Annotated in this window: 108 protein-coding genes, 1 tRNA gene and 1 pseudogene (2 of these 110 cut by a window edge); 55 read left to right on the forward strand and 55 right to left on the reverse strand. The window is 70.0% G+C overall.

What is annotated here, in order from left to right:
• On the forward strand, positions 1 to 490 hold the 3' portion of the coding sequence (locus tag EGT67_RS14940; protein WP_127916869.1) for a thioesterase family protein. It extends 320 nt beyond the left edge of the window; only the last 490 of its 810 coding nucleotides appear in the window; its start codon lies beyond the left edge, outside the window; its stop codon occupies positions 488 to 490.
• 73 nt (positions 491 to 563) lie between these two features.
• Here the strand turns inward: EGT67_RS14940 and hisG are convergent, their stop codons facing one another.
• The 6 genes from hisG to metH all read right to left on the reverse strand — a co-directional run bounded on the left by hisG (position 564) and on the right by metH (position 7828).
• Complete coding sequence (hisG, locus tag EGT67_RS14945) at positions 564 to 1415, reverse strand: ATP phosphoribosyltransferase (RefSeq protein ID WP_127916870.1); 852 nt, start codon at positions 1413 to 1415, stop codon at positions 564 to 566.
• Between the two features lie 88 nt (positions 1416 to 1503).
• Positions 1504 to 1785, reverse strand: a complete 282-nt coding sequence (locus tag EGT67_RS14950) for a phosphoribosyl-ATP diphosphatase (RefSeq protein ID WP_174910124.1) — start codon at positions 1783 to 1785, stop codon at positions 1504 to 1506.
• Between the two features lie 21 nt (positions 1786 to 1806).
• A complete protein-coding gene (locus EGT67_RS14955; RefSeq protein ID WP_127916871.1) occupies positions 1807 to 2694 on the reverse strand; it encodes a pseudouridine synthase in 888 nt (295 codons plus the stop codon).
• Between the two features lie 19 nt (positions 2695 to 2713).
• Positions 2714 to 3565: an oxygen-dependent tRNA uridine(34) hydroxylase TrhO gene (gene trhO / locus EGT67_RS14960; protein WP_127916872.1), complete on the reverse strand. Its 852-nt coding sequence runs from the start codon at positions 3563 to 3565 to the stop codon at positions 2714 to 2716.
• A 2-nt stretch (positions 3566 to 3567) separates the two neighbouring features.
• Positions 3568 to 4266, reverse strand: coding sequence for an HAD family hydrolase (locus tag EGT67_RS14965; protein ID WP_127916873.1), 699 nt, complete (start codon positions 4264 to 4266; stop codon positions 3568 to 3570).
• Positions 4259 to 7828 (reverse strand): methionine synthase, encoded by a 3570-nt coding sequence (gene metH, locus EGT67_RS14970; RefSeq protein WP_127916874.1) that lies wholly within the window; start codon positions 7826 to 7828, stop codon positions 4259 to 4261. Before metH ends, EGT67_RS14965 begins: the two co-directional genes overlap by 8 nt.
• Before the next feature lie 51 nt (positions 7829 to 7879).
• Between metH and EGT67_RS14975 the strand changes: the two genes are divergently transcribed.
• Both EGT67_RS14975 and EGT67_RS14980 read left to right on the forward strand, forming a co-directional pair.
• Positions 7880 to 8788, forward strand: a complete 909-nt coding sequence (locus EGT67_RS14975; protein ID WP_127916875.1) for a PAC2 family protein — start codon at positions 7880 to 7882, stop codon at positions 8786 to 8788.
• Entirely contained in the window at positions 8785 to 9948 is a 1164-nt protein-coding gene (locus EGT67_RS14980) for an MFS transporter (RefSeq protein ID WP_127916876.1), read from the forward strand. Before EGT67_RS14975 ends, EGT67_RS14980 begins: the two co-directional genes overlap by 4 nt.
• 9 nt (positions 9949 to 9957) lie before the next feature.
• Here EGT67_RS14980 and EGT67_RS14985 read toward each other — a convergent pair whose 3' ends face one another.
• On the reverse strand, positions 9958 to 10926 hold the full coding sequence (locus tag EGT67_RS14985; RefSeq protein ID WP_241566042.1) for a quinone oxidoreductase family protein: 969 nt from the start codon (positions 10924 to 10926) through the stop codon (positions 9958 to 9960).
• Between the two features lie 94 nt (positions 10927 to 11020).
• On the opposite strand from EGT67_RS14985, the gene EGT67_RS14990 reads away from it, so the two are divergent.
• From EGT67_RS14990 to EGT67_RS15025, 8 genes are all read left to right on the forward strand, one after another.
• Complete coding sequence (locus EGT67_RS14990) at positions 11021 to 11596, forward strand: TetR/AcrR family transcriptional regulator (RefSeq protein WP_241566043.1); 576 nt, start codon at positions 11021 to 11023, stop codon at positions 11594 to 11596.
• Positions 11597 to 11753: 157 nt separating this feature from the next.
• The gene (locus EGT67_RS14995) at positions 11754 to 11987 is read left to right on the forward strand and encodes a hypothetical protein (RefSeq protein ID WP_127916878.1); all 234 of its coding nucleotides are present in this window, start codon (positions 11754 to 11756) and stop codon (positions 11985 to 11987) included.
• A gap of 299 nt (positions 11988 to 12286) precedes the next feature.
• Positions 12287 to 13357, forward strand: coding sequence for a helix-turn-helix domain-containing protein (locus EGT67_RS15000; protein WP_127916879.1), 1071 nt, complete (start codon positions 12287 to 12289; stop codon positions 13355 to 13357).
• A 112-nt stretch (positions 13358 to 13469) separates the two neighbouring features.
• On the forward strand, positions 13470 to 14918 hold the full coding sequence (locus tag EGT67_RS15005; RefSeq protein WP_206612405.1) for a TIGR02677 family protein: 1449 nt from the start codon (positions 13470 to 13472) through the stop codon (positions 14916 to 14918).
• Complete coding sequence (locus EGT67_RS15010) at positions 14915 to 16339, forward strand: TIGR02678 family protein (RefSeq protein ID WP_127916881.1); 1425 nt, start codon at positions 14915 to 14917, stop codon at positions 16337 to 16339. The genes EGT67_RS15005 and EGT67_RS15010 overlap by 4 nt, the downstream gene beginning before the upstream one ends.
• A gap of 13 nt (positions 16340 to 16352) precedes the next feature.
• Positions 16353 to 20525, forward strand: coding sequence for a TIGR02680 family protein (locus tag EGT67_RS15015; protein WP_127916882.1), 4173 nt, complete (start codon positions 16353 to 16355; stop codon positions 20523 to 20525).
• A 332-nt stretch (positions 20526 to 20857) separates the two neighbouring features.
• Positions 20858 to 21730, forward strand: a complete 873-nt coding sequence (locus tag EGT67_RS15020; RefSeq protein ID WP_127916883.1) for a glycoside hydrolase family 19 protein — start codon at positions 20858 to 20860, stop codon at positions 21728 to 21730.
• 111 nt (positions 21731 to 21841) lie between these two features.
• Entirely contained in the window at positions 21842 to 23095 is a 1254-nt protein-coding gene (locus tag EGT67_RS15025; protein ID WP_127916884.1) for an Nramp family divalent metal transporter, read from the forward strand.
• Positions 23096 to 23106: 11 nt separating this feature from the next.
• Here EGT67_RS15025 and mgtE read toward each other — a convergent pair whose 3' ends face one another.
• From mgtE to EGT67_RS15040, 3 genes are read right to left on the reverse strand one after another with little or no spacing between them, the layout of a single operon-like run.
• A complete protein-coding gene (gene mgtE, locus EGT67_RS15030) occupies positions 23107 to 24465 on the reverse strand; it encodes a magnesium transporter (RefSeq protein WP_127916885.1) in 1359 nt (452 codons plus the stop codon).
• 40 nt (positions 24466 to 24505) lie between these two features.
• Complete coding sequence (locus EGT67_RS15035) at positions 24506 to 25474, reverse strand: antibiotic biosynthesis monooxygenase (protein ID WP_127916886.1); 969 nt, start codon at positions 25472 to 25474, stop codon at positions 24506 to 24508.
• A 1-nt stretch (position 25475) separates the two neighbouring features.
• The gene (locus EGT67_RS15040) at positions 25476 to 26042 is read right to left on the reverse strand and encodes a nucleoside deaminase (RefSeq protein WP_127916887.1); all 567 of its coding nucleotides are present in this window, start codon (positions 26040 to 26042) and stop codon (positions 25476 to 25478) included.
• Positions 26043 to 26247: 205 nt separating this feature from the next.
• On the opposite strand from EGT67_RS15040, the gene EGT67_RS15045 reads away from it, so the two are divergent.
• Positions 26248 to 27525: an ATP-binding protein gene (locus EGT67_RS15045; protein ID WP_127916888.1), complete on the forward strand. Its 1278-nt coding sequence runs from the start codon at positions 26248 to 26250 to the stop codon at positions 27523 to 27525.
• A gap of 10 nt (positions 27526 to 27535) precedes the next feature.
• On the opposite strand, the gene mshC is transcribed toward EGT67_RS15045, so the two are convergent.
• Entirely contained in the window at positions 27536 to 28777 is a 1242-nt protein-coding gene (gene mshC / locus EGT67_RS15050) for a cysteine--1-D-myo-inosityl 2-amino-2-deoxy-alpha-D-glucopyranoside ligase (protein WP_127916889.1), read from the reverse strand.
• A gap of 146 nt (positions 28778 to 28923) precedes the next feature.
• On the opposite strand from mshC, the gene EGT67_RS15055 reads away from it, so the two are divergent.
• The 3 genes from EGT67_RS15055 to EGT67_RS15065 all read left to right on the forward strand — a co-directional run bounded on the left by EGT67_RS15055 (position 28924) and on the right by EGT67_RS15065 (position 33008).
• A complete protein-coding gene (locus EGT67_RS15055) occupies positions 28924 to 31050 on the forward strand; it encodes an oxidoreductase (RefSeq protein WP_127916890.1) in 2127 nt (708 codons plus the stop codon).
• Positions 31051 to 31191: 141 nt separating this feature from the next.
• Positions 31192 to 31824 (forward strand): TetR/AcrR family transcriptional regulator, encoded by a 633-nt coding sequence (locus EGT67_RS15060; protein WP_127916891.1) that lies wholly within the window; start codon positions 31192 to 31194, stop codon positions 31822 to 31824.
• A gap of 5 nt (positions 31825 to 31829) precedes the next feature.
• Positions 31830 to 33008: a hemerythrin domain-containing protein gene (locus EGT67_RS15065; RefSeq protein WP_127916892.1), complete on the forward strand. Its 1179-nt coding sequence runs from the start codon at positions 31830 to 31832 to the stop codon at positions 33006 to 33008.
• Here EGT67_RS15065 and EGT67_RS15070 read toward each other — a convergent pair.
• The 4 genes from EGT67_RS15070 to EGT67_RS15085 are packed head-to-tail and all read right to left on the reverse strand — an operon-like array spanning position 33005 to position 36037.
• Positions 33005 to 33826 carry an SCO1664 family protein gene (locus EGT67_RS15070; RefSeq protein ID WP_127916893.1) on the reverse strand — a complete coding sequence of 274 codons (822 nt, stop codon included), beginning with the start codon at positions 33824 to 33826 and terminating at the stop codon, positions 33005 to 33007. The genes EGT67_RS15065 and EGT67_RS15070 overlap by 4 nt on opposite strands.
• Positions 33827 to 33831: 5 nt before the next feature.
• Complete coding sequence (locus tag EGT67_RS15075; protein WP_127916894.1) at positions 33832 to 34425, reverse strand: DUF3090 domain-containing protein; 594 nt, start codon at positions 34423 to 34425, stop codon at positions 33832 to 33834.
• Between the two features lie 39 nt (positions 34426 to 34464).
• Positions 34465 to 35154, reverse strand: coding sequence for a histidine phosphatase family protein (locus EGT67_RS15080; protein ID WP_127916895.1), 690 nt, complete (start codon positions 35152 to 35154; stop codon positions 34465 to 34467).
• 37 nt (positions 35155 to 35191) lie between these two features.
• Positions 35192 to 36037: an undecaprenyl-diphosphate phosphatase gene (locus tag EGT67_RS15085; protein WP_206612406.1), complete on the reverse strand. Its 846-nt coding sequence runs from the start codon at positions 36035 to 36037 to the stop codon at positions 35192 to 35194.
• A gap of 206 nt (positions 36038 to 36243) precedes the next feature.
• Here EGT67_RS15085 and EGT67_RS15090 point away from each other — a divergent pair, with 206 nt between their 5' ends.
• From EGT67_RS15090 to EGT67_RS15130, 9 genes are all read left to right on the forward strand, one after another.
• Entirely contained in the window at positions 36244 to 37179 is a 936-nt protein-coding gene (locus EGT67_RS15090; RefSeq protein ID WP_127916897.1) for an aldo/keto reductase, read from the forward strand.
• A 117-nt stretch (positions 37180 to 37296) separates the two neighbouring features.
• Entirely contained in the window at positions 37297 to 37968 is a 672-nt protein-coding gene (locus EGT67_RS15095; protein WP_127916898.1) for a biliverdin-producing heme oxygenase, read from the forward strand.
• Positions 37965 to 38981, forward strand: a complete 1017-nt coding sequence (locus EGT67_RS15100; protein ID WP_127916899.1) for a heme/hemin ABC transporter substrate-binding protein — start codon at positions 37965 to 37967, stop codon at positions 38979 to 38981. Before EGT67_RS15095 ends, EGT67_RS15100 begins: the two co-directional genes overlap by 4 nt.
• Positions 38978 to 40036, forward strand: coding sequence for a FecCD family ABC transporter permease (locus EGT67_RS15105; protein WP_127916900.1), 1059 nt, complete (start codon positions 38978 to 38980; stop codon positions 40034 to 40036). Before EGT67_RS15100 ends, EGT67_RS15105 begins: the two co-directional genes overlap by 4 nt.
• Positions 40036 to 40902, forward strand: a complete 867-nt coding sequence (locus tag EGT67_RS15110) for a heme ABC transporter ATP-binding protein (RefSeq protein ID WP_127916996.1) — start codon at positions 40036 to 40038, stop codon at positions 40900 to 40902. Before EGT67_RS15105 ends, EGT67_RS15110 begins: the two co-directional genes overlap by 1 nt.
• A 105-nt stretch (positions 40903 to 41007) precedes the next feature.
• The gene (locus EGT67_RS15115) at positions 41008 to 42009 is read left to right on the forward strand and encodes a YncE family protein (protein WP_127916901.1); all 1002 of its coding nucleotides are present in this window, start codon (positions 41008 to 41010) and stop codon (positions 42007 to 42009) included.
• Positions 42010 to 42015: 6 nt separating this feature from the next.
• The gene (locus EGT67_RS15120; protein ID WP_127916902.1) at positions 42016 to 42255 is read left to right on the forward strand and encodes a DUF5703 family protein; all 240 of its coding nucleotides are present in this window, start codon (positions 42016 to 42018) and stop codon (positions 42253 to 42255) included.
• A gap of 8 nt (positions 42256 to 42263) precedes the next feature.
• Positions 42264 to 43337, forward strand: a complete 1074-nt coding sequence (locus EGT67_RS15125) for a quinone-dependent dihydroorotate dehydrogenase (RefSeq protein WP_127916903.1) — start codon at positions 42264 to 42266, stop codon at positions 43335 to 43337.
• 130 nt (positions 43338 to 43467) lie between these two features.
• Positions 43468 to 44034: a hypothetical protein gene (locus EGT67_RS15130; RefSeq protein ID WP_127916904.1), complete on the forward strand. Its 567-nt coding sequence runs from the start codon at positions 43468 to 43470 to the stop codon at positions 44032 to 44034.
• A gap of 97 nt (positions 44035 to 44131) precedes the next feature.
• Here EGT67_RS15130 and EGT67_RS15135 read toward each other — a convergent pair whose 3' ends face one another.
• Together EGT67_RS15135 and EGT67_RS15140 are read right to left on the reverse strand one after the other, a co-directional pair.
• Complete coding sequence (locus EGT67_RS15135; protein ID WP_127916905.1) at positions 44132 to 44662, reverse strand: YbhB/YbcL family Raf kinase inhibitor-like protein; 531 nt, start codon at positions 44660 to 44662, stop codon at positions 44132 to 44134.
• A gap of 20 nt (positions 44663 to 44682) precedes the next feature.
• The gene (locus EGT67_RS15140) at positions 44683 to 46038 is read right to left on the reverse strand and encodes a M20/M25/M40 family metallo-hydrolase (protein WP_127916997.1); all 1356 of its coding nucleotides are present in this window, start codon (positions 46036 to 46038) and stop codon (positions 44683 to 44685) included.
• A gap of 208 nt (positions 46039 to 46246) precedes the next feature.
• Between EGT67_RS15140 and EGT67_RS15145 the strand changes: the two genes are divergently transcribed.
• Positions 46247 to 46332: transfer RNA gene (locus EGT67_RS15145), tRNA-Leu, on the forward strand.
• 72 nt (positions 46333 to 46404) lie between these two features.
• On the opposite strand, the gene EGT67_RS15150 is transcribed toward EGT67_RS15145, so the two are convergent.
• On the reverse strand, positions 46405 to 47628 hold the full coding sequence (locus EGT67_RS15150) for a S8 family serine peptidase (RefSeq protein ID WP_127916906.1): 1224 nt from the start codon (positions 47626 to 47628) through the stop codon (positions 46405 to 46407).
• 220 nt (positions 47629 to 47848) lie between these two features.
• On the opposite strand from EGT67_RS15150, the gene EGT67_RS15155 reads away from it, so the two are divergent.
• From EGT67_RS15155 to EGT67_RS15170, 4 genes are all read left to right on the forward strand, one after another.
• A complete protein-coding gene (locus EGT67_RS15155) occupies positions 47849 to 49291 on the forward strand; it encodes an SDR family NAD(P)-dependent oxidoreductase (protein ID WP_421958136.1) in 1443 nt (480 codons plus the stop codon).
• 102 nt (positions 49292 to 49393) lie between these two features.
• Entirely contained in the window at positions 49394 to 49789 is a 396-nt protein-coding gene (locus EGT67_RS15160; RefSeq protein WP_127916908.1) for a universal stress protein, read from the forward strand.
• A 57-nt stretch (positions 49790 to 49846) separates the two neighbouring features.
• Positions 49847 to 50209 (forward strand): DUF2784 domain-containing protein, encoded by a 363-nt coding sequence (locus EGT67_RS15165; RefSeq protein ID WP_127916998.1) that lies wholly within the window; start codon positions 49847 to 49849, stop codon positions 50207 to 50209.
• A gap of 42 nt (positions 50210 to 50251) precedes the next feature.
• Positions 50252 to 51496, forward strand: coding sequence for a saccharopine dehydrogenase family protein (locus EGT67_RS15170; RefSeq protein ID WP_127916909.1), 1245 nt, complete (start codon positions 50252 to 50254; stop codon positions 51494 to 51496).
• Between the two features lie 3 nt (positions 51497 to 51499).
• On the opposite strand, the gene EGT67_RS15175 is transcribed toward EGT67_RS15170, so the two are convergent.
• Positions 51500 to 52375, reverse strand: a complete 876-nt coding sequence (locus EGT67_RS15175) for a class II glutamine amidotransferase (protein ID WP_127916910.1) — start codon at positions 52373 to 52375, stop codon at positions 51500 to 51502.
• Positions 52376 to 52453: 78 nt separating this feature from the next.
• Positions 52454 to 52990 carry a DinB family protein gene (locus EGT67_RS15180; RefSeq protein ID WP_127916911.1) on the reverse strand — a complete coding sequence of 179 codons (537 nt, stop codon included), beginning with the start codon at positions 52988 to 52990 and terminating at the stop codon, positions 52454 to 52456.
• A 145-nt stretch (positions 52991 to 53135) separates the two neighbouring features.
• On the opposite strand from EGT67_RS15180, the gene EGT67_RS15185 reads away from it, so the two are divergent.
• On the forward strand, positions 53136 to 54401 hold the full coding sequence (locus EGT67_RS15185; RefSeq protein ID WP_241566044.1) for a CoA transferase: 1266 nt from the start codon (positions 53136 to 53138) through the stop codon (positions 54399 to 54401).
• A 12-nt stretch (positions 54402 to 54413) separates the two neighbouring features.
• Here the strand turns inward: EGT67_RS15185 and EGT67_RS15190 are convergent, their stop codons facing one another.
• Entirely contained in the window at positions 54414 to 55580 is a 1167-nt protein-coding gene (locus tag EGT67_RS15190) for a thiolase family protein (protein WP_127916912.1), read from the reverse strand.
• Positions 55581 to 55595: 15 nt separating this feature from the next.
• Positions 55596 to 56288 (reverse strand): annotated as a pseudogene (locus EGT67_RS15195) (SDR family oxidoreductase).
• A gap of 94 nt (positions 56289 to 56382) precedes the next feature.
• Here EGT67_RS15195 and EGT67_RS15200 point away from each other — a divergent pair.
• The 4 genes from EGT67_RS15200 (at position 56383) to EGT67_RS15215 (ending at position 60379) form a co-directional block, all read left to right on the forward strand.
• Positions 56383 to 56859: a winged helix-turn-helix transcriptional regulator gene (locus EGT67_RS15200; protein ID WP_127916913.1), complete on the forward strand. Its 477-nt coding sequence runs from the start codon at positions 56383 to 56385 to the stop codon at positions 56857 to 56859.
• Between the two features lie 88 nt (positions 56860 to 56947).
• Positions 56948 to 58606, forward strand: a complete 1659-nt coding sequence (locus EGT67_RS15205) for an NAD(P)/FAD-dependent oxidoreductase (RefSeq protein WP_127916914.1) — start codon at positions 56948 to 56950, stop codon at positions 58604 to 58606.
• Complete coding sequence (locus EGT67_RS15210; RefSeq protein WP_127916915.1) at positions 58603 to 60036, forward strand: ATP-binding protein; 1434 nt, start codon at positions 58603 to 58605, stop codon at positions 60034 to 60036. Before EGT67_RS15205 ends, EGT67_RS15210 begins: the two co-directional genes overlap by 4 nt.
• Positions 60029 to 60379 carry a UBP-type zinc finger domain-containing protein gene (locus EGT67_RS15215; protein ID WP_127916916.1) on the forward strand — a complete coding sequence of 117 codons (351 nt, stop codon included), beginning with the start codon at positions 60029 to 60031 and terminating at the stop codon, positions 60377 to 60379. The genes EGT67_RS15210 and EGT67_RS15215 overlap by 8 nt, the downstream gene beginning before the upstream one ends.
• Before the next feature lie 33 nt (positions 60380 to 60412).
• Here the strand turns inward: EGT67_RS15215 and EGT67_RS15220 are convergent, their stop codons facing one another.
• Entirely contained in the window at positions 60413 to 61120 is a 708-nt protein-coding gene (locus EGT67_RS15220; protein ID WP_241566045.1) for a lysoplasmalogenase, read from the reverse strand.
• 67 nt (positions 61121 to 61187) lie between these two features.
• Between EGT67_RS15220 and EGT67_RS15225 the strand changes: the two genes are divergently transcribed.
• From EGT67_RS15225 to EGT67_RS15240, 4 genes are all read left to right on the forward strand, one after another.
• On the forward strand, positions 61188 to 61670 hold the full coding sequence (locus tag EGT67_RS15225) for an OsmC family protein (protein WP_127916918.1): 483 nt from the start codon (positions 61188 to 61190) through the stop codon (positions 61668 to 61670).
• The gene (locus EGT67_RS15230) at positions 61667 to 62725 is read left to right on the forward strand and encodes a nucleoside hydrolase (protein ID WP_127916919.1); all 1059 of its coding nucleotides are present in this window, start codon (positions 61667 to 61669) and stop codon (positions 62723 to 62725) included. Before EGT67_RS15225 ends, EGT67_RS15230 begins: the two co-directional genes overlap by 4 nt.
• A gap of 102 nt (positions 62726 to 62827) precedes the next feature.
• Positions 62828 to 63505 carry a ScbR family autoregulator-binding transcription factor gene (locus EGT67_RS15235; protein WP_206612399.1) on the forward strand — a complete coding sequence of 226 codons (678 nt, stop codon included), beginning with the start codon at positions 62828 to 62830 and terminating at the stop codon, positions 63503 to 63505.
• Between the two features lie 75 nt (positions 63506 to 63580).
• Positions 63581 to 64018 carry a VOC family protein gene (locus EGT67_RS15240; protein ID WP_127916921.1) on the forward strand — a complete coding sequence of 146 codons (438 nt, stop codon included), beginning with the start codon at positions 63581 to 63583 and terminating at the stop codon, positions 64016 to 64018.
• A gap of 78 nt (positions 64019 to 64096) precedes the next feature.
• Here the strand turns inward: EGT67_RS15240 and meaB are convergent, their stop codons facing one another.
• Genes meaB through mutA form a run of 3 tightly spaced genes read right to left on the reverse strand, consistent with a single transcriptional unit; the run spans position 64097 to position 69256 of the window.
• On the reverse strand, positions 64097 to 65098 hold the full coding sequence (gene meaB / locus EGT67_RS15245) for a methylmalonyl Co-A mutase-associated GTPase MeaB (protein WP_164877575.1): 1002 nt from the start codon (positions 65096 to 65098) through the stop codon (positions 64097 to 64099).
• Entirely contained in the window at positions 65085 to 67346 is a 2262-nt protein-coding gene (scpA, locus tag EGT67_RS15250) for a methylmalonyl-CoA mutase (RefSeq protein WP_127916922.1), read from the reverse strand. The genes meaB and scpA overlap by 14 nt, the downstream gene beginning before the upstream one ends.
• Positions 67347 to 67360: 14 nt before the next feature.
• Positions 67361 to 69256, reverse strand: a complete 1896-nt coding sequence (mutA, locus tag EGT67_RS15255) for a methylmalonyl-CoA mutase small subunit (RefSeq protein WP_127916923.1) — start codon at positions 69254 to 69256, stop codon at positions 67361 to 67363.
• Between the two features lie 171 nt (positions 69257 to 69427).
• Here mutA and EGT67_RS15260 point away from each other — a divergent pair, with 171 nt between their 5' ends.
• The 4 genes from EGT67_RS15260 (at position 69428) to EGT67_RS15275 (ending at position 72169) form a co-directional block, all read left to right on the forward strand.
• The gene (locus EGT67_RS15260) at positions 69428 to 70264 is read left to right on the forward strand and encodes a PaaI family thioesterase (protein ID WP_127916924.1); all 837 of its coding nucleotides are present in this window, start codon (positions 69428 to 69430) and stop codon (positions 70262 to 70264) included.
• A gap of 70 nt (positions 70265 to 70334) precedes the next feature.
• Positions 70335 to 71000 carry a TVP38/TMEM64 family protein gene (locus EGT67_RS15265; RefSeq protein ID WP_127916925.1) on the forward strand — a complete coding sequence of 222 codons (666 nt, stop codon included), beginning with the start codon at positions 70335 to 70337 and terminating at the stop codon, positions 70998 to 71000.
• A 60-nt stretch (positions 71001 to 71060) separates the two neighbouring features.
• Positions 71061 to 71642 carry a helix-turn-helix domain-containing protein gene (locus EGT67_RS15270; RefSeq protein ID WP_127916926.1) on the forward strand — a complete coding sequence of 194 codons (582 nt, stop codon included), beginning with the start codon at positions 71061 to 71063 and terminating at the stop codon, positions 71640 to 71642.
• Positions 71639 to 72169, forward strand: a complete 531-nt coding sequence (locus EGT67_RS15275; RefSeq protein ID WP_127916927.1) for a hypothetical protein — start codon at positions 71639 to 71641, stop codon at positions 72167 to 72169. The genes EGT67_RS15270 and EGT67_RS15275 overlap by 4 nt, the downstream gene beginning before the upstream one ends.
• 15 nt (positions 72170 to 72184) lie before the next feature.
• Here EGT67_RS15275 and EGT67_RS15280 read toward each other — a convergent pair whose 3' ends face one another.
• From EGT67_RS15280 to EGT67_RS15295, 4 genes are read right to left on the reverse strand one after another with little or no spacing between them, the layout of a single operon-like run.
• The gene (locus tag EGT67_RS15280) at positions 72185 to 72562 is read right to left on the reverse strand and encodes a ribosomal protein L7/L12 (protein ID WP_241566046.1); all 378 of its coding nucleotides are present in this window, start codon (positions 72560 to 72562) and stop codon (positions 72185 to 72187) included.
• Positions 72563 to 72565: 3 nt separating this feature from the next.
• The gene (locus EGT67_RS15285) at positions 72566 to 73735 is read right to left on the reverse strand and encodes an SPFH domain-containing protein (protein ID WP_127916928.1); all 1170 of its coding nucleotides are present in this window, start codon (positions 73733 to 73735) and stop codon (positions 72566 to 72568) included.
• A 5-nt stretch (positions 73736 to 73740) separates the two neighbouring features.
• Positions 73741 to 74172: an NfeD family protein gene (locus tag EGT67_RS15290; protein WP_127916929.1), complete on the reverse strand. Its 432-nt coding sequence runs from the start codon at positions 74170 to 74172 to the stop codon at positions 73741 to 73743.
• A gap of 52 nt (positions 74173 to 74224) precedes the next feature.
• Complete coding sequence (locus EGT67_RS15295; protein WP_127916930.1) at positions 74225 to 75046, reverse strand: DUF3097 domain-containing protein; 822 nt, start codon at positions 75044 to 75046, stop codon at positions 74225 to 74227.
• Positions 75047 to 75113: 67 nt separating this feature from the next.
• Between EGT67_RS15295 and EGT67_RS15300 the strand changes: the two genes are divergently transcribed.
• On the forward strand, positions 75114 to 75926 hold the full coding sequence (locus EGT67_RS15300) for a hypothetical protein (RefSeq protein WP_127916931.1): 813 nt from the start codon (positions 75114 to 75116) through the stop codon (positions 75924 to 75926).
• A gap of 6 nt (positions 75927 to 75932) precedes the next feature.
• Here EGT67_RS15300 and EGT67_RS15305 read toward each other — a convergent pair whose 3' ends face one another.
• From EGT67_RS15305 to EGT67_RS15355, 11 genes are all read right to left on the reverse strand, one after another.
• A complete protein-coding gene (locus EGT67_RS15305) occupies positions 75933 to 76418 on the reverse strand; it encodes a helix-turn-helix domain-containing protein (protein WP_241566047.1) in 486 nt (161 codons plus the stop codon).
• A 16-nt stretch (positions 76419 to 76434) separates the two neighbouring features.
• Positions 76435 to 78222 (reverse strand): zinc ribbon domain-containing protein, encoded by a 1788-nt coding sequence (locus tag EGT67_RS15310; RefSeq protein ID WP_127916933.1) that lies wholly within the window; start codon positions 78220 to 78222, stop codon positions 76435 to 76437.
• A 161-nt stretch (positions 78223 to 78383) separates the two neighbouring features.
• Positions 78384 to 78617 carry a recombinase family protein gene (locus EGT67_RS25330; protein WP_127916934.1) on the reverse strand — a complete coding sequence of 78 codons (234 nt, stop codon included), beginning with the start codon at positions 78615 to 78617 and terminating at the stop codon, positions 78384 to 78386.
• A gap of 352 nt (positions 78618 to 78969) precedes the next feature.
• Complete coding sequence (locus EGT67_RS15320) at positions 78970 to 80037, reverse strand: ferrochelatase (protein WP_127916935.1); 1068 nt, start codon at positions 80035 to 80037, stop codon at positions 78970 to 78972.
• 42 nt (positions 80038 to 80079) lie between these two features.
• Complete coding sequence (gene inhA / locus EGT67_RS15325; protein WP_127916936.1) at positions 80080 to 80877, reverse strand: NADH-dependent enoyl-ACP reductase InhA; 798 nt, start codon at positions 80875 to 80877, stop codon at positions 80080 to 80082.
• Positions 80878 to 80943: 66 nt separating this feature from the next.
• Complete coding sequence (fabG1, locus tag EGT67_RS15330; protein WP_127916937.1) at positions 80944 to 81666, reverse strand: 3-oxoacyl-ACP reductase FabG1; 723 nt, start codon at positions 81664 to 81666, stop codon at positions 80944 to 80946.
• 80 nt (positions 81667 to 81746) lie between these two features.
• A complete protein-coding gene (locus EGT67_RS15335) occupies positions 81747 to 82727 on the reverse strand; it encodes a VWA domain-containing protein (protein ID WP_127916938.1) in 981 nt (326 codons plus the stop codon).
• Positions 82724 to 83710 (reverse strand): DUF58 domain-containing protein, encoded by a 987-nt coding sequence (locus EGT67_RS15340; protein WP_127916939.1) that lies wholly within the window; start codon positions 83708 to 83710, stop codon positions 82724 to 82726. The genes EGT67_RS15335 and EGT67_RS15340 overlap by 4 nt, the downstream gene beginning before the upstream one ends.
• The gene (locus EGT67_RS15345; RefSeq protein WP_241566058.1) at positions 83707 to 84765 is read right to left on the reverse strand and encodes an AAA family ATPase; all 1059 of its coding nucleotides are present in this window, start codon (positions 84763 to 84765) and stop codon (positions 83707 to 83709) included. The genes EGT67_RS15340 and EGT67_RS15345 overlap by 4 nt, the downstream gene beginning before the upstream one ends.
• A 156-nt stretch (positions 84766 to 84921) precedes the next feature.
• Positions 84922 to 86370 (reverse strand): NlpC/P60 family protein, encoded by a 1449-nt coding sequence (locus EGT67_RS15350; protein WP_241566048.1) that lies wholly within the window; start codon positions 86368 to 86370, stop codon positions 84922 to 84924.
• Positions 86371 to 86714: 344 nt separating this feature from the next.
• Complete coding sequence (locus tag EGT67_RS15355) at positions 86715 to 87296, reverse strand: Rv1476 family membrane protein (RefSeq protein ID WP_127916942.1); 582 nt, start codon at positions 87294 to 87296, stop codon at positions 86715 to 86717.
• Positions 87297 to 87635: 339 nt separating this feature from the next.
• Here EGT67_RS15355 and acnA point away from each other — a divergent pair, with 339 nt between their 5' ends.
• The 3 genes from acnA (at position 87636) to EGT67_RS15375 (ending at position 92560) form a co-directional block, all read left to right on the forward strand.
• Positions 87636 to 90437: an aconitate hydratase AcnA gene (acnA, locus tag EGT67_RS15360; protein ID WP_127916943.1), complete on the forward strand. Its 2802-nt coding sequence runs from the start codon at positions 87636 to 87638 to the stop codon at positions 90435 to 90437.
• Positions 90438 to 90539: 102 nt separating this feature from the next.
• Entirely contained in the window at positions 90540 to 91109 is a 570-nt protein-coding gene (locus EGT67_RS15365) for a TetR/AcrR family transcriptional regulator (RefSeq protein WP_127916944.1), read from the forward strand.
• Between the two features lie 635 nt (positions 91110 to 91744).
• Positions 91745 to 92560, forward strand: coding sequence for an alpha/beta fold hydrolase (locus EGT67_RS15375; RefSeq protein WP_127916946.1), 816 nt, complete (start codon positions 91745 to 91747; stop codon positions 92558 to 92560).
• Between the two features lie 65 nt (positions 92561 to 92625).
• On the opposite strand, the gene EGT67_RS15380 is transcribed toward EGT67_RS15375, so the two are convergent.
• From EGT67_RS15380 to EGT67_RS15390, 3 genes are all read right to left on the reverse strand, one after another.
• Positions 92626 to 92847 (reverse strand): helix-turn-helix domain-containing protein, encoded by a 222-nt coding sequence (locus EGT67_RS15380; RefSeq protein WP_127916947.1) that lies wholly within the window; start codon positions 92845 to 92847, stop codon positions 92626 to 92628.
• Positions 92848 to 92953: 106 nt separating this feature from the next.
• A complete protein-coding gene (locus EGT67_RS15385; RefSeq protein WP_127916948.1) occupies positions 92954 to 94585 on the reverse strand; it encodes an ABC-F family ATP-binding cassette domain-containing protein in 1632 nt (543 codons plus the stop codon).
• Positions 94586 to 94807: 222 nt separating this feature from the next.
• A complete protein-coding gene (locus EGT67_RS15390; protein ID WP_127916949.1) occupies positions 94808 to 95170 on the reverse strand; it encodes a VOC family protein in 363 nt (120 codons plus the stop codon).
• Between the two features lie 131 nt (positions 95171 to 95301).
• On the opposite strand from EGT67_RS15390, the gene EGT67_RS15395 reads away from it, so the two are divergent.
• Complete coding sequence (locus tag EGT67_RS15395; RefSeq protein WP_127916950.1) at positions 95302 to 96072, forward strand: SDR family oxidoreductase; 771 nt, start codon at positions 95302 to 95304, stop codon at positions 96070 to 96072.
• Positions 96069 to 97184, forward strand: coding sequence for a lycopene cyclase family protein (locus tag EGT67_RS15400; protein WP_127917002.1), 1116 nt, complete (start codon positions 96069 to 96071; stop codon positions 97182 to 97184). Before EGT67_RS15395 ends, EGT67_RS15400 begins: the two co-directional genes overlap by 4 nt.
• Positions 97185 to 97188: 4 nt before the next feature.
• Here the strand turns inward: EGT67_RS15400 and EGT67_RS15405 are convergent, their stop codons facing one another.
• Positions 97189 to 98184 carry an alkaline phosphatase family protein gene (locus EGT67_RS15405; protein ID WP_241566049.1) on the reverse strand — a complete coding sequence of 332 codons (996 nt, stop codon included), beginning with the start codon at positions 98182 to 98184 and terminating at the stop codon, positions 97189 to 97191.
• Between the two features lie 195 nt (positions 98185 to 98379).
• Here EGT67_RS15405 and ku point away from each other — a divergent pair, with 195 nt between their 5' ends.
• Positions 98380 to 99210 (forward strand): non-homologous end joining protein Ku, encoded by an 831-nt coding sequence (ku, locus tag EGT67_RS15410; RefSeq protein WP_127916951.1) that lies wholly within the window; start codon positions 98380 to 98382, stop codon positions 99208 to 99210.
• A gap of 4 nt (positions 99211 to 99214) precedes the next feature.
• Here ku and EGT67_RS15415 read toward each other — a convergent pair whose 3' ends face one another.
• From EGT67_RS15415 to EGT67_RS15450, 8 genes are read right to left on the reverse strand one after another with little or no spacing between them, the layout of a single operon-like run.
• Complete coding sequence (locus tag EGT67_RS15415; RefSeq protein ID WP_164877578.1) at positions 99215 to 99700, reverse strand: DUF1990 domain-containing protein; 486 nt, start codon at positions 99698 to 99700, stop codon at positions 99215 to 99217.
• A gap of 1 nt (position 99701) precedes the next feature.
• On the reverse strand, positions 99702 to 100106 hold the full coding sequence (locus EGT67_RS15420) for a metal-sulfur cluster assembly factor (RefSeq protein WP_127916953.1): 405 nt from the start codon (positions 100104 to 100106) through the stop codon (positions 99702 to 99704).
• Positions 100103 to 100591, reverse strand: a complete 489-nt coding sequence (gene sufU, locus EGT67_RS15425; protein WP_127916954.1) for a Fe-S cluster assembly sulfur transfer protein SufU — start codon at positions 100589 to 100591, stop codon at positions 100103 to 100105. Before sufU ends, EGT67_RS15420 begins: the two co-directional genes overlap by 4 nt.
• Before the next feature lie 2 nt (positions 100592 to 100593).
• Positions 100594 to 101856 carry a cysteine desulfurase gene (locus EGT67_RS15430; protein WP_127916955.1) on the reverse strand — a complete coding sequence of 421 codons (1263 nt, stop codon included), beginning with the start codon at positions 101854 to 101856 and terminating at the stop codon, positions 100594 to 100596.
• A 5-nt stretch (positions 101857 to 101861) separates the two neighbouring features.
• A complete protein-coding gene (sufC, locus tag EGT67_RS15435; RefSeq protein WP_127916956.1) occupies positions 101862 to 102635 on the reverse strand; it encodes a Fe-S cluster assembly ATPase SufC in 774 nt (257 codons plus the stop codon).
• A 50-nt stretch (positions 102636 to 102685) separates the two neighbouring features.
• Positions 102686 to 103870: a Fe-S cluster assembly protein SufD gene (sufD, locus tag EGT67_RS15440; protein ID WP_127916957.1), complete on the reverse strand. Its 1185-nt coding sequence runs from the start codon at positions 103868 to 103870 to the stop codon at positions 102686 to 102688.
• Positions 103870 to 105315 (reverse strand): Fe-S cluster assembly protein SufB, encoded by a 1446-nt coding sequence (gene sufB / locus EGT67_RS15445; RefSeq protein WP_127916958.1) that lies wholly within the window; start codon positions 105313 to 105315, stop codon positions 103870 to 103872. Before sufB ends, sufD begins: the two co-directional genes overlap by 1 nt.
• A 59-nt stretch (positions 105316 to 105374) precedes the next feature.
• A complete protein-coding gene (locus EGT67_RS15450; RefSeq protein ID WP_421958137.1) occupies positions 105375 to 106121 on the reverse strand; it encodes a helix-turn-helix transcriptional regulator in 747 nt (248 codons plus the stop codon).
• Between the two features lie 146 nt (positions 106122 to 106267).
• Here EGT67_RS15450 and mptB point away from each other — a divergent pair, with 146 nt between their 5' ends.
• The 5 genes from mptB to EGT67_RS15475 all read left to right on the forward strand — a co-directional run bounded on the left by mptB (position 106268) and on the right by EGT67_RS15475 (position 112450).
• Positions 106268 to 107941, forward strand: a complete 1674-nt coding sequence (gene mptB, locus EGT67_RS15455) for a polyprenol phosphomannose-dependent alpha 1,6 mannosyltransferase MptB (protein ID WP_127917004.1) — start codon at positions 106268 to 106270, stop codon at positions 107939 to 107941.
• 59 nt (positions 107942 to 108000) lie between these two features.
• Positions 108001 to 108924, forward strand: a complete 924-nt coding sequence (locus tag EGT67_RS15460; protein ID WP_127916960.1) for an ABC transporter ATP-binding protein — start codon at positions 108001 to 108003, stop codon at positions 108922 to 108924.
• A complete protein-coding gene (locus EGT67_RS15465) occupies positions 108921 to 109718 on the forward strand; it encodes an ABC transporter permease (RefSeq protein WP_127916961.1) in 798 nt (265 codons plus the stop codon). Before EGT67_RS15460 ends, EGT67_RS15465 begins: the two co-directional genes overlap by 4 nt.
• A 67-nt stretch (positions 109719 to 109785) precedes the next feature.
• Positions 109786 to 111369, forward strand: a complete 1584-nt coding sequence (locus EGT67_RS15470) for a hypothetical protein (RefSeq protein ID WP_127916962.1) — start codon at positions 109786 to 109788, stop codon at positions 111367 to 111369.
• A 106-nt stretch (positions 111370 to 111475) separates the two neighbouring features.
• Positions 111476 to 112450 carry a COX15/CtaA family protein gene (locus EGT67_RS15475; RefSeq protein WP_127916963.1) on the forward strand — a complete coding sequence of 325 codons (975 nt, stop codon included), beginning with the start codon at positions 111476 to 111478 and terminating at the stop codon, positions 112448 to 112450.
• 69 nt (positions 112451 to 112519) lie between these two features.
• Here the strand turns inward: EGT67_RS15475 and EGT67_RS15480 are convergent, their stop codons facing one another.
• Positions 112520 to 112873: a hypothetical protein gene (locus EGT67_RS15480; protein ID WP_127916964.1), complete on the reverse strand. Its 354-nt coding sequence runs from the start codon at positions 112871 to 112873 to the stop codon at positions 112520 to 112522.
• Between the two features lie 82 nt (positions 112874 to 112955).
• On the opposite strand from EGT67_RS15480, the gene EGT67_RS15485 reads away from it, so the two are divergent.
• Positions 112956 to 113921, forward strand: a complete 966-nt coding sequence (locus EGT67_RS15485) for a quinone oxidoreductase family protein (RefSeq protein ID WP_127916965.1) — start codon at positions 112956 to 112958, stop codon at positions 113919 to 113921.
• Positions 113922 to 113997: 76 nt separating this feature from the next.
• On the opposite strand, the gene EGT67_RS15490 is transcribed toward EGT67_RS15485, so the two are convergent.
• Positions 113998 to 114703, reverse strand: partial view of a heme o synthase gene (locus EGT67_RS15490; protein ID WP_127916966.1) — the 3' portion only. Its footprint extends 290 nt past the window's final position; 706 of the gene's 996 nt are visible here — the last part of the coding sequence; its start codon lies off the right edge, out of view — the gene reads right to left on this strand; it ends in the stop codon at positions 113998 to 114000.

The following is a 114703-nucleotide window of genomic DNA, read 5'->3' on the forward strand; positions in this document are numbered from 1 at the left end:
CGCGCGCGGCACCGGATGGCGGATGGAGACGGTCGACACCACGGCCGTCGTGCACACGGCCGACTCTCCCCTGCGACCGGTTACGGAGGCGCACGAGGTCGAGCTGGGCGGCATCTTCTGGGGCACGGGGTTCGTGAAGACCCTGGAGTGGCAGTGGCTCGCCGAGATCGGCTGCGAGGGTCCCGGTCAGCTGTGGGCGCGCCCGATTCCCGTTCTGGTGGAAGGCGAGTCGCTGACCCCGATCCAGCGACTGTTCACGGTCGCCGACGTGTCCAACGGTGTCGGCGCCAAGATCCACCCCGCGGAGTGGACGTTCCTCAACACCGACCTGACGGTGCACCTGTTCCGGGTGCCGGAGGGCGAGTGGATCGGACTGTCGTCCGAGACGTCGTACGGGCCCGACGGTGTCGGGATGTGCGCCGGAGTCATCTACGACGAGAACGGCGCCGTGGGACGGATCAATCAGACCCTCCAGATCCGCGCGCGCTAGCCACGACGAAAGCGAGGGCGGTGGTTCCCGTTTCGGGAGCCACCGCCCTCGCTGTTCGAGGCAGGTGAGCGGGTCAGAAGGCCCGGCAGGAGCGGATGTCCGACGCCAGGATGGCCTTGGCACCGAGGTCCGCGAGCCGATCCATCACCGCGTTGTGGCCCTTGCGCGGCACCATCGCGCGCACCGCGACCCAGTTCTCGTCCGCCAGCGGCGAGAGGGTGGGCGATTCGAGTCCCGGCGTGACCTTGACGGCCTCGTCCAGCACCGACTTCGGGCAGTCGTAGTCGAGCATCAGGTACTGCTGCGCGAACACGACACCCTGCACGCGGGCGATGAGCTGGTTGCGGGTCTTGTCGCTGCGGTCCGAGCCCTGGCGCTCGATCAGCACGCCCTCGGAGTCGCACAGCGACTCACCGAACGCGACGAGGTTGTGCTGACGCAGCGTGCGCCCGGAACCGACGACGTCGGCGATGGCGTCGGCGACGCCCAGCTGGATCGAGATCTCCACGGCGCCGTCGAGACGGATGACGGTGGCGTCGAGGCCGCGGGCGGCGAGGTCGGTGCGCACCAGGTTCGGGTACGACGTCGCGATCCGCAGGCCCGCCAGGTCCTCGACCTTCCAGTCCTTGCCCGCCGGTGCGGCGTAACGGAACGTGGAGCCGCCGAAGCCGAGCGCCAGACGCTCGTCGACGGGTGCGCCCGAGTCGAGTGCCAGGTCGCGGCCGGTGATGCCGAGATCCAGCTCACCGGACCCCACGTAGATGGCGATGTCCTTGGGGCGCAGGAAGAAGAACTCGACGTTGTTGGTGGGATCGAGGACGGTCAGGTCGCGCGAATCGGTGCGGCGACGGTAGCCGGCCTCGGACAGGATCTGGCTGGCCGATTCCGAGAGCGATCCCTTGTTGGGTACTGCGACGCGCAGCATGGGGTGGTCCTTCCGGGACGATTGGCTGAGGTTGTTCGACAGGTGTTGTCCGATGACCGGCAGCCGTCAGTGGTGACGACGGGTGCCGTCACAGATGTCGGTAGACGTCCTCGAGCTTCAGCCCCTTGCCCACCATCAGGACCTGGACCCAGTAGAGCAGCTGGGAGATTTCCTCGGCGAGCGCTTCGTCGCTCTCGTGTTCGGCGGCGATCCAGACCTCGCCGGCCTCCTCGAGCACCTTCTTGCCCTGCGCATGGACACCTGCGTCCAGCGCGGCAACGGTGCCGGATCCCTCGGGGCGGGAGGCGGCGCGCTCGGTCAGCTCGGCGAACAGGGATTCGAAGGTCTTCACGGGTATCGATTGTCTCACGCCAGGCTCGACCGCCCGCACTCAGTACTCCAGGACCCGTCGGCTCTCGAATCGCCTGCTCTCGCCGGTGACCGGATCGTCGAACGCGAGGGTGCGCGCGAGCAGCCGCAGCGGGTCGGTGAAGTCGTCCGGGTCACGGCGCCGGAACCGTGGATAGAAATTGTCCCCGACGATCGGCGCGCCCAGCGAATTCAGGTGCAGCCGCAGCTGATGGGTCCGGCCGGTCCGCGGGTGCAGGCGGTAGCGGGCGACGGCGCCGCGGCGCTCGACCATCTCGATGCGCGTCTCCGAATTCGGTTCTCCCGCTTCCTCGTACGCGGTCAGCTCGCCGTGCACCTTGCGGATCCGGCTGCGCACCACCCGCGGGAACTCGACGTCGCCGACGTGCGGCGCGATCGCCTCGTACACCTTGCGCACCCGCTGCCGCTCGAACATCTCCTGGTAGGGGCGCCGCAGCGCGGGATCGGCCGTGCACAGCAGCACGCCGGCGGTCATCCGGTCCAGCCGGTGCACCGGAACCAGATCCGGCAGATCGAGGTCGCGGCGCAGTCGCACGACGACGGTCTCGCGGATGTGCGCGCCGCGCGGAATCGTCGACAGGAAGTGCGGCTTGTCCACCACGACGAGGCCGTCGGCGTGGTGCAGGACGTCGATGTCGAACGGCACCGGCACCTCCGGAGCCGGCTCCCGGTAGAAGTACACGAATCGGGTCGGCTGGTAGCGGGTGTCGCGGTCGACCACCCGGCCGTGCTCGTCGACCACCTCCCGCGCGGCGATCCGGCCCGCCCAGTCCTCGTCGGGATGGTGCGACGACAGGTACTCGGCGATCGTGGGAACGGCGACCCCGGCCGGCATGCGGAGGCGGTCCGGGCCGAGTCCGTCCCGCACCGGCAGCGGCGCGCGCGCCATCGTCAGTGCTCCCGCACCCTCAGGCGTCCGGGACGCACGACTCGCAGACGAGCGTGAGCTCGCGCCCGCCCGCGTCCGGATAGTTGCGGTACCGCGACGTCGGCGCCTGGCACAGCGTGCACCGGCCCAGCGTCACCGCCTTGTCGGTGAACGCAAGGTTCATCCGCTTGTCGAACACGTACAGCGAGCCGTCCCACAGACCCTCGTCACCGAAAGCCTCTCCGTAGCGGACGATTCCGCCGTCGAGCTGGTACACCTCGTCGAACCCGCGGTTGCGCATCAGCGCGGACAGCACCTCGCACCGGACGCCGCCGGTGCAGTACGTGACGACGGGCTTGGACTTGAGGTGGTCGTAGCGGCCGCTGTCGAGTTCGGCGACGAAATCGCGTGTGGTCGCGACGTCGGGCACGACCGCGTCGCGGAAGCGCCCGATCTCGGCCTCGAACTTGTTACGCCCGTCGAAGAACACGACGTCGCCGCCGCGCTGCGCCATCAGTTCGTGAAGTTCGTTCGGGGACAGGTGGACACCGCCGCCGACGACGCCGCCGGCATCGACCTTCAACTCGTCCGGGGCGCCGAAGGTGACGATCTCCGGACGCACCTTCACGGACAGGCGCGGGAAGTCGTCACCGGCGCCGTCGGACCACTTGATGTCGGCGTCCTTGAACGGCGCGTACGACCGGGTGCCGCGCACGTACCGCTTGACGTCGGCGATGTCGCCGCCGACCGTCGCGTTGATGCCGTGCTCGGAGATCAGGATCCGGCCCGTGAGGTTGTTCGACGCGGCCAGCGTGTGCTGCCACAGCCGGATCGCCTCGGGGTCGGCGAGCGGCGTGAACCGGTAGAACAGGACGATCTTCGGGGTCGCCACGATCAGGCCACCTCCTGCCGATGCAGTGCGAACAGATCGGATTCCGTCAGACCCTCGAGCGTCGTACGGAACACCCGACTCGCGGACGGCGGTACATCGGTGATCGAAGGGATCACCAGCACGGTGCAGCCCGCGGCATCCGCCGCGGCGGCACCGGTCGGCGAATCCTCCACGGCGAGACAGTCCGAGGGGTCGACCCCGAGTAGTTGCGCGGCACGCAGGTACGGCGCCGGGTCCGGCTTGCCGGCCGGGACCTCGTCGCCGCACACCGAGTGGTCGAAGTGCTCGCGCCCGAGCGTGTCGAGCGCGAACTCACACAACTCGCGGTCGGTGTTGGTCACGAGCGCCGAGCCGAGTCCCGCCGACCGCACCGTGCGCAACGCCTGCTGCGCACCCGGACGCCACGGCAAGCCGGCCGCGAACAGCTCCCCCATCCGGGTGTACAGCCAGTTCTTGGCGTCGGCGAGCGCGGCCGGGTGCGGGTCGAGGTCGAGCGACGCGAACACGGTCGTGAGCGCGTTGTGGCTGGACGCCCCGATCGTGGCGAGCCGGGTCTCCTCCGACATCGGACCGCCGAGGTGCAGCGACAGCTCCCGAACACCGACGTCCCACAGGTTCTCGGACTCGAGGAGCGTGCCGTCCATATCCCACAGGACGGCGCGCAGGGCGCCCGTCGACGTGGTCCCGGTTCGATCAAACATTGAAGTACTTGGCCTCCGGGTGGTGCAGCACGAATGCGTCGGTGGACTGCTCGGGGTGCAGCTGCACCTCCTCGGACAGCTCGACGCCGATCCGATCGGGCTCGAGCAGCGCGACGAGCTTGCGCCGATCCTCGAGGTCCGGGCAGGCGCCGTAGCCGAACGAGTAACGCGCACCGCGATATTCGAGCTTGAAGAAGTCCTCCACCTTCGACGGATCCTGCTCGGCGAGGTTGTGGCCGCCGGGCAGCACGAGTTCCTCGCGGACCCGGCGGTGCCAGTACTCGGCCAGCGCCTCGGTCAACTGGACGCCGATGCCGTGCACCTCGAGGTAGTCGCGGTAGGAGTTCGCCGCGAACAGTTCGTTCGCGAAGTCCGCGATCGGTTGTCCCATCGTCACGAGGTTCATCGGCAACACGTCGACCTGCCCGTCCTTGCGGGCGTCCTCGCGCGACCGCACGAAGTCGGCGATGCACAGGAACCGATCGCGCTGCTGACGCGGGAACGTGAACCGGAACCGCTCGGGCGCATCCGGTTCGGGGGACGCGAGCACGATCACGTCGTCGCCCTCCGACACCGCCGGGAAGTACCCGTAGACGACGGCGGCATGGTGCAGCACGCCCTCGGTGCTGAGGCGATCCAGCCAGTAGCGCAGGCGCGGCCGGCCCTCCGTCTCGACCAGTTCCTCGTACGTCGGTCCGTCGCCGGCACGCTGACCGCGCAGCCCCCACTGCCCGAGGAACAGCGCGCGCTCGTCGAGCAACCCCGAGTACTCGGCCAGGGCGATGCCCTTCACGATCCGGGTGCCCCAGAACGGCGGTGTGGGAACCGCGATGTCGGTCGCCACGTCGGAGCGCTCCGGGACCTCGACCGGCGTCTCCGCCGCCTTGCGCTTCTCCGCGATCCGCTTCGAGCGCTCGTGCCGCGCCTTGCGCTCGGCCGCCTTCTCGGCGGCCGCCAACGCTTCCGGGCTGTCCGGGGCCGGGCCCTCACCACGCTTGACGGCCATGATGGTGTCCATCAGGTGCAGTCCCTCGAAGGCGTCACGCGCGTACGACACCTCACCCTGGTAGACCTCGGACAGGTCGTTCTCGACGTACGAACGCGTCAGGGCCGCGCCGCCGAGGAGGACGGGGAACTGCTCCGCGACACCCTTGGCGTTGAGTTCCTCGAGGTTTTCCTTCATCACGACCGTCGACTTCACGAGCAGACCCGACATGCCGATGACGTCGGCCCGCTTGTCGAGCGCGACATCGAGGATGGTCGCGATCGGCTGCTTGATGCCGATGTTGACGACCTCGTAGCCGTTGTTCGACAGGATGATGTCGACGAGGTTCTTGCCGATGTCGTGCACGTCGCCCTTGACGGTCGCGAGCACGATCCGGCCCTTGCCCTCGTCGCCGGTGGACTCCATGTGCGGCTCGAGGTACGCCACCGCCGCCTTCATGACCTCCGCAGACTGCAGCACGAACGGCAACTGCATCTGGCCGGAGCCGAACAGCTCACCGACGGTCTTCATACCCGACAGCAGCGTCTCGTTGATGATCTCGAGCGGCGGACGTTCGAGCATCGCCGCCTCGAGGTCGGCCTCGAGCCCGTTCCGCTCGCCGTCGACGATGCGGCGCTCGAGCCGCTCGAACAACGGCAGTGCCGCCAGTTCCTCAGCCCGCGACTCGCGGGCCGAGGCGGCCGAGACGCCCTCGAACAGTTCCATCAGCTTCTGCAGCGGGTCGTAGCCCTCGCGGCGACGGTCGTAGACCAGGTCGAGCGCGGTCTCCCGCTGCTCGTCCGGAATCCGCGCCATCGGCAGGATCTTCGACGCGTGCACGATCGCGGTGTCCAGGCCCGCCTCGGTGCACTCGTGCAGGAACACCGAGTTGAGCACCTGCCGGGCGGCCGGATTGAGGCCGAACGAGATGTTCGAGATGCCCAGGGTGAAGTGGACGTCCGGGTAGCGCCGCTTGATCTCGCGGATCGCGTCGATCGTCTCGATGCCGTCCCGGCGCACCTCCTCCTGACCCGTCGAGATCGGGAACGTGAGCGCGTCGATGATGATGTCGGACTGCGACAGCCCCCACGTCGTGGTGATGTCCTCGATGAGCCGCGCGGCGATCCGCACCTTGTGCTCGGCGGTGCGGGCCTGGCCCTCCTCGTCGATGGTCAGCGCGACCACGGCGGCACCATGTTCCTTGACCAGCTTCATGATTCGCTGGTAGCGGGAGTTCGGGCCGTCGCCGTCCTCGTAGTTCACCGAGTTGACGGCACAGCGGCCGCCGAGGTGTTCGAGACCCGCGCGCAGCACCTCGGGCTCGGTGGAGTCGAGCATGATCGGCAGCGTCGACGCGGTTGCGAACCGGCTCGCCAGGGCGGCCATGTCCGCGGCACCGTCACGGCCGACGTAGTCGACGTTGAGGTCCAGCATGTGCGCGCCGTCGCGGGTCTGGTCCTTCGCGATGTCGATGCACTTCTGGTAGTCCTCGGCGATCATCGCCTCACGGAATGCCTTGGAGCCGTTGGAGTTGGTGCGCTCACCGATCATCAGGATCGACGCGTCCTGGTCGAACGGCACCGCCTGGTACAGCGACGACGTGCCGTCCTCGGGCTGCGGGATGCGCTGCGCCTTCTCCACCCGGCGAACCGCCTCGGCGACCTGGCGGATGTGCTCGGGCGTCGTACCGCAGCAGCCGCCGACGAGCGACAGCCCGAACTCGCTCACGAAGCCCGAGAGCGCGACCGCGAGTTCCTCTGCCGTGAGCGGATACTCGGCGCCGTTCGGACCCAGTTGGGGCAGACCGGCGTTCGGCATCACCGACACCGGCAGCTTCGAGTGCCGCGACAGGTGCCGCAGGTGCTCGCTCATCTCGTCGGGTCCGGTGGCACAGTTCAGGCCGATCATGTCGATCCCGAGCGGCTCGAGCGCCGTCAGCGCCGCACCGATCTCACTGCCGAGCAGCATCGTTCCCGTCGTCTCGACGGTCACGTGCGTGATGATCGGCAGGCGGCGGCCCAGCTTCTCCATCGCGTGCTGGCTGCCGATGATCGCGGCCTTGACCTGGAGCAGGTCCTGGCACGTCTCGACGAGGATCGCGTCGGCGCCGCCCTCGATCATGCCGAGCGCCGATTCGGTGTAGGCGTCGCGGAGCACCGCGAACGGCGCGTGGCCGAGTGTGGGCAGCTTGGTGCCGGGACCCATCGAACCGAGGACGAAGCGCCCCATGCCGTCGCGACCGGGACCCATCTCGTCCGCGACCTCACGGGCGAGGCGGGTGCCGCGCTCGGAGAGATCGCGGATGCGGTGGGCGATGTCGTAGTCGGCGAGGTTCGGCAGGTTGCAGCCGAACGTGTTGGTTTCGACCGCGTCGGCGCCGGCTTCGAAGTACGCGCGGTGGATGTCGCGCAGCACGTCGGGGCGCGTTTCGTTGAGAATCTCGTTGCAGCCCTCGAGCCCGAGGAAATCGTCGAGAGTCAGATCCGCGGCCTGCAGCATCGTGCCCATGGCGCCGTCGCCGATCACAACGCGCTGAGTGAGCGCATCGAGCAGGGCAGAGTGGAATGGTGCAGACATGCCGTCCAGAGTAGTGGGCGGTCCGACGGCGCCTGGTCGTAGGCTGGGTACGTGAGTTCCCCCGAGTTCCCCGACACCACCGCATCGGCCGATACCGATGCGGCAGTGCCGACTCTGCGCGACCCCGTCCTGATCGCAGCCTTCGAAGGCTGGAACGACGCGGGCGACGCCGCGAGCGGTGCTGTCGAGCACCTCGAGCTGACGTGGGACGCCGAGCCACTCGCGGAACTCGACTCCGAGGACTACTACGACTACCAGGTCAATCGGCCGATGATCCGGCAGGTCGACGGCGTGACCCGCGAGATCGTGTGGCCCACCACGCAGTTGTCGGTGTGCTCGCCGCCCGGCAGCGACCGCGACGTGCTGCTGCTGCGCGGCATCGAGCCGAACATGCGTTGGCGCAGTTACTGCAACGAACTGCTCGAGTTCGTCGAGGAACTCGGCGTCCACACGGTCGTCATCCTCGGGGCCCTGCTGGCCGACACCCCGCACAGCCGCCCGGTCCCCGTCACCGGGACCGCGTACAGCACCGAAGCGGCCGAACGCTTCAATCTCGAGAAGTCCCGCTACGAGGGGCCGACCGGAATCGCCGGCGTCCTGCAGGACGCCTGCGTCAAGGCCGGGGTGCCCGCCGTCTCGTTCTGGGCCGCCGTACCGCACTACGTCTCGCAGCCCCCCAACCCCAAGGCGACGGTGGCGCTGCTGCAGCGGGTCGAGGACGTCCTCGACGTCGAGGTACCGCTCGGTGATCTGCCCGACCAGGCCGAGGACTGGGAGGAGTCGGTGTCCGAGATGACCCGCGACGACGAGGAGATCGCGGAGTACGTGCGGACCCTCGAGGAGCGTGGCGACGCCGAGGCCGACATCTCCGACGCGATCTCCAAGATCGACGGCGATGCGCTGGCCGCCGAGTTCGAGCGGTACCTGCGCCGCCGCGGCCCCGGACGATTCGGGGCGTGAGCGGCGCACAGTCGCCGACCCTCCGCACCCGGATCCAGCTCGCCGCGCTGTATGCCGGCGGCTTCCTGGGACCGTTCGGCGGTGGCGTCGTCACGTCGATGCTGCCCGAGATCGGTGACGGACTCGGCGTCGACGCGGCCGCCGCGGCGACATCCCTGACCGCCTATCTGCTGCCGTTCGCGCTGGTCATGCTCGTGTCCGGGACTCTGGGGACGCGTTGGGGCCGGATGCGGACAGTGCGCACCGCGTACGGCGTGTACCTCGCCGCGTCGGTCGCGTGCTTCGCGGCGCCGACCCTCGAACTGTTCCTGGGCGCCCGAGTGCTGCAGGGGTGCGCGAACGCCTTCACCACTCCCCTGCTCCTCGCGACCCTGGCCGCGATGACCCCGCCGCAGAAACTCGGCCGCGCGCTCGGCGCCTTCGGTGCACTCCAGGCGGCCGGACAGACGAGCGCCCCGCTGATCGGCGGGCTCGCCGCCGAGGCGAACTGGCGCCTGGCGTTCCTCGCGATCGCGCTCGTCGCCGGGCTGCTCGGGGCGATCGGGCTACCCGACGCCGCCCGCGACATTCCGGTCGACACCGGTGCGCGTCTGCGGGACGCACTGCGTCCCTCGGTGCTCCGCGTGGGTGCCGTCGCGCTGCTCGGCTGGGGTGCGCTCGGTGGACTCGGGTTCCTTCTGGCCTTCCGCGCCGAGGACGTCTTCGGAATGGACCCGGCCGCCCGCGGGCTGCTCCTGACCGGGTTCGGTGTCGCCGGCATCCTCGCCGCCCGCCCGGTCGGCACGCTGATCGACCGGATCGGCGCACGCCGCACGGTGATGGTCGGCGCGCTCACCGGCGCGGCGCTGGTGGCGGTCGTGGGCACGGTCGGCAGCGCCGCCGTCGCCGCGCTCGCCTGGTTCGTCGCGGGCGTGGCGTCGCAGTTCGTGCTCGTCGGCGTCAATGCCGCCGTCCTCGGCGCCGAGGGCGGCAACCGCGGCGGCGCCGTGTCGGTGGTGCAGTCGCTCCGGTTCTCCGGCGCCGCCCTCGCGCCGCTGGCGCTGACCCCGCTGTACGCGGTCCACCCGGACATGAGCTTCCTGCTGCCAGCCCTGCTGCTGGCGGTGCTGCCCCCGATTCTCATGCCCCGCCCCGGTCGCGCGGCGACTCCCGACGCCTGACCCTCCCGTTCAGGGGGTCAGGACGAACATGCCGTTCGCGCGCCGCCGCTCGATCCGTTCGTGGGCGCGGGCGGCGTCGTCGAACCCGATCACCGAGTCGATGATCGGGGCGATACCACCGTCTGCAGAGAGTTCCAGGACCGCGGATCGCGCGGATGCGACTCGCGCGTGCCAGGCGGGGCCGCTGCACCCGGTGAGGGAGACACCACGCGTGAGCAGGTCCGAGGTGGTGACGGCGGCGGGTGCGCCGCCGAGCATCCCGTAGTAGAGCATTCGTCCGCTCAGCGGTGTCAGCAGGTCGAGGACGGCGAGTGCCGTGTCACCGCCGATCGACTCGAACGCGACATCGACCGTGCGGCCCTGCAGTGCGTCACGCACGCGTGCGGGCCAGTGCGCGTCCGTGTGGTCGACGACGATGTCCGCCCCGAATGCGCGGGCACGTTCCGCGCTCGCGGGGTTGCCGGCGGTCGCGACGATCGTGCCCACGCCGCGCGAGCGGACGAGTTGGGTCAGGTAGCCACCGATGCCGGTGCCCGCAGCCTCGACGAGGACGGTGCTGTCGGCGACCAGGCCGGCGGTCTCGAGCAGTGCCATCGCCACGGATCCGCCCATCACGACCGCGGCGGCGTCGATCGAGGACAGCCCGTCGGGTATCGGGACCGCGGATACCGCGGGCGCGCACACCAGCTCGGCGTGGGCGCCGAATCCGGTACCCGCCACCACGACACGGCTGCCGAGCAGAGCGGTGTCGACCCCCGCGCCGACCTCGGTGACGATGCCCGCGGCCTGTGTGCCGAACACCGCCGGCAGCGCGGTCGATGCGGGAAACACGCCGGATCTGATCTGCGTCTCGACGAACAGGATCGGCGCCGCCTCGGTGCGGATCAGGACCTCGCCCTCGGCCGGTGCGGGTTCGGGGACGTCCTGGGTCACGAGCACGTCGGGGCCACCGGTGGCCGTCATCACCACTGCCTTCATACGATCACCTTCTAATCTGACCGTCGGTCCGGTTTTCGGTAGCCCGAACGATATGGACCGTCGGTCAAGTTGTCAACGCTTCGATGGAGGTGCCGTGTCATCCGGAGGTCAGAAAGCAGAGCGTGCCGACGCCGCCCGCAACCGGCGCGCGATTCTCGACGCAGCAGCCCAGTTGCTGGCCGAGCACGACCCCAGAGACGTGTCGATGGAGCAGATCGCGGCGGTTGCCGGGGTCGGCAAGGGCACGATCTTCCACCGGTTCGGCAGTCGCGCCGGCCTGATGCGCGCGCTGGTCCTCGAACGCGCCCACACCCTGCGCCAGGCCGTGCTGACCGGCGCGCCACCACTCGGTCCGGGCGCACCGGCAGACGAACGACTCCAGGCCTACTTCGACGCCATGACCGACCTCGTCGTCGCGAACATCGGCCTGGTCGTGGCGTACGACTCCGCCGCCGACGATCCGCACGCCGACGAGATCCACGACTTCTGGTACCGACACGTCGCAGGACTGCTCTCCGAGGCCCGACCGGACGTCGATGCCGAACTGCTCGCCCGACTCCTCCTCGGAGCCCTCGGCGCCGATCTCGTGCAGCACCTCATCCAAGCCGGGCAGACCGCCAGGCTGAAGGTCGGCATTCGGCAACTCGTCGACTCCGTTCTGCACAGATGAACGTCGATCAGCCAGGACGCATGGGGACACTCCCATGCGTCCGTCGGCGTTCAGCGAGCGCGCAAAGCAGCCCGCCTGTCGCGGAAAGTGGCGTCCACCCGGCGTGGCGCTTCCGGCTTCGTCCGGGCAGATCCAGCACCCCAATATGATCAAGTCCGTGAGCGATCAGTCACGTTCCGCTCGAACAGCCGTCACGGTTTGGCTCTACGGCGGACCGCAACATGGCGACTCCAAGGACGTTTCGATCCCGCTGCCGCCAACAATCACCACCTCCGCGAACGAGGTCTACGCCAGGGTGGGCCCCGAGCTCGACGAATCCGGCCAACCGCTATCCACCTGGTGCTATCGCTGGGAGCCCCACGTCGCGCTCGAAGAGCCGCTCGATCGTTAGAGTTCTTCGACGGACACGCGATGCATCCAGGGTTCAACCGCTCGACTCGGAGCATCACTCCACTCCCGCGACTCCCGTTGCGACAGAAACCTTCTCCTAGAAGCAGTCGATCCGGTAGCGCATGCGGGACGTGACGCACCACGCCGGTCGACACCATCCCCCGTGCGGCAGCGAGACGGCCCGCGGATTCGGGTATTCCTGCGGTTCCGTCTCGAACCGAGTTCTACCACGCGACACGCCCGACACGATTCGGCTTATCTTCCGTTTCCGTTGCGCACAGAGTGACTACTGTTGCCGATGTGACCACTGCGGACGTTGCACCGAACCCGAGGCCCGAACGGAGCATCGACATCTACCGCCGTTCGGTGTCGTGGCTCGAGACCCACCTCCCCCGCGGCTGGACCGTGTCCGCGGATCGGCCCCGCTCCCCCGCGGCGCCCAATCGTCTGCTGATCACGGCGCCCGACGGCGACACGGTCTCGTACTCGATCGTCACGTCGAAGGGCGTGCTCAGCGGCGACGTCGCCCGCATCTCCGCCGAATTGTCCGACAGCGATCGGGCATTCGTGTGTGCGCACTACCTGTCGGACCCGGTGCGCCGCCAACTCGACGGGCACGGGATCTCGTACGCCGACGCCACCGGCAACGTCAACCTCGTCGCGGAGCGGCCCGCGATCTGGGTGCGCAACCGCGGCGCGGACGCCGACCCCTGGCGGGGGCCGGGCCGTCCGTCCGGCGTGCTCACCGGCGAACCGTCCGAACGTGTGGTCCGCGCGCTCGCCGACCACACCGGTGAACTGTCGGTTCCCGAACTGATCAGGCTCTCCGGCGCGTCCACGGGTGCGGCGTACCGGGTGGTCGAGGTGCTCTTCGAGCGCGAACTGCTCACCCGTCTCCCGCGCGGCCCGATCACCGACGTCCGGTGGCAGCACATGCTGCGGGCGTGGGCGGCCGACCGCAAACCCTGTCCGACACGCGGTTTCGCGGCACCCGGCGGTCTCGACGACCTGCGCTCCCGCCTGGCCGCGACCAACGGCGATCTCGGCTACGCCGTCACCGGGATCGGCGCCACCGACTACGCCACCCCCACCGTGATCGAGGTGTACGCCGACGACGTCGACGCGTTCGCCGCCGCGCTGGATCTGCGGCCCGTCGACGGCGGAGCCGACATCGTCGTGGCCACGCCGTGGTCGGCGGTGGTGTTCGACCGCATGCAGTACCGCGACGGGCTGCGCTGCGTCGCCCCGGCGCACGCGTACGCGGACCTGGTCGCGGGTCCGTTCCGGCACCCGGACGCCGCCGACTACCTGCTGACGACGCTCAGCGCGGACGAATCCGCGTGGCGCCGGCCCCTGCGTCGTACGCGGTGACCGACCGGCGTGTTCGCTCGCGGACCGGCCGACGCCCTAGGCTGTGACGGTGAGCGATTCAGGTGACCCGGGGACGGTCGCAGACGTCGATTTCGCCGCGCGTGAGGACCGGCTGCGGCTGTTCTCCTTCACGACGGCCGAGAAGCGCACCGAGTACCTGTGGGTGCTGCGCGCGTTCGACAACGCGCGCGCCAATTACGTGGTCCTGTTGCACGCGGGTGAGGTCGCGGACATTCTCGCGCGCACCGCCGGCGACGACCCGTCCGGCGCCCTCACCTCGGCCGAGATCACCCCGCTGCTGGAGCAGTTGCACACGTGGGGCGTCCTGGAACGCAGCTACGACGGCAGCCGCGCCGCCACGCTCGCCGAGTACCGCAACCGGCACTTCGTCTACCAGTTCAGCCAGGCCGGCTACCTGGCGTTCCGGGCCGTCGAGGACCTCCTCGGTGCCCGGCTCGAGGACGCGACCCTCTCCCGGCTCGCGCTGCCGGACCTGCTCGCCGACCTCGAGGAACTCGCCGAGGCCAACCGTCGCGGCGACGACGACCTGATCTACCGCAAGCTCTCCCGCCTGGATTCCACGCTCACCGACATGGCCGCCCGCGCGGCGCAGTTCTACCTGATGCTCGGGGACCTGGTGCGCACCACGGAGATCACCCCCGAGGCGTTCCTCGCCCACAAGGACGCGCTGCTCAGCCACATGCGGGAGTTCAGCTCGGACCTGGCGCGCTACGCGCCGAAGCTCGCGGCCGCGATCGCACTCGTGGAGTCCACCGGCATCGACGCCCTGATCGCGCGTGCCGCGGCCAGCGACGAGCGCCTGTTCATGTCCCGCGAGGATCGTGAATCCGACTGGCGGGCACGCTGGTCGGGGCTGGCGCAGTGGTTCGTGGCGGCCGCGGGCCCGAGCGAGTCCGATCGGCTGCGGGAAGGCACGATGAGCGCGATCGCGGCCGTGCTGTCGCTGCTGCGACGCGTCACCGAGACCCGGCGCGGCGGCGTGAGCCGGGAGAGCCAGCTGCGCCACCTCGCCGGCTGGTTCGCCGCGACGCCCACCGAGGACTCGGCGCACGCGCTGTTCCAGCTGGTGTTCGACCTCGGCCGCCCGCGCCACCTGTCGATGGTCCACCCGGACGCCGACATCATCCCCGACTCGCGGTCGTGGTGGGACGCGACGCCGGTCGAGATCTCCCGCACGCTCGCCGAGACCGGGCGGGCGGCGACGCCGGGGATGCCGTCGCGCGTGCAGCGCAACGAGGGCAGCATCCGACGGCTCCGGGAGGAACAGTTGGCCGGCCAGCGCGCCCGCGCCGTCGCGGCGTCCTCGCTCGCCGCGAAGGGCGCCTACGACCGGGTGCTCGACGCGCAGGAGACCGACGTGCTGCTGAGCCTGCTCAACGCGGCGCTCACCGCGCGGGTGCCGGTCAGCGGCGAGGTCCCCAGCTCGACGGGCTCGGAGAACGGAGTCCGGCTGACCCTGAGCCCGCACGCGGAATCCACGGTGGTCCAGACCGCCCGCGGCCGTCTCCACCTCGACGGACTGCAGGTGAGCGTGAAGTGAGGGCCCGCACCGTCTCCCCGCTGGACCTCGACTCGTACCAGCGGGCCGCCCGCGTCATCCTGTCCAATCACCTTGTGACGCAGACCTACCCGGACCGTCTGGCGCTGCCGCTGCTGCGCCGGTGGGCCACCGAACTGCGCGACGACCTACTCGAGCTGTTCGGGTACCGCCTCGAGGTGACCGAGACGACGGCACGCCTGTTCACGGTGCCCGACCGGCTCACACCGGGCACCCCCGCCCGAACCACCAACGACCGCACCTTCGACCGCCACCGGTACGCCTACCTGGCGCTCGCGCTCGCGGCCCTCGGACGCGCCGGCAACCAGATCACGCTCTCGGAGTTGGCCGACCACGTCGCCGCCGAGGCCGCGCAGGTCCCCGGGGTGGCGTTGTCGACAGACCGGGCCGCGGACCGTGACGCGTTCGTCGACGCGGTCGGCTGGCTCGCGGCACGCGGCGCGATCGTCCTCGCCGACGGCGACGCCGGCGGCTGGGCGTCGAATCCCGCTGCGGGCGAGGCGCTCTACGACATCGACCGCTCCGTGGTCGTCGCCCTGTTCCGGCCGCCGCGGGCGCTGCAGCACCTGACGTCGGTGCGGTCGCTGCTCGCGGGCGAGCAGTCGGCTCTCGACGAGGACGCGATCGGGTACCGCCCCGCCGATCCGCGGGAGATTTCGCGCCGGATGCGGCGCGCGCTCGTCGAACGTCCCGTCGTGTACGCGGACGAGTTCGGCGACGACGAACGACTCCAGTTGGCGCTCCCCCGCACGGCGTCCGACGTCGAGGACCTGACCGGACTGGTGGCCGAGCGCCGCGCCGAGGGCATCGCGATGATCGACCCGTCCGGCCGGATGTCGGACGTCCGGTTCCCCAGCACGGGCACCGTCGCCCAGGTGGCGCTGCTGCTGGCCGGCGAGATGGCCGACCGAGTCCTCGACCTGGATGCGCCCGAACTCCCCCGGCACCCGCTTCCCGACTCCGGTCAGCACGATCTGATCGCCCACCTGGACGCCGCGATCCCCAGTGCCGGGATCTTCGAGCACCTCGCCGACGACGCCGGGGACGCCCCCGCCGATCTCTTCACGCCGGTGGACGACCGCCCCGAACCGGCCCGATACGCGCTGCTCGACGACGTGTGGCTGGCGGCGGCCGTCGACGAACTGGTGCGCCAGTTCGGACGCACGTTCGCCGCGCAGTGGCAGGCCGATCACGACGGCCTGCGGCGCAGCGCCGTGGCGCTGCTCGCGCGCCTGGACCTCGTCCGGCGCGTCGACGACGGCGTGCTGGTGCTACCGGCCATCGCACGTTTCCGCGGCGTCGTCGTCAACATCCGCGACCGCACCGCACAGTCCGATCTGTTCCACGAACCGGTTCCCGGCGAACCTTCGAGCACCGACGAACCCACCTCCGTAGAGAAGTAGAGGCACATTTCGTATGGCACACGCGCGTTTCAAGCCGACCCGCGCCGGGATCGTCAACCTGTGGGACTACCGCGACCAGGAGTTCTCGTTCGCCGACGGCCGCCTGGTGCTGCGCGGGCCCAACGGTTCGGGCAAGACGAAGGCGCTCGAGGTGCTGTTCCCCTTCGTGTTCGACGGCCGCATCGAGCCGCGCCGCCTCAACCCGTTCGCGGGCGAGGAACGGACCATGAAGTCGAATCTGCTCTACCGCGGCCAGGATTCGGCCCACTCGTACGTGTGGATGGAGTTCTGCCGCGGACCGCAGGACGACCCGGAGGCGGTCACCGTCGGCATCGGGATGCGTGCGACCCGCCAGAACGACAAGGTCACCCGGTGGTACTTCGTCGCGGAGGGCCGGGTGGGTGTCGACTTCTCGCTGCTCGGCGGCGACGACCGGCCACTCACCAAGAAACAGCTCGCCGAGCAGCTCGGCAGTGACGCCATCACCGACCGCCCGGTCGACTACCGTGCCGCGATCGACGCCCGGTTGTTCGGACTCGGGGCCGAACGCTACGACCAGCTGATCAACCTGATCCTGACGCTGCGCCGCCCCCAGCTCGCGAAGAACCTCGACCCGAAGGGCCTGTCGCAGGCGCTCACCGACGGACTTCGCCCGCTCGACGAGCAGCTCGTGCTCGAGGCGGCCCGCTCCTTCAGCGACATGGAGGAGGTGGGCCGTGCACTCGAGGGGCTGGCGGCCGCCGACCAGGCCGCGCAGAGTTTCGTGACCGTGTACTCGAAGTACCTGGCCCAGCAGGCCCGCACGGACGTCGAACAGGTGGCCCGCCGGCTCGAGTCCGTCGACCGGGCCAAGGCAGTGCTCGACGAGGCACTCGCGCGGCAGACGTCCCGCCAGGAGGAGCGCCTGCTCGCCGAGGAGCGGTTCACCGTCGCCGAGCGCGCGCTCGAGCAGGCCCGCGCCGACCTCGACACCCTGCAGCGCTCCGGCGCGTACGAGGGCAAGCAGCAGCTCGACGACCTCGCGGCCGCCGTCGAGCAGCTCAAGGTGTCGACCGCGCAGCAGGCCGACAAGGCACGCAAGGCGCAGGCAACGCTCGAGCAGCGCACCGACGAGGCCGTGCGCGCGACCGACGCGGTGCGCCGGGCGAGCGCGGCCATGGTGCGCGCCGAGGAGGAGCTGGCCGAGTCGGCCGAGCAGGCCGGGATCGCGTGGACCCCGCTGCCGGAGGGCGCGCGGGCCGACCAGATCACCACCACCGTCCGCGGACACGCCGAGGAACGCGACGGCGACGTGCGCGCCGTGCGCGCGGCGCTGGCCACGGTCGAGAAGGCCACCACGGAGCGGGACCGCGCCGACCGCGCAGCGGACAAGGGCCGCGAACTGCTCGACGCTGCCCAGGCCGCGGTCGCCGAGGCCGAGGCCTCCGTGGAACTGGCCCGGGCGGACTGCGCGGCCGCGTTGCGCGGATGGTGGACGGAGCATTCGTCCGAGTACGCCTCGATCGGGGTGACCGCCGACCTGTTCGCGGCCCTGGATGCGGCGCTCGCGCAGGCCGGCGAGGACGACTCCCCCAGCCTGACGACCGTGCTCCACGAACAGACCCAGTCGGCGCTCGACGAGCAACGCGCCCAGCGACGTGACGCGGCGGCCGCGCAGTCCGCGACCGCCGAACGGATCACCGCGCTGCGCGCCGACCGGAAGCGCGTCGCCGCCGAACACGACGACGCCCCCGCCGGATTCGCGTTCCGCACCGGTGACCGCGCCGACCTCCCCGGCGCTCCGCTGTGGCGTCTGGTGCGGTTCGCCGACGGTGTCGACCCGGCCGTCGCGGCCGGCGTCGAATCCGCGCTGGCCGCGGCGAACCTCCTCGACGGCTGGGTGTTCGGCGGGGACGGTCCGCTCCCGGACCTCCCGTCCGAGCAGTTCCTCACGCCGCTGCCCGCGGATCGTCGACCGGACGGTCCGACGCTGGCCGACGTGCTCGAGGTGGAACCCGACGCCGGCGTGTCCGAGGCGACCGTGCAGGCCGTCCTGGACTCGGTGGCACTCGACCGCACCGGCACGGCCGGGGCCGCCGCCGTCGGGGTCGGGGTGGACGGCCACTTCTGGCAGGGCGTCCAGCGCGGCCGCCACGTCAAGGCGGACGCCGAGTACATCGGCACCACCGCGCGCGAGCGGCGCCGCGCCCAACGCCTCGAGGAACTCGACGACGAGATCGCGGCCGCGGAGGAAGCCCTGGGTGCCGCCCGCGACGCCGAGGCCGAGACCGCCGCGGTCCTCGAGCGGCTGGCGGGTGCCGGCAAGGCGCTGCCGCGGACGTCGGGCGTGCTCGCCGCGATCAAGAAGCTCACCGAGTCGGCCGGCGCCCTGCGCACCCGGTCCGAGTCCACGGCCACCGTCGGCGAGGAACTCGATCAGGCGATCGCCGACCACACCGCCAAGGAGAAGCAGCTGCGCGCGGTCGCCGTGACGCACCGCACGTCCCATCAGGCCCGGGACGTCGACGCGCTCGCGGCCGCGATCCGGCACTTCGAGAACCAGGGCGAACAGCTGCTCCGCTGCCGCCGTGAGCACGAGAAGGAACTCGAACTGCACCGGGAGGCCGACGACCGCCTCGAGGAGGCGCGCGGGAACGCCGAGGAGTTCGTCGAGGAGGCCGCGGTCGCCGAGGAGAACTACGCGCAGCAGGTCTCCCGCCTCGAGACCCTCCGCGAGGCGCTCGGCGCCAGCGCCGAACAGATCGACGCCGAGCTCGAGCAGGCCAGGGCCCGCATCGAGGTGTGCAAGACCGAGCAGCGCGCGGCCCGCAAGACGTACGACGCCGCGGTCGAGCAGATCGGCAAGGCCGAGGGCGCACACGCCGCCGCCATCGAGACCCTGCGCAGCGCGCTGACCGAAACCCGTTCGGACGCAGACCGACTCGCACCCTACGCGCGGCGCGACCTGCTGGATCTGCTCGGCGCCCCGACCCAGCACGCGTGGCCGCAGAGTTCCGCGGCGTGGCTGAGCCCGGACCAGCTGGTGTACCGGATCGCCACGGAGGGTGATCCCGACGCGCCGATCCTGCCGCCCGAGGTGGAGGCCCTCTACCGGGCGCTGGACGCGGCCACCGCGTCGGTAAAGACCAGCGAGAACGCGAAGAAGTCGACCCGCTCGGCGCTCACGGCGGCGCTCCAGGACTTCGACGCCCAGCTGGCCGCGGCCGGTCAGGACTACCGGCTGCAGTGGGACGCACCGGACGGGCTCACCGTCGTCCGCGTGCAGGACGACCAGGGCTACTCGTCGATCGGCGAGTTCGCGACCCGGATCAGCGCGGCGCGCCGAGATCAGGAAGTGCTGCTGACGGATTCGGAGCGGCGCATCCTCGAGGACGCGCTGCTGACCGGTCTCGCGCAGCAGATCCACGAGCGCACCGCGGACGCGCGCGACCTCATCGCGCAGATGGGTGCCGAGATGCGCGAGCGGCGCATGTCGTCCGGCAGCACGATCGGCGTGCACTGGGTGCTCGCCGACAACCTCGACGACAGTTCACGAGCCGTGTCGAAGCTGCTCGACCGGGCGACGTCGGCGTTGAGCGCCGACGAATTGGCCACCATCCGAGCACATTTCGCGGCGCAGGTACGCATCGCCCGGGCCGCCCACCCCGAGCGGTCGTACCCGGAGATCCTGGCGGCGGCGCTCGACTACCGGCGTTGGCGGGTGTTCTCGTTCACCCTCATCGGCGGCGACGGCAGCGAGGACCGGCTCACCGTGGCCCGGCACAGCGCACTGTCCGGCGGCGAGCAGTCGGTGTCGCTGCACCTGCCGCTGTTCGCGGCGGCGCACGTCATGCTGTCGTCCGCCGATCCGCACTCGCCGCGCCTGCTCGGACTCGACGAGGCATTCGCCGGCGTGGACGACAACGGCCGTAGCGAACTCCTCGGTCTGAGCGTGCAGTTCGATCTCGATCTGTTCATGACCGGCTACGACCTGTGGATCACGTACGCGGGCGTGCCGGGGTGTGCCCACTACGACCTCGCGCATTCGACCGCGGAGCAGAGTGTGAGCGCGGCGCTGCTCGTGTGGTCGGGCGGCGGACTGCTCGCGGAGCACGACGGGAGCAATCTGGCGCGCGCTCTCGGCTCGCCGATGCGCCGCCGGGTGCCCGCGACCGCCGAGGGCGGACTCGAGTTCGCCGAGGTCTAGCCACCGACAATCGCTCCGAGACCGGCACCGCCCGAACCGGCGCGCTGCACCCCGCCGACGGCGTGTGGGCAGCGCGCCGGTCTCTGTGTGGACCGTCACTTCGGCCGATCGGGCCTCTCACACATTCCGGACACAGTGTGACCTGGATCACAATGTAACTCAATTGTGATCTGGGTCGCCGCAGCTTGCGATCTTCAGGACTCCGCCTGTTATCTGGTTGTGACCTTGTCGTGACCACCGGGTGATGCAGCGGTCAGAACAACTAACTCGACCCTACCGGTGCTCACGTTCGGCGGCTGCCCCGTCTGCAGCCCAAAGCTGGAGCACGAACCTTGAACGATTCGCGTAAGAGCACTTCCAACCAGACGTCGACCACTGCCCGATGCGGGTTCACGTCACGAGCCCGTATCGCCGGCATCGCCACCATGGCCGCCGCCGGACTGATCGGAAACGCCGTCTTCGGCCCGATCGCGTCCGGTAACGCCGAGCCCCTGCCGGCCGCCCCGGCGGCCCTGACCGCACCCGCCGCCCAGGTGACACCTGCACAGTTCCTCGACTCCACCGGCCTGCAGAAGGCACTCAACTTCCCGGAGTCGACTCCCGTGCCCGCCCCGGCCCCGAACCCGCAGGCGAGCATCATCCCAGCCATCGCGCCCCCGCCCCCGCCGCCGCCCGCACCGGCGTCCGTCACGCTCGACGAGCTCGTGCGCATCGTCCCGCAGGTGTCGCCCGACCAGCTGGCCGGCTACGTCGCGCCGCTGAACGAGGCCCTGGCGAAGGCCGGCATCGATACCGCGGTGCGCAAGGCCGCATTCATCGCACAGCTGGTCGTCGAGTCGGACTCCTTCCGCACGTTCGAGGAGTACGCGTCCGGCAGCGCCTACGAAGGCCGCTCGGACCTGGGCAACGTCGCGCCCGGCGACGGCGAGCGCTACAAGGGCCGCGGCGCGATCCAGGTGACGGGTCGTCACAACTACCAGAGCGTCAGCGACTACCTCGGCATCGACTTCGTCGCGCACCCCGAGCTCATGGCGACGCCGGAGAACGCCTTCGAGACCGCCGCGTGGTACTGGCAGTCGCGCAACCTCAACGCCGTGTCGGACACCGGCAGCATCGAGAGCGTGTCGCGGATCGTCAACGGCGGCACGCACGGCCTGCCGCAGCGCATCGACAGCTTCCAGCGCGCCCTCTCCGTTCTCCACTAGAAACCGGCCGAACAGAGTCACCCTGGTTGAGTTTTCGGGTCGCCGAACTCTATAGTGCGAAGTGACGAATAACCGACGGCCGGTTGTTCGAGAAGCGCCCTGTGGAGATCAGTGAGCACCGATACCGACGCACCCGCCCCGCACCGCCAGCGGGGCGGTTTGCGTTCCGTCGCCCTGCTGGGACCGGCGTTCGTCGCCGCCATCGCCTACGTAGACCCCGGTAACGTCGCCGCGAACCTCACCGCGGGCGCGAAGTACGGTTACCTGCTGATCTGGGTGCTGGTCCTCGCGAACGCGATGGCCGTGCTGATCCAGTACCTGTCCGCGAAGCTCGGCCTCGTGACCGGGCGCTCGCTGCCCGAGATGCTCGGGACCAGGCTCCGCCCGGGCAGTCGCCGCGCGTTCTGGCTGCAGGCCGAGGCGATGGCCGCGGCGACCGACATCGCCGAGGTGATCGGCGGGGCGATCGCACTGCACCTGCTGTTCGGGCTGCCGCTGTTCGTCGGAGGTCTGATCACCGGCGTGGTGTCGATGCTGATCCTGTCGATCCAGTCCCGCCGGGGACAGCGGACGTTCGAGTTCGTGGTGATGGGCCTCCTGGCGATCATCACGGTCGGGTTCCTCACCGGGCTCGCCTTCACCGACGTCTCGGGCCGCGACGCCATCGAGGGTCTCGTCCCCCGCTTCGACGGCCCCGAGACCGTCCTGCTGGCCGCCAGCATGCTCGGCGCCACCGTGATGCCCCATGCGATCTACCTACACTCCGCGCTCGCCCGCGACCGGCACGGCGCCGCGGGTCACGGCCCCCGCCTGCACCGTCTGCTGCGCGTGACCCGATGGGACGTCGCGAGCGCGCTGGTCGTCGCCGGCGGCGTGAACATCGGCATGCTGCTGCTGGCCGCGTCCGCGCTCCGCGGGGTCCCCGACACCGACAGCATCGAGGGCGCGCACGCCGCGATCCAGGCGTCGCTGGGACCGGGCGTCGCGATCGTCTTCGGCGTCGGCCTGCTCGCCTCGGGCCTGGCGTCCACCTCGGTCGGTTGCGCCGCCGGGTCCGAGATCATGCACGGGCTGCTGCACATCCGGATCCCGGTCCTGACTCGTCGGGTCGTCACACTGATCCCCGCGCTGATCGTGCTCGGTATCGGGGTCGACCCCACCTACGCGCTCGTCATCAGCCAGGTCGTGCTGAGCCTGTGCATTCCGTTCGCGCTGATTCCCCTGGTCCGCATGACCTCCGACCGGGAACTCATGGGCCCCGAACGCAACGCGCCCGCCACCGCGGCCGCCGCGTGGTTCTGCGCCGGGCTCATCATCGCGCTCAACGTCACCCTCCTCTGGTTGACCGTGACCGGATCGAACTGAGCGAACGAAAGTCACAGTCCGAGCACGGCTTTGGCGATGAGGAAGTACAGGATCAGTCCGGTGGCGTCGACGAACGTCGTGATGAACGGGTTCGAGAACACCGCCGGATCGGCCCGCACCGCGCGGGCGACGAGCGGCATCATGCCGCCGACGGTCGCCGCCATGGTGCACACCGCCAGCAGCGTCAGCCCGATGACCAGGCCGATGTCGTAACCGTAGATCGTGCCGGCCAGGACGTACGCGATCGCGCCGAGGAGCGCACCGAGGAACATGCCCACCCGCAGTTCCCGGAGCATGACCCGCACGACGTCCCGAGATCCGATCTCGCCCAACGCGAGCGCCCGGGTGACGGTCGTGGCCGCCTGGTTGCCCGTGTTGCCGCCCGTGCCGACCAGCAACGGCACGAACAACGCGAGCGTCACGACCCCGTCGAGCGTGGATTCGAACACCTCGAGGACCTGCACCGTCAGGGTGGCCCCGAGGGCGAGCACCAGCAGCCACACCACCCGGGAGCGCACGATGCGGCGCACCGGCGTGGTCAGGTACGGCTGCCGGAGCGGTTCGGTGCCGCTGATGCGGGCCTGGTCCTCGGTGTCGGCCTCCTCGAGCACCCGTAGCGCATCGTCGACGGTGACGATTCCGACGAGTCGGGTCTCCGCGTCGACCACCGGCACCGCCAGATGCTTCACCTGGGCGCAGTAGCGGGCGGCCTCCTCTGCCGCCTGGGTGGCGAGCACCCACTCCGCGGGACGGACGATCTCGGCGATCGTCGATTCCGGCGAGGCCCGCAGCAGGTCTCGGAGGCTGACGACCCCCACCAGGACACGGTGGCTGTCGGTGACCGGCAGCGTGTACACCGTCTCGGCGTCGTCGAGGTGCCGCGTCAGCCGTTCCAACGTCGCGGCCACCGTCAGGTCCGGATGGGTGGTGACCAGTTCGGTGCTCATCCGACGTCCGATCGAACCGGTCGGATAGCCGAGGATCTCGGCGGTGAGTTCCCGCTCACGGTCGGGCAACCCGCGCAGCAACTCGGTCGCGACCGCCGCGGGCAGTTCGTCGAGCAGTTCGACGCGGTCGTCCGGGTCCAGACCCGCGAACAGGGCCGCGACGTCGTCCTCCCGCAGCCCGTCGAGCAGGTCCCGCTGCAGCGTCGGTGGCAGCGCCTCGAACACCACCATCGCGCGGTCCTTCGGCAGGACGCGGTAGAGCACGGCGCGGTGCGTGCGGTCGAGACGTTCGAGAACGTCCACCACCTGCACGGCACTCAGGGGCGCGACGGCCTCGGTGAGCGTGGGCAGATCCGAGGCAGCGACCGCCCGCTCGACAACTCGGATGGGAAAATCGGTGTCGGACGCGTCGATTCGGCTCATCGACTGCACCATAGCCCGCCGCGCGACGTCCCGCCGAGTGTCAGGGCAACGACCACACCACCGTCGTGACGAGCCAGAACACGACCGCCGCGGCGGCGAGGAAGCCGACCGACACCGCCGACCCGATCGCGTCGACGCGACTGCTCGCGGGACCGGCGGGTTCGAGCCAGAACCGCAGTGCGCGGGTGACGACCGGCATCACCACCCAGGTGAGCAGGCTCACCGACGCGATGTTGCCGATCAGCAGGCTCGCCCACAGCGGCGCGCCGGGCCACACGGCGTCGATGACCAGGGTGAGCACGACCACCAGCGGGTAGAGCCCGACGAGCACCGACAGCGCCGTCTTCCACGACGGCACCGGGGTACCCGCTTCCCCACCCGTCGGGAACCAGGACCCGTACGGGTTCGGGATGGGGCGGACGCTGAAGTCCTTGAACGCCTGGCCTTCCGCGAGCAGCGCCGCGCGCTCCGGCGACTCGAGCCAGCGGTCCAGGTGCTCCTGCGAGTCGAACGTGAACAGGATCGTCCACTCGTCCTGGACGCCCGGTATCGGCGCGTGCAGTTCCGTGCCGCGGAACCCGGGAAACCGGGTCTCCGCGTCGTCGATGCGCTGCTGCCACGCGAGGAACTCGGACTCGCGCCCCGGCACCGGCGGGTGAGTCACGACGACTGTGACCGCCTCCGCGCCGCGTTCCTCGAGCAGGATGTGCTGCGTCGGCGGCGCCTCGAACATCGTGCGCGCCCGCTGCACCAGGTCCCGCCGCCGCGCGCTGTCCAGCCAACGACGGAGGTTGTCGAGCGAATCGAACCGGTAGACGACCGACCACGCGCGCGAACCGCGCGCGGGCGGAGTCACGTCCGTTCCCAGGAAGCCGTCGAACGACGCTGCAGCCGAGTCCATCTCGTCCTGCCAGCGTCGGAAGGCGACGTCCATGCCCGGCCGCAGCAGATGCGTGACGATCACGGTCGCCGGCGGTCGCTGTCGGTCCGAGACATCCCGGTCCGCCATGTCAGTACGGGTGTCTGTCCGGCTTCTCGGACCAGGTGGCGTATGCCGCGGCGCCGAGGTCGGGGCGCAGTTGTTCGGTCCTGATGTGCCGGTCGGCCGGCGGCCGCGCGAAATCCGCGTACTGGAAGGCGTCGTCGAAACCGATCCTGCTGGTGGCCGCGAGGTCGCTCGCGAAGTAGACGGCATCGAGTCGGGCCCAGTAGATCGCGCTCATGCACATCGGACACGGCGCGCCGCTGCTGTAGATCTCCAGTCCCGTCAGCATTCGGGCGCGTTCCGGTAGCGCGTCGGGCGAGCCCGCCGGTCGCGGGATCAAGGTGAGCGTCGACTCGTTGCGGTGCTCGTCGGAGATGCTGGGCGCCTCCGCATTCAGCACCTGGACGGCCTTGCGGATCGCTTCGATCTCGCCGTGCGCGGTGATGTCTCCGGTGAGGAGCACGCGGTTCTGGCCCCGTGCGACGATCTCGCCGTCGCGGGCGATGACGGCCCCGAACGGCCCACCCCAATTGTTGGTGACCGACTCGATCGCGAGTCGGCAGGCCTCGTTCATGAGTTCGTCGGGCGTCATGTCCGATTCGCCTCCGGAGCGTCGCGGTACACCTGGCCACAATGTACCCATTCGGTGAGGCTCCCCACACGGACTTGGGCGCAAACGCCGCCGTGAACAGGCCTTTTCCCGCGCCTCGGAGCCGAATCGATACCGCGCTCGCCCTGACACCACCCCGAGCGACGTGTCTACTTGGAGGACGCCGATTGGATCGAGGTGAGCGCAGATGCCGGTGTGGCGATTGCGAGACTTCCAGAACGACGACCTGGATCAGGCCATTCAGATCTGGGACCAGAGCAGGTCGCCCGGGTCCCCCGAACCCGTCTTCACACTCGCCGAGGTGATGGCGGCCGCGCGGGCGGGCCACCCCGCCGTCGTCGCGGTCGTCGGGGACGAACTCGTGGGCATGGCGGTGGCACAGGTCCACGGCGAACGCGCGTGGATCCTGCTCGTCGCGCTCGGCTCGCGGTGGCGCAACCGCGGTATCGGCAGCGACCTGCTCGCCCACCTCGAGCGGCGACTGCGCGCGGCGGGCGCGCACCGGATCTCGGCGGTGCTGCCCGAGGCCGCCACCGGTTCGGCCGCGTTCGAGCACTCCGGCTACCTGCGCCGCGACGGGCTGGTCTACTACGAACTGCTCGAGCCCCTGGGCCCGGACAAGACGCTCCTCGGCGAACTCGGCGGGCGCGTCATGCCGAGCGGCCTGTGGCAGAAGATGTCCGGGATGGAGGCCGTCAAGGACGTCATCGAACTGCGGATCGTCTCGCCCCTGGAACACCCGGACGTCGCGGATCGGTACGGCGTCAAGCCACCGAAGTCCGTCATCCTGTTCGGGCCACCGGGCACCGGCAAGACCAGCTTCGCGAAGGCCATCGCCTCACGGCTCGACTGGCCGTTCGTGGAACTGTTCCCCTCGCGCCTGGCGGCCGCGGCCACCGGCGGGCTCGCGGCCTCCCTCCGCGAGGTGTTCGCCGACCTCGCCGAACTCGACGAGGTGGTGCTGTTCATCGACGAGGTCGAGGAGATCGCCAGTGCCCGAACCGGACTCCCGACCAATCCCGCGCACGGCGTCACGAACGAACTGCTCAAGCTGATCCCCGCGTTCCGGGAATCGGAACGACGCCTGATGGTGTGCGCGACGAACTCGGTGCACTCGCTGGACTCGGCGTTCCTACGCCCCGGCCGGTTCGACTACGTGATCCCCGTCGGCCCGCCCGACGCACCCGCGCGGCGCGCGGTGTGGCGCCGGTATCTCGGCGAGTCGGCCGAGCACGTCGACCTCGACCGACTCGTCGACGCCAGCGAACTGTTCACGCCCGCGGACATCGAATTCGCGTCCCGCAAGGGGTCCCAGGCCGCGTTCGAACGGGAGGTGTCGGAGCGAACGGGACGGCCGGCGACCACGGACGACTACCTGACCGCGATCGCCGACACACGTCCGACGCTCACCTCCGAGATCCTCGCCGAGTTCGAGCAGGACCGGAAACAGTTCACCCGGCTGTGAACCGCGCCCGTCAGCGCAGGTCGATGCCGAGCAGCGCGTCGACCGCGGTCGCGAGAGCGGCCGGCGCCGAGGCGTCCGGTCCGCGGTGGTCGACGGCCCGGCGCGCCCAGCCGTCGATCGCGTCGAGCGCCTTGGGGGTGTCCAGGTCGTCGGCGAGGTGCTGACGCAGGCGGGCGATCGTGTCGTCCGCGGACGGTGCCGACTCGAGCGCGGCGGCCTTGCGCCACAACGCCAGACGCGCCTGCGCGTCGGCGAGCACCTCGTCGGTCCAGGCCCGGTCGGTGCGGTAGTGGCCGGAGAGCAGCCCGAGCCGGATCGCGGCCGGGTCCACGCCCTCGCCACGCAGCTTCGAGACGAACACCAGGTTGCCCCGGCTCTTCGACATCTTCTCGCCGTCCAGCCCGATCATGCCGGTGTGGACGTAGTGGCGCGCGAAACGATCCGTCCCGGTGGCGGATTCGGCGTGCGCGGCCGAGAACTCGTGGTGCGGGAAGATCAGGTCGCTACCGCCGCCCTGGACGTCGAAGCCCGAACCGATGCGGTTGAGCGCGATCGCCGCACACTCGATGTGCCAGCCCGGGCGGCCCGGACCGAACGGCGACGGCCACGACGGCTCACCCGGACGCTGCGCGCGCCACACGAGCGCATCGAGCGGATCCTTCTTGCCCGGGCGGTTCGGGTCGCCGCCGCGCTCGGCGAAGAAGTGGTCCATCGTGGCGCGGTCGTAGCCGGACTCGTAACCGAACTGGCCGGTCGCATCGGCACGGAAGTAGACGTCGGGGTACTCCGGGTCGTCGACGATGTAGGCCGCGCCGGAGGCCACGAACTTCTCCACCAGTTCGACGACCTCGTTCACCGACTCGACCGCACCGATGTAGTCGCGCGGCGGCAGGACCCGCAGCGCCTCCATGTCCTCGCGGAACAGCGCCGTCTCGCGCATGCCGAGGACCACCCAGTCCTCGCCGTCACGCTCGGCCCGCTCGAACAGCGGATCGTCGACGTCGGTCACGTTCTGGACGTAGTGAACGTCGTGGCCGGCGTCCCGCCAGATCCGATTCACCAGGTCGAACGTCAGATAGGTCGCGGCGTGACCGAGGTGCGTCGCGTCGTACGGCGTGATGCCGCACACGTACATCTTCGCCGTCCGGCCGGGAGTGACCGGCCGGACCTGCCGGTCCGCGGTGTCGTAGAGCCGGAGGGCAGGGCCCTGACCAGGCACGGAGGGGACAGCGGTTTCGGACCAAGACTGCATGGCAACGAGCCTAGTGGAGAGCCGATTCCGGGCTGGCGGGCGGCGTCGCACGGCGCGATCCCGCGACCCCTCCGCACGGCACCGTCGAGTCCCGTTGAGCGGGAACCCGCACCAAGGTCGTGTCGCGGGTCACTAGCTTTCGGGGCGTGACGATCCGAGACCACGCCTTCCCGAACCTCCTGGCCCCCGGCAAGATCGGGCCCATCACGCTCGACAACCGGGTCGTGCTCCCCGCAATGGACATGAACCTCTGCGAGGACGGCGAGATTCACCAAGGCGACATCGACCACTTCGCGGCCCGCGCCGAGGGCGGCACCGGAATGATCATCACCGGCTGCTGCGCCGTCGCGTACCCGGCGGGCTGCACCAGCCGCAAGGAGCCGGGTCTGTCCGAGGACCGGTTCATCCCCGGCCTCAAGGCGCTCGCCGACGCGGTCCACGAGGCCGGCAGCAAGCTGTGCGTGCAGATGACGCACCACGGCAAGGTCGCCCGGATCGACACCCTCGACGGCCGCCCGCAGCTGGTGGCGTCCATCCCGAAGCCCCCCGGCGACATGAGCGCGATGGCCGACTGCACCCCCGAGGAACTCGGGAAGATGGCCGCCATCCAGGAGGGCAAGAAGGCCACCTACCGCGAGGCCACCCACGAGGACCTCGAGTGGCTGGTGCGGATGTTCGCCGAGGCGGCGGGCCGGGTGAAGGCCGCCGGTGGCGACGCGGTCGAGATCCACGCCGCCCACAACTACGTGCTCGGCGGCTTCCTGAGCCGCTACTCCAACCAGCGCACCGACGAGTACGGCGGCTCGCTGGAGAACCGGGCGCGGCTGTCGTGCGAGGTGATCCGCGCGGTCAAGGCCGAGGTCGGCGACAGCCTCGCCGTCATCGTGCGTCTGGCCGGTCAGGAGTACGGCGAGTCCGACGGCCTGACCCCCGCCGAGGCCGCCCGCGCCGCCGCCATGTTCGAGGAGGCCGGCGCCGACGCCATCCACGTCACCGGCACCGCACTGAACGCGTTCGCGAACTTCACCGACGGCCCGCTGCCGAACAAGGTCGGCTTCTACACCGACAACGCCGCGGTCGTGAAGCGCGCGGTGTCGATTCCGGTGATCACCGTGGGCCGCATGCTGCCCGAGGTGGGCGAGCAGATGATCGTCGAGGGCCGGACCGACTTCGTCGCGATGGGCCGCCAGTTGCTCGCCGATCCCGGCCTGGTCAACAAGCTGAAGGCCGGCCGCAGCGAGCAGGTTCGCCCCTGCATCAACTGCTACGTGTGCGTCCAGGAGAACTTCTGGGACGACACCCCGCTGTGCGCGGTCAACCCGGCGCTCGGCAACGAGTCGCTGCTGCCGTTCCCCCGCACCACCGCGCGCAAGCACGTCGTCGTGGTCGGTGCCGGACCCGGCGGCATGGAGACCGCCCGAGTCGCGGCCGAGCGCGGCCACCGGGTCACCCTCCTGGACAAGACCGACCGCCTCGGCGGAACGCTGTGGTTCTCCACCCTGACCACCCCCGACAACGAGCGCCTGCTGAACTGGCTCGGCAACGAGGTCCGGCGCCTCGGCGTCGACGTCCGGCTGAAGACCGACGCCACGGCCGCGACGATCAAGGCCCTCGCGCCCGACGCCGTCGTCGTCGCCACCGGCGCGGTGCGTGCGCGTCCTAGCGTGCCTGGCGGCAACCTGCCGCACGTCCACACCGGCGACACGCTGCGCGCGCTGATGACCGGCGCCGGAGACGTCTCGGACCAGTCGCTGTTCCTGTGCGTCGCGGGCAAGCTGGGTGGTCTCGTCGGGATCACCAAGAGCCCCGAGAAGATCCGCACCCTGAGCCGCAAGTTCCTCAAGTTCCTGCCGATGAGCAAGAACGTCGTCGTCATCGGCGGTTCGCTCGTCGGCCTGGAACTCGCGGAGTTCCTGGCCGAGCGGGGCAGCCGGGTGACGCTGATCGAGGAGGGCCAGCAGCTGGGTGTGCCGATGGCGATGCCGCGCCGTTGGACCGCCGTCAAGCACGCCAACGAGCTGGGCGTGAGCATCCACCGCAACGCGACCGTCGAGCGCATCACCGGGAAGACCGTCGAGTTCACCGCCGGAGGCAAGTCGCTGTCCGCGCCGGCGAGCATGGTCGTGGTCGCGTCCGGCGTCTCGGCCGCGGCCCCGCTCGCCGACGAACTCGCCCGCGCCGGCGTCGACGTCCGCGTCGTCGGTGACGCCGGCGAGGTCGACTACATCGAGGGCGCCATGCACTCCGCGTGGAAGGTCGCGACCGCGCTGTAGGACTCGCCGCCGCAAGGCTGATTCGACCCGTGGGTGCGGCCCGGGCCCGGCTGATCCGGGTCCGGGCCGCACCCGTCGTCGCCTCCGGGATCGACTGGAACGCGGTTGTGATCAATACCACATCGTTCTAGAATCGAGCCTGTGACCAGGGCACATCCTCGGCGCTACGACTCCCCGCTGCGTCAGGAGATGGCCGGGCGAACCCGCACCGCCGTGATCGCGGCGGCAACACGGCTGTTCGTCCAGCGCGGATGGTCGGGCACGTCGATGCGGGACGTGGCCGCCGAGGCCGGCTGCGCGATCGAGACGGTGTACAGCAGTGTCGGAAACAAGCGCGCACTGTTGAAGGTCGCTCTCGACGTCGCCGTGGTCGGTGACGACGATCCCGTGCCGCTGCTCGATCGCCCCCAGTTCCGGGCGATCGCGGAGGGTGACCTCGGCGAGCGGGCCGCGGCCACCGGCCGATTCGCCGCCTGGATCTTCCGCCGGACCGCGCACCTGGATCGTGTTCTGGCACAGGCGGCGTCAGGCGACGCCGAACTCGCCGAACTCCTCGTGAAGAACCGCACCGACCACCGCGTTTCCGTGGACGCCCTGGCCGCCGCGTTGGCCCGTCGACCGGTGACACGAGCCCAGGTCGACGGTTTGACCGCCGTGCTGAGCAACGAGGTCTACCTCCTGCTCACCGAGGGGTCCGGCTGGACCGACCGTCAGTACGGAAGCTGGGTGGCCGACACCGTCGTGCGGCTGCTCGACCTCGACTACGAGGAGTGACCACCATGAAGGCGCGAACAGACCCCGAGGGACCGGCCGACACCCGCGTGATGGGCATCGTCCATACCGCGCTCCGGCGTGATCTGGCCCGGGCGAGGGACACGCTCACGCGCTGGCCCGCGCCCTTCGACACACAACGGATCGCGATCTCGGACCACCTCGAGTGGATGATGCGGTTCCTCGACCACCACCACCAATCGGAGGACAACCACCTGTATCCGATCGTCCGCCTGCGCACCCGGCGCGACCGGCAGGCATCCGCACTGCTCGACGCGATGAACGCCGACCATCAGTCGATCGTGCCGGCGATGCGGCACCTGGAGGCGGTCGCCGGCGCATACCGCCGCTCGGCCGATGTCCGGGACGATGTCGTGGCCGCCATCGACACGCTGCACGGGCGACTGCTGCCACACCTCGAACGTGAGGAACGCCAGATGATGCCGATCGTGTCGGCGACGGTCACCGAGGCGGAGTGGCAGCACTGGAGCCACGAGTTCAACATCAAGCCGCTGGGTCCGGTCGAGTTGTTCGACGAGGGGCTGTTCATCGTCGACGACGCCGCACCCGACGACCGTCGGGCCGTCACCGAAATGGTGCCGGCGGTCCCCCGGTGGCTGATGCTGCACGTCATGATCAAGCGCTACCGGCGGGCGGCCTTCCGGAGGTGGCGCTCGGCAGAGTTCTCCCCGCTCCGGTCGCCACTCGGTGGCCGCCACGAGACGACGACCACGGCGTCGCCCCAGGCGGTGTGGAATGTGCTCGCGGACGTGACCCGGGTCCGGGACTGGAGCCACGAGTGCCGCACTGCCCGCTGGCTCGACGGCGCGTCGGCAGCGGCGGTCGGCGTACGGTTCCGGGGCAGCAGCAAGTCCGGGTTCATGCGTTGGAGCCGAGCCTGCACCTTCACCGAGTTCGACCCGCCTCACGAGATGGCGTGGGTGACGCACGGCGGAATCTACGGCGACAACACGGAGTGGCGGTTCGTGCTCGAGCCGACGGACACGGGAACCCGGATCGTCCAGTCCTACCGCATCCTGAGTCTGCCGGTGTGGTTCGACCGGGTGATCTCGCTGGCCCTCCCGGCGCACCACGATCGTGGCACCGCACTGCAGGGTGACCTGGTTCGACTGGCACGCCTGGCCGAACGCGAGGACACGTCGCGGCGGGGGTCGACCCGCGCCTAGAAGGCGGGCCAGGGAATCGGTCGGGTCCCGACGGGGTGCGGCATCACCGGTGACGCGAGAAGCGCCTTCGCGCGGGTCCGCAGCGCATCGATCTCACGATCGGTGACGTGCTCGGCGAGCACGGCCGGAAGGTCGTCGCCACCCAACCGGTCGGCCAGCGACTCGATGTCCGCCAGCAGGTCGTCACCGATCGGCTTTCCCGCCCACCCCCACAGGACCGTGCGCAGCTTGGGTTCCTCGTGCAGGCAGATGCCGTGGTCGACGCCGTACACCGACCCGTCGATCCCCTCGAGCGCGTGACCGCCCTTGCGGTCGGCGTTGTTGAGCAGGATGTCGAGCACCGCCATCCGCCGCAAACGCGGATCGTCGGCGTGGATCAGCGCCACCTCGTCGCCCTGGACGTCGAAGGCGCGCAACACTTCGAGCCATCCCGGCGGCACTTCCTCGGGTGGGCAGATGTCCACCAGATCGAGCTGGCCGCCGGACTCCGGGTGCCGGTCCGGCGTCTCGATCCACAGCTGGACCATGCCCGGGCCGAACGGGCCGTCGCGGAGGATCGTGTGGGGAATGACGCCCCACCCGAGCGCCTCGGAGATCAGGTACGACGCCACCTCGCGACCGGCCAGCGTGCCGTCGGGAAAGTCCCACAGCGGCTGCTCGCCCCGAATCGGCTTGTAGACGCATCGCACCGAGCGACCGTCCGACGACGCGTCGCACACCAACGTCGCGTTGCTCGCGTGCACGATCCGGCCGACCAGCGACAACTCGCCCGCGGCCAGCAGTTCACGCGCCGCGGGATCCAGTGGGTCGACCGGCACCGTCGTCAGAGCTCTTCTCCGAACTCGACCGACGAATCGAATCCAGCGATACGCCGATAACCGTTGGTGCGAATGCACACGTGCCCGTCCGCCCCGAGCGGCTCACCGCACAGAGGACACGGCGCCCGTCCCGCGGCGATCACCCGCTCCGAGCGCAGCGCGAACTCCCGGGCCTGGACCGGGGTGAGGAACACCCGCACCGCGTCCGGCCCCTCCTCGGCATCGTCCAGGACGACCGACTCGTCGAACTCCGTCTCGCTCACCGCGAGCAACTCGACGACGACCGACTCGGCCTCGGCGTCCCATCCGAGCCCCATCGTGCCGACCCGGAACTCCACGTCCAGCGGCGTCACCAGCGGGCTCAGGTCGCCGAGTTCGCCGCCCTCCGGCGGCACCGCGGTGCCGAACCGGCGGTGCACCTCGTCGAGCAGCAGCCCCATGCGGTCGGCGAGCACCTGCACCTGCTGCTTCTCGAGCAGCACGCTCACCACCCGCGCGTCGTGTACAGCCTGGAGATAGAACGACCGGTCACCTGGCTCGCCGACCGTCCCCGCAACGAATCGATCAGGGGTGCGAAAAACGTGTATCGCGCGTGGCATTGCACCTCCTCGAACTATGCGTACCGCTTCATTATCCGCCTACCGATCACGCCCGACCTCACCTCCGGGGACGGGCTGCTGCGTGTCGGCAGACCGGCCCCCGCCGTCCAAGCCGGCGAGATCGGCCCCGGTGTCGTTCATCCGCAGGACGAACGGTCTGGTCGCGGTGTATCGGACCACGCTGATCGACGCGGGCTCCGTCACGATCCGCTGGAACCCGTCGAGGTGACTGCCCACCGCGTCGGCGAGAACGGACTTGATCACGTCGCCGTGACTGCACGCGATCCACACCACGTCCCGGCCGTGCGCGTCGGCGAGCCGACGGTCGTGTTCGCGCACCGCGGCGACCGCGCGAGCCTGCACTTGGGCCAGCCCCTCACCGCCCGGGAAGACGGCCGCGGACGCGTGCTGCTGGACCACCTTCCACAGCGGTTCCTCGACCAGTTCCTTCAGGGCGCGACCGGTCCACTGCCCGTAGTCGACCTCGACCAAACGTTCGTCGACGCGGGGCTCGAGACCGCGGTCGACGGCGAGTGGGGCGACCGTCTGCTCGCAGCGCAGCAACGGCGAGTGCACGATCTCCTCCACCGCCAGCCCGGCCAGGCGGTCCACCAGACCCTTGGCCTGTTCCACACCGACCTCGTCGAGCGCGACGCCCGGCGACCGGCCGGCGAGCGTGCCGGAAGTGTTCGCCGTCGAGCGCCCGTGACGCAACAGGATGACCGTCATGCGCACCAGCCTAGTTCCGACATCGACCGGAAACCGGTCACGTCGCCGAGACCACGCCCGTGGCGAGCAGTGTGAGCACGACGGTGCCGAGGATGATCCGGTATCCGACGAACCAGTACATCGAGTGGTCGACGACGAATCGCAGCAGCCACGCGATCGAGGCGTAGCCGATCGCGAACGCGACGAGCGTCGCGACGAGCAACTGCGCACCCGACGCGTTCAGCCCCTCACCGGCCGGTTCGAACGCATCCGGGAGGCTGAACAGCCCGGACGCGACGACCGCGGGAATGGCCAGCAGGAACGAGTACCGGGCCGCCGCCTCACGGGTCAAGCCGAGGAACAGACCCGCGCTGATCGTGCCGCCCGACCGCGAGACACCCGGGATGAGCGCCAGCGCCTGGGCCGAACCCATCACGATGCCGTCCTTGGCCCGCAACTCCTCGAGGGGGCGCTTCTTGGTGCCGTAGTACTCGGCCGCGGCGATCACCAGTGCGAAGACGATGAGCATCGTCGCGATCAACCAGAGATTCCTTGCGCCGGTGCGGATCTGGTCCTTGAACACGAATCCGAGGACACCGACGGGAATGGTGCCGATGATGACGTACCAGCCCATCCGGTAGTCGAGATCACCGCGATGCTCGGCATGGAACAGCCCGCGGAACCACGCCGCGACGATGCGGCCGATGTCGCGCGCGAAGTACAGCAGAACCGCTGCCTCCGTACCGAGTTGGGTGACGGCGGTGAACGACGCACCGGCGTCGGTACCGAAGAAGACCTCCGAGACGATCCGCAGGTGTCCCGACGAGGAGATGGGGAGGAACTCGGTCAAACCCTGCACCGCACCCAGCACGATCGCCTGGAGCCAGGTCATGGCCTCCCCGATCACGCGCGGAACTCCGGGCCACTCGGTGCGGGGGTGGAACGGCGGATGAGGTTGGGGGCATCCGGAATACACACGTGTGGTCCAAGTTTCACCGGACAGACGGTACCCGGCGTGGCTGTTCTCGGCGCGCCGTGCGCACCACTAGTGTTCTTCGCGGTGGACGCAGTTCACCAACGAAAACATCCGGTGTCGAGACGTGGGCGGTTATGGAATACAGAGCGGTGGGAACGAGCGGGCTGCGGGTGTCGAGGCTCGGTCTGGGCACCCTGCACTGGGGGCGGGACACCGACGGGGACGAGGCCGCCGCACAGCTGTCGGCGTTCGTCGACGCGGGCGGCACGCTCGTCGACACCTCCCCCGCCTACGGCGACGGGAAGGCCCAGCGCATCCTCGCGGAACTGCTCGACGACGTCGTGCCGCGCGACTACCTCATCCTCGGCGGCAGCGCCGGGATCAACTCGGCCGCCCCGTCGGGGCAGCGGGTCGACTGCTCCCGCCGCGGGCTGCTGGCCCAACTCGATTCGACACTGCGCGAACTCGGCACCGACCACCTCGACATGTGGCAGGTCGCGACCTGGGATCCGCTGACCCCCGTCGACGAGATCGCCGCGACCCTCGACTACGCCGTGAGCAGCGGCCGCGTCCGCTACACCGGCGCCCGCGGATACCTGGGGTGGCAGTTGGCGACCGCGGCTGCCAACCAGGGCCCGGGTCGGCTGGTGGCGACGCAGGCCGAGTACTCGCTGCTGGCGCGGGGCGTCGAGGAGGAACTGCTGCCCGCCGCCGCCCATCACGGCATCGGCGTGTTCGCCGCCGTCCCCCTCGCCGGCGGTGTGCTGACCGGCAAGTACCGCGACGGCATCCCGGCCGACTCCCGGGGCGCCGACGACACGCACGCGACCGAGGTCCGCAGCTACCTCACCGAGACGTCGGTGCGCGTGGTCGACGCCGTCCTCACCGCGGCCGACGGACTGGGCACGTCGCCGCTCGCCGTCGCGCTGGCGTGGGCCCGCGATCGGCCCGGTGTCGCGAGTGCCGTGGTCGGCGCGCGCGATCTGGCCCAGCTGACGGGCGTGCTGTCGGCCGAGGACCTGGAACTTCCGCCGGCGATCGCGGCCGCGCTCGACGACGTCAGCGCCTGAGTCGATCGCGCGTCCAACTTTCGGTTGATTTGCGGTGATTAGCAACGACAACGGTGGAGAGGATAGGCTAACCTCGCAGCCATCGTGTTCGACGAAAATCATCGTGGAGGAGATCACATGGACGTGCTCGATCAGGGAACCGACGCCGGGTTCGCCGAGCGCATCAAGGCCGAGACCGACGCCGCGCACCGCGCGACCGAGCAGTCCCGCTTCGTCGGCGATCTCCTCGCCGGCAAGCTCACCAAGGAAGGCTACGCCGCCCTCCTGGCGCAGACGTACCTCGTCTACGAGGCGCTCGAGCGCGCCGGTGAAGCCCACGCCGAGAACGCCCTGGCCGCACCGTTCATCGCCGCGGAACTGATTCGGCTGCCCTCGCTGGCCGCCGACCTCGAGTTCCTCCTCGGCCCGCAGTGGCGCGACGAAGTGGTCGCCACGCCGGCCACCGCCCGGTACGTCGCGCGCCTCGAGGAGGTCGCGTTCGACTCGCCGGCCGACTTCGTCGCGCACCACTACCTGCGCTACATGGGCGACCTCTCGGGTGGCCAGATCATCCGTCGCATGCTCGAGCGCGCGTACGGCTACGAGGTGGACGGACTGCGGTTCTACATCTTCGACGAGATCGCCAAGCCGAAGGTTTTCAAGGACGAGTACCGGGCCAAGCTGGACCAGGCCCCGCTCGACGCCGAGGAGCAGGCGCGGTTCATCGCCGAGGTGAACCTGGCCTACGGACTCAACGGTGGACTGTTCGCCGACCTCGAAGCCGACATCGATCGTTACCTTGTGAAATGAAATCCTTCTCTCGACTCGTCGCCGCCGGGACTGCGGTCCTGGCGGCGCTGTCGCTCGCGGCGTGCACTTCGGTGACGACGGGCGACACCGAACAGCGCGGTCAGACCACCGCCGTCGTCGCGGACCCCGATCCGCGTCCGGTCACGAACAATCCGACGCCCCAGTTGCCGATCACGGTGCGCAGCTTCGACGGCGCCGACGTGACGGTCACGGACGTCAGCCGCATCGTGACCGCGGACCGCTACGGGACGCTCACCCAGACGGTGTTCGCGCTCGGTCTCGGCGACAACATCGTCGGCCGGGACACCGCGTCGTCGTTCCCCGCCGCGAAGGACATCCCGAACATCACGCCGGGCGGCCAGGCGCTGAGCGCCGAGGCGATCCTCAACCTCGCCCCCACCGTGGTGCTCACCGACACCAGCATCGGCCCCAAGTCGGTGCAGGACCAGTTGCGCGCCGCCGGGATCCCTGTCGTGTACTTCGATCCCGAACGCACCCTCGAGGGTCTGCCCGGCCAGCTCACCGCGGTAGCGCAGGCGCTCGGTGTGCCCGCCGAGGGCGAGCAACTCGTTGCGCGCACCGAGAAGGAGATCGCCGACGCGAAGGCGTCCGTCCCGCAGGACGGCGACAAGCTGAAGATCGCGTTCCTCTACATGCGCGGGCCGTCGATCACGATGCTCGCCGGACCCGGATCGGGGGCGGATTCGCTGATCGAGGCCCTCGGGGCGACCGACGCCGGCACCGCGTCCGGCCTCACCAGCGAGTTCGTGCCGATCACCAGCGAGGCCATGATCGCCGCGGCGCCGGACGTCCTACTGATGATGACCAACGGTCTGCAGTCCATCGGCGGCGTCGACGGCCTCCGGAAGGTGCCGGGCATCGCGCAGACTCCGGCCGGACAGAACAGGCGCGTCGTCGACATGTCCGACAGCACGCTGCTGAGCTTCGGCCCGAACACCGGTGAGGTCCTCGCTGCCCTGGCCGACGCGATCTACCACCCCGGCGCGGAATGAGCACAGTCGTCACGTCCCGCCCGCGGGTGCGCGCCGGGACCGTCATCATCGGCCTGGCCGTCCTGCTGGCCGTCCTCGCCCTGGCCTCCGCGTGCATCGGGCAGGTTCCGACCAGTCCGGCGGAGGTGCTCGGCAGCGTCCTGCACCGCATCGGACTCGACATCGGACCGATGCCGTCGCACCCGAGCGGCGAGGTGACGCTGTGGCAGGTGCGCTTCCCCCGGGTCGTCCTCGCGATCCTGGTGGGTGCGGCGCTCGGCTGCGCGGGCGCGCTGCTCCAGGGCGTGTTCTCCAACCCGCTCGCCGAGCCCGGCGTGATCGGCGTGTCCGCCGGCGCCGCGGTGGGTGCCAGTGCGGCCATCGTCGTCGGTGGCGCGTTCACCGCCGGGCCGGCGGTGGCGGGCGCAGCGTTCGTCGCCGGGCTGATCACGACCACCATGGTCTACCTCCTCGCGCGCTCGGAAGGGCGCACCGAGGTGGTCACGTTGGTGCTGACCGGCGTCGCGATCAACGCGTTCGCGGGCGGTCTGATCGCGTTCTTCACGTTCGTCGCGAGCCCCGCGGCCCGCGACCAGATCGTGTTCTGGCAGTTGGGCAGCCTCAACGGCGCCACCTGGAACGCCGTGGCGATCGTCGCGCCGATGGCGATCGCGGGCATCGCCGCGTCGATGCTGATCGCACCGAAGCTGGACCTGCTGGCGCTCGGCGAGAGCGCCGCCCGGCATCTCGGTGTGGACGTCGAGAAGCTGCGCCTGATCGCGATCGTCATCGTCGCCGTCCTGGTGTCGTCGAGCGTCGCGTTCACCGGCATCATCCTGTTCGTGGGTCTCGTCGTCCCGCATGTGATGCGGATGCTCGTCGGCCCCGGCCACCGCCTGCTGCTGCCGGCCAGTGTCCTCGGTGGCGCGGTCGTGCTGCTGGCGGCCGACCTCGGTGCCCGCACCCTGGTGCCCAACGCCGATCTTCCCCTGGGCATGCTCACCTCGCTCGTCGGCGGGCCGTTCTTCTTCTGGCTGCTGCGCCGCACACGCTCGAGTCAGGGAGGGTGGGCGTGATGGCGTCACTGCTCGACCGCTCGCGGAGCCTGTTCGGCCGCGCCGACGACGTGCCCGCCCGCACCGACAGCGGTGTGGTGACCATGCGCGCCAACGACATCAGCGTCGAACGCGGCGGCCGGACGGTGCTCGATCACGTCAGCCTCATGGTCCACTCGGGCGAGGTGCTCGCGCTCGTGGGCCCCAACGGTGCCGGCAAGTCGACGCTGCTGGCGGCCCTGTCGGGTGATCAGCCGGTCGCCTCGGGCGTCGTCGAACTCGACGGGAAGCCGCTGTCGGACTGGTCCCACAGCGAGATGTCGCGCCGGCGCGCGGTGCTGCCCCAGCAGCACACCGTCGGGTTCTCGTTCACCGCCCGGCAGGTCGTCCGGATGGGCCGGGCGCCGTGGCAGCGGACCCCGCGGTCCGCCGACGACGACAAGCTGATCGACCACTGCCTGGACGTCTGTGACGTCCGGCATCTCGCCGACCGCCCGTTCAGTGTCCTCTCGGGCGGCGAGCGTGCACGTGTGGCGCTCGCCCGCGTGCTCGCCCAGTCCACCGAGACGGTGCTGCTGGACGAGCCGACCGCGGCTCTCGACCTGGGCCACCAGGAAGCCGTGATGCGGATCGCCCGCAACCGGGCGGCTGACGGTGCCGCGGTGGTCGTCGTGCTGCACGATCTGGGGCTGGCCGCCGCGTACGCGGACCGGATCTGCATCCTCGAGAACGGCCGCGCCGCCGCCGACGGGCCGCCCGCCGAGGTACTCACGGAGGAGTTGCTGAGCCGCGTGTACGGGCATCCGGTCGAGGTGTTCGCGCACCCGCGGTCGGGCGCCACCCTCGTCCAGCCGCGGCGGGACGACCCGGCCGACACCGGACGATGAGTGTCGCGCGCCTCACGTGCGGGGTGACTCGGATTCCGGCCGGTCCGGTCGATCATGGATGCTAGAGGGCGAGCAGCACACCGGCACCACCCGAGGAGCACATCCATGCGAGTACCCGCACCGCGCATCACCGCCACCGCGATCGGGGCCGCGCTGCTGTTACTCGCCGGGTGCTCGTCGGAGAAGAACGGCGACAACCTCCAGACCATCGAGCCCGCCACGGCGGCGGTGTCCCCCGCCGGCGCCACGCCGGCGGGCACGGTCCAGAGCCTCGGCCGCTCGATCGACGCACTCGCGTTCGACCCGGTCTCGAAGACCACCGCGATCCTCACCGACGGCGGCACCCACCTGCTGCTGCAGGCGGAGGGCGGCACGGAACCGCGCGACGTCACGCTCGACGGCCGCGCCGCGCAGATCGGCGTGGCCTCCGAGGGGCGCGTCCTGCTCCCGATGGACGGCCGCGTGCAGATCGTCGACGCGGCCTCGGGCGAGAAGTCGTCGGTCACCGTCGACGGCGACGCCCGCTCCGCCCTGTTCCTGCCCGACGGCAGGCTCGCGGTGGGGCTGGCGAGCGGCAAGATCCTGGTCGTCGGCGCCGACGGCGCGGTGTCCGAGACGATCTCCGGTCTGGCGTCGGTGGACGCGCTGGCCCTGACGAAGGGCGACCTGAGCGCACTCGATCGCCGGCAGACCTCGCTCACGCAGATCGACCTCGACGACTCGTCGCTGGCGATGGCGCTGCGGGCGGGTGAGGGCGCGACGCAACTCATCACCGACGAGTACGGCCGGATCCTCGTCACCGACACGACCGGCGACGAACTGCTGGTCTTCACCACCGATCCGCTGATCATGCGGCAGCGCTACCCGATCGCGGGCGCCCCGTACGGCGTCGCCTACGACGATCGCACCGACCTGGTGTGGGTGACGGCCACCGAGAAGAACACCGTGATCGGCTACGACATCTCCACCGGCATCCCCGTCGAGACGGCCCGCTACGACACCGTCCGCCAGCCCAACTCCGTCACCGTCGACACCGCCGGCGGCGCCCTCCTGGTCGGGTCCGCGACCGGGGACGGCCTGCAGCGGATCCCGCTGGCCGCGGGGTGAGCCGCCGTGTCACGTCGTCGTCGTGGACTACCCCGCGGGTGGGAGACGGACTCCGAGGAGTTCGAGTACCTGCCGCTGAGTCTGCCCCGTGACGTGACCCGCGTCAGCGCGTCGATGCGACTGGCCCTGCAAGCCGAGTTCGGTGGCTGGGAGCTTTCGCGCGTGCGTCTCTACACCGACGGCAGCCGTCGGATCCTGCTCCGCCGCCGCAAGACCACCCATCACGTTCCCGCACCTGGAATCTAGGGAGATTCGTGTACTACCTGCTACTGCGTCTGATGTTCCGGGTGCCCCCGGAGCGCATCCACCACCTGGCGTTCGCCGCGATGCGACTGGTCACCCGGTTCGCGCCGATCCGCGCGCTCGTCGCGAAGACGCTCGTGGTCGACGACCCGGTGCTGCGTACCCGCGCGTTCGGGGTGGACTTCCCGGCGCCGGTCGGCCTGGCCGCCGGATTCGACAAGGACGCCACCGGCGTGGACACGTGGGGTCCGCTGGGCTTCGGATTCGCCGAGGTCGGCACCGTGACCGCGCAGGCGCAACCCGGCAACCCCGCGCCGCGCCTGTTCCGGCTCCCCGACGACCGCGCGCTGATCAACCGGATGGGCTTCAACAACCACGGCGCCGGGAACGCGGCGAACTACCTGCGGCACCGGCGCGGTGACGTGCCGATCGGCGCCAACATCGGCAAGACCAAGATCGTCCCCGCGGAGGAGGCGCCCGCGGACTACACCGCGAGCGCACGCCTGCTCGGGCCGCTGGCCGACTTCCTCGTCGTCAACGTCAGCTCCCCGAACACCCCCGGTCTGCGCGACCTGCAGGCCGTCGAGTCGCTGCGGCCACTGCTGCAGGCCGTGCTGGAGACCGTCACGGACACCCCGGTCCTGGTGAAGATCGCGCCGGACCTGTCGGACGAGGACGTCGACGCCGTCGCCGATCTCGCGCTCGAACTGGGCCTGGCCGGCATCGTCGCCACCAACACGACGATCGGCCGCACCGGCCTGCACACCCCGCAGTCCCGCATCGACGAGATCGGCGCCGGCGGCCTGTCCGGCGCGCCGGTCGCTGCCCGCTCGCTCGAGGTGCTGCGGCGCCTGCACGCGCGCGTCGGCGACAAGCTGGTGCTGATCTCGGTGGGCGGCATCGAGACCGTCGACCAGGCCTGGGAGCGCATCCTCGCGGGCGCGACCCTGGTGCAGGGCTACACCGGGTTCATCTACGGCGGCCCGTTCTACGCCAAGAAGCTGCACAAGGGCCTGGCCCGCAAGGTCCGCGAGGCCGGTTTCCGGTCGATCGCCGACGCCGTCGGCGCGGGCGCGCGGACGTAGAGCAGCACCGACGACGAGGGCCCGCCACGATTCGTGGCGGGCCCTCGTCGTGTCTGCGCCCTGCCTCTCCTCGAACGGAGATTTCCGGATCATCCGGACACCGCACCCTCACATCGATAGCGTGCGAGCAATGAGGATCCGGGTGGCAACCACGTCCATCGCCGTCGCTATCGCATTGGCCGGCTGCGCGAGCGACGACACTGGCGCCGACCGGACTGCCCCGACCTTGGACGCGACGGCGCCGAGTGAACAGTCACAAATCTATTCGGCGGCGCTCCAGCAACTCCTTCGCGTCGACAACCCGCATGCCGGGGCGCCGGCGCCGCCCCCGTCGGTCCACATCGTCGACAGTCCCGCGTCACGCAGTTCGGAACTGTTCATCGCCGCCGACGGACCGCAGCTGGACTCCGAGGTCAAGAAGGAGATCGCCGCGCAGTCCGAGCCGATCACCACGGTCGAATTCATCACGGCCCCGGAGCAGCAACGCATCATCGAACGAGGCGGGGCGGTCGAGGGCGACCCCGGCGGTGTCATCGTCGGACTCGCCGCACCTGCGTATCAGGACGACGGAACGGTCCAGGTCGGTGCCGGACTGTGGTGTGGCTTCGACTGCGGTATCGGGCTCACCTACGTTCTCGACGACGTCGACGGGCAGTGGACGGTGACGGGGACGACCGGGCCTGTCACCATTGCATGACAGTTGTCGACCCGCCGCCGCGGGCTGTTGCTGCGACCGCCACTCGGGCGATGGCGCAGCAACAGCCCGCAGCGTCGGATCCCGACCTTCCGGCGGCCTACTTCTGCTCGTAGGTGCCGGTGATCACGGCACGCGCGATGGCGTGCGAGAACAGGTTGAAGCCGAGGAACGCGGGCTTCGAGTCCGGCGTGATGTCGAGGTGGTCGACGTCGACCGCGTGTACCGCGAACATGTAGCGGTGCGGACCGTGCCCCTTCGGCGGGCAGGCGCCCAGGTACCGGGCGAGGTCGCCGTCGTTCTCGAGGGTGACGGCACCGGCGGGCAGACCGGAACCGTTCTCGTCGCCCGCGTCCGCCGCCAGCGAGGTGGTGCTGACGGGGATGTTGGCGACCGCCCAGTGCCAGAAGCCCGACGCCGTCGGCGCGTCCGGGTCGAACATCGTGACGGCGAAGCTCTTCGTCTCGGGCGGGAAGCCGGACCACGACAGCTGCGGCGAGACGTCGCGTCCCCCGGCGCCGAAGATCCCGCTGACCTGATCGTTCTTCAGCGGCGCACCGTCGGTGACGTCGTCGGACGTCAGTGTGAAGGACGGCAGGTCGGGCAGTCCGTCGTACGGGTTGTGAGCCATGAGATCTCCCTCTTTCGCGATCAGCTGTGTAGCAGGAAGTGTTCCATCACGCGGGTCCCGAAGCGCAACGCGTCGACGGGTACCCGTTCGTCGACGCCGTGGAACAGCGCCGCGAAGTCGAGATCCGGCGGCAGCCGCAGCGGGGCGAACCCGAAGCAGCGAATCCCCAACCGCGCGAATGCCTTTGCGTCGGTTCCCGCCGAGAGCATGTAGGGCACGGTGCGCCCGTTCGGGTCGTGCGCGAGGATCGCGTCGTTCATCGCATCCACGAGGTCACCGTCGAACGTCGTCTCGTACGAGTCGAGCTTGGTGATCCACTCGCGGGTCACGTGCGGCCCGATGAGTTCGTCCACCTCCCGCTCGAACGCGGCCTGCCGCCCGGGCAGCACCCGGCAGTCGAAGACGGCCTCGGCGGTCTGCGGGATGACGTTGGCCTTGTAGCCGGCCTTGAGCATCGTCGGGTTCGCGGTGTCGCGGAGGGTGGCGCCGATGATGCGGGCGATGCTGCCCAGCTTCGCGAGCGTGCCGTCGATGTCCGGGGAGTTCGGGTCGAACTCGACCCCGGTCTCCTCCGCCAGGACGGTGAGGAACTCGGCGACCGAGTCCGACATCACGAGCGGGAACGTGTGGTTGCCGAGCCGGGACACCGCGTCGGCGAGGATCGTCACCGCGTTGTCCTCGTGCAGGAACGACCCGTGCCCCGCGGTGGCCTTCGCGGTCAGCCGCATCCACCCGAGGCCCTTCTCGGCCGTCTCGACGAGATACAGGCGCTTCTCCGTGCCGTCCGCGCGCGGGACGGTCAGCGAGAAGCCGCCGACCTCGCCGACCGCCTCGGTGACACCCTCGAACAGGTCGGGCCGGTGGTCGACGAGCCACTGGCAGCCCCACTTGCCGCCGGCCTCCTCGTCCGCGACGAACGCGAACAGGATGTCGCGCGGGGGCACCGTGCCCTCGGCCTTGAACTGGCGGGCGAGCGCCAGCATCATCCCGCACATGTCCTTCATGTCGACCGCGCCGCGCCCCCACACGTAGCCGTCCTCGACGGCTCCCGAGAACGGGTGCACGCTCCAGTCGGCCGGTTCGGCCGGGACGACGTCGAGGTGGCCGTGCATCATCAGCGTCCCCCGCGCGGGGTCCGCACCCCGCAGGCGCGCGAACACGTTGCCGCGGCCCGGTGCGCCGGATTCGACGTACTCGGTCTCGTAGCCGACCTCCTCGAGCCTCGCCTGCACCCAGAGGGCGCACTCCCGCTCCCCCTTGGTCGTCTCGAGTTCACCGGTGTTCGACGTGTCGAACCGGATCAGCGAACTGACGAGGTCGACGACCTCGGATTCGGCGCGACTCGGGGACCGTTCCGACGACCGATCCGACGTCACTGCTTCTTCATTTGCTCCCACTCCCCTTTCCTACCACCGCCAGACTCACCGCACGCGATGCGACAAGCACGCAGATATGCCGCAAAAACACCCTCTGACCAGCCGATTTTGGACCTGGCGCAATATCGGATAATCTTTCCAGGCACCCGGAGAACGGGGGCAAACGAAAAACAACTGAAGGCCCCGCGAACAGGCGGGAAAACAACGAGTCCGAGTGGCGGAATGGCAGACGCGCTAGCTTGAGGTGCTAGTGTCCTATTAACGGACGTGGGGGTTCAAGTCCCCCCTCGGACACTCTGAGTTGAGACAGACGAGAAGACCCCGGTTCCTCAGGAGCCGGGGTCTTCTCGTTCCGCGTGTTCGACATCAGTGGTGCATCGCCTCCGTCCTGAGTCCGGCGCGGTCGGCCTTCGTCAGTTCCCGCACCGCGAGATCCTTCGCGCACACCAACAGCGACCCCAGCGCGCTCACACGCGGGAAGGTCAGTTCGGTGTGCCTGACGTTGTCGTGGTCGTCGGCGCCGTCGTAGACGACCGTGGAACCTCGCATCAGCCACCGCTTGACGTCGACCACCCCGGGCAGGTGACCGGTCGTCCGCAGGTAGAACGACTGCAGCAGCGCCACCACACCCAGCACCACCGGTGTCGCCTGGCTGGCGCCGTACTGGATCGACTCGCCGGTGTCGTTGAGGATGCCGGCCGACGTGATCGGCGCGCCCGGCGCGAAGGCGTCGGTCGCGCACGGTCCGCCCACGGTGCGGTGCAACCGCTGCGTGAACGGTGTCAGCCGATCGGAATCCGACGCGAACGCCTTCGCGCCGTCGCGATACCGGAAGCTGCCCTCGTCCGCGTCGTACACGGCCCCGACGCTGATCGTCTGACGGAAGATCGCCGGATAGCACATTCCCTGCGTGCCGCCGTGCGCGTAGTAGTCGTTGCCGGCGGCCACGCAGCAGCACACGCCGTCGTCGGTCAACTCCTGCAGCAGCGCACCGATCGCGTCGCCGGGCATGTCGGTGTCCGTCGTCCGGTTGTCGGCGGCTCCCGTCGCCAGACACAGGGCCGAAATCCCCAGCGACGCCCTGTGATCGAGCACCCAGTCCAGCGCGTCCCGGACATCGGCGAAGCGCCCGGTGCCGTCGTTCGCGAGCACCTTGAGCGGCACGATCCGCGTGCTCGGTGCGACGCCGGTGTGGATGCGGCCCGCGGCCGCGATCCCGGTCACGCTCGTGCCGTGGCCGTGCCCGTCCGAGACCTCCGCGGGATCGCCGCCGTAGTCGGCGGTGAAGTTCCGGCCCGGAAGGACCCGCCCCGCGAAGTCGACGTGTGTGGTCCGCAGCCCGGTGTCGAGCACCGCCACCGTCACGCCGGATCCCGAGACGTTGAAGTCGCGGCGGGCCTGCGGCGCCCGCACCAGCAGGTCCACCTCGGTCAGTTCCGGAAGGAACGGCCCTTCCTTCTGCAGCGGAGGTTCGACCGGCACCACCGACTCCGCGTGCAACATTTCGAAAGTGCCGACGGCGCTGCCCCTGAGCGCGCTGCCGGTGGCGTCCAAGCCGGGTTGGCCGGAGGACCCTTTCGACTCGTTCATTGTCCTCACCCTCCTCGAGTGTCATTTCTCGAGCGGGGAACTGCCCCCGGGGGCACTCCCCCTGGTACTACAAATGCTCCTCTCGCCTGCACGCCGTGTCACCCGTACGGCGCCCGAAAGTCCTGGTTCGGGCACTCGGTAGAATCGGGCGTCGACCCGATCCTCCGGGTCGGGTACCCGCACGAGATCAGGACTGAGTTACCCACCGATGGCACAACCGATGACGGGTATCGACCCCGCCGACCTCGACGTCTGCCTGCGGGTGCTGTCGGAGGCATCCGCGCTCGACTCCGACCACCCGGATTCCGTCGCGTTGCAGCGGGCCGTCGGCAACCTGTTCAAGAAGCTCAAGCGCCGGCGGCGCAACGAGACGCGTGACGCGATCTCCGAGGCCGATCGCGCGGTCGTCGCGGCCACCGCGACGGGATCGCCCGACCGGATCGACGACGAGACCGCGGGGATTGCCCTGACGTCCAACGCCGTCGGCGCCACCGCGGGCACCCTCATCCGCCCGCGGCCGTGCTACATCTGCAAGCAGCGCTACACGCACGTGGACGCGTTCTATCACCAGTTGTGCCCGGAGTGCGCGGCCCGCAGCCACGCCAAGCGGGATCAGCGCACCGACCTCACCGGCCGACGCGCCCTGCTGACCGGTGGCCGCGCCAAGATCGGCATGTACATCGCGCTGCGACTGCTCCGCGACGGCGCGCACCTGACCATCACCACCCGCTTCCCGAACGACGCCATCCGCCGGTTCAAGGCCATGGAGGACAGCGCCGACTGGATCCACCGCCTCCGCGTGGTCGGCATCGACCTGCGCGATCCCGCGCAGGTCGTGGCGCTCGCCGATTCCGTTGCGGCGCAAGGCCCGCTCGACATCCTCATCAACAACGCCGCGCAGACCGTCCGGCGCTCCCCCGGCGCGTACAGCGCACTGGCGGACGCCGAGTCGGGCCCGCTGCCGGCCGGCGAACTGCCCGACGTCGTGACGTTCGGCAAGACCAGCGAGGCGCACCCGGCGGCGCTCGCGGGGTCGCTGTCCACGGCGGCGTTGACGGCGTCGACGAACCTGTCGGCCGACGAGGTCAGCTCGCTCGCGCTGATCGCGGGGTCGGCGACGCCGGCCCGCATCGAGCAGGGTGTGGCGATCGACGCGGGCGGCCTGCTGCCCGACCTGGCGCACACCAACAGCTGGGTGCAGACCGTCGAGGAGGTCGACCCGATCGAACTGCTCGAGGTGCAGCTGTGCAACTCGGTGGCACCGTTCATCCTCGTCTCGCGCCTGCGTCCCGCGATGGCCGCCGCGGCGGCCCGGCGCAAGTACGTGGTGAACGTCTCGGCGATGGAGGGGCAGTTCAGCCGCGCCTACAAGGGGCCCGGCCACCCGCACACCAACATGGCGAAGGCCGCGCTGAACATGCTAACCCGCACCAGCGCCAAGGAGATGCTCGAGGACGGCATCCTCATGACCGCCGTCGACACCGGGTGGATCACCGACGAACGGCCGCACTACACCAAGCTGCGGTTGGCCGACGAGGGCTTCCACGCCCCGCTCGACCTCGTCGACGGTGCGGCCCGCGTGTACGACCCGATCGTGCAGGGCGAGGCGGGCGTCGACCTGCACGGCTGCTTCCTCAAGGACTACGAACCGTCCCCCTGGTAGACCCAGGTCACAGCCGGGAAGGGACGTGTGCCACACCCGGATTCCGTGCCGGACCGGGGATACTGGACGAGCGCACCTGTCGTCGACCGTCCAGGAGGCCCCATGGCCATCGCCGTTGCATACAGCGACAGTCCCGAGGGCCGCAATGCGGTGGTGCACGCCGCCCGTGAGGCGATGCAGCGCCGGGAGCAACTCCTCGTGCTGCAGATCGTCGACGACGCGGCGGCGGTGGCCGAGTCGGAGTCGACGCGTGCCGCCGTCACGGCGGTGCTGGACGAGGACGGTGTCGTCGGATCGTCGTGGGAGTTGCGCACCGCCGAGCACAGCGGTGACCGTGTCGGTGCGCTCGTCGACCTCGTCGGCGGCTGCGGGGCCGGACTGTTGGTCGTCGGCAGCCGCCGGATGACTCCGGTCGGCAAGTTCCTGCTCGAACGATCGCTGCAGCGTCTGCTGCTCGAGGTCGACGTGCCCGTTCTGGTGGTCAAGGAACCGCGTTAACCTGAAATCGGTTGAGGCCACGTCCCGACGGCGGGAGGTGTCGGCGTGCTGTACCGGATGTTGGCGGACGCCACCGTGGTCGTCCACCTGGCGTTCCTCGGCTACGTCGTGGCCGGGGGGTTCCTGGCCTGGCGCTGGAGGCGCACCATCTGGTTGCACGTCGTCGCGGTCACCTGGGGCTTCAGCACCGTTCTGCTCGGCTTCGACTGCCCGCTGACGTACGTGGAGAACTGGGCCCGGGAACGCGGGGGCGAGCCACGGCTGCCGTCGACCGGCTTCATCGCCCACTACCTCACCGGTGTCGTGTATCCGGAGCACGCCCTCAACCTCGTGCGTGCGCTCGTCGCGGCGTGCGTCGTCGTGTCCTGGGCCGGGTACGCGTACCTGCGGACCCGCTCGCGGCGCGGTGCCGCGGTGTGACTTCCGTCGCCGAAATCCTTACCCGCTAGTAGGGTCGGCATCATGACCGCACGATCACGCGATCTCGACGTCGTCGTCCACGGCGCCACCGGCTTCGTCGGCAAGCTGGTGGCCCGGTACCTGGCCGAGCACGCGCCCGCGGGCACCCGCATCGGGCTCTCGGGGCGCTCCCTCGAACGCCTCGAGAAGGTGCGCGCCGGACTCGGCCCCACCGCCGCCGACTGGCCGCTGCTGCGCGCGGACGCCACCGACGACGCCTCGCTGCGCGCACTCGCGGCCGCCGCCCACGTCGTCGCCACGACCGTCGGGCCGTACGCGAAGTACGGCCTGCCACTCGTCCGCGCGTGCGCCGAGGCCGGCACCGACTACGTCGACCTCACCGGTGAGGTGCCGTTCGCGCGGGAGAGCATCGACCTGTTCCACGAGACCGCCGCGGCGAGCGGCGCCCGCATCGTGCACTCGTGCGGGTTCGATTCGATCCCCTCCGATCTCGGTGTCCACGTCCTGCACCGCCAGGTCCGGGCGGACGGTGCGGGCGATCTGACGGACACGACGCTGGTGGTGACGTCGCTGCGCGGCGGCGTCAGCGGCGGCACCATCGACTCGCTGCGCACCCAGATCGACGAGACCAAGCACGACGCCGCGCTGCGAAGGCTCACCGCCTCGCCGTACTCCCTGAGTCCGGACCGCGCCGCCGAACCGGACCTGGGTCCACAGTCCGACGTCGCACTCGTCCGCGGGTCGGACATCGCGCCGGGCCTGTCCGGCTGGAAGGCACCGTTCTTCATGGGGCCGTACAACACCCGTGTGGTGCGCCGCAGCAACGCCCTCACCGGGCACACCTACGGCAAGCAGTTCCGGTACCGCGAGGTGATGAACGTCGGATCGTCGTTCGCGTCACCGGTGATCGCCGCCGGTGTGGCCGCGGGCATGGGCGGCCTCGTCGCCGGACTGGCGTTCCCACCGACGAGATGGGTGCTGGACCGGGTGCTGCCGAAGCCGGGACAGGGACCGAGCGAGAAGTCCCAACGACACGGCCACTTCACGATCGACGTGTTCGGCCGGACGACGACCGGCGCCCGGTACACCGCGCGCGTCGCCGCCCAGGGCGACCCGGGATACGCGGCGACGGCCGTCATGTTCGGCGAGTCCGCGCTGGCGCTCGCGCTGCAGCGTGACGACCTGCCCGGCCGCGCCGGCGTCCTCACTCCCGCGATCGCGATGGGCGACGTCCTGGCGGATCGGCTGCGTGCCGCGGGCTTCGAGATCCGGGCCGGGCGCGCCTGAGCGTCAGTCTCCGTTCGGGGCCTGCGACGACGCGGCTCGACCGGACAGGTCCGCGAGCGTCAGCCGATGTTTCGGCGGACGCTCGCGAATCATCGTCCGGGTCACTTCCTGATTCGGGCCCACGTGGAGGAGCTCGCCCGGACACAGCGACTCCCAGTCGGGGTCCTCGTCCATCGGTTCGGTCGCGACCACGACCGCCGGCAATGTCGCCAACGCGCCCGACCTGGCTCGGACGGTGCCGGCGCTGCTCGCGTGATCGAGGTGCCGCCGCCCGCTGGGTCCGCCCGGTCGGCGTCGCAGCACCATGAGGTCGTCGGTGTCCGGGTAGCGGAACGCCCACAGCTGGTCCGCCTCGATCAGGACGAAGTTGATCGAGAGCATCCGCAGGTTGTCGGCGATCCAGCCGACTGCGCCCGCGATCCCGGCGGCCACGTCACCGTCGTTCTCGTCGATGTGCCGGGTGATCAGCGCGAAGTAGCGCTCGGAGTCGGTGTCGCCCTGCACCAGGTCCCGGTACTCCCCGAGTTCCGCCTCGAGCGCCGGCAGGTCCTCGATCACCCCGTTGTGCGCGAACAGCCGGCCCTTCTGCTCGAACGGGTGGGTGTCGGCGAGATTGTTCGCACCGGTGGTGGCGTAGCGCACGTGCGCGACGAACGTGGTGGACTCGCGTTCCTTGGCCTCCCACGCGAACCGGCTGTCCTCGTACGCGGCGACGGGTTGTTTCTCCAGCCGTGGAGTCCCGTCCCCGGCGAAAGTGCCCAACCCGGTGCCGTCCGGCATCCGCCGGCTCTGCTGCGCGAGGCTGTCCTGCGCGTCGAGCAACCAGAAGGTGGCGTGCACACGGTGCGGGGCCGCGGACATTCCGAACAGTCGACACATGGTCGTCGTCCTCCTCGCCTCGAGGCCGGTCCCGACCAGTATGACCGCGACCCCGCGCCGGCGCGGGCGTTCGCCGCGTCAGAACTCCATACCGGCGTCGGCGCCCATCTGCATCGTGGTGTTCGCGCCGTCGAGAGATTCGCGAATGATGTCCGCGTGACCCGAATGCTGCGAGGTCTCCCGCAGGATGTGCAGCAGCACGCGGCGCGCCGTCCACCACTGCCGTTCGGGTGCCCACGGGGCGGTCGCGAGGGGTACGAGCAGATCGAGGTCGTCGAGCGATGCGACCAGGGCCTCCGTCGCCTGCGCCGCCGCATCGTAGTCGGCAAGCAGTTGCGCGACGGTCTCCTCGTCGGTCATCCGATACTGCTCCATCGCCGTCTCCATGTCGAAGGTGGCGGTCTCGTCACGTTCGAGGATCGTCGTCACCCACTCCTGCTCGGTGTGCACGAGGTGCTTGAGCAGACCGCCCAGCGTCAGTTCGCTGACCGTCGTGCGAGTACGCGCCTGCACGTCGTCGATGCCGCGCATCGTGATCAGGAAGTTGTGTCGCTGGTCGGCGAGCAGGGCCAGGATGTCGGCGCGCTCGCCGCTGGTGGTGGTGTTCTCGGTCATCGGATCGTCCTTCGTTCGGATTCGGAGTGCCTCGATGGGAACGACGCTACGGATGATTGCGGACAGCTTCGGTCCTCATTGGTCGGGCGGCGAAGATTCGTGTCTCGAGGCGTGTCGGCAGACCGACCGATCTAGCCTCGACGTCGTGAGCACCGTCCCCCACGACTTCCTGGCGGCACACCTGCCGGCGTACGACCTCGCCGCCCACGCCGTCGCGGCTCTGGAGACCGCGGCGAACAACGCGCGCGCAGCGCTGGGCCTACCGCCGCACGAGGCGGCACCGAATCCGGAGCGGATCGCCGCATCCTTCGCGGGCGACAAGATGTTTCGCCTCGCCGGCAGGCCGGTGGCGGGGTTCGCGGAACTGTCGGGGTTCTTCGCGACGTCCGACGGGTGGGTCCGCACGCACGCGAACTATCCGCACCACCGCGCCCGACTGCTCGACGCACTCGGTCTCGACGGGTCCTGCGATCGCGAACGATTCCGGCGACAGGTCGCGGCGCTGACGGCCGCCGACGTCGAGGAGCGGGCCGCCGCCGCGGGCGCGATCGCCGTCCGGGTGCGCAGCGAAAGCGAGTGGGCCGCATCCGAACCGGGCCGCGCCGCGGCGTCCGGTGATCTCGTCACCGTCCGGGTGCGCGCCGACCGAGGTCGGCGGCGGGCGTCCGGCACGGGCCCGGCGCCCCTGGCGAGTGTGCGCGTCCTCGACCTGACCCGGGTGATCGCGGGGCCCGTCGCCTCCCGCGCGCTCGCGCTTCTCGGCGCCGACGTGCTGCGCATCGATCCTCCGCACCTGCCGGAGATCGAGTTGCAGCACCTCGAGACCGGGCAGGGCAAGCGGTCGGCGCGGCTCGACCTGCGGAAGCCGGACGGGCTCGCCACCTTCCGGGCTCTGCTCGCCGACGCCGACATCCTCCTGACCGGCTACCGGCCCGGCTCGCTCGAGGCGTTGATCGGCGAGCCCGGATCGGGTCGGCCCGGTCTGGTGCACGGCCGGGTCTGCGCGTGGGGGCGCACCGGGCCGTGGGCCGGGCGACGCGGGTTCGACAGCATCGTGCAGGCCGCGTCGGGCATCGCGCTGATCGAAGGTGACGCGGGACGGCCCGGTGCGCTCCCGGCGCAGGCCCTCGATCACGCCTCCGGCTACCTGCTGGCCGCAGGCGCGATCGACGCGCTCGTCGACGGGCGGCGCGACGGCGCCGGACGCGACGTCGACGTCTCCCTGGCGCGGACCGCGGCGTGGCTGCTCGACCGACCGAACCGTCGGCAGTCGCCCCCGCCGGCGCGACTGCCCGGTCCCGACACCGTCGTCACCCATGGCGAGATCACCACGGCCCGACCGGTGCTCGCGGAGTTCGACGACTACCCGTTCCCGGCGCGCACCTGGGGAGCCGACGCGCCGCGCTGGTGATGGGCCTCGATCTCACAGCCGCTCGATGACGGTGGCGTTCGCCAGCCCGCCGGCCTCGCACATCACCTGCAACCCGTACCGGCCGCCGCGTTGTTCGAGCACGTCGACCAGGCTGGTGGCCAGGCGCGCCCCGGAGGCCCCGAGCGGGTGACCGATGGAGATCGCGCCGCCGTTGACGTTGACCTTGCTCATGTCGGCGCCCGTCTCGGCCTGCCAGGCGAGCACCACCGACGCGAACGCCTCGTTCACCTCGAAGGCGTCGATGTCGGCGAGGGTGAGGCCCGCGCGGTCGAGAACCTTGCGCGTCGCCGGGATGATGCCGGTCAGCATCAGGATCGGGTCGTCGCCGACCACGGCGAACGAGTGCAGACGGGCCCGCGGCCGCAGCCCGAGCCGCGCGGCCGCCTCCTCGCTGGTGACCAGGACGGCCGCGGACCCGTCGTTGACCGGAGAACTGTTGCCCGCCGTCACCTTCCAGTCCACATCCGGGTAGCGCGCGGCCCAGTCCTCGCTGTAGAAGGCCGGCCGGAGCCCGGCGAGGACGTCGGTCGTGGTGCCGGGCCGGATCGTCTCGTCGATGCGCAGGTCGTTCACGTAGGTGACCTGGCCGTCGAGCAGGCCGTCCTTCCAGGCCCGCACCGCGCGTTCGTGCGAGATGGCGGAGAACTCGTCGAGCTGGGCGCGGGACAGGTTCCACTTCTGCGCGATCAGCTCGGCGCTGATCCCCTGCGGCACCAGACCGTTGCCGTACCGGGCCGCGACCCGCGGCCCGAAGAAGTCCCTGCCGGCGGACTGGCTGCCGATGGGGATCCGGCTCATCGACTCGACACCCGACGCCACCACCACGTCGTACGCCCCGGCGATCACGCCCTGGGCGGCGAAGTGCAAGGCCTGCTGGCTGCTGCCGCACTGCCGGTCGACGGTCACACCCGGGACCGTCTCCGGGTATCCGGCGGCCAGCAGCGCCCATCGAGCGGTGTTGCCCGACTGTTCGCCGATCTGCCCGACCGCGCCGCTGATGACGTCGTCGATACGGCCGGGGTCGATCCCCGTGCGTTCGACGAGCGCGCGGAGCGTCGCCGCGTGGAGATCCACCGGATGGACCTCGGAGTACGCACCACCGGGTTTCCCCTTGGCGAGCGGGGTGCGGACGGCGTCCACGATGACTGCTGTGTTCATGACGGTTATCCCTTCTCAGTCGGTCCTGATCGCACCGGTGGTGAGGGCGGACAGGTTCGAACGCACCTGCTGGGTGAGTTCGTCGGCAAGAGCCTCGTCGGAGCCCGTGGTCAGGGCGTCGAGAATGCGCGTGACGATGACGACCGGGTCCGACTTCGGCACGTCGAGCCCGGCGGTCATCGGTGTGTCGGTGTAGCCCAGGTGGGCGCCGAGCACCTGGGTGCCCTGGTCGGCGAGTTCGAGCCGCAACGTGTTGGTCAGCCCCCACAGCGCCGCCTTCGACGGGCTGTATGCCCCCGGGGTCGCCAGCCAACTCAGCACCGAGTGCACGTCGACGATCGCTCCACCGCCCGCGGCGGCCAATGCCGGCGCGAACGCCCGGGTCATCTATAGCGGGCCGAACACGTTGGTCTCGAACGTGTCCCGAATCTCCTCGATCGGCGAGGTCACCAACGAGCGGGGGCCGACGACGCCGGCGTTGTTCACGAGCACGGTCACATCCGGGGCCGCCTCGGCGGCCGCGGAGATCGAGCCCGCGTCGGTGACGTCCAGCTGTAGCGGGCGGACACGATCGTCGGGCCAGTCCAGTTCCCTTCGGGCCGCGGCGTACACCTTGGTCGCTCCGCGTTCGAGGAACTGCCGGACGAACTCTCGTCCCAAACCCCCGCCGGCACCGGTGACCAGCACCACGCTTCCTTCGATCTGCATCGGATACCACCTCTGGATCGGTTCTTTGAAGCCAGTTCCGACGCTACACTCTGACTACGGGTCAATGAAGTCAGCATCTTGTGAGGTGGACCACATGCAACTCCGTGCACCGTTGGACGACAGGTCGTCCTGGTCGGCGATCGGACACTGCCCGATCGAGAAGGCGATGGGAGTGGTCGGCTCCCGGCCGGCGATGCTGATCATGCGCGAGGCGCACTACGGCACCCGACGCTTCGACGACTTCGTCACCCGCGTCGGCCTGGCACCCGCGACCGCTGCCACACACCTGCGCGCCCTCACCGACGCGGGCCTGGTCGCGCGGCAGCCCTACCGGGAGGAAGGGGTCCGCACCCGGGACGAGTACGTCCTGACCCGGGCCGGAATCGACCTGATGCCCGTGGTCATCGGCCTCTTCGAGTGGGGCGCCAAGTACGCGGGCGGCGCCGACCGACTCGAGTTCGCCCACTCCGGCTGCGGCGAGCCCGTCGCGCTCCGGGTGGAGTGCGCGGCCGATCACCAGGTCGACGCCGACGACGTCGAGGTGCGACTCGCGGAGCGGGCGCGCGCCTGACCGTCGTCGTCCGCCGAACAACTGCGCGAGGCCGCCGACCAGCGCATACTCGAACCGGTGGCCGAACGGCCGCCGCGATGGGAGAGGGATGGCACAGCCCGCGATCCTCAGCGTCGACGACGACCCGAGTGTCTCCCGTGCCATCGCCAGGGACCTGCGCCGACGCTACGGGGACAGGTACCGGATCGTCCGGGCCCAGTCCGGCGACGAGGCACTGGCGGCGCTCAAGGAGATGAAGCTGCGCGGCGACGCCGTCGCGGTCCTGCTCGCCGACCAGCGGATGCCGGGAATGAGCGGCATCGAGCTCCTGGAGCAGGGCATGGACCTGTACCCGGCCGCCAGGCGGGTACTGCTCACCGCCTACGCCGACACCGACGCCGCGATCGACGCGATCAACATCGTCGACCTCGACCACTACCTGCTCAAGCCGTGGGACCCGCCTGAGGAGAAGCTCTATCCGGCGCTCGACGCCCTGCTCGAAGCCTGGATCACCGCCGACCGCAGACCCGTCACCGAGATCCGGATCGTCGGGCACCGGTGGTCGGCGCGCTCCTCGGACGTGCGCGAGTTCCTGGCCCGCAATCAACTCCCCTATCGGTGGTACATGTCCGACGAGCCGGAGGGCGAGCGGCTACTCGAGGCCGCGGGCGCCGACGGCATCCGGCTACCCGTGGTGATCATGGGTGACGGCGACGCGCTGGTCGAGCCGACGGACTCGGAGCTGGCAGCCCATGTGGGACTGGCCACCACCCCGACGTCGGACTTCTACGACCTCGTCGTCATCGGCGGCGGCCCGGCGGGACTCGGCGCGGCGGTGTACGGGGCGTCGGAGGGCCTGCGCACCGTGGTCGTCGAGCGGACCGCCACCGGCGGGCAGGCGGGCCAGAGTTCCCGGATCGAGAACTATCTCGGCTTCCCGGACGGATTGTCCGGCGCCCAGCTCACCGACCGCGCGCGCAGGCAGGCCGCCAAGTTCGGCGCCGAGGTGATCACCACCCGCGACGTCGTCGCCCTCGAGGTGAACGGGTCCGCGCGCACCGTCCGGTGCGCCGACGGGGCCATGCTGCACGCGCACACGGTCATCCTCGCGATGGGGGTGTCGTATCGGCAGCTGTCGGCACCTGGATTGAGCGAGTTCACCGGGCGGGGTGTGTATTACGGCTCGGCGGTGACGGAGGCCGCGCGATGCACCGACGACGACGTGTACGTGATCGGCGGCGCGAACTCGGCCGGACAGGCGGCGGTCTATCTCGCGAGGGGCGCCCGGTCGGTGACCATCGTGGTGCGTGCAGGCTCGCTCGACGACTCCATGTCGCACTACCTGATTCAGCAGATCCGGCAGAACCCGAGAATCACGGTCCGGGCGTGCTCGGAAGTGGTCGGCGTGGACGGCGACGACCACCTGGAGCGGATCACGCTGCGCGACAACACCACCGGACGCACCGAGACCGTCGACGCGCACTGGCTCTTCCTGTTCATCGGTGCCGCGCCGCGAACCGACTGGCTCGACGGCGTGGTGATGCGTGACGACGACGGATACGTAGTCTCCGGGCCGGATCTGATCGTCGGCGGCAAGCGGCCGCCCGGCTGGGAACTCGAGCGGCCGCCGCACCAACTGGAGACCAGCGTGCCCGGGGTCTTCGTGGCCGGGGACGTGCGCGCCGACTCCGCGAAACGGGTGGCCTCCGCAGTCGGCGAGGGCGCTATGGCGGTGATGCTCGTGCACCGATACCTGGCCCAGCCATGAGCGCCGCGCCGCCGTGCACGCCGGAGGAACTGCGGACACTGTTCCTCTTCGAGAAGCTGGACGACGACCAGCTCGGACAGCTGTGCCGGGCCGGGCGGATCGAGGTCGTCGAGCCGGGCCCGGTGTTCCGCGAGGGCGATACCGCGACGTGCTTCTACGTGCTCGTCGAGGGATCGGTCGTGCTCACCAAGCTCTCGGGCAGCCACGACGTGGAGATGGTGCGTACCTCGCACCGTGGCGCCTACGCGGGCGCCTGGACCGCCTACATGGGCGACCGCGTGCCGCAGGTCTACAGCAGCTCGATGACGGTGCCCGAGCGGTCCATCTTCTTCGTCCTGGACGCCGCCGACTTCGCCCGCTTCGTGGCGGAGTGGTTCCCGATGGCGATCCACCTGCTCGAGGGGCTGTTCTTCGGGAACCAGAACGCCCGCGAGATCCTCGACCAACGGGAGCGACTGCTCGCCCTCGGTTCCCTGTCGGCCGGGCTGACCCACGAGCTGAACAACCCGGCAGCGGCTGCGGTCAGGGCGACGTCCTCGCTGCGGGATCGGGTCGCCGGAATGCGCCACAAGCTGGGGATGATCGCCTCGGGCGCCTACGAACCCGCGACCCTCCGGGGACTGATCGGCATCCAGGAGGAGGCCGTCGAACTCGTCGCGAAGGCGCCGACGCTCAGCCCACTGGAGACGTCGGACCGGGAGGACGCCCTCGGCGAGTGGCTCGAGGACCACGACATCACGGGAAGCTGGAACATCGCACCGACCTTCGTGCAGGCCGGGCTCGACGTAGCCTGGCTCGAGCGGGTCGCGGCCGCGGTCGAGCCGCCCGTCCTCGCCGGTGCCGTCGCGTGGCTCAACTACACCATCGAGACCGAACTGCTGATGAACGAGATCTCGGACTCCACTACCCGGATCAGCTCGTTGGTCGGCGCCGCCAAGCAGTACTCGCAGATGGACCGTGCGCCGTTCCAGGTCTCGGACGTGCACGACCTGCTCGACAGCACGCTGGTGATGCTGAGCGGCAAGATCGGCGACGGCATCGACGTCGTCAAGGACTACGACCACGGCCTGCCACGCGTGCCGTCCAACGCCGCCGAACTCAATCAGGTGTGGACCAACCTCATCGACAACGCGGTGGCCGCCATGGACGGCCGCGGCACGCTCACCGTCCGCACCTACCGCGACGGGGACTGCCTCGCCGTGGCGATCGCGGACACGGGGAGCGGGATCCCCGAGGCGATCCGCGGCCGGATCTTCGAACCGTTCTTCACCACCAAGCCGGTCGGCGAAGGGACCGGACTCGGCCTCGACATCTCGTGGAGGATCGTGAACAGGCACGGGGGCGACATCCGCGTGACGTCTCAGCCGGGACGGACCGAGTTCGTGGTGCGCGTCCCGCTCGTCTCACCGGAAGGAGACACCGATGAGTGATATCGAGGGGATCGATCTGCAGGTGCCACCCAGCGGGGTGGGCTGCGCGGACTGCGAGGCGGTCGGAGGCTGGTGGGTGCACCTGCGCCGCTGCGCGCAATGCGGTCACATCGGTTGCTGCGACACGTCGCCGGCGCAGCACGCGAGTGCGCACGCCGCGGCGAGCGGCCACCCGCTCATCCAGAGCTTCGAGCCGGGCGAGACCTGGTACTTCGACTACCGGACCCAGCAGATGTACGACGACGGCCCGGGGTTGGCCCCGCCGCGGCACCATCCGGCCGACCAACCGGTGCCCGGTCCGGCCGGGCGTGTACCCGCGGACTGGGAGGCGCACGTCCACTGACCGCCGGCCGAACCGCCGCCGGAAGTTCGACGACTAGTCGGTCGCGGTTCGCGCCCGTGGGGCCGACAGATGCCCGCGAGCGCCGTCGGCCTCGAGCACGCCGAGCACGATGAGCGCCTGGGCCGCGATGTAGGTCGCCATCACCCAGAAGCCCTCGACCGGCGGGGTGAACCAGTCGGCGAACGCGCCCATCGCGATCATCCCGTCGGAGACCAGGAACAGGCCGCCGCCGATCGCGGCGGTGCGATCGACACCCGCCGCCAGGACAGCCATGGTGCCGAGCGCCGCGCCGTACACGAGCGCCGGGACCAGCAGCGCGCCCGCCCCGGGTGCGCACGCCGCGATCAGCAGCGCCACCGCGAACGCGTACGCCACCACCCCGCCGCGATTGCGCCGCAGCACTGCGCCGGTGGTGAACGGCGCGAACGCGGCGATGTAGGTGATCTGAGCGAGCAGGAAGAATCCCACCATCAGCAGGAAAGCAATGTCGCCGTCCGCCAGATCCGGCGCGGAGTCACCGAGCCATGAGAACCCCAGCGCGACGAGTGTCAGGACGACCAGTCGACTGCGGGGGGCGGCGGTGGACAGCCACAGCACCACCGCGAGCACCGGCATCAGGAACCACTGCGTGACGTCCGCTGCGGTGTCCGCACCGACGAGTTGCGCCGCCAGGTGCACGACGGCCAGCACCGCGAATGCTGCCCACGCGGCCCGAATCGGTGTGTTCCACTCCCTTTGCACGGTCACATGCTAGGGCGCGCCCGGCCGCCGCAGACGGGATCCGACCATGTCCGCAATGATGAATGCCATGGCAGCAGAACACAGCTACGCCCTCGACGTCGCCTGGACCGGTAACCGCGGCACCGGAACCAGCGGCTACCGGGACTACGACCGCGAGCACACAGTGACGGCGCCGGGGAAGCCGCCGCTGCGCGGCAGCGCCGACCCCGCATTCCGCGGAGACAGGGACGCATGGAACCCGGAGGAGTTGCTGGTGGCCGCCCTGTCCCAGTGCCACATGCTGTCGTACCTCGCGCTCGCCGCGGCGGAGGGCGTCGTCGTCAGCGGGTACACCGATCATCCGACCGGACGGATGCAGACGCACCCCGACGGGTCGGGCGAGTTCACCGAGGTGGTCCTGGCGCCGCGGGTGCTGGTGGCGGACCCGTCCATGGTGGCGGCTGCCGAGCGACTCCACGCCGACGCGCACGGCAAGTGCTTCATCGCACGCTCGGTGAACTTTCCCGTCGAACACCGGGCGGACATCGCCGTCGAGGGGGCGGCGCGATGAGCGAGCGCACCCGGCTGATCGTCGACGTCGACACCGGCATCGACGATTCGGTCGCCCTGCTGTACCTGCTCGCCCGCGACGACGCCGACATCCTCGCGGTCCTGTCGACCGCCGGCAACGTGCCGACCGCGCAGGTGGCGATCAACAACCTGGCCTGGCTCGAGCTGTGTGGGCGCCCCGACATCGAGGTGGCCGTCGGCGCCGACGGCCCGGTGAGCGCCCCGCTGCGCACCACCGAGGACACGCACGGACCGCAGGGCATCGGGTACGCCGTCCTCCCCCACCCGACGCGGCGCCCGTCGGAGCGCAGCGCGGCGCAGGCGTGGATCGACCTCACCCGTGAGCATCCCGGCGAACTGGTCGGGCTCGTCACCGGTCCGCTCACCAACCTGGCGCTCGCGATCCGCGCGGATCCCGAACTCCCGGGACGCCTGAAGCGTCTCGTGGTGATGGGTGGCGCGTTCCAGCATCCGGGCAACACCACACCGGTCGCGGAGTGGAACATCTCGGTCGATCCGGAGGCCGCCGCCGAGGTGTTCGCCGCTTTCTCCGCGGTCCCCGAGGATCGCTCGCCGATCGTCTGCGGCCTCGACGTGACCGAACGAATCATCATGCGGCCCGAGCATCTTCGCCGACTCGCCGAACTCGCCGACAGCACACCGGCCGAGACCATCCGCACCGAGGACGACGCGTCGACCAGGTCGGTCACCTCGAATCCGGTTGTGCGACATCTGTCCGACGCGGTGCGCTTCTACTTCGAGTTCCACCGCGACCACGGGCAGGGATTCATCGCGCACATGCACGACCCGTTCGCGGCCGCGGTGGCACTCGACCCCGGGATCGCCCGGTACCGAAGTGCGACTGTCGATGTCGAGACGGAGGGGCGGATCACCCGCGGCCAGACCGTCGCGGACTGGTACGGGCTGTGGCAGAGATCACCGAACGCGTACGTCACCTGGGAAACCGATGCAGACGCGTTTCTCGAGGACCTGATTCGCCGGATCGCGGGCCTCGCGAAGACCGTTGCGGTGCCGCCGAAGCGAACCGAACGGTAGCTCCACACTGGTACCGTTTTCGTCGATCTGGATGAACGTCCAGTCGGGCGTCCGGCTGTGTCAACCAGGTCGTTCAGTCGGGAAAACAAGGCGGTACAACACGTGGCACGACAGGCGCGCGCCGTGGCAACACGGCAGCAGATCATCAGCGGAGCGGCTCGAATGTTCGAGCGGTCAGGGTTCGAAGGGGCGAGCCTCGGCGACATAGTCGACGGGGCCGGCACCACGAAGGGCGCGCTCTACTTCCATTTCCGCTCGAAGGACGAGCTCGCGAGAGTCGTCATCGACGAGCACCACCGGATGTCGGTCGACACCGTCCGGGCGATCTCGCGCACCGGCGCGAGCCCGCTTCGGCAGCTCGTGATGCTGTGCCACGAAATGGGACGACAGATCGTCCACGACCCGATCGCGCGCGCCGGCTCACGGCTCACGCTCGAGCTCAGCGGCGCCGACGGTCCGGACCGGCCGTACGTCGAGTGGATCGAGAGCAGTCGGCTGATCGTCGAATCCGGCGTCAGCACCGGCGAAATCGCCCCCACGGTAGAACCGGACGCCCTCGCACGCTTCCTGAGCGGTTCGTTCACCGGCGTCCAACTGGTGTCGCAGGTCCTCGCCCGGCGCGAGGACCTCGAACAGCGCATCGACGAGATGTGGTCACTGCTGCTGCCCAGCATCGCCACCACCGGGGATGCCGCCGAACTCGCCGAGATTCGCGCGTCCCGCTGGACGCCGCCGGCCGAACTCCAGGCGCCGATGGTGGATTCGTCCGTCGAGGCCTGAACGAACGCATCGTGTCGGCGGGCTCCGCGCCCGTTCCGGCTGCGGGGCCCGCGGGCGTCGGGCACACTGCCGGACATGGACCAACGCATCCACTTCGTGACGCTCGCGACGCCGGATCTCGATGCGGCGAGAGCGTTCTACTGCGGCGGGCTCGGGTGGGAGCCGTTGCTGGACGTGCCCGGGGAGATCATCTTCTTCCAGACCGCGCCGGGCACGGTGCTCGGCCTGTTCGACGCCGAGAAGTTCGGTGAGGACATCGGTCGACCCGGCACCCACCTGGCCACCTCGGGAATCACGTTCTCCCACAACGTCGGCAGCGCGGAGGCCGTCGACGTGCTCGTCGCCCAGGCGGTTCGCGCGGGCGCGGCGGTGGTCAAGCACCCGCAGCGCGCCGCGTTCGGCGGCTATCACGGACACTTCGCGGACCCGAACGGGGTGATCTGGGAGGTCTGCCACAACCCCGGGTGGAGCGTCGATCCGTCCGGGCGGGTGCGCCTGACCACCGACATCTGACCCTGCGTGGAGACGACGCGGGCCCCGCACCACCGGGAGTGGTGCGGGGCCCGCGTCCGAGAAGTGTTGCGGTGAACGCTATTCGAGGCCGTCGAACGCGTCGAGGATCCGGTGTGCGGCGAGGGCCGCGGTCAGCGAGCCCTCACGGACCTGCTCCTCGACCTCGCCGCGGATCTTCTTCACCCGCTCGTTCGAGTCGAGCCGGCGCAGCAACTGGTCGTGGACCATCGACCACGTCCAGTCCACCTGCTGCTGATGCCGCTTGCGTTCGAGTTCACCGGCGTCGCCCAGGACCTGGCGGTGCCGGAGCACCTCGTTCCAGAACGTGTCGATGCCGGTGTTCTCGAGCGCGCTCATCGTCAGCACCGGCGGCTTCCACAGCGCGTCGTGCGGGTAGATCAGCCGCAGCGCACCCGCCAGTTCGCGGGCCGCGACCCGCGCCTCGGTCGCGTGCTTGCCGTCGGCCTTGTTGACGCTGACGATGTCGGCGAGTTCGAGGACACCCTTCTTGATGCCCTGCAACTGGTCACCGGTGCGGGCCAGGGTGAGGAAGGTGAACGTGTCGACCATGTTGGCGACCGTCACCTCCGACTGCCCGACACCGACCGTCTCGACGAGGATCACGTCGTAGCCGGCGGCCTCGAGCAGCACCATCGTCTCGCGGGTGGCCTTCGCGACACCGCCGAGCGTGCCCGAGGTCGGCGACGGCCGGATGAACGCGTCGGGTTCCACCGACAGGTTCTGCATCCGGGTCTTGTCGCCGAGGATCGACCCGCCGGTGCGGGTCGAGGACGGGTCGACCGCGAGGACCGCGACCTTGTGCCCCAACGAGATCAGGTGCATCCCGAGGGCTTCGATGGTCGTGGACTTGCCGACACCCGGAACACCCGTGATCCCCACCCGGATCGCGTTCCCGGCGTGCGGGAGCAGGCGCAGCAGCAACTGCTGCGCCTGCTCCCGGTGATCGGCCCGGGTGGACTCGACGAGGGTGATGGCCTTGGACACATCACTTCGCCGGCCCTCGAGGACCGCGTCACCGAGCGCAGCCAGATCGAGCGGCGGACGGCTAGTCGGCGGCAATCGGATCGTGTCCCAACTGCTCCGACAGCTTCTGCAGCAGACCGATCGCGGCGTCCGCGAGGACCGTGCCGGGCGGGAAGATCGCCGCGGCGCCGGCCTGGTACAGCTCGTCGAAGTCGCCCGGAGGAATGACACCACCGACCACGACCATGATGTCGGGGCGACCCACCGCGGCGAGGGCCTCCCGCAGCGCCGGCACCAGGGTGAGGTGACCGGCGGCGAGGGAGGACACACCGACGATGTGCACGTCGGCGTCGGCCGCCTGCTGGGCGACCTCCTCGGGGGTCTGGAACAGCGGTCCCACGTCGACGTCGAAGCCGAGGTCCGCGAAGCCGGTGGAGATCACCTTCTGGCCTCGGTCGTGACCGTCCTGGCCCATCTTCGCGACGAGGATGCGGGGACGACGTCCCTCCTCCTCGGCGAACTTCTCGACGAGTGCGATTGCGTTCGAGATGTTGCTCACCTTTCCGGCCTCGTCCCGGTACACACCGCTGATGGTCCGGATCTCGGCCTGGTGGCGCCCGTACACCTTCTCGAGCGCGTCGGAGATCTCGCCGCCGGTCGCCTTGGCGCGGGCGGCGTCGATGGCGAGTGCCAGCAGGTTGTTCTCCATGCCGCCCGCGGTCGATGCCGCCGCGCGGGTGAGCTCGGCCAGGGCCGCCTGGGTGGCGGCCTCGTCGCGCTCGGCGCGCAGCTGCTGCAGCTTGGCGATCTGCTCGGCACGCACCTTGGTGTTGTCGACCTTGAGGACCTCGATGCTGTCCGGCTCGTCCGGCACGTACTTGTTGACGCCGATCAGCGGCTGCCGGCCGGAGTCGATGCGGGCCTGGGTGCGGGCCGCGGCCTCCTCGATGCGCAGCTTCGGGATGCCCTCACCGATGGCCTGCGCCATGCCGCCGGCCTCCTCGACCTCGGCGATGTGGGCGCGGGCCCGGTTCGCGAGCTCGTTGGTGAGCCACTCGACGTAGTGCGAGCCACCCCACGGGTCGATCGGACGGACGGTGTTCGACTCCTGCTGGATCAGCAGCTGCGTGTTGCGCGCGATGCGGGCCGAGAAGTCGGTCGGCAGCGCGATCGCCTCGTCGAGCGCGTTCGTGTGCAGCGACTGGGTGTGGCCCTGCGTCGCCGCCATCGCCTCGACGCAGGTGCGGCCGACGTTGTTGAACACGTCCTGCGCGGTGAGCGACCAGCCGGAGGTCTGCGAGTGAGTACGCAGCGAGAGCGACTTGGCGTTCTTCGGGGCGAACTTCTCGACCAGCTCGGCCCACAGCAGACGCCCGGCGCGGAGCTTGGCGACCTCCATGAAGAAGTTCATGCCGATCGCCCAGAAGAACGACAGGCGCGGCGCGAACTTGTCGATGTCCATGCCCGCGTCGAGACCGGCGCGGATGTACTCGATGCCGTCGGCGAGCGTGTAGGCCAGCTCCAGGTCGGCGGTCGCACCGGCCTCCTGGATGTGGTAGCCCGAGATGGAGATCGAGTTGAACTTCGGCATCTTCGCCGACGTGTACGCGAAGATGTCGGAGATGATCCGCATCGACGGCTTCGGCGGGTAGATGTAGGTGTTGCGGACCATGAACTCCTTCAGAATGTCGTTCTGAATGGTTCCGGCCAGCTGCTCGGGGGCGACACCCTGCTCCTCGGCCGCCACGACGTACAGCGCCAGGATCGGCAGCACCGCGCCGTTCATGGTCATCGACACCGACACCTGCGACAGGTCGATGCCGTCGAACAGCTGACGCATGTCGAGGATCGAGTCGATCGCGACACCGGCCATGCCGACGTCACCCTGCACGCGCGGGTGGTCGGAGTCGTAGCCGCGGTGCGTCGCGAGGTCGAACGCCACCGACAGGCCCTTCTGACCGGACGCGAGGTTGCGGCGGTAGAACGCGTTGGACTCGGCGGCGGTGGAGAAGCCCGCGTACTGGCGGATGGTCCACGGCTGGTTGACGTACATCGTCGGGTACGGCCCGCGCAGGAACGGCGCGGCACCCGGGAAGCTGTCGAGCGGGAAGCCCGACGCCTCGGCGGCGTCCCGGTCGGCCTTGGTGTAGACCGGCTTGACGTCGATGCCCTCGGGCGTCGACCACACCACCTGCTCGGCGGTGTAGTTGTTCGCGGTCGCGAGGTTCTCGACCAGCGCTTCGGTCTCCTCCGCGGTGGGAGCAGCAGGCTGCGGGAACTCCGGGTCCGTCAATGCGACGTCGGCAAAGCTGCCGATGAGGTGCTTGACCTCGTTCGTTGTCACTTCGATGCTCCCAGTCACTTGTTGTCACCGTCGATTGCGTCGAGCAGTGCGGTCAGGGCCGCGACTGCGTCGATGCGGGCGGTAAGGAATCCGTCGGGACGCTCGGCACCCTCGACCTCGGCGAAGATCTTCTCCGGTCCGGCCAGCAGCACCTGCTCGATGCCTGCCTCGCGGAGCGCGGCGACGGCCGCCGCGCCCTGCTCGCCGTAACGCTTGTCGGTGCCGCACAGCACCGCGATCTTCGCGCCCGACTCCTTGACGGCCGGGGCGATGCTGCCGTCCGTCGGATCCAGCGGACCCGGGTTGACGGCCTCGATGCCACCGGAGGCGAGGAGGTTGGTCGCGAACGTCGAACGCACGTTGTGCTCGGCGACGGGGCCGAGCGGGGCCAGGAACACCTGGGGCCGAGCACCGTTCGCGGCGAGGAACGCATCCGAGCGGTCCCGCAGCGCCTCGAACGCGGCCGCGTAGCGGGCGACGGTCGCGCCGGCCTCGGCGGCACCCGCGGGCAGCGGATCCTCACCGAGGTTCGGGAACTCGTTGACGCCCGTGACCGCGGTCCGGCGGTGCGCGATGTCGGAGTCGCGGGCGGCCTTCGTCGCGGCGACACGGTCGGCGATGATCCCGGCCGCGAGCGCGGCCCGGTAACCACCGGCGGCCTCGATCTGCTGGAAGAACTCCCACGCCTTCTCCGCGACCTGCTGCGTCAGCTGCTCGACGTACCACGAGCCGGCGCCCGGATCGAGGACGCGGCCGAGGTGCGACTCCTCGAGCAGCAGCAGCTGGGTGTTGCGGGCGATGCGCTCGGAGAACGACTTCGAGACACCGGCGGCGCCCGCGGGCAGCGCGACGTCGAACGGCAGGACCGTCACCGAATCGGCGCCGCCGACACCGGCACCGAACGCGGCGAGCGTGGTGCGGAGCATGTTCACCCAGGGGTCGCGCTGCGCCATCATCGCGGCCGACGTGACCGCGTGCTGGACCGCGCCACCGAACTCGGAGGCACCGCACACCTGCGCGACCCGTGCCCACACCTGGCGGCCGGCACGGAACTTCGCGATGGTCTGGAACTGGTCGTCGGTCGCGGCGAGGCGGAACTCGAGCTGGCCCAGGGCCGCCGAGATCGTCAGGCCCTGCTCGGCGAGCGCGCGCAGGTACTCGACGCCGGCCGCGACGGCCGCACCGAGCTCCTCGGCGTCGCCGGCGCCCGCGTTGTGGAAGGCGGTGCCGTCCACCGTGATCGCCCGCACCGTCTCGGCGCGAGCGGCGGCGGCGTCGGCGAGCGCGACCGCGTCGGCCAGCTCGACACCGGCGGCACCGGAGAACGCGTCGGTCAGCGGCGAGGCGCCCAGCCCGATCCGGACCTGGGCACGGTCGGCGACGCCGTCACCTGCAGCGGCACGCTGGTCGACGAGCGCGTAGAGCTGCTGCGTCGCGGCGACGGTGTCCGCACCCGCGTCCAGGGTCAGCGGCGCCAGGTCGAGAAGCACACCCGTGAGCGCAAGGTCCAGAGCGGCGACGGGCAGGTTCGTGCCGCCGACGGACAGCGACACCGCGCTCACGCCGTTCTCGAGCCCATCGAGGATCGTGCGGTTGACGTCGGCACCGTTCTGCGCGCCCTGACCGAACCGCGCGGCGACCAGCCAGCCGGAGTTGACGTCACGGCTGCCGTCGGCGCCGCGGACGAACGGGAACTGTCCGGGCAGCGGGGCCTCGGGGAGCTCGTCGCGTCCGCTGTACAACGGCGAGACGGTCACACCGTCGTAGGTGGTGGTCTCGAGAAGCTTCTGCGGTTCCGGGCCCAGCTCGGCGGCGTCCACTCGACGCGACTTGGCGAGCACGCCGGCGACGGCCTGCTGCCATTCCGAGTAGGCGCGCGCGGCGTCCTCGGCTTCTGAAGCTGGTGACACGGGGCGACTCCCTCTCACTCTCGTGTGCGATCGCTCATGGCGAACGGTCTTCCAATCGGACAGAACAATCGGACAAACAAATGGGACGATTACCGTCCCCTGACTTGTGATGCTAACCGCACCGGTCCGGTCGCCGACGTGAGGCCACCCACGGTTCGTTAGCCTCGAATCATGACCGTTGCGAACGTCCTGGAAGAAGGTGTCTCGATCACCCCGCAACGACTGTTCCGAATGCGTCCACCGCAGCGTCTCGACGGTTTCAACCGCATCGCCATGGAGATCGACGGACTCGACTCCCGGGACGTCTCCCCCACCGCCACGCTGGGCATTCTCGTCGACGACATCCTCGGATTCACGCTCTGGGACCACCGCGGCGAGCGCACCGGCCTCGTCACCGCGGACCTGTCAGTGGACTTTCTCACACCGACCGGTTGGGTCGGCCCGGAACTCCACGCCGACGGCCGTGTGGTCACCGTCACAGAGGACGGCGGCGTCAGCGCCACCGAGATCCGCGACGCGGACGGCACCCTGATCGCGACCGGGACCGCGTGGGGCAACTTCGTCGACGGCGGCGCCGACAGCAGCACCGGCGTCGTGCGCCCGATCGCGACTGCGGGGTCGATCCCCGCCGCGTCGGCCTCACCCCTCGTCCGGATCGGCGGGCGCTTCGACGACACCGACGGCGCCCGCCTCGTCGTGCCCCCGAACCCGGCCCTGGCCAACAAACTCGGCGTGATGCACGGCGGCATCCAGGCCAGCGCGATCGACCTGGTCGGCAACGCGGCCGTCAGCACACCCGACGCACCGATGCACACCGCGTCGATGCGCATCAACTTCTTCCGACCCGCACCCGTCGACGCCGACGTCGTGTTCACCGCCGAGGTGATCAGGTCGGGTCGCTCGGTCGCCGTCGCCCGCGTGACGAGCACCGGCGGCGACGGCCGGGTGTGCGCGGTCGCCACCGTCACGTGCCGCCGGCCGAGCAGGCCCGCCGCGCCGACCCACTGAGGCACCCCGGCACTGACGCACCGCGTTCGTTCGCCGATCGCGCCGGGCCGCGGGGGTACCCTGATCGATCGTGATTGCGCGACTGAGGGATCCCCGGGTTCTCGGCGCCCTCGTCGGGTTGGCGGTGCTGTTCGTCGTGGCCGCGTTGGTGCCGCTCCCGTCGATCGACCAGATCCGGGCGTGGGCCGACGCCGTCGGCCCGATGTTCGTGGTCGTGTTCTTCCTCGTGCACGTCGTGGTGACGATGGCACCGGTTCCCCGCACCATCTTCACCGTCAGCGCGGGCGTGCTGTTCGGGGCCGTCACGGGCATCACGGTGGCGATCGCGGCCACGACCGTCAGCGCGGTGCTCGCACTGCTGGCGGTGCGCGCGATCGGCCGTGACGCGGTGGCCGCCCACCTGACGCACCCGGCGGTGAAGGCCGTGGACGAGCGCCTGGCGCGGCGCGGGTGGCTCGCGGTCGGATCCCTCCGGTTGATCGCCGCGGTCCCGTTCTCGGTGGTCAACTACTGCTGCGGCGTGTCCTCGATCCGGGTGCTCCCGTTCACCGTCGCGACCGTCGTCGGAGCCCTGCCGGGCACGGTCGGCGTGGTGCTGCTCGCGGACGCTCTCACCGGCGAGACCGATCCGGCACTGCTGGCCGTGTCCGGGGTCTGCATCGCCGTCGGCGTCCTCGGCCTGTTCGTCGATGCCCGGACACCGGTCCAGAAGGCCGCAGTCAAGGATCAGGCCTGAACTCCAAAAAGTAAAGCTTTGAGGCTTGATATACACGAATCAAGCCATTAGCCTTGCCCCATGTACGTCCTGACCGTGGATCAACGCGGCAGCCGACGCGACATCGACCGCGTCGCACCGCTCCTGACCGACCTCGCCGAGCGCCCGCTGCTGCGCCCGTTCGAACGCACCGCTGGCGACGAGGTCCAGGCGGTGGCCGACGACCCGGCGACGGTCGTCGATCTCGTCCTCGACCTCGTCCGCCGCGGGCACTGGAGCATCGGGGTCGGCGTCGGCGTCGTCGAGGAACCGCTGCCCGCCCAGACCCGCGCGGGCCGGGGTCCTGCCTTCGAGGCCGCCCGGGTGGCCGTCGAACGGGCCAAGAAGGCGCCGGCCGCGGTGACCGTCGAAGCCGAGGACCCCGATGCCGCGCAGGACGCCGACACGGCCCTGTCGCTGGTCGCACTGCTGGTGGCGCGGCGATCGCCGCAGGGACAGGCCGCGGTGGACCTGATGCAACGCGGACTCACCCAGGCCGAGGCCGCCGCCGAACTCGGCATCAGTAAGCAGGCCGTGTCCCAACGACTTTCCGCGGCGGGATGGCAGGCCGAAGTGGCCGGCCGGCGCCTGGCCACACGACTACTCGGGAGGGCCGATCGTTGACCGCACTCAGCCTCACGCTTGTCGGGATCGCGGCGCTGATCGGCGTCGTCGCCGGCCGATTGGGGGCGGCCTCCCGGCCCGCTGGTGTCGTCGCTCAGCTAGCACCGCTTGCCGCCGTCCTCGCCTTGGCCGGCGCGGCACTCGCGGCGACCGCCGCGCCGCCGGTCCACGGGTTCGCCCTCGCCGCCACGTACGTCCTGACGGTGGCCGCGGCGGCGACCGGCGGCGCCCCGATGGTGCTGGCCGCCTTCCGGTTCGCGCGACGGCAACCCGACGCCGGGCCGGAACCGGACGACGGCCCGCTGCGCGGTGGCCGCGTGATCGGACTGCTCGAGCGCACGGCCGTCGCGGTCTCGATCCTCGCGGGCTGGCCGGAGGGCATCGCCATCGTCCTCGCCGTCAAGGGCCTCGCGCGCTATCCCGAACTGCGTGAGCCGCACGCGTCGGAGCAGTTCATCATCGGCACCTTCACCAGCGTGCTGTGGGCGATCGCGGTCGCCGGTGTCGGCCGGGCGCTGGTCACCTGATCGCCGCCCCGCCGGCTACCGGTACGGGGGCTGCGACTCGACGAGGTCCTTCGCGTCGCGCAGCCCCAGACCGGGATGCATCTCGCGCAGCGCCTTGATTGCCGAGATCCGCTCGAACGTCGACGCGATCGCAGTCCGCACATCCTCGATCGGAACGTCCTCCGGCGCAACCCGAACCGTCTCACGCTGCAATTCGTTCCGGTTCCGCCACGCCGACACCGTCGTCACGACAGAACCGGCCAGGGCGACCACGAAGATGGCGAGCCACATCCAGTCCCACACCGACGGCTGCGAGGTCATCCGGTCGACGGCGGACGGTCCGACCAGGACGACGAGCCATGCCAGGACCAGCGTCCTGCCCCAGACCCGTTCGTTCTCCAACCAGCGCAGCACGAGCTACACCTGGCCCGGTGGCAACTCCTCCTGCTGCTCACCGCCGCCGAGCAGATGCTCCTGGGTCAGCGGGCTCTCGACGGGCGTGCGGGCGACCGCCTCGGCGGCGCGGACCGCCCGCTCGACCGCGGGATCGGTCTTGGTCTCGAACCAGCCGGCGATCTCGTCGGAGTCGTCCTCGGGCCGCGGCAGGTTCTCGTCCTCGGTGCGGCTCGGCTCGTACCGGAACACACCGTCCTCGCCCGGCGCGCCGAGCGTCTTCGCGAATCCCTTGAGCGCGTCACCGAAATCGCTGGGCACGAGCCACACCTTGTTCGCGTCGCCCTGCGCCATCTGCGGCAGCGTCTGGAGGTACTGGTACGCAAGGAGTTCCGGCGTGGGCTTGCCCGACTTGATGGCCGCGAACACCTTCTCGATCGCCTTGGCCTGACCCTGCGCCTGCAGGTACTTGGCGGCGCGCTCGCCCTGTGCGCGCAGGATCCGCGACTGGCGCTCACCCTCGGCCGACAGGATCGCGGCCTGCTTCGCACCCTCCGCCGCGAGGATCTGGCTCTGCTTGGCACCCTCGGCGGTCTTGATGGACGACTCGCGAAGGCCCTCCGCTGTGAGGATTGTCGCCCGCTTCTCGCGGTCAGCTTTCATCTGCTTCTCCATCGACTCCTGGATCGACGGCGGCGGATCGATGCTCTTGAGCTCGACGCGGGCGACGCGCAGGCCCCACCGGCCGGTGGCCTCGTCGAGGACGCCGCGCAGTTGACCGTTGATCGAGTCACGCGAGGTGAGCGTCTCCTCGAGGGTCATGCCACCGACGACGTTGCGCAGCGTGGTGATGGTGAGCTGCTCGACGGCGGCGATGTAGTTGCTGATCTCGTAGACCGCGGCCTGCGGGTTGGTCACCTGGAAATACACGACCGTGTCGATCGACAGCGTCAGGTTGTCCTGCGTGATGACCGGCTGCGGAGCGAACGACACGACCCGTTCGCGCAGATCGACCTTCGCGCGGATCCGGTCCACGAACGGGACCAGGAACGTCAACTGCCCGGACACGGTCTTGATGTAGCGGCCCAGGCGCTCGATCACGGCGGCCTCGGCCTGCGGCACCAGCGCCACCGACTTCGCGACCACGACGACGACGAGTACGACCAGTACCGCCAGAACAATCAGTGCAGCCATCTCTCCTACGGTCCCCTCCATACGACGGCGGTAGCGCCGTCGATCTCCATCACCGTGACTGTCGTCCCCGGTGGGTACACCTCGGTGACGTCGAGCGGACGCGCGGTCCACACGTCACCGTCGAGCTTGACCCGGCCGGTGTGCTCGCCGACCTCCTCGAGCACGAGCGCCTTCTTGCCGGGCAGGGCCTCCGTGTTCATCAGCTTGAGCGGCGGCTTCTCGAAGCGCCGCAACAGCGCCGGCCGCACGCCCAGGACGAGGGCGAGCGACACGACGCCGAACACGATCGCATCGACCCAGACCGGGAAGTCGGTCACCGCGCTGAAACCGGCCGTCACCACCGCGCCGCCGGCCAGCATCAGCAGGAAGAACTCCCCCACCAATGCCTCCGCGGCCGCCAGCAACAACCCCGCCACCAGCCAAATCAGAGCTGCCACAGCACCATCTAACCAGAAGTTCCGCCGAGCGAGACGGGCGCGAATCCGCCCGTCAGTCCACGGTCACGAAGTCGACGAGCCGCTCCACGGCCCCGATCAACGGCGCCTCGAGGTCCCGGAAGCTGTCGACCGCGCCGTAGACCCGACGCCAGCCGTCCTGCGGCGTGCCCCAGCCGAGGGCATCGCACACGCCGGTCTTCCAGTCCCGCCCGTGCGGGATCCGCGGCCACGCCTCGATGCCGACCGACTTCGGCCGCACCGCCTCCCACACGTCGATGTACGGATGCCCGGTGACCATCACGTACGGGCCGAGGCCCTGCGTCAGGCGTTCCTCCTTCGATCCGGTGACGAGGTGGTCGACCAGGACACCGACCTTCCGACCGGGGCCCGGCTGGAACTCGGCCAGGCGGTCGGCGAGGTTGTCGAGGCCCTCGAGGTGCTCGACGACGACGCCCTCCACCCGCAGGTCGTGGCCCCACACCCGCTCGACGAGCGCGGCGTCGTGGACGCCCTCGACCCAGATCCGGCTGGGCAGCGCCGTGCGGGCGCGCAGGCCCTCGACCTTCGTCGACCCCGACGCCGACCGCTGCGGCGCCTTCTGCGCCTGCGGGGCGGGGCGGACGAGGGTGACGGGTCGGCCGTCGATGAGGAACGCGGCCTCCCGCATCGCGAACAACCGGGTGCGGCGGGCGCCGTCCTCGAGGCGCACGAAGTCGCCGTCGTAGGTGCGCTCGATCCCGACCACGGCCCCGCAGAATCCTGTCGCCGCGTCCTCGACCACCAGGTCCCGCTCGGCGGCGACCTGCGGCGTCGTGGGCTTACGGGTACGGGGGTGACCGGCGAAGATGTCGCCGTACTTGTTGCTCGCGTTCACGGCATCCGACGCTATGTCAGGCGGCGGCAGGCGCGGATCCCGCCACGCCGTCCTATGCTCGTTTACCGTGAGTTCTCCCAGCGCGACGCTGACCGTGTGGGCCGGTTCCTGGCTCGCCGGCGACAGTGCACCCGACGACGTGATCGACGCCCTGCACCAGTGGGCGCCGATGCACATCGTCGGCGCGTCCGACGCCGGGACGGCGCTGTCCGCCGGCCTCGAATGGCCGGGGGTGCAGGACGGCGCGGGACCGATCCTGCTCCGCCTGGTGCGCCAGGCCGCGGACTCAGACGCGGCCGAGGTCCGCCTGGTGCTGCCGGCACCCGGCGACGTCCGCGGGCTACCCGCCGGCACCGGCTTCGCCCGCGCCGCGCTCGACGCCGGCGAGGGCGTCATCGTCGGCGCGACCGGACAGCCGGGTATCGGCCTCGTCCCCGTAGTCGAGGGGCCCGACGTGCTGCGCTGGAGCGTCTTTCCGATCGCGACGGTGCCGGCGCCCGGCGAGCACACCGGGCTCGGCGCGGCCGAGTACGCGATGCGCGAGGCGATCCGGGACGCCGCCGACGCCCTCCTGCAACTGTCGTCGGTGAGCACCGGGCGGCCCGGCACGGATCCCCGCCGGCGCATCGCCGAGGCGCTCGACGACCGGGCACACCACCGATACCCCGACGCGATCCCGACCCGGGCACTGCGCATCCTCGACTCGGCCGACCAGGTGGCCACCATTCTCGCTGTGGCCGAGGACGATTCACCGACCGAAGCGCCGTCGGCATCGAGCGCCGCCGCCCGCGAGGACCTGCTGCGCCCGCTGTGGACCGCGGTGCGAACGGCCCGGGTGGCCGCCGTGTCGGCCTGCGCGCGCTCCGCGCACCGCGCCTGACGCGACTCAGCTGTCGCGGTGGTTCATCACGATGTGCCGGTCGATCCGCACGTGCTCGTCCAACGTCGGATACCGCAAGCCTGTGTCGCGGCCGTAATCGTGGTGTCGTAGCCAGGCGTACACGTCGCCCCACAGCCAGATGCCCCCTGAGACGGTGTTGAACGGGACGGGGAACGGCGTCCCGCGTTGACGCACCCCGCGCACCCACTGCCCCACCGCCTGCCGGGTCACCCCGGCACGATCGGCAATGTCCTGGCGCGTCACCAGATCCGGGTGGGTGCGCAGTGGCCGGACGCCCTCGGTCACCAACTGGTCGACCAGGCTCATGCCCGCCGTCGCGCACCGCATTCCCTCGGTCGTCACCGTCAGCAACTGCAGTCCGCCGTGGTCGTCGACGCGGCCGTCGAACCCCGCCTCGACCGCAGCCTCCCGCGAGACCGTCATCAGCGGAACGATGAACGTGAACTCGAAGCGGTGGTAGATCTCGTGCACCCGCTCAACATAGCGTCTACGTGGATCTCGCACTCTCTACCACTGGTGTGGCGGGCGGTGGAGTTCCGTGTGTGTCACGGCTACCCGTGTCGCAACGTGGCGCTGCGGGTTTGACCGTGTCCCACACCGACGCTTGGGGTGCAGGAACAGGGTTGTTGGGTTTCACCCCCGCCCGGTGCGTGTTGAGGTGAAGGCTACGGCGGACGCGGCGGTGTCGCGGCCGGGCCGGTGTGGGCTGGTTCTTGTCCCGGCTCTTGCGGACCGGGGCGTGTTCGGCCACCCGGATCGCAGGCAGATGGCCGGGGCGCCGGACGATCCTGCCTCGGCCGAGGAGGACACGTTTGGCGAGGTTCACCCCGGCGACGTGATCACGGTTGCCGTGCAGGCCGCAGGGCCCGCACCGGGCGGTGTGGTAGCCGCCGGGTCGGGTGAGTTCCTCGTTGCAGCCCGGACACAGGGCGGACGAGCCGCGGGCGGGCACCGTGACCACCTCGATCCCCGCACCGGCGGCGGTGTGCGCGAGCGCGGCGACGGCCTTGCGGCGAGCCGATTGGGCTGCCCGATTGTTGTTGCCCCGCCCACGATTCTTCGGTTCGAGGGTGGCGAGATCCTCGACGGCGATCACGCGCGCGCCGACGGTGGTGGCGTGGTCGGTGACCTGGCGGGCAAAGTGAAACGCCAACTCCCGGTTGATCTTCGCCCGTTTGACGCCAACCGCGGTCCGATTGCCGTCGAGGACCGCAATCTTCGCTTCCAACCGGGCCCGCACCTCCGGCGGCGCGGTGGCGGCGAGCCTTGCCAGGCATGCGGCCTTGCGGTGCAGCAACTGGCCTTCGGCCTGCAGCCGCGCGAGCTTCACGCCCAGGCCGCGGTCGTCGTAGGTCCATCCTCGATAGGTCGACGACAACCCGCCAGGGCCGTCGGCCGCGATCGCGGTGGCACCGAGGGTGGACGGGGACCAGTCGACCCCGACCGCGACCAACCCGGCAGCAGCGTCGGCGGCGGGCACGGATTCGGTCGCCGCGCACCGCAGCAGCAGGCCCCGGTGATCGAGCGTGAGAGTCGGCAGGTGCCAGTCGGTAACCGCCCGCACGCACAGATGAGCGGGGACAGCGGCGGTCAGGCGGACCCACCGCCACCCGGACCGCCCCTGCGGCGCCGGAGACGTCGGGAGTTTGACCGTCAACACCAGCTCGCCGCCCGTCACGGCGAGCTGCGCGAACTGCTTGTCCGTCGCGGACAGGCGAGCCATCGCCGCCACCTGCGGCGGACCCTGGACATCGGTGATCCTCAGCCGTCCTACCCCCTCGCCGACGGCGCCGTCGCGTGCGCGGGTGGCGAGCTGGCGGCGAACACCGCGCGCGAAGCCCGACGGCACGTGATCGCTCACATTGTCTGGTGGGGCGATGCGGCCGGTGACCGGATCGAAGCGGGCGGACAGTGACACGATCGCGGCGTCCCGGAACGCCAGGGTTCGCAACGTCGACACGACCTGGGCGGTCACCATCCGGGTCACCCGCGACGGCGCATACACCCCGTCCGGATACCGTGGGGTCCAGCCGAGACGCGCCGCGGCGACATGCCCCTGCGCGGGCAGCCTCCGGTCCTGTCGGTCCAGCCCCGCGGCGAGCACATCGAACGTGACCGGATGCCACAACCGTTCAAGCAGCTCCGCACCGGCCGCGGCCACCAGGTCCAGCAGCCACCCAACCCGGACATCGACATCGTCGAGGCCCACCGGCTCACCGGTCACGCCATCCACCGCAGCATGCGGGCGGGTGCTGAACGAAAACTGTCGGGACACAGCCAGATCCGCAGAAATGTTCAATCGGCACCCCTACCCCAACCGGGCCGCAGCGTTATCGAGGAGCCTGCGCTGGTTCTTCGATCGCAGTTGGCAAAAGCGGCCGGAGACCGCCGCCAGCAACGCCATGAAGTCATCCACCCTCCTCCACCAGCGATGTGTCACCCGAGGTCCCGCAAGACCTCGACAGTAACGCCGACCTGTGACAAGTGGCGCGCGATCCACGCCACGCCGAGCCGCGCCAATCGATCCCTCCGCACGACCCGCACCACCGTGAATCGGCCATCAGCCGCGTCGTCGAGCATCCGGTCCGGCCCCGCACGCTGCTCCCGCAATCTGGAGCCGCGGTCCTTGTGCACGCGGTATACGGCGCCACTTGCGCTCTCCCGCAGCATCTTCTCCCGAATGGCTAGCGAGGACTCTGACCCGTGGACCCCGACGCACCGCAATACAGTGCCTCCACGCGCTCCCGCCTGGCCGACGACGTCAGACTCGCCGCAGGCCTGCCCAGGTAGGCATCCAGATCCGCGCGATCGAACAACCGATGCCCCGACCCGGCGCGCCGCGACGGTATCAGCCCCCGGTGGCAGCCTTTCGTACCCCCGCGACCGACATCCCCAGACACTCCGCGGCCTCACCGATTCGCATCCCAGAGTTAGTAGTAGATATTTGGAGGGAGTCTCGGATAATCTGCTGACAGTGGAAACCCCGCCGCACTGTTTCCCTCCGGAAGCACACGCGGGCCGGTCAGCGTGCGCCCGGCCGCCGGACCGGGGCGCAGCAGTCGACGGCACACAGGCGTCCGTCGACGGCGGCACCGAGCAACGGTTCGCGACCGAGGCGCGCCGGCGCCGCGCCGGAGCGGCGTTCCTCGACCAGTTCCCGCACCATGCGGGCGAATCGCGGATCGGTCCCCGGCGTCGCGACACGGGTGAACTCGATTCCCAGTTCCGCGGCCTTGTCGCGGGCCTCCGTGTCGAGGTCCCACACCACCTCGAGGTGGTCGGACACGAACCCGACCGGGCAGACGATCACCGCCGGCGCGCCGGACGCGGCGACCGCCTCGAGGTGGTCGCAGATGTCCGGATCGAGCCACGGGACCTGCGGCGGGCCCGACCGGGACTGCCACACCAGGTCGAACTCGTCGACGCCGGCCGCCGCCGCGCACAGACGCGCCGCCTCCGCGACCTGGCGGCTGTAGAGGTGCCCGCCCTCGGCGGGCGGTCCGGCATTCGCATCCGCCGCGAGCGGCACCGAGTGCGCCGTGAACACCAGCCGCGCCCGGTCCCGGACGTCCTCCGAAAGCTCTTGCCCGGCATCACGAATCGCATCGGCGAAGGCGGCGACCATCAGCGGGTGGTCGTAGTACTGCCGCAGCTTCGACAGGGTCGGCGCGTCGTCGACCGCGGCGCGGGCCCGGACGATGTCCTCGTGGTACTGCCGGCACCCCGAGTACCCGCCCCACGCCGACGTCGGGAACACGAGCGCGTTGCGCACCCCGTCGTCCCGCATGCGGCCGACGGTCTCCTCGACCATCGGGTGCCAGTTGCGGTTGCCGAAGTACACCGGCAGATCGATTCCGGCACCGCGCAACTCGTTCTCGACCCGCGCGATGATGTCGCGGTTGAGCGCGTTGATCGGGGACACACCGCCGAAGTGCATGTAGTGCTCGACGACGGCGTCGAGGCGCTCCGGCGGCACGCCTCGACCCCGTGTGACGTTCTCGAGGAACGGCCGCACATCCTCCGGCTTCTCGGGCCCCCCGAAGGAGAGCACGAGTAGTGCGTCGAATTCCGTGTCCTGCTGACCGCTCATGCCCTCATTCTCGCCCGTCCCCGACCGACCGTTGCGGACGGGTCAGCCGACGACCGCGTGGAAGCCACCGTCCACGTAGATGATCGACGCGGTGGTGCCGGGCAGCCAGTCCGAGAGGACCGTGCACACGCTCTTGGCGACGGCCGTCGGGTCGTCGACGTCCCACCCGATGGGGGCGGCGGCGTCCCACGCGGTGTTCAGCTTGTTCAGTTCCGCGCCGGGACCGGTCGCGTCGCCGGCGATGGCCTTGGCGGCGAGGGTCTTGACCGGGCCGGCCGCCACGAGGTTGGAGCGGATCCCGCGCGTGCCCACTTCCTTGGCGACGTAGCGGTTGACCGCCTCGAGGGTGGCCTTGGACACACCCATCCAGTTGTAGAACGGCATCGCCCGCGACGGATCGAAGTCCATGCCGACGATCGACGCGTTGTCGTTGAGGACCGGCAGCAGCGCCTTGGCCAACGAGGCGTACGAGTACGCGGAGATCTCCATCGCGTTCGAGATGTCCGACCAGGGTGCGTCGAGGAACGGCGCACCGAGGCCCGAGCGCGGCGAGAACGCGATCGAGTGCACGACGCCGTCGATGCCCTCCGGGGCGAGCTCGCGGACGCGGTCGGCGAGGGTGGCCAGGTGCTCGTCGTTCTGCACGTTCAGCTCGACGGCCGGCGGCACCGGCTGGGGCAGGCGCTGGGCGATCCGGTCGATCAGCCGGAGCCGGTCGAACCCGGTGATGATCACCTTCGCGCCCTGCTCCTGCGCCACCTTCGCGACGTGGAACGCGATCGACGCGTCGGTGATGATGCCGGTGACGAGAATGGTCTTGCCCTCGAGCAGTCCGCCCATGGGTGATGGTCCTCCTGTAGCTGAAAGTCAGTGTGCGCTGGCTGGATTCGTGGTTGCCCGAACGGGCTAGTGGCCCATGCCCATGCCGCCGTCCACCGGGATCACGGCACCGGAGACGTAGGCGGAGTCGTCGGAGGCGAGGAAGCTGACCACCGCGGCGACGTCCTCGGGCTTGCCCAGGCGCTGCAGCGGGATGAACTTCTTGGCCGTGTCGCGCAGGTCGTCCGACAGATCCGCGGTCATGTCGGTCTCGATGAAGCCCGGCGCCACCACGTTCGCGGTGATCGAACGCGAACCCAGTTCCCGGGTGAGCGAGCGCGCCATGCCGATGACACCGGCCTTCGACGCCGCGTAGTTGATCTGTCCCGCCTGACCCGCGAGGCCGACGACCGACCCTAGGAAGATCATCCGCCCCCAGCGCGCGCGGAGCATGGCCCGGTTGGCGCGCTTGGCGCAGCGGAACGCACCGGTCAGGTTGGCGTCGATAACCCGCGAGAACTGCTCCTCGTCCATGCGCATGAGCAGCGTGTCGTCGGTGATTCCCGCGTTGGCGACCAGCACCTCCACAGGACCCTGATGCTCCTCGACCTCCTTGAAGGCACGGTCGATCGAGTCCGCGTCGGTGACGTCGCACTTCACGCCGAACAGACCCTCGGGAACTCCGGATCCGCGGTGAGTGACGGCGACCTTGTGTCCGTCGTCGAGGAGGCGCTGCGCGACGGCGAGGCCGATGCCGCGGTTGCCTCCGGTCACGAGCACGGAACGGGACGGGGTGCTGGTTTTCGACATGCGATCAACCTATCTGCTCGGCCACCGGTTGCGGGCGCAGGTGGACGAAATTGACCAACTGGACGCTCGTGCAGTCCACCTCACGGGAGGCGCTGCCGCAGCACCAGCGCGGTGCCGAGGCCGGCGGCGCAGAACAGGACGCCGAGCACCAGCCACGGGCGACTCGCGTCGCCGCGGGCGTTCTCGAAGCCGATCTGCTCCTCGAGCGTGTCGTAGACGGCGCGCAGTTCCTCGAGGCTCGAGGCGGTGAAGAAGCTGCCGCCCGACAGGTCCGCGATCTCGCGCAGCGACGGGTCGTCGACCGGGACCGGGATCCGGTCGCCCTCGATCTCGACGGTGCCGTAACTGGTGCCGAACGAGATCGTCGAGATCGGGACACCCTTGTCCTTGGCCTGCCGTGCCGCGGTGAAGCCGCCACGAGGATCGGTCGGGCTCTCCGGCACGGTCTGCTTGCCGTCGGACAGCAGCACGATCCGCGCCGGCGGAGCCTGCTCGCTGCCGCCGAGGACGGCCGCGAGCGTGTCGATCGACTGCAGCGAGGTGAAGATCGCCTCGCCGGTCGCGGTGCGCTCGCTCAGCGAGAGGTTGTCGATCGCGGCCTTGGTCTCGTCCCGGTTCGGGGTCGGCGACACCAGCACCGAGGCGGTGCCGGCGAACGCGACCAGACCGAGGTTGATCCCGGGGGTCAGGCCGTCGGCGAACGCCTTCGCGGCCTCCTGTGCGGCGGCCAGGCGACTCGGTTCGACGTCGGTCGCCTTCATCGACAGCGAGACGTCGATCACGAGCACCACCGTCGCCCGGTTCCGTGGAACCCGCTTGTCCGCGGTGGGTCCCGCGAGCGCCACGGTGAGGAAGAGCAGACCGACGAGCAGCAGCGCCGTGGGGAGGTGCCGGGTGATGTTCGGCCGGTTGGGCGCGACCTTCTCGAGCAACTCCATGTTGGCGAAGCGGAGCACGTGCTTCTGTCGGCGGCGCTGAACCACCACGTAACCCGCGGCGAGCGCGGCCACGACCGCCAGGAACAGCAGCCACCACGGGGACGTGAACTGCGACAGGCTCATCCGCGCGCCACCCGACCCGCGGCCGGCCGGTTCGATCCGGACCGACCCGCCCCGGCACCGTAGCTGTGCCGCCGGGCCGAGACGAAGCGGACGACGTCGGCGATCCAGTCCCGGTCCGTGCTCAGGCTCAGCCGCGGTGCGCCGCACCGGCGCAACGCCGCCTCGACGTCCGCACGGTGTGCCCGAGCCGCCCGCGCGAAGTCCGCGCGCAACTGCGGGGTCGTCGAGAACTCCCGCGTCCGACCGGATTCCGGGTCGAACAACACGACGTCACCGGCGTCGGGCAGGTCCATGTCGCGGGGGTCGAGCACCTCGACCGCGAGCAGATCGTGTCTGCCCGACAGCGCCCGCAGCGAGTGCTCCCAGTCGATCGGCCCGAGGAAATCGCTGATGACGACCGCCAGCCCGCGGCGCCGCTGGGGTCGGCGCAGGGATTCGAGCGCACCGCGCAGATCCCCCCGCACACCCTCCGCGGCGTGCGGGGTGGATGCGATCCGGCGCAGCATCGCCTGCGCGTGCACCCGACCGCCGCGGGCCGGGATCCGCTGCATCCGGTCGCCGGTGGCGACGATCGCCCCGATCCGGTTTCCGCTGCCGCCGGCGAGGTAGGTGACCGCGGACGCGGCCGCGATCGCGAGGTCGCGCTTCTCGCACGACGCGGTGCCGAAGTCCAGGCTCGACGACAGGTCCACCGCGAGCCACGTCTCCAGTTCGCGGTCGGCGACCGTCTGCCGCACGTGCGGGTGCGTGGTCCGGGCGGTCACCGACCAGTCCATCTGCCGGACGTCGTCGCCGGGCTGGTACTCGCGCGCGTCGCCGGGCTCCGAGCCGGGCCCGGGGATGAGCCCGAGGTGGTCGCCGTGCAGGACGCCGTCGAGTCGTCGACGAACGGTGAGCTCGAGGGTCCGCAGCGCCGCCGTCAGTTCCGGGTCGCGCAGCGATCCGGAGCGGAACGACGGGACCGCGCCCGCAGATCGGGTCACTGCTGCGGGGTGGTCGCCGCGGGCACCGGTCCGGGATCGAACGCCGGCGGCGCCGGCTGGGCCACCGGCTGCGCACCGACCTGCGGCAACCCGACGGTCTGCAGCACCCGGATGATCACGTCGTCGGGCGACACCTCGTCGGCCAGGGCGTCGTACGAGAGCACCAGGCGGTGCCGCAGCACGTCCGGGATCACCTCGAGCACGTCCTGCGGGACGACGTAGTCGCGGCCGCGCAGCAACGCGAGCGCACGCGACGCGGAGATGATGCCGAGCGTCGCGCGCGGGGAGGCGCCGTACGCGATCCAGCCGGCGACGTCGTCGAGGCCGAACTGACGCGGCGTGCGAGTCGCGGCGATCACCCGCACCACGTAGTCGACGAGGGCGTGGTGGACGAACACGTTGCTCGCCACCTTCTGCAGCCGCACCAGTTCCTGCGCATCGAGGATCTGACTGGGTTCGGGCGCGGCGACGCCCATCCGGTAGACGATCTCGCGCTCCTCCTCCACCGACGGGTAGTCGACGAGCACCTTGAACAGGAAGCGGTCCCGCTGCGCTTCGGGCAGCGGGTAGACGCCCTCGTTCTCGATCGGGTTCTGCGTCGCCATCACGAGGAACGGCTCGGGCATCGGGTACGTCTTGCCACCGATCGAGACATGCCGCTCCGCCATCACCTCGAGGAGCGCGGACTGCACCTTCGCGGGCGCGCGGTTGATCTCGTCGGCGAGCAGGAAGTTCGCGACGACCGGACCCAGTTCGGTGTCGAACTCCTCGCGGCCCTGCCGGTAGATCCGGGTGCCGATCAGGTCGGTCGGCACCAGGTCCGGGGTGAACTGGACCCGGGAGAACGAGCCGCCGACGACCTTCGCGAACGTCTCCACCGCGAGGGTCTTGGCCACACCGGGAACGCCCTCGAGCAGCACGTGGCCCTTGGCGAGCACGCCGACGAGCATGCGCTCGACCAGGCGGTCCTGCCCGACGATGACGCGCTTGACCTCGTAGATCGCGCGCTCGAGGGTCTGCACGTCGCGGGCCAGATCGGGTGCCGGACCTCCCATACCCGCGTGCACCGCTCCCTCCGAGCCGGATCCCGCCACAGCACCGTCACGTGAGGTCACCAAGAATCCCCGCTTCCACCTAGATCGATCGGATCGACTTGCCTGTCCGCTCAACTATTCCAGGTACCGTCTTACCCCGGCACCGGACGAGACGAGCTAGGACACCATACGGACAGCGTAGGGGGTCATCCCGTCCCAACGCACCGGCGAAACCTGGACGACCGAACCGGACTGTGGCGCCTCGAGCATCTGCCCGTCCCCGAGGTACAGCGCGACGTGCTGGCTCGCGTTCGGGCCGTAGAAGATCATGTCGCCGCGCCGCATCTCCGACGACGGCACCTGCGTGCCGGCGGTGTACTGGTAACCGGTGTAGTGCGGCAGCGAGATCCCGGCACCCGCGAACGCGTAGATCATCAGCCCCGAGCAGTCGAAGCCGACCTTGTTGAAGTCACCGAAGCTGTCGGCGACGCCGCCGTCCCGGATGCCGAGCGTCGGGCCGTTCTCGTTGCCGCCGCCCCACGCGTACTGGACACCGAGTTGCGACATGCCGCGGTCGATCACCGTCTCGATCGCCGCGCTGCCGGTGACGGCCGGCGCCATCGGTCGCGGTTTCACCGGCGCGGGCGGCGTCCACCCGTCGGAGTCCTCGTCGATCTGGGTGTGGGGACGCTGGCCGTCCGCGAGTTGCGCCGCCCGCTCCTGCGCGGCGCGATCCTCCGCCGCGCGGCGGGCCGCCTCCTGCGCCGCGGCAGCGGCGGCCGCGGCGGCGGCCTCCTCGGCGCGGCGCTGGTTGTCCCACGCGACGTACGCGTCGCGCTGCCCCTGCAGGCCTTCGACGTTGCTGCGTGCCGCGTCGAGCTGCGACTGCGCGGCGGCGCGCGACGCCTCGATCTCCGCCTTCCGGGACGCCTGCTCCTGCAGTGCGGCGCGGGCGCTCGCGATCGCCTCCTCGGCGTCGGCCTTCTTCGCTTCGGCCGCACCGGCCGCGGCGTCGGCGCGCTGCTTCGCCTCGCGCGCCGCGGAATCCCGGTTCGCCTGTTCGGTCCGGGCCCGCTGCAGGTTGTCGAGCACCGCCTTCTGACTGGCCGAGAGCAGGCGCATGATCTGGGCCCGGTCGAGGATGTCGTCGGGCCCCTTGGCGCCGAAGTACGACGACAGCGACGCGACGTTGCGGCCCTTGGTGTAGCTCTCGACGGCGTAGTCGGTGAACCGCTGCTGCGCCTGTTCGATCTGGGTACCCGCGTCGCGCAGGGCCTGCTGGCTCACGGCGACGAGGCTTCCCGCGGCGTCGGCGGCGTCGCGGGCGGTCTGCAGGTCGACGAGCGCGCGGTTGACGTCCTCGCGCTTGATCGCGACCTCGTCGTCGAGGCGGGCCAGTTCCTGGTTCGCGCCGGCGACCTGGTTGATGAGGTCGCCGACCTGGGTGACGCCGGCCGACACCTGGGCGTTGCCGCTCTCGATCTCGGCGTCGGACGGGTTGGGCGGTGGGGGCGGCACCGCGGCGGTGATGCCCGGCGTACCCACGACCAGCGCACCGACGACACCGACCCCCAGCACCACCCGCGCGACGCGCGACCGCGCCCGTGAGAGACCCGGACGTCGCACGCCTGCGCGTGAACTCCTTCGCCTCACAACACCCTCCCTACTGCTGCGACCGGAACCGGCTGTCTGCCCGATCCGTGCGGGGAGGTGCGTCCCCGGCGGACACCCGCCGGAGACGCACGCAACACGTGACGACACAACTGTCACGTGAATCTTCACATCACTCTTGCGACACTTCTTCCCCAAAAAGCGCCATTGGCACCGTACGACACTTTGCGCTCTCTGGTGAACTCTTGTCACAAATGACGTCGTGGTAATTCGACCAGGCGAAATGGGGACGAATACGGCGCCGACCGGTCATGGCGGCCTGCGCGGTCGGGCGGCTATTCGCGCCCGACGGATGCCGGTCAGTCGGCGCGGCGGCCGGTTTCCTCGCCGGCGGGGGACGACCCTGCGGTCCCTGCGGGCGCCGCGGGATCACCCGCGGGAGACGACGGCCCCCGGCGGACCTTGGCGGCGTAGGAGAGGCCACCGACGAGCCCGACGACCAGGACGAGCAGCGCGGTGACGAGGCCCCACGACACACCGGGTTGGGCGATCTCGTCGACGAAGTTGTTCGCCGATTGCACCGCGTTCCCGGTGTAGGTGCGGTCCTGCGCGCCCTCGAGCACGACGCGACTGAGGGTGTCGCTGTAGGTGCCGGGCGACGACGGGCTCAGGACCAGTACCGTGCCGCCGTCGACCTTGCCGATCTCGGTGGCCAGGTCCCGCAACTGCTCGGGACGACCCGGATCCTTTTCGAGCACAACGATTTTCAGGTCCACACCCTGTTCGTGCGCGCGCGCGACCACGTCACGGAGCTCGGCGACGTCCGAGTCCGGCGCCGAGACACCGTCGTCCGACAGATCCGCGCGCACCGCGTCCACGGACACGTCGTCGGGAATCGTGGCAGCGAGCGGGAGGCGGGCAGGCGCGATAGGAGCAGGCATCTCTCATCCGGGATCGGTGGGCAGACAGGGACTCGCGGGCAGGCGGGGAAGCCTGGAAGGAAGGGTACGTGAAGACATATCGCCGCAGAGTCTCCGTCCGTTGCGCCCGCGTGCCGACTGCGTGAGGATTGGACCGATGCGAGCCGACCCGACGCCGCACTCGTTCCGGCGCCAGACCCTGCAGTCTCACAGGACAAGCGTACTGTTAGACTTCTCCCGAGACGCCCGCGGAACTGTCGGGTTCGGTTCGCCGATCGAACCGGGCACTGTTCGCGTGCCTCGCTTCAGCCGTCGACACAGCCCCGTCGACGGCGAACCTCAAAGACGAGTGGAGCTGACGTGACCACCAGTATTGATACGTTCGGCGCCAAGGGAACGCTCGAGGTCGGAGACAACTCGTACGAGATCTTCCGCCTCTCGGCCGTGCCCGGCACCGAGAAGCTGCCTTACGCACTGAAGGTTCTCGCCGAGAACCTGCTGCGCACCGAGGACGGCGCCAACATCACCGCCGATCACATTCGCGCCATCGCGAACTGGGATCCCTCGGCCCAGCCGAGCGTCGAGATCCAGTTCACGCCCGCGCGCGTGATCATGCAGGACTTCACCGGCGTGCCGTGTGTCGTCGACCTCGCCACCATGCGTGAGGCCGTCACCACCCTCGGTGGCGACCCGAACAAGGTCAACCCGCTCTCCCCCGCCGACATGGTCATCGACCACTCGGTCATCCTCGACGTGTTCGGCCAGGCCGACGCCCTCGAGCGCAACGTCGACCTCGAGTACCAGCGCAACGGCGAGCGTTACCAGTTCCTGCGCTGGGGCCAGGGCGCGTTCGACGACTTCAAGGTCGTCCCCCCGGGCATGGGCATCGTCCACCAGGTCAACATCGAGTACCTGGCTCCCACTGTCATGACCCGTAACGGTCAGGCGTACCCCGACACCTGCGTCGGCACCGACTCGCACACCACGATGGTCAACGGCCTGGGCGTGCTGGGCTGGGGCGTCGGCGGCATCGAGGCCGAGGCCGCGATGCTCGGCCAGCCGGTCTCCATGCTGATCCCGCGCGTCGTCGGCTTCAAGCTGACCGGTGAGATCAAGCCCGGTGTGACCGCGACCGACGTCGTGCTCACCGTCACCGACATGCTGCGCAAGCACGGTGTGGTCGGCAAGTTCGTCGAGTTCTACGGCGCCGGTGTCGCCGAGGTTCCGCTGGCGAACCGCGCCACCCTGGGCAACATGAGCCCCGAGTTCGGTTCCACCGCAGCGATCTTCCCGATCGACGGCGAGACCATCAACTACCTGCGCCTGACCGGCCGCAGCGACGAGCAGCTCGCGCTCGTCGAGGCGTACGCCAAGGAGCAGGGCATGTGGCACGACGCCGCGAACGAGCCGGCGTACTCCGAGTACCTCGAGCTGGATCTCGGCACCGTCGTGCCGTCGATCGCCGGCCCGAAGCGCCCGCAGGACCGCATCCTGCTGTCGGAGTCGAAGGACGCGTTCCGTCGCGACATCGTCACCTACGTCACCAACGGTGCCGAGGCTGCGCACTCCGCGCTGGACGAGGCCGTCGAGGAGTCCTTCCCGGCGTCCGACCCGGCCTCGACGGCCGGTGTCTCCGACGTCGCCTCGGTGATTCCGTCGGCCGCCAACGGTGCGCACGGCCGGCCGTCCAAGCCGGTCACGGTGAAGACCGACCGCGGCGAGTTCGTTCTCGACCACGGCGCGGTCGCGGTCGCGGGCATCACGTCCTGCACCAACACCTCGAACCCGTCGGTCATGCTCGGTGCCGCGCTGCTCGCCCGCAACGCGGTCGAGAAGGGCCTCGAGACCAAGCCGTGGGTCAAGACCAACATGGCGCCCGGCTCGCAGGTCGTCTCCGACTACTACGAGAAGGCCGGCCTGTGGCCGTACCTCGAGAAGCTCGGCTTCTACCTGGGCGGCTACGGCTGCACCACCTGCATCGGTAACACCGGTCCGCTGCCGGAGGAGATCTCCAAGGCGATCAACGAGCACGACCTGTCGGTCACCGCGGTGCTCTCCGGTAACCGCAACTTCGAGGGTCGCATCTCCCCCGACGTCAAGATGAACTACCTGGCGTCCCCGCCGCTCGTCATCGCGTACGCGCTGGCCGGCACCATGGACTTCGACTTCGAGACCGACGCGCTGGGCCAGGACCAGGACGGCAACGACGTCTTCCTGAAGGACATCTGGCCTTCGGCCCAGGAGATCGACGACACCATCAAGTCGGCGATCAGCCAGGACATGTTCCGCAAGTCCTACGCCGACGTCTTCAAGGGCGACGAGCGCTGGCAGAACCTGGCCACCCCGGCCGGCGACACCTTCGCGTGGGACGAGAACTCGACCTACGTCCGCAAGGCGCCGTACTTCGACGGCATGACGATGGATCCGGCTCCGGTCACCGACATCTCGGGCGCTCGCGTGCTCGCGCTGCTCGGCGACTCGGTCACCACCGACCACATCAGCCCGGCCGGCCCGATCAAGCCCGGCACCCCGGCCGCGCAGTACCTGGACGCCAACGGTGTCGAGCGCAAGGACTACAACTCCCTGGGCTCGCGTCGCGGTAACCACGAGGTGATGATCCGCGGCACGTTCGCGAACATCCGCCTGCAGAACCAGCTGCTCGACGGCGTCTCGGGTGGCTACACCCGCGACTTCACCCAGGAGGGTGCGCCGCAGGCGTTCATCTACGACGCGTCGCAGAACTACCAGAAGGCCGGCATCCCGCTGGTCGTCCTGGGCGGCAAGGAGTACGGCTCCGGTTCGTCGCGTGACTGGGCCGCGAAGGGCACCAGCCTGCTCGGCGTCAAGGCCGTCATCACCGAGTCGTTCGAGCGCATCCACCGCTCGAACCTGATCGGTATGGGCGTCGTGCCGCTGCAGTTCCCGGCCGGCGAGTCGGCCGGGTCGCTGGGCCTGGACGGCACCGAGACCTTCGACATCGCGGGTATCGAGAAGCTCAACGAGGGCGTCACCCCGAAGACGGTCAAGGTCACCGCGACCAAGGCCGACGGCAGCAAGGTCGAGTTCGACGCGGTCGTCCGCATCGACACCCCCGGTGAGGCGGACTACTACCGCAACGGCGGCATCCTGCAGTACGTGCTGCGCAACATGATCCGGGGCTAGTCACCCGATCGTGTGATCAGCGATCACGCAGTGCGCTGACGGCGGGCTCGGGACGTCAGTCTCGGGCCCGCCGTTTCCGTTTCGTACGAAAGGATGTCGGCTGTGCCCAAGGTCAGTGAAGACCATCTCGCGGCGCGGCGGAGCCAGATTCTGGACGGGGCCCGCCAGTGCTTCGCGCAGTACGGCTACGACGGCGCCACCGTGCGCCGCCTCGAGGAGACCACCGGGCTCTCGCGCGGTGCGATCTTCCACCATTTCAAGGACAAGGACGGTCTGTTCCTCGCCCTCGCCCACGAGGACGCCAAGCGGATGGCCGACGTGGTCGCCGAGGGCGGCCTGGTCCAGGTGATGCGCGACATGCTCGCGTCCCCCGACCAGTTCGACTGGCTGGGCACCCGGCTCGAGATCGCCCGTCGGCTGCGCACCGACCCCGAGTTCGCCCGGGATTGGACCCAGCGCAGCGCCGAACTCACCGAGGCCACGGTCCGCCGACTCGAGCGCCAGAAGTCCGCCGGACGGCTGCGCGACGATCTGCCGACCGACGTCCTGCTCGACTATCTCGATCTGGTTCTCGACGGGCTCATCGCCCGCATCGCGTCCGGACACGGCGCCGAAAACCTCTCGGCCGTGCTCGATCTCGTCGAGGAATCAGTGCGGCGCAGGGATTCCTGAACCGACCTCACAGGCGACGTCGCCGCCACGCCCACACGCACATCCCTATCCCGACGGCGGACACGGCAGGCAGCACCCGCCGCAACCGCCGCAGCAGAACAAACCGCTGGTACTGCTCACCTGACAGAAACTGCGTCGCCGGTGAACTCGTCCTGGGCGCATCCCACCAGAAGCTCCCCGAGCCGGTAACCGCCTGGGGACATACGAAGACGCCTACCGCGGCAGCTATGGCCATGCAGGTGACGGGGAACACCACCCAGAACCAGGGGAATCCAGGCGCTCGCTCGAACCGTGCCCGCCGTGGCAGGAGCGCACCCGCCGCCGACACCACGACCGCCAGAACGAAGAGCGCAAGCCACGCCATCCATTGGATGGTATGGGTTCTCGATCGGGAGGTGCAGCTTTCGCGGAATACGTCTGTGACCGCGGACTGACACCACCGGAAACACCCCGCCAACCGGCGGCCGCGCCCGGTCGCGTTCCGGGTGTCCCTTCTCCTCGACTCCAACCCTTGGTCGCATACCTCCCGAGCACCACTCCTCGCGGCGAGGGGAATGCTCATCGCTGTCAGCGATGAGTTTTCGCGGCCGTGCAGGTCGATACTCAGGACCACGTTCCGATGAGGGAGGAAAGCCATGTCCGACATATCCGAAGTAGCGCAGCGTAGCCCCGTTCATCATGCGATCTCGCGGGACGGCACCGCGATCGCCTACGAGCGGTCCGGAGACGGCGCGCCGATCATCATCGTGGGAGGTGCCTTCAACGACCGGACGACCGCCGCCGAACTGGCTGCGGCCCTGGCGCCCGGGTGCACCGCGATCGCCTACGACCGGCGCGGCCGCGGCTCCAGCGGCGACACCACCCCGTACGCGGTCGAACGCGAGATCGAGGATCTCGCGGCCCTGATCGAGGACATCGGCGGGTCGGCCAGCTTGTACGGCCTCTCCTCAGGCGCGATCCTGGCCCTGGATGCGACCGCCGCCGGGCTGCCCGTCAGCTCGCTGGCGATCTTCGAACCGCCGTTGCAAATCGAGGGCGGTCCGCAACTCCCCGAGGACTATCTGGCCACGCTCGACGCATTCTCGGCAGACGACCGGCGCGGGGAGGCCGTCGAGTACTTCATGACCGCGGCGGTCGGGCTGCCGCCCGAAGCCGTCGCTCAGACCAGGCAGTCTCCGGCGTGGGCGGGCATGGAAGCGGTGGCGCACACCCTGCGCTACGACGGAGCGATCACGGTCCGCCCGTTGACTGCCGACCGGTTCGCCGGAATCACGGTGCCGACGCTGACGTTGGCGAGCGTCGCCAGCCCTCCGTGGCTACAGATCCCCTCTCGGACCGTAGCGGAGATGATCCCCGGTGCGCGATACCTGGCGGTCGACGGCGGCTTCCACGACGTTCCCCCCGCTACCCTCGCACCACTGCTGTTCGATCACCTGGCGGGGGGTTCGTAGGCCTACCCGTCGACAGCGATGCGGATCGAGCGGTATCGAAGCGGCCGGCGAGGACTCTACCGGCGTCACCCCGTCTTCTTGCGCCGGTTCGGGCCGCCCCGCCGGCGCAACGTCACGTCCGCTTCGACGAGCACGTTGTGGATGAATCCGTATGAGCGGCCGGTCTGTTCGGCCAGGGTGCGGATGCTCGCGCCCGCCTCGTATTGCGCCTTCAAGTCGTCGCGGAGCTTGTCACGCGATTCCCCGGTTATTCGGGCCCCCCGCGAGATTCCCGTGCTCTCCGCCATGACGTCCTCCGGTCCGCTGAGCGAGACTCCACGTTCCAGGCTAGATCACCGATCGACGCGTGATCAACAAACCGAAAACTCGCTCAGCCAGCGGGGACGGGACGAATCAGGCGAGCTGGATGAGCTCGAGGTACTCCTGGGACCAGTGGTCCTCGGTGCCGTCCGGCAACAGGATGACGCGTTCCGGGTTCAGGGCCTCCGCGGCGCCCGGGTCGTGGGTGACCAGGACGACGGCGCCGGTGTAGCTGCGCAGCGCGTCGAGCACCTGCTCGCGCGAGATCGGGTCGAGGTTGTTGGTCGGCTCGTCGAGCAGCAGCACGTTCGCCGCCGAGGACACCAGCCCCGCCAACGCGAGGCGGGTCTTCTCGCCGCCGGAGAGGGTGCCGGCCGGCTGGTCGAGCTGCGGGCCGGTGAACATGAACGCACCCAACAGCCCGCGCAGGTCCTGCTCCCCGGCGTCGGGGGCGGCGTGCCGGATGTTCTCCCACACGCTCGCGTTGTCGTCGAGGGTGTCGTGCTCCTGCGCGAAGTAGCCGATCTTCAGCCCGTGCCCGGGAACCAGCTCGCCGAGGTCGGGGGTTTCGACACCGCCGAGCAGCCGCAGCAGCGTCGTCTTGCCGGCACCGTTCAGCCCCAGGATGACGACGCGGGAGCCGCGGTCGATCGCCAGGTCGACGCCGGTGAAGATCTCCAGCGACCCGTACACCTTGGTGAGTTCCTTGGCCATGAGCGGGGTCTTGCCGCACGGGGCGGGCTCCGGGAAGCGGATGTGGGCGACCTTGTCGTCCACCCGCACGTCGTCGAGCGCAGCCATCATCTTGTCGGCGCGCTTGGCCATGTTCTGCGCGGCGGTCGCCTTGGTGGCCTTCGCACCGAGCTTGGCGGCCTGCTGCCGCAGTGCGCTGGCCTTCTTCTCGGCGTTGGCGCGTTCGCGGCGGCGGCGCTGCTCGTCGGTGGCGCGGGCGTCGAGGTACTTCTTCCAGCCCATGTTGTAGATGTCGGCCTCGCCGCGGACGGCGTCGAGGAACCACACCTTGTTGACGACGTCGGCCAGCAGGTCGACGTCGTGGCTGATCACGATCAGCCCGCCGTCGTGGTTCTGCAGGAACCCGCGCAGCCAGGTGATCGAGTCGGCGTCGAGGTGGTTGGTCGGCTCGTCGAGCAGCAGCGTGGTGTTCGACTTGCCGCCGGAACCGTCGGAGGCGGCGAACAGGATCCGGGCCAGTTCGACGCGGCGACGCTGACCACCCGACAGCGTCTTGAGTTGCTGGTTCAGCACCCGGTCGGGCAGGCCCAGGCTGTGGCAGATGCGGGCGGCCTCGGACTCGGCGACGTACCCGCCGAGCGCGGAGAACCGGTCCTCGAGGTTGCCGAACTTGCGGACGGCCTTGTCGCGGGTGGCGTCGTCGACGGCCTCGGCCATGATGGCCTGCTGCTTCTCCATCTTCTTGATGATCTCGTCGAGCCCGCGCGCCGACAGCACCCGGTCCTTCGCGAGGACCTCGAGGTCGCCTTCCTTCGGGTCCTGCGGCAGGTAGCCGAGGTCCCCGCTGCGGATCACCGCGCCCGCGTACGGTTCGCCCTCCCCGGCCAGGATGCGCAGCGTGGTCGTCTTCCCGGCACCGTTGCGGCCGACCAGCCCGATCCGGTCGCCCGCCTGCACGCGCAGCGCCGACCCCGGCGCGGAGAGCAGGGTCCGCACACCGGCACGAACTTCCAGGTCGGTGGCGGTAATCAAGCACATCTCCTCGGTAAGAGCCACGGGCACAACTTCGGCCACGCAGACGCGTGACCGGCATGTCATGTTGCCCGCGAACGAGCACAAGAACCACCGATTTTACCGTGACCACGGCGCACGACAACGCCCTGGTCCTGTGACTGCGAATACAGAGCACACGCCGGGTGCCACGTTCGACGAGGTGGCTCCGGCGATCGGTGTACGCGCTGCAGCAGCGGTTGCTCAACCGTCCAATTCTGTGGCGCGAGGATGCCGGGGTTCGTAGATGCCCACTTGGCTGCCGCCGGGGAGGCGGAACCGGCTCAGCCGGCCCCATCGGGCGTCGGAGATGGCGCCGCATTCGACTCCGCGCTCGGCAAGGTCTCGGAGTGTGGCGTCCAGGTTGTCGCACATCAGGTACAGCTCGTGGCCGGGACCGTCGGCGGACTCGGAGGGGTGCACGGCGGCCTCGGCCGGAGGAAGCTTGAAGATCAACCAGCCGCCGCCGGCGTCGACGTGCGGGAAGCCGAGCACGTCACGCACGAAGCGTCGGTCGGCGTCCGCATCCCGGCTGTAGACGATCACATGCGCCCCTGAAATGGCCATGCGCCTCATGGTTGCACAGCAGGCGAGCAGGCCGGCACGCTCGCGCGGCACCAGGCCATCCGCCTCGGGCCGAGTCGGAATCCTGGCGGGTTCACGGCCAGGAGGAAGTCGATCCGATAGCGTGCGATGCCATGACACGCGTGAAGGATCTGCAGGGACGCAACGCCCTCGTCACCGGCGCCAGCCGCGGCATCGGCAAGGCCATCGCCGCCGAACTCCTCGCCCGCGGAGCCAACGTCGTCGTCACCGCACGCAAGGCCGAACCGCTCGACGAGGCCGCGATGGAACTGCGCGCCCTCGGCCACGGCGGGCACGTCGTCGCGATCGCGGGCAACTCCGGCGACGCGGACGCGCGCCGCGATGCGGTGTCGCGGACGGTGTCCGAACTCGGCTCGCTCGACATCCTCATCAACAACACCGGGATCAACCCGGTGTACGGGGCGCTGATGGACGCCGACCTCGAGGCGGTCCGCAAGATCTTCGACGTCAACGTCGTCGCCGCCCTCGGGTACGTGCAGGAGGCGTACCGGGCCTGGATGGGCGAACACGGCGGGGCGATCGTGAACCTCGCGAGCGTCGCGGGCATCCGGTCGACCGGTGTCATCGCCGCATACGGCGCATCCAAGGCCGCGCTGATCCGGCTCACCGAGGAACTCGCGTGGCAGCTGGGTCCGACGATCCGCGTCAACGCGGTCGCCCCGGGCGTCGTCAAGACGAAGTTCGCCGCCGCCCTCGTCGCCGGCGGCGAGGACCAGGCGTCGTCGATCTATCCGATGAAGCGCCTCGGCACCCCCGAGGACGTCGCCGGCCTGGTCGGCTTCCTGGTGTCGGACGACGCCGCCTGGATCACCGGCGAGACCGTGCGCGTCGACGGCGGCCTGCTCGCGACGGGCGCGCTCTGACCACCACCGCCGATGTCGCGGTCGTCGGGCTCGGACCCGCCGGCCGGGCGCTCGCGCACCGCGCGGCCCGCGCCGGGCTGCGCGTCGTAGGCATCGACCCGCACCCGGACCGGCCGTGGTCGCCGACCTACGCGGCGTGGGTGGACGAACTCCCCCACTGGCTCGGACCCGAGGTGTTGCGCGCGAGGGTCCCCCGACCGCGGGTGTGGACCACCCGTTCGAGGGTGCTCGACCGCGAGTACGCGATCCTCGACAACGCGGCGCTGCACCGACACCTCGACCTGGACGAGGCGCGGGTGGTGGCCGGATCCGCGGCCACCGTCACGTCGAACGCCGTCGTGCTGCGCGACGGCACCGAGATCCGGGCGGCCCGGGTGATCGACGCACGGGGCCTGCGCCCGGATGCCGCGCTCGCCGAGCAGACCGCGTTCGGCCTGGTTCTGCCCACCGCGGCGGCGGCGCCGGCGATGGGCGACGCCGCATGCTGGTTCATGGACTGGCGCCGCGACAACGGCACCGCGCCGGGTGATCCGCCGTCGTTCCTGTACGCCGTGCCGCTCGGCGAGGACACCGTCCTGCTCGAGGAGACGTGCCTGGTCGGCCGGCCGGGGCTGCCACTGGACGAGCTGCGGCGGCGCCTCGACGCCCGCCTGCTGGCCCGCGGCGTGGAACCGCCCGCGAACCTCGAGGTGGAACGGGTCAGGTTCCCCGTCGATGCTCCGCGCGGCCGCACCGACGTGGCCGCGTTCGGGGCCCGGGCAGGCCTGCTCCACCCCGGCACCGGATACAGCGTCGCGGCGTCGCTGAGCGCGGCCGACGACATCGTCGCCGCACTCGCCACCGGGCGCGATCCCGGAAAGGCGTTGTGGCCGTGGCGTGCTCGCGCGGTCCGATCGCTGCGGGACGTCGGACTCTCGGCCCTGCTCCGGCTCGACCCCGACAGCACCACGGAGTTCTTCGACGCCTTCTTCGCCCTGCCGGTCGCGCGCCAACGCGCCTACCTGTCGCGGCGCGCCGACGCGGTCGGGACGATGCGCACGATGTGGGAGTTGTTCCGCACCGCACCGCCGCCGATCCGTCGGACGCTGGCCCGGGCCGGCGTCCGACGGTGACCTGCTAGGAACCGAGCGGGCCGGTCGGGATCCACGACGGCAGCAATCCGAGCGACCCGGTCGCCGGCGGAGCGGTCCTCGGCAGGGGCGCACCGTCCAGGTCGGCAGGGTGCGCGATACCGAGGTTGTCGAGGACGGTCGGCGTGATGTCGGCGATGGTGTAGTCGTCGGCGGTGGCGCCCGCCTGGTAGCCGGCACCGCGCGCGATCACGAACGTCGTTGCCTCCTGGGCACTCTGGCCGCCGTGGCCGCCGGTCGGCTTGTGGCCGTGGTCGGAGGTGACGAGGATGGTCCACTTCTCGCCGGTGGCCTTGCTGCGGGCGTCGACGGCGTCGACGATCTTGCCGACCTCGGCGTCGACGCGCTCGAGCGCCGGCGTGTACTCGGATCCGGCGGTGCCCGACGAGTGCCCGGCGCCGTCCACCTGGTCCAGCTGGGTGAACACGAAGTCCGATCCGTTGGTGGCGATCTCGGACGCGACGGCGGTCGCGGTGGCCGTGTCCGTCGCGGCGTCGCTGCCCGCACCCGGGGTCGAGACGACGACGTCGGCCTTCGGGGTGCCGGAGTTCGAGATGGTGGCGATGCCACCCCACGTCGCGATCGACGCGGTGCGCAGTTCGGGCTTGACCTGCTCGATACGGGTGAATGCCGTCGGGTAGAGGTCGTAGCGGGCGCCGTTGTACGAGTTGTCGACCACGCCGTGCTTGGTGTGCCACACGCCGGTGAGGATGGTCGACCACGACGGGCCCGAGATCGTCGGGTGGCCGAGGATCGAGGACTGCCCGCTGGTGCCCTCGGCGATGAGACGGTGCAGGTTCGGGGTGTTCGCGGACTTGACGTAGTCGAGCATCGTGCCGTCGAGGTCGATCACGACCGTCTTCGTGACCGGCGCCGGTGCGGCCGCCGCGGTGCCGGCGGCCGCCGCGGCGACACCGGCCGCGAGCGTGCCCGCGGCGAGGAGGAGGGACAGGGCCTTGGGGGATGTGATGTTGTTTGCCACGAGCAACAGCCTGGATCGGACTAGACCAATTGTCGCGCTTTGTCGCAATTGTTGCACCACGGTTCGTCCGGTGTTCTCCGCAGATACCTCGCGGCCCCCGGACGGTCGCACGGAAGTAGCCGAAATGTCTCGAGATGGTGATGATCTTCGCACCGCGGCGCCCACGACCCACCGATCTGGGTGATAGTGGGGTGCATGCGATCAATCTGGAAAGGTTCCATCGCGTTCGGGCTGGTCAACGTGCCGGTCAAGGTGTACTCCGCGACGGAGGACCACGACATCCGCTTCCACCAGGTCCACGCCAAGGACGGTGGGCGGATCAAATACAACCGCGTGTGCAGCGAGTGCGGGCAGACCGTGCAGTTCGCCGACATCGACAAGGCCTACGACTCCGAGGACGGTGACCGCGTCATCCTCACCGACGAGGACTTCGAGAAGCTTCCCGCCGCCGAGAAACACGAGATCCCGGTGCTGCAGTTCGTCCCCACCGAACAGATCGACCCGATCCTGTTCGAGAGGAGCTACTACCTCGAACCCGACTCGTCGTCGCCGAAGGCGTACGTGCTGCTGGCGAAGACGCTCGCCCAGACCGACCGCACCGCGCTGGTGCACTTCACGCTGCGCCAGAAGACGCGCCTGGCGGCGCTGCGCGAACGCGACGGCGTGCTGGTGATCCAGACGCTGCTGTGGCCGGACGAGGTGCGCGCCGCCGAGTTCCCATCGCTCGACGACGCCGAGGAACCGAAGGCGAAGGAACTGAAGATGGCGGGCACCCTCGTCGACAGCATGGCCGAGGACTTCGACCCGACGGAGTTCACCGACGACTACCAGATCGAACTGCGCCAGTTGCTCGACGACGCCATCGCCAGCGGCGGCAAGAAGGTGATCCCGGCGGCCGAGCGCGTCGAGGCCGGCGCCGACGCCGAGGTCGTCGACCTGGTCGCCGCGTTGCAGCGCAGCCTCGAGGCCGCCGGGGAGGAAGTGAAGCCCGCCCCCGAGAAGAAGCCCCGACGCAAGCGCGCCTGATCGGTCAGCCCGCGAACCCCCGCAGGTAGCGCCGCGTCACGTAGCGCTGCACGGCACGGGCGGCTGGGTCACCGAGACTGGTGAACCATCGGCCCGGCCGGGAGAACGCGGTGATCGCTGCGACCACGGAACCGTCCGGCAGGCGCTCGACGCAGAACCGCTCCTCCCCCGACTCCGGATGCCCCGACAGGGTCCCGTAGGCGAAGCCCCGCCGGTCCGGTTCGTCGATCACGTAGACCACGCGGCACGGGATCGCGAACCCGAGCCACCGCAGCACGACATCGGTCCCGGCGACCGCGGTCGGCGCATCGGCCTGGACGCGTAGACCCGCGCGCCGGTGCACGTCCCAGCGCATCAACGCGTCGGACGCGGCGAGGAACGTGTCCTCGCCGCGTCCGATGTGTACCGATTCGCGGAGGTGCCGGTAGCCGACCGGCAGCTCGCCGGCGGTGGCACCGACCTCCCGATAGGTCAGCTGTCGGGCGGACAGACTAGACCGTGAACCCGAGGGCGCGCAGCTGCTCGCGGCCGTCGTCGGTGATCTTGTCCGGGCCCCACGGCGGCATCCAGACCCAGTTGATCCGCAGCTCGTCGCACAGGCTGCTGTTCACCAGCGCCCGCTTGGACTGCTCCTCGATGACGTCGGTCAGCGGGCACGCCGCGGACGTCAGCGTCATGTCGAGCAGCACGACGTCGACGCCGTTCTCGTCGATCTCCTTGAAGTCGTAGACCAGACCGAGGTCGACGACGTTGATGCCAAGTTCGGGGTCGACGACGTCACGCATCGCCTCCTCGAGTTCGTCGAGGCGCTCCGGGGTGAGGGTCGCGCCGTACGCGGCGGTCGCCTCGGCCTCGGTGGTCTCGGTCTGGGCCTGCTCGGCCTGGGTGTCCGTCATGATGTCTGTCCTCCGGTTCGAGCCAGGTCGTTCTCGTCGTCGACTATTCGAACAACGGCGTCCTTGAAAGCCATCCATCCCAGCAGCGCGCACTTGACGCGCGCCGGGTACTTCGAGACACCGCTGAAGGCGATGCCGTCGCCGAGGACGTCCTCGTCCCCTTCGATGGTGCCGCGACTGCTCACCATCTCGTTGAATGCGTCGACGGTGCGCAGCGCCTCGTCCAGCGGCATGCCGACGATCTGGTCGAACAGCACCGACGTCGACGCCTGGCTGATCGAGCAGCCCTGACCGTCGTACGAGATGTCCGCGACGACCGGTCGGCCGTCCTCACCGTCGGTGAGGTGCGCGCGCAGCGTGATCTCGTCACCGCACGTCGGGTTGACGTGATGCACCTCGGCACCGAACGGATCGCGCAGTCCGCGCCCGTGCGGGTGCTTGTAGTGGTCCAGGATCACTTCCTGGTACATCTGCTCCAGACGCACCGTCAGTTACCTCCGCTCACGCCGAAGAAGTCCTGCGCCCGCCGGATGCCGGCGATCAGCGCGTCGACCTCGTCGAGGGTGTTGTACAGCGCGAACGACGCCCGCGCGGTCGCGGCGATGCCGAACCGCTGGTGCATCGGCCACGCGCAGTGGTGCCCGACGCGCACGGCGACGCCGTCGTCGTCGAGGACCTGCCCGAGGTCGTGGGCGTGGATCCCGTCGACCAGGAACGACACGGCCGAGCCGCGGTCGACACCGTCGGTGGGGCCGACGATCCGCACCCCGTCGATGCCTGCGAGGCCCTCGAGGGCCGCGGTGACGAGCAGGTGCTCGTGCTGCGCGACGGCGTCCATGCCGATGTCCTGCAGGTACTTCACGGCCGCCCCGAGCCCGACGACCTGCGACGTCATCGGCACACCGGCCTCGAACCGCTGCGGCGGCGGCGCGTAGGTGCTGCCCTCCATCGTGACCGTCTCGATCATCGAACCGCCCGTGATGAACGGCGGCATCGATGCGAGCAGGTCACGGCGGCCGTACAGCACGCCGACCCCCGACGGGCCGAGCATCTTGTGCCCGGAGAACGCCGCGAAATCGACACCGAGGGAACGGAAGTCGACGGCGATGTGCGGGACCGACTGGCACGCGTCCAGGACCGTGATCGCGCCGACCGCCTGCGCGCGGCGGACCAGTTCCGCGACCGGGGAGATCGCCCCGGTCACGTTGGACTGGTGCGTGAACGCGACGACCTTGACCTTGTCGGTCAGTTCCAGCGAATCCAGGTCGATACGACCGTCGTCGGTGATCCCGTACCAGCGCAGCGTCGCACCCGTGCGACGCGCAAGCTCCTGCCACGGAACGAGGTTCGCGTGGTGCTCGAGTTCGGTGACGACGATCTCGTCACCCGGTCCGACGACCTTGTCGAAGCGGTCGTCGCCGAACACGTAGGCGACGAGGTTGAGCGACTCGGTGGCGTTCTTCGTGAACACCAGCTCGTCCGGATCGGCACCGACGAACGAGGCGATCGCCGCGCGGGCACCCTCGTACGCGTCGGTGGCCTCCTCAGCCAGCTGATGCGCACCGCGGTGCACCGCTGCGTTGCACGTGGTGAGGAACTCCCGCTCGGCGTCGAGCACCTGCACCGGACGCTGCGACGTCGCGCCGGAATCCAGGTACACCAAGGGCTTTCCGTCGCGCACGGTCCGCCCCAGGATCGGGAAGTCCTCCCGGATCCTGGTGACGTCCAGCGCGGGCACCGTGGTGGTCATCCGGACTACGCTCCCGCCCCGGCCTGGGTGAAGCGCACGTAGCCGTTGGCCTCGAGCTCGTCGGCGAGCTCGGCACCGCCGGACTCGACGACCTGTCCGTTCACGAACACGTGCACGAACTCGGGCTTGATGTAGCGCAGGATGCGGGTGTAGTGCGTGATCAGCAGGATGCCGCCGTTCTCGCGCTCCTTGTACCGGTTGACGCCCTCGGAGACCACGCGCAGGGCGTCGACGTCGAGGCCCGAGTCGGTCTCGTCCAGGATCGCGATCTTCGGCTTGAGCAGACCCAGCTGCAGGATCTCGTGGCGCTTCTTCTCGCCGCCCGAGAAGCCCTCGTTGACGCTGCGCTCACCGAAGGTCGGATCGATCTCGAGCTCGGTCATCGCCTCCTTGACCTCCTTGACCCAGTGGCGGAGCTTGGGAGCCTCGCCACGGACCGAGGTGGCCGCGGTGCGCAGGAAGTTGGACATCGAGACGCCGGGCACCTCGACCGGGTACTGCATCGCGAGGAACAGGCCGGCACGGGCGCGCTCGTCGACGCTCATCTCCAGGACGTTCTCGCCGTCCAGGGTGATCGAGCCGGAGGTCACCTCGTACTTGGGGTGGCCGGCGATCGCGTACGACAGGGTGGACTTGCCCGAGCCGTTGGGGCCCATGATGGCGTGGGTCTCGCCCGAGCTGACGGTCAGGTTCACACCCTTGAGGATGTTGATCGGCTCGGCGTTGTCGTCGGAGTTGGCGACGTTGACGTGCAGGTCGCGGATTTCAAGCGTAGACATTCGATTTCCTATGCGGGTTATCGGCGAAGTATCGGTGGAGAGGCGGCGGATCAGGCGCCGACCGCGGCCAGTTCGGCCTCGACGGCAGCCTCGAGGCGCTCGCGCACCTCCGGAACGGCGATGCGGTTGATGATCTCGTGGAAGAAGCCACGCACGACCAGCCGCCGGGCCTGGTCCTCGGGGATACCCCGGGCCCGCAGGTAGAACAGCTGCTCGTCGTCGAAACGTCCCGTGGCGCTGGCATGTCCGGCGCCGACGATCTCACCGGTCTCGATCTCGAGGTTCGGCACGGAGTCGGCCCGCGCCCCGTCGGTGAGCACGAGGTTGCGGTTGAGCTCGAACGTGTCGGTGCCCTCCGCCTCGGCGCGGATCAGGACGTCGCCGATCCACACGGTGTGCGCATCCGGCTTGCCCGACTCGGGATCACCCTGCAGCGCACCCTTGTACACGACGTTGGACTTGCAGTGCGGCTGCGAGTGGTCCACCAGCAGACGGTGCTCGAAGTGCTGACCGGCGTCGGCGAAGTACAGGCCGAGCATCTCGGCGTCGCCGCCGGGGCCGGAGTACTTGACGGTCGGGGTGATGCGGACCAGGTCGCCGCCGAGGCTGACCGACGTGTGCCGCAGCACCGCGTCCCGGCCGAGCATCGCGTGGTGCGCGGCGGTGTGCACGGCGTCGTCAGCCCAGTCCTGGACCGCGACGACCGTCAGCGACGCGCTGTCGCCGAGCACGAACTCGACGTTCTCCGCGTAGGTGCCGCTGCCCTTCTGGTCGAGGACGACGGTCGCCTTGGCGAACTCCTCGAGCCGGATCTGCAGGTGGCCGAACGCGACCTCGCCCTCGCCCGGGCCGGTGACCTTGATGTGGACCGGTGCGGCGACCTCGGTCTCACGTCCGACGGTCACCACGGTGGCCAACTCGAACGACGAGTACGCCTGCGCGGCAACACGGTCGAACGGAACGCCGCCCTGGCCGAGGCGGGCGTCGTCGCGCCCGACGGTCTCGACCTGCACGTCGCCGTCGACCTCGACGGTGGCGGGTGCCGACGCGACGGCGGAGCCGTCGTGCAGGCCGCGCAGCCGGCGCAGCGGGGTGAACCGCCACGCCTCGTCGCGGCCACCGGGCACCTCGAACGCATTCACGTCGAACGAGGTGAAGACCTCACCCTTGTTGGTTGCGGGGACGGCGTTCTCGCCGGCCGCCGCGCCCTGTACTCCCGTCACGGGGGTGCTCACTAGCCCACCGCCCCTTCCATCTGCAGTTCGATCAGGCGGTTGAGCTCGAGGGCGTACTCCATCGGCAGCTCCTTGGCGATGGGCTCGACGAACCCTCGCACCACCATGGCCATGGCCTCGTCCTCGGTCAGACCGCGGCTCATGAGGTAGAACAACTGGTCGTCGCTGACCTTCGACACCGTGGCCTCGTGGCCCATCGTCACGTCGTCCTCGCGGACGTCGACGTACGGGTAGGTGTCCGAGCGGCTGATCTGGTCGACCAGCAGGGCGTCACACTTGACGGTCGCCTTCGACCCGTGGGCGCCCTTGTTGACCTGGACCAGGCCGCGGTACGACGCGCGTCCGCCGCCGCGGGCCACCGACTTCGACACGATGGTCGACGACGTGTGCGGCGCCAGGTGCAGCATCTTCGCGCCGGTGTCCTGGTGCTGGCCCTCGCCGGCGAACGCGACGGAGAGGACCTCGCCGCGGGCGTGCTCGCCCATCATCCACACGGCCGGGTACTTCATCGTGACCTTGGAACCGATGTTGCCGTCGATCCACTCCATCGAACCGCCCGCCTCGACCTTGGTGCGCTTGGTCACCAGGTTGTAGACGTTGTTCGACCAGTTCTGGATCGTCGTGTAGCGGCAGTGGCCGCCCTTCTTGACGATGATCTCGACGACCGCGGAGTGCAGCGAGTCGGACTTGTAGATCGGCGCGGTGCAGCCCTCGACGTAGTGCACCGAGGCGCCCTCGTCGACGATGATCAGCGTCCGCTCGAACTGGCCCATGTTCTCGGTGTTGATCCGGAAGTAGGCCTGCAGCGGGATGTCGACGTGCACGCCCGGCGGCACGTAGATGAACGATCCACCGGACCACACCGCGGTGTTCAACGCGGAGAACTTGTTGTCGCCGGCCGGGATGACCGTGCCGAAGTACTCGCGGAACAGCTCCGGGTGCTCACGCAGACCCGAGTCGGTGTCGAGGAAGATGACGCCCTGCGCCTCGAGATCCTCGCGGATCTGGTGGTACACGACCTCGGACTCGTACTGCGCCGCGACACCGGCGATGAGGCGCTGCTTCTCGGCCTCCGGGATGCCCAGCTTGTCGTACGTGTTCTTGATGTCCTCGGGCAGGTCTTCCCAGCTCTCGGCCTGCTTCTCCGTGGACCGCACGAAGTACTTGATGTTGTCGAAGTCGATGCCCTCGAGGTTCGAACCCCAGTGCGGCATCGGCTTCTTGTCGAAGGTGCGCAGCGCCTTGAGCCGGATGTCGAGCATCCAGTCGGGCTCGTTCTTCTTGGCGGAGATGTCCCGCACGACGTCCTCGGACAGACCTCGCTGTGCACTGGCACCGGCGACGTCGGCGTCCGCCCAGCCGTACTCGTAGTTGCCCAGCGAGGCGATCGTCTCTTCTTGAGAGAGTGGCGCCTCGGGTGTCACCTGGTCTGGTGTGACGGTCATGCGAGCTCCTTCCGGAGTCTTGTTACGTACCGGTGTGAGCTGTGCACCGGAGAGAACATCTATGGGGTCTTTCGGGGTACTGCGAGGGGGACGTGGGTGGTGCAGGCGCAATCCCCGTTCGCGATCGTCGCCAGACGCTGCACGTGACGTCCGAGCAGTTCGGCGAACGCCGCCCGCTCCGCCTCGCACAGTTCGGGGAACTCCTCGGCGACGTGCGAGACCGGGCAGTGGTGCTGGCAGATCTGCACGCCGTTGCCGACCGGACGGATCGACGCCGCGAATCCCGCCGAGGTGAACGCTTCCGCGATCTCCTCCGCCGTGGACTCGACCGCTTCCGGTTCGCTGTCACTCACCGGCGCGACCTCGCCGACGATGGACTGCACCCGGCGTCGGGCGAAGTCCTCGATGGCCGCGTTGCCACCGATCTCGCGCAGCTGCCGCATCGCCGCACCCGCGAGGTCGTCGTACGTGTGGCCGAGCTTCCCCCGACCCGCCGCGGTGATCTGGAACAGCTTGGCCGGACGCCCGCGGCCACGCTGCCGCCAGCTGGCCGCACTGGCCTCCTGCGCCTCACCCGCCTCGATGAGCGCGTCCAGGTGCCGTCGGACGCCGGCCGCACTGAGGCCGAGCCGGGCGCCGATGTCGGTGGCCGAGATCGGCCCCTCCTCGACGAGCAACTGCACGACCGCGGCGCGGGTGTGTCCTTCGTGCGCACCGGTAACGGGCAGCGACGAACCCGCGGAGACCTGAACAGGTGCGTGACCTGCACTTTCTCCACTCGAGCGTCGAGCCGCTTCCGATTTCACAACACCAGTGTGACGGAATTCGACGCGGCGGTCCACGAAGGGTGCCCTGTGTCATCGGCGCCACACCGTCCCCGTACGTGCCGGTTCGGCCCTGGCCGGAGCACTTCGTTCGCACCGCTACGCTGCACCGTGTGCCGCAGACCGAGATGGATCACGAGTCGGATGCCCCGGCCCGGTTCCGGGTCGATCGCGCCAAGACTTTCGCCAAGCGTGCGCTCGGGATCGACGGGCGCTCGCACCGCCCGTCGGTAGCCGACGCCCTTCACGGCGACGAGACCGAGGCTCCGGGCCTCGACGCCGCCGAAACCCGCCAACTGCACTGGATACGCCTGTTCGGCGCCACCGGCGCGGTGCTCATGGCGGTCGGTGCGCTGGGCGCCGGCGCGCAGCCCGTCCTGCAGAACCCCGTCCAGGGCCTGCGGGTCCTGGGCCTGCCGGCACGCATGCCGAGCGCGACGCTGAGCATGGCCATGACCGGCACCGTCATGGTGGTCCTCGCCTGGCTGCTGCTGGGCCGGTTCGCGGTCGGCAGCCTCCGCGGCGGACGTCCACCGCGACAGCTGACCCGGTCCCAACTGGACCGCACCCTGCTGCTGTGGGTGATACCTCTCACAGTGGCGCCGCCGATGTTCAGTCGCGACGTCTACTCCTACCTGGCGCAGAGCGAGATCACCGCGCGCGGCCTCGACCCGTACGAGATCGGCCCCGCCGGGGCACTCGGCGTCGACCACGTCCTGACCCGGACCGTGCCCACCATCTGGCGCGACACCCCGGCGCCCTACGGCCCGCTGTTCCTCTGGATGGGCCGCGGGATCACCTGGCTCACCGGCGACAACATCGTCGCCGGCATCTTCCTGCACCGTCTGCTCGCGCTCGCGGGCGTCGCGATGATCGTGTGGGCCCTGCCCCGGCTCGCCCGGCGCTGCGGCGTCTCGGCGGTCAGCGCGCTCTGGCTGGGCGCCATGAATCCCCTGGTGCTCTTCCACCTGGTCGCCGGCATCCACAACGAGGCCCTGATGATCGGCCTGATGCTCGCCGGTGTGGAACTGGCGCTGCGGGCCGTCGAGAGCAAGGATCCGATTCGCGGACGCACCCTGCTCCTGTTGCTCGCCGGCGCCACCCTGATCGCACTGTCCTCGACGATCAAGATCCCGTCGCTGCTCGCACTCGGATTCGTGGGAATGGCACTCGCCCGCAGGTGGGGCGCCAATCTGAAGGCACTCGTGTCGGCCGCGGCCCTGCTGGGGGTGGTCGCGATCGCGGTGACCGTCTTCGTCAGCGTCGCGAGCGGGCTCGGCATGGGCTGGACGCAGACGCTCGCCACGGCCACCGAGGTCCGCAGTTGGATGTCGATCCCGACCCTGCTGGGACTCGGCACCGGCCTGGTCGGGGTGCTGCTCGGCCTCGGCGACCACACCACCGCGGTGCTGAGCCTGACCCGGCCGATCGCGTCGCTGATCGCGGCCTTCATCACGGTGCGCATGCTGGTCGCCGTGCTGGTCGGACGGATCCACCCGGTCGGGGCGCTGGGCGTGTCCCTGGGCGCGATCGTCCTGCTCTTCCCGGTGGTGCAGCCGTGGTACCTGCTGTGGGCGGTCATCCCGCTCGCCGCATGGGCCACCCGCCCGGTGTTCCGGATCCCGGCCATCGCGTTCTCGTCGTTCGTGAGCGTGATTCTCATGCCCAACGGCGCCGAGTACGAGCCGTTCATGATCGTCCAGGCCGCCATCGCCACCGCGATCGCGAGCATCACGCTGATGCTCCTCACCCGCAACAAGCTGCTCTGGGCCGGCCAGCCCGGGACCACCGGACATGCCTGATCCGGTCGGGGCCTAGGCTGGTTCCTCGTGATTGTCAGAACGTCGGAAACGGCGTTGATATGAGTGCGCCGGCCGTCTGCCTCCAAGGCGTCGAGAAGTCCTTCGGCAACGTCCACGCCGTCAACGGACTCGATCTCGTCGTCGAACAGGCGCAGGTGCTGGCGCTCCTCGGCCCTAACGGCGCAGGCAAGACCACCACCGTCGAGATGTGCGAGGGCTTCGTCTCCCCCGACGCCGGGTCCGTACGCGTCCTCGGCCTCGACCCGATCGCCGACTCCGCGGCGCTCCGGCCCCGTATCGGCGTGATGCTCCAGGGCGGCGGCGCGTACCCGGGTTCGAAGGCCGGCGAGATGCTCGACCTGGTCGCGTCGTACTCGGCGGACCCGCTCGATCCCGAATGGCTGCTGCGCAGCCTCGGCCTGCAGGACGCCCGCCGCACCCCGTACCGCCGCCTCTCGGGCGGCCAGCAGCAGCGCCTGTCCCTCGCCTGCGCCCTCGTCGGCCGGCCCGAACTCGTGTTCCTCGACGAACCGACCGCGGGCCTCGACGCGCAGGCGCGCCTGCTGGTGTGGGAGTTGATCGACGCGCTGCGCCGCGACGGCGTCAGCGTCCTGCTCACCACCCACCTGATGGACGAGGCCGAGGAACTCGCCGACGAACTCGTCATCATCGACCACGGCCGGATCGTCGCGTCCGGCACGCCGTCCGAGATCACCCGCACCGGGGCCGAGGGACTGCTGAGCCTCGTCGCCCCGTCCGGCCTCGACCTCGCCCCGCTGCGCGCCGCGCTGCCCGCCGACTTCCAGGTGCAGGAGGTCACGCCCGGGGACTACGTCGTCCGTGGCGCGATCGACCCGCACGTCGTCGCGGCGGTCACGTCGTGGTGCGCGGGACAGAATGCGCTGGCCACGGAGATCCGCGTCGACCAGCGCCGCCTCGAGGACGTTTTCCTCGAACTCACGGGACGGGATCTGAGGGGATGAGCGTGACGCACCACGACCGCCTGGCCGACAACCGCTTCGCCGACGGCACGTTCACCCCGCGCCCGCAACCCGCGCCGCCGGCGCGGATGCTGGCCGCGCAGACCAAGCTCGAGCTGACGCTGCTGCTGCGCAACGGCGAACAGCTGCTGATCACGATGTTCATCCCGATCACGCTGCTGATCGGCTTGACCCTGCTACCGATCGGGGATTTCGGAAGCGACCGCGTCGACACGATCGTCCCCGCCGTGATGATGGTCGCGATCATGTCGACCGCGTTCACGGGCCAGGCGATTGCTGTCGGCTTCGACCGCCGCTACGGCGCCCTCAAACGTCTCGGCGCCACCCCGCTGCCGAGGTGGGGCATCATCGCCGGCAAGAGCGCCGCGGTCGTCATCGTCGTCGCGATGCAGGCCCTCCTGCTCGGCGCCATCGGGTTCGCGCTGGGCTGGCGGCCCAGTGTCGTCGGCCTGCTCCTCGGCGCGGTCGTGATCGCCCTCGGCACCGTCACGTTCGCGGCGATGGGCCTGCTGCTGGGCGGCACCCTGCGCGCCGAGATCGTCCTCGCCCTCGCGAACATCCTCTGGTTCGCGATGGCCGGCATCGGCAGCGTCATCTTCGCCGACCAGCTCCCCGCCGGGGTCCGGATCGCCGCGGAACTGGTTCCGTCCGGTGCGCTCGCGCAGGCCCTCGAGGACGCCACCGCGGGCAGCATCAACGTGCTGTGTGTGGCGATCCTCGCGGCATGGGCGCTCGTCTCCGGATTCGTCGCGACCAGGACTTTCAAGTTCACCTGACACGAGTATTCGTTCATTCGGCGCGTGTCGGGCGAAACACTTCCGAGTCCGACCGTCCAGTATCAGAATGGCCGTCGTGACCGCCTCCCTGATGACCGGATTCCGCCGCACGTCCCTCGCCGCCTGCGGCGCTCTCGCGCTCGCGCTGGCCCCGATGACCGCGGACGCGGCCCCAGCCTGGGGCCCGCTCGCACCCCCGAACCCCCACCTGGGCCCGGCGGGTACCGCGACCATGCATCAGGACGCGGGATCGTCCGATGCCACACCCCTGGCCGGACCGGGCACCGGCGCCGTCTCGATCGCGCAGTACCCGCTCGCGTCGGCGTGCCCGACGCTGTTGCAGGGCTCGGACGGGCTGGTCGTCGCGCTGTGCACCACGATGATCGGGCAGAACCCGACGGTGCATCTGCTGGACCCGAACGCCTCGACGTTCCCGGCCGGCGGGACGCTCACGCAACTCCAGCTCACCAAGGGCAGCCTGCTCGGCGGCGTGTACGCCTACCTCGACTCCGACGATCGCCTGGTGGTCGTGGACGGCACCCGGCACCTGCTGCGGATCGGCCACGCGCAGGTGAACGGCAAGTGGGCACTGAGCATCGACACCAGCATCGACCTGACGTCGGCGATTCCCGACGGCGACAACGTCACGGGCCTGGCGCCGGACTGGGCCGGCAACGTCTGGTTCGCGACCGGCGGCGGCATCGTCGGCACCGTCGACGCCGCCGGTGCGGCCCGGACGTTGTCGCTGCCGGCCGGCGAACAGGTCCAGAACAGCATCTCGACGTCGCCCGGCGGCACCTCGGTTGCCTCGACCCATGCGACGTACCAGCTGAGTGCCGGGCCGGACGCCCAACCCCACATCGACTGGCGACAGCCGTACGACCGGGGCTCGGCCCGCAAGCCCGGGCAGCTGAGCTGGGGCACCGGCTCGACGCCCACCTACTTCGGCCCCGCCACCGGTTCGGAATACGTGACGATCGTCGACAACGCCGACGGCCAGGTGAACCTGCTCGTGTACCGGTCCGCCACCGGCGAGGAGATCTGTAAGGAACCCGTTCTCCCGCCGGGCGAGGACGGCGGCAGCCTGGGCAGCACCGGCAGCGCCGGTGGTTCCGGCGGCAGCCTGTCCGGCAGCGTCGGCGGCAGCACCGGTTCGGGCAGCGGCAGCGAGAACTCACCGATCGGCGTCGGGCGGTCCGTGTTCGTCGCGGGCACGTACGGCTACCCCTACCCGACGGTCCCGGCAGGGGCGGGCGAGGCGGTGCCGGCGTCCGCGCCGTTCCGTGGCGGCATGACCCGCGTGGACGTCGACGCCGACGGCCAGGGCTGCACCACCGTGTGGCAGAACGAGGTCCGCAGTTCCGCAGTTCCGCACCTGTCGACCGCCGACGGCAACTTGTACACGATGGTCCGGCAGGGTATCGGCGACACCGCCGTGACCACTCCCTTGGACAGCTTCGCGTACGCAGTGATCGACCCCGACACCGGTGCGGTGAAGACCACCGAGACCATCACGGGCACCCTGCTGGGCGACACGCTGCAGATGTCGGCGCTCATCACCCACGACGGCCGGTACATGCAGGGCACGATCTCGGGCATCGTGTCCGTCAACCCCGGCAGCGGAGGGTCGAGCGGCTCGTCGGGATCGTGACCTCGCACACGATCGCGCCACCCGCGGGTCGGATAACCTGCGCGTTTCCCCGCGGGCGGCGCACCCCAACGACAGCGTGTAGTGGACGGCCCTCTACCATCGGGGCGTGCTGTATCGCGGGTTTGTGAACCTGGTCAACCGTCTGCCGCTGCCGTCCCTCGCGGTCCAGAAGTGGATCGCGATCGCGGTGATCGTCTCGCAGGGCGGCATCGCGGTCACCGGATCGGTCGTCCGCGTGACGGCGTCCGGCCTCGGCTGCACCACCTGGCCGCAGTGCTATCCGGGCAGCTTCGTCCCGACGTCGTCGTCCACCGCGCCGTGGTTCCACCAGTCCATCGAGTTCGGCAACCGGTTGCTCACCTTCCTGGTGGTCGCGACCGCTGCCGCCGTGGTCCTCGCCGTCACCCGCGCGGGGCGCCGGCGCGAGGTGCTGGCCTACGCGTGGCTGATGCCGCTGTCGACCGTCGCGCAGGCGGTCCTCGGCGGGATCACCGTGCTCACCGGGCTGCTCTGGTGGACGGTGGCGCTGCACCTGCTGGTGTCGATGGCGATGGTGTGGCTGTCGGTCATCCTGTACCACAAGATCGACCAGCCCGACGACGGCGTCGAGGTCACCACCCTCCCCAAGCAGTTGAGCTGGCTGACGGCCCTCACCGGCGTCGCGCTGGCCGGAACGCTGGTCGCCGGCACCATGGTGACCGGCGCCGGACCCCACGCCGGCGACAAGAACCCGGAGCGCACCGTCGAGCGTCTCGACCTCGACATCACCAACCTCGTGCACCTGCACGCCGAACTGCTGGTCGGCTACCTCGCGCTGCTGATCGGCCTCGGGTTCGGCCTGTACGCGGTCGGCGCGAGCGCCGCGGTGAAGCTGCGTCTGAAGGTCGTCGTCGCACTCGTGGTCGCACAGGCCTGCGTCGGTCTCGTGCAGTTCTGGACGCACGTACCGGCCGCGCTGGTGACCATCCACGTCGCGCTCGCCGGTGCCTGCACCGCCGCGACCGCCGCCCTGTACGCGGCAGGCCGGGTCCGTGAACCGGTCGGTGAACGCGCCGACACCGAGGCCGTCGCGTCCGCCTGACCCGGCTTCACCCACGAACGACGAAGGCCGGGGTCCTGCACACGTGCAGGACCCCGGCCTTCGGAGGTTTCAGCGCTCGTTGCGCGCCTTGGGGAAGCGTGTCTGGTGGGCGACCCAGCCCGCCATCTTCGCGAAGTGACCCTTGCGCGGGGTGACGACGCTGGTCAGCGCGCGATCCCACTCGGAGACCGTGATCTCGTCGAAGGAGGCGACGACCGCGTTCGCGATCGCGACCGTTTCGACCACCTGGTCGCCGAGGATGCCGTCGGCGCCGACGAGCGTGATCCGCACGCCCGCACGACCGACCGGCTGAATGACCGCGCTCGCGGATCCGCCGTGCTCGGAGAGGAACTTCCGGATGGCTGCGACCGTGCCCGAGGGCAGGACCGGGGCCGCAGCGGTGCTCTGGGTATCGGTGCTCATGGCGTCAGCCTACTGTGCGGTAGCGGAACGACGCCCACGACCGTCCCATCACACGTCCGGGAACCGGGTGTACAACAAGAACATGCGCGCAATCGTGGTGTCCGAGTACGGCGGTCCCGAGGTCCTCACCCCCACCGAGGTGCCGGATCCGCAACCCGGTCCCGGTGACCTGGTGGTAGCCACCGAGGCGATCGGGATCAACTTCATCGACACGTACTTCCGCACGGGCACCTACGCCCGCGATCTCCCCTACGTCCCCGGCGACGAGGGCACCGGCGTCGTCACCGCGGTCGGCGCCGACGTCACCGAGTTCGGCGTCGGCGACCGGGTGGCCTGGGCGGCCGGGCCCGGCAGCTACGCGGAGAAGGTCGTCGTTCCCGCCGCAGTCGCCGTGGACGTGCCCGACGGGGTCGCTCCCGAGCAGGCCGCATCGGCGCTGCTGCAGGGCATGACGGCGCACTACCTGATCGAGTCGGCGTATCCGGCGCGGTCGGGTGAGACGGTCCTCGTCCACGCCGGTGCCGGTGGTGTGGGTCTGCTGTTGACGCAGATGGCGGCCGCGAAGGGCATCAAGGTCGTCACGACGGTCTCGACGGACGAGAAGGAGGCACTCTCGCGGGAGGCGGGCGCGTGGCGCGTCCTGCGCTACGGCGACGGCCTCGCCGAGAAGGTGCGCGAACTGACCGGCGGCGAGGGCGTGGCCGCCGTGTACGACGGGGTCGGCAGGGACACGTTCGACGCGAGCCTCGAGTCGCTGCGGATCCGCGGCACGCTCGTGCTGTTCGGCGCCGCGAGCGGGCCGGTTCCGCCGTTCGATCTGCAGCGTCTCAACGCGGGCGGGTCGCTGTACGTGACCCGGCCGACCCTCGCCCACTACGTGCGGGACCGCGAAGAACTCACGTGGCGCGCGGGCGCCGTCCTCGACGCGATCGCGGCCGGGACGCTGAAGCTGCGGGTGGGCGGCGCCTACCCGCTCGACGAGGCGGCACAGGCGCACCGCGACCTCGAGGGCCGCAAGACCACCGGTTCGATCGTGCTGCTGCCGTAGCGCCGCAGCAACGACGACGAGGGCCCCGGTCGAATTACGACCGGGGCCCTCGTCGAAGGTCAGACGACTGGCTGTGTCAGAACAGCTGCCCGATGGTCTGCCAACCCAGGACCGAGTCGACGGCCAGGCCGCAGCACACGACCGCGAGGTAGTTGTTCGACTGCAGGAACAGCTTGAGCGGCTTGATGGGGGTGCCGCCGCGGACGCTGTTGTACAGCTGGTGCGCGACGAACAGGAACCAGGCGCCGGCCAGCAGCGTGACGACCGCGTAGATCCAGCCCGCGGCCGGCACCAACGCGAGTGACGCGAGGACGGTGGCCCACGTGTAGATCACGATCTGCTTGGTGACGTGCGTCTCGGAGGCGATGACCGGGAGCATGGGCACACCCGCGGCCTTGTAGTCCTCCTTGTAGCGCATCGCGAGCGCCCACGTGTGCGGCGGCGTCCAGAAGAAGATGATCAGGAAGAGGACGACCGGTTCCCAGCTGAGCGAGCCGGTGACCGCGGCCCAACCCACCATGACCGGCATGCATCCGGCGGCGCCGCCCCAGATGACGTTCTGCCAGGTCCGACGCTTGAGCACCATCGTGTAGACGAGGACGTAGAACGCGATCGTCAGGACGACCAGGAAACCGGCGAGCAGGTTGGCGCGCCACCACAGCCACAGGAACGATGCGATACCGAGCGTCATGCCGAACACGAAGGCGTTCCTCGTCGGCACCGCCTGGCGGGCCAGCGGGCGCAGCGCTGTGCGCTTCATCACCTTGTCGATGTCGGCGTCG

This window comes from Prescottella agglutinans (genome assembly GCF_004011865.1).
Lineage (GTDB): Bacteria > Actinomycetota > Actinomycetes > Mycobacteriales > Mycobacteriaceae > Prescottella > Prescottella agglutinans.

What these genes read in the sequence shown, in the direction of transcription:
- hisG (WP_127916870.1), bottom strand. Translation starts at nt 1,415, where the DNA reads ATGCTGCGCGTCGCAGTACCCAACAAGGGATCGCTCTCGGAATCGGCC.
- EGT67_RS14955 (WP_127916871.1), bottom strand. Translation starts at nt 2,694, where the DNA reads ATGGCGCGCGCGCCGCTGCCGGTGCGGGACGGACTCGGCCCGGACCGC.
- EGT67_RS14965 (WP_127916873.1), bottom strand. Translation starts at nt 4,266, where the DNA reads ATGTTTGATCGAACCGGGACCACGTCGACGGGCGCCCTGCGCGCCGTC.
- metH (WP_127916874.1), bottom strand. Translation starts at nt 7,828, where the DNA reads ATGTCTGCACCATTCCACTCTGCCCTGCTCGATGCGCTCACTCAGCGC.
- EGT67_RS14985 (WP_241566042.1), bottom strand. Translation starts at nt 10,926, where the DNA reads ATGAAGGCAGTGGTGATGACGGCCACCGGTGGCCCCGACGTGCTCGTG.
- EGT67_RS15015 (WP_127916882.1), top strand. Translation starts at nt 16,353, where the DNA reads ATGGCACACGCGCGTTTCAAGCCGACCCGCGCCGGGATCGTCAACCTG.
- mgtE (WP_127916885.1), bottom strand. Translation starts at nt 24,465, where the DNA reads ATGAGCCGAATCGACGCGTCCGACACCGATTTTCCCATCCGAGTTGTC.
- EGT67_RS15035 (WP_127916886.1), bottom strand. Translation starts at nt 25,474, where the DNA reads ATGGCGGACCGGGATGTCTCGGACCGACAGCGACCGCCGGCGACCGTG.
- EGT67_RS15040 (WP_127916887.1), bottom strand. Translation starts at nt 26,042, where the DNA reads ATGACGCCCGACGAACTCATGAACGAGGCCTGCCGACTCGCGATCGAG.
- EGT67_RS15045 (WP_127916888.1), top strand. Translation starts at nt 26,248, where the DNA reads ATGCCGGTGTGGCGATTGCGAGACTTCCAGAACGACGACCTGGATCAG.
- mshC (WP_127916889.1), bottom strand. Translation starts at nt 28,777, where the DNA reads ATGCAGTCTTGGTCCGAAACCGCTGTCCCCTCCGTGCCTGGTCAGGGC.
- EGT67_RS15065 (WP_127916892.1), top strand. Translation starts at nt 31,830, where the DNA reads ATGAAGGCGCGAACAGACCCCGAGGGACCGGCCGACACCCGCGTGATG.
- EGT67_RS15075 (WP_127916894.1), bottom strand. Translation starts at nt 34,425, where the DNA reads ATGCCACGCGCGATACACGTTTTTCGCACCCCTGATCGATTCGTTGCG.
- EGT67_RS15080 (WP_127916895.1), bottom strand. Translation starts at nt 35,154, where the DNA reads ATGACGGTCATCCTGTTGCGTCACGGGCGCTCGACGGCGAACACTTCC.
- EGT67_RS15090 (WP_127916897.1), top strand. Translation starts at nt 36,244, where the DNA reads ATGGAATACAGAGCGGTGGGAACGAGCGGGCTGCGGGTGTCGAGGCTC.
- EGT67_RS15095 (WP_127916898.1), top strand. Translation starts at nt 37,297, where the DNA reads ATGGACGTGCTCGATCAGGGAACCGACGCCGGGTTCGCCGAGCGCATC.
- EGT67_RS15100 (WP_127916899.1), top strand. Translation starts at nt 37,965, where the DNA reads ATGAAATCCTTCTCTCGACTCGTCGCCGCCGGGACTGCGGTCCTGGCG.
- EGT67_RS15105 (WP_127916900.1), top strand. Translation starts at nt 38,978, where the DNA reads ATGAGCACAGTCGTCACGTCCCGCCCGCGGGTGCGCGCCGGGACCGTC.
- EGT67_RS15110 (WP_127916996.1), top strand. Translation starts at nt 40,036, where the DNA reads ATGGCGTCACTGCTCGACCGCTCGCGGAGCCTGTTCGGCCGCGCCGAC.
- EGT67_RS15115 (WP_127916901.1), top strand. Translation starts at nt 41,008, where the DNA reads ATGCGAGTACCCGCACCGCGCATCACCGCCACCGCGATCGGGGCCGCG.
- EGT67_RS15130 (WP_127916904.1), top strand. Translation starts at nt 43,468, where the DNA reads ATGAGGATCCGGGTGGCAACCACGTCCATCGCCGTCGCTATCGCATTG.
- EGT67_RS15135 (WP_127916905.1), bottom strand. Translation starts at nt 44,662, where the DNA reads ATGGCTCACAACCCGTACGACGGACTGCCCGACCTGCCGTCCTTCACA.
- EGT67_RS15150 (WP_127916906.1), bottom strand. Translation starts at nt 47,628, where the DNA reads ATGAACGAGTCGAAAGGGTCCTCCGGCCAACCCGGCTTGGACGCCACC.
- EGT67_RS15155 (WP_421958136.1), top strand. Translation starts at nt 47,849, where the DNA reads ATGACGGGTATCGACCCCGCCGACCTCGACGTCTGCCTGCGGGTGCTG.
- EGT67_RS15160 (WP_127916908.1), top strand. Translation starts at nt 49,394, where the DNA reads ATGGCCATCGCCGTTGCATACAGCGACAGTCCCGAGGGCCGCAATGCG.
- EGT67_RS15165 (WP_127916998.1), top strand. Translation starts at nt 49,847, where the DNA reads ATGTTGGCGGACGCCACCGTGGTCGTCCACCTGGCGTTCCTCGGCTAC.
- EGT67_RS15170 (WP_127916909.1), top strand. Translation starts at nt 50,252, where the DNA reads ATGACCGCACGATCACGCGATCTCGACGTCGTCGTCCACGGCGCCACC.
- EGT67_RS15175 (WP_127916910.1), bottom strand. Translation starts at nt 52,375, where the DNA reads ATGTGTCGACTGTTCGGAATGTCCGCGGCCCCGCACCGTGTGCACGCC.
- EGT67_RS15180 (WP_127916911.1), bottom strand. Translation starts at nt 52,990, where the DNA reads ATGACCGAGAACACCACCACCAGCGGCGAGCGCGCCGACATCCTGGCC.
- EGT67_RS15190 (WP_127916912.1), bottom strand. Translation starts at nt 55,580, where the DNA reads ATGAACACAGCAGTCATCGTGGACGCCGTCCGCACCCCGCTCGCCAAG.
- EGT67_RS15200 (WP_127916913.1), top strand. Translation starts at nt 56,383, where the DNA reads ATGCAACTCCGTGCACCGTTGGACGACAGGTCGTCCTGGTCGGCGATC.
- EGT67_RS15205 (WP_127916914.1), top strand. Translation starts at nt 56,948, where the DNA reads ATGGCACAGCCCGCGATCCTCAGCGTCGACGACGACCCGAGTGTCTCC.
- EGT67_RS15210 (WP_127916915.1), top strand. Translation starts at nt 58,603, where the DNA reads ATGAGCGCCGCGCCGCCGTGCACGCCGGAGGAACTGCGGACACTGTTC.
- EGT67_RS15215 (WP_127916916.1), top strand. Translation starts at nt 60,029, where the DNA reads ATGAGTGATATCGAGGGGATCGATCTGCAGGTGCCACCCAGCGGGGTG.
- EGT67_RS15225 (WP_127916918.1), top strand. Translation starts at nt 61,188, where the DNA reads ATGGCAGCAGAACACAGCTACGCCCTCGACGTCGCCTGGACCGGTAAC.
- EGT67_RS15230 (WP_127916919.1), top strand. Translation starts at nt 61,667, where the DNA reads ATGAGCGAGCGCACCCGGCTGATCGTCGACGTCGACACCGGCATCGAC.
- EGT67_RS15240 (WP_127916921.1), top strand. Translation starts at nt 63,581, where the DNA reads ATGGACCAACGCATCCACTTCGTGACGCTCGCGACGCCGGATCTCGAT.
- EGT67_RS15260 (WP_127916924.1), top strand. Translation starts at nt 69,428, where the DNA reads ATGACCGTTGCGAACGTCCTGGAAGAAGGTGTCTCGATCACCCCGCAA.
- EGT67_RS15270 (WP_127916926.1), top strand. Translation starts at nt 71,061, where the DNA reads ATGTACGTCCTGACCGTGGATCAACGCGGCAGCCGACGCGACATCGAC.
- EGT67_RS15285 (WP_127916928.1), bottom strand. Translation starts at nt 73,735, where the DNA reads ATGGCTGCACTGATTGTTCTGGCGGTACTGGTCGTACTCGTCGTCGTC.
- EGT67_RS25330 (WP_127916934.1), bottom strand. Translation starts at nt 78,617, where the DNA reads ATGCTGCGGGAGAGCGCAAGTGGCGCCGTATACCGCGTGCACAAGGAC.
- EGT67_RS15320 (WP_127916935.1), bottom strand. Translation starts at nt 80,037, where the DNA reads ATGAGCGGTCAGCAGGACACGGAATTCGACGCACTACTCGTGCTCTCC.
- inhA (WP_127916936.1), bottom strand. Translation starts at nt 80,877, where the DNA reads ATGGGCGGACTGCTCGAGGGCAAGACCATTCTCGTCACCGGCATCATC.
- fabG1 (WP_127916937.1), bottom strand. Translation starts at nt 81,666, where the DNA reads ATGTCGAAAACCAGCACCCCGTCCCGTTCCGTGCTCGTGACCGGAGGC.
- EGT67_RS15335 (WP_127916938.1), bottom strand. Translation starts at nt 82,727, where the DNA reads ATGAGCCTGTCGCAGTTCACGTCCCCGTGGTGGCTGCTGTTCCTGGCG.
- EGT67_RS15345 (WP_241566058.1), bottom strand. Translation starts at nt 84,765, where the DNA reads ATGGGAGGTCCGGCACCCGATCTGGCCCGCGACGTGCAGACCCTCGAG.
- EGT67_RS15355 (WP_127916942.1), bottom strand. Translation starts at nt 87,296, where the DNA reads ATGCCTGCTCCTATCGCGCCTGCCCGCCTCCCGCTCGCTGCCACGATT.
- EGT67_RS15375 (WP_127916946.1), top strand. Translation starts at nt 91,745, where the DNA reads ATGTCCGACATATCCGAAGTAGCGCAGCGTAGCCCCGTTCATCATGCG.
- EGT67_RS15380 (WP_127916947.1), bottom strand. Translation starts at nt 92,847, where the DNA reads ATGGCGGAGAGCACGGGAATCTCGCGGGGGGCCCGAATAACCGGGGAA.
- EGT67_RS15390 (WP_127916949.1), bottom strand. Translation starts at nt 95,170, where the DNA reads ATGGCCATTTCAGGGGCGCATGTGATCGTCTACAGCCGGGATGCGGAC.
- EGT67_RS15395 (WP_127916950.1), top strand. Translation starts at nt 95,302, where the DNA reads ATGACACGCGTGAAGGATCTGCAGGGACGCAACGCCCTCGTCACCGGC.
- ku (WP_127916951.1), top strand. Translation starts at nt 98,380, where the DNA reads ATGCGATCAATCTGGAAAGGTTCCATCGCGTTCGGGCTGGTCAACGTG.
- EGT67_RS15420 (WP_127916953.1), bottom strand. Translation starts at nt 100,106, where the DNA reads ATGACGGACACCCAGGCCGAGCAGGCCCAGACCGAGACCACCGAGGCC.
- EGT67_RS15430 (WP_127916955.1), bottom strand. Translation starts at nt 101,856, where the DNA reads ATGACCACCACGGTGCCCGCGCTGGACGTCACCAGGATCCGGGAGGAC.
- sufC (WP_127916956.1), bottom strand. Translation starts at nt 102,635, where the DNA reads ATGTCTACGCTTGAAATCCGCGACCTGCACGTCAACGTCGCCAACTCC.
- sufB (WP_127916958.1), bottom strand. Translation starts at nt 105,315, where the DNA reads ATGACCGTCACACCAGACCAGGTGACACCCGAGGCGCCACTCTCTCAA.
- mptB (WP_127917004.1), top strand. Translation starts at nt 106,268, where the DNA reads ATGGATCACGAGTCGGATGCCCCGGCCCGGTTCCGGGTCGATCGCGCC.
- EGT67_RS15460 (WP_127916960.1), top strand. Translation starts at nt 108,001, where the DNA reads ATGAGTGCGCCGGCCGTCTGCCTCCAAGGCGTCGAGAAGTCCTTCGGC.
- EGT67_RS15465 (WP_127916961.1), top strand. Translation starts at nt 108,921, where the DNA reads ATGAGCGTGACGCACCACGACCGCCTGGCCGACAACCGCTTCGCCGAC.
- EGT67_RS15470 (WP_127916962.1), top strand. Translation starts at nt 109,786, where the DNA reads ATGGCCGTCGTGACCGCCTCCCTGATGACCGGATTCCGCCGCACGTCC.
- EGT67_RS15480 (WP_127916964.1), bottom strand. Translation starts at nt 112,873, where the DNA reads ATGAGCACCGATACCCAGAGCACCGCTGCGGCCCCGGTCCTGCCCTCG.
- EGT67_RS15485 (WP_127916965.1), top strand. Translation starts at nt 112,956, where the DNA reads ATGCGCGCAATCGTGGTGTCCGAGTACGGCGGTCCCGAGGTCCTCACC.